We start from the raw sequence: 113,760 nt of genomic DNA, 5'->3' as shown, positions 1-113,760 counted from the left end.
GTCCACGCGTGCGCACAGCTCGGCGAGTGTCTTGGTGCGGTCGGCTCCGGCGGGTTCGCTGCCGGCGTCGTCGATCAGGGCGTCGAGGGTCTTGTCGTCGTTGAGGAAGGTGCTGGAGAAACCTGCCTGCACCGGGTTCCACCAGCGGGACACCATGGAGGCGTCCACGTATCCGGCGAACCAGCCGATGGCCAGGTCGAAGTCGGGCTTCGCGCCGAACACCTTGCTGTTGAACGTCGTGTCGTCGTACTTCTCAATCTTGACGGTGACGCCGGCCTTGGCGAGCTGCTGCTGGATCACCTGGGCGATCTGTCCGACGGCGGGTTCGGAGGTGTACACCGCGAGCCGCAGCGTTCCCGCCTTCTTCAGCGCGGCCGGGTCCGCGGACCTGGCGGTCGCGGCCGGCAGCTTCGCGGGGTCGCACGCGCCGGGCAGCACGCTGGGAGTGACGCCGGTCGGCCGGCCCTGGCCGCCGAGGGCGACCGAGGCGATCTCCTTGCGGTTCAGCGCGCTGTTGAGCGCGAATCTGACCTTCTGGTCGGCCAGCGGGGAATCGGGGTTCTTCGAGTTCTGGATGAGGTAGTAGAAGTCGCTGTTGGTCTGGCTCACCGCCTCGGCGTCCCGGGTACCGGTCAACTGGTCCATGGAATCGATGTTGTTGAAGTTCACGAACGCCGCGCTTCCATTGCGCAGCGCCGCGAGACGGGCCGCTTCCTGTGGCACGATCTCGATCTTCAGATCGCTGATGCGGACGTTCTCGGCGTCTCGATAAGAGGTATTACGTGTGAAGTTCCAGTACTGGTCCTGCTTGTGATCCTTCACCACGAAAGGACCGGTGCCCAGCATTTCCTTCTTGATATCCAGCGAGCCGTCGTCGATCTCCTTCATCGGGAGAATCGCGGCCGGGGTGTTGGCGAGCGCCGCGAGGAACGGGGTGTATGCCTTGGTGAGCCGGACGGTGACCTGGTCCGGGCCGCTGGCGGTCACCGACTTCACCGGGCCGAGCTGGGCGGCGTACGCGGCCTTGGACTTCAGCAGCCGCTGGAGGCTGCCGACGACATCGGCGGTGGTGAGGGCGCGTCCGTTGCCGAACTTCACGCCCTTGCGCAGGGTGAAGACGTACTCGGTGGCGCTGGGCTGCTTCCAGGAACTGGCCAGCAGCGGCTCGACCTCGAACTTCGGGCCGATGGTCACGAGGGGTTCGTAGACCAGGGACTCGATGGACCAGGACCGGGCGGTGGCGGCGGTCTGCGGGTCGAGGCCGCCGGCCTCCACGGTGTCGTAGTCGAGCTGCACGGTGAGCGGCCCGCTGCCCTTGAAGGACGCGTCGGACGTGGCGAGATAGCCGGACTTCGGGGCCTTCTGCCCTGCGGCCGTGTCGGTCGCGGCGGGTGCGGAACAGGATGTCACGGCGGCCGACAGAGCGACGGAACACCCGACGATGATCGCTGATCTTCGCATTCCCGCTCCTCCTTTCCAGGACGTTTGCCGGATCGTTCCGGCATGTGCAGTGAAGTTAGCCCCGAAGCTCTTTCGTGTCAATGAACCGGGACAATAAAGAACTTGATTGAAACCAAGTGTCCGAGCGGCGCTTTCAGCTGCGCACCTGGAAATACCCGAGGGCCTTGCAAGCACTCGGGAAACAGCTGTGTTCGACGCTTTTTACAGCCGCGTCACGGGCGCGTTGACGCCCGGATGTTCATATCGATCGGGAGGGTACGGACGGTGCCCCGCGGCGTCTCGCCGGAAAGGATCTCGCAGAGCAGTCGGGCACATTCGGCGCCCATGGCGCGCGGCCGGAGATCGACCGCGGTGATCGGAGGTTCCGCCGTCCGCATGGCGGTGCTGTCGACACAGGAGGCCAGGAGCAGGTCATGGCCCACCGTGCGTCCCGCGGCGCGCAGTTCGGGGAGCACCGCCGCGGCGGCACCGTCCGCCGCACACACCACGGCGTCGATCCGCGGCGTCTCGGCGAGCATGTCGCGTACGACGCCCCGGAGCACATCCGGAGCGGAACCGAACGGTGCCCCGTGGTCGAGCTTCGGCACACCACGGTCCCGGCACCAACGGGCATGTGTCCGCTGGAGGGTGGTGGACCAGTCGGACGTGGTGTCGGAGGCGATGAAGGCCGGGCAGTGCGCACCGCTGTCGTACAGGTGGTCCAGGAGTTCGGTCATCGAGGTCTCGTGGTCGGACCAGATCACCCCTGTGGGCTGTTTGTCCCCGACGTAGCGCTCGGCCGTGACCACGGGCAGTCCGCTGTTCATCAACTGCTCGACCAGCGGGTCCTCGGCGACCGGGTCGCACAGCACCAGTCCGTCCACCTGCGGGACGGTCCCGCGGTGCGGCAGGTGCCCGGAGGACAGCAGCGTGACGTTCAGACCCGCGCGGGCCGCCTGTTCGGCGACGCCGAACACGAACGACATGTAGTACTCGGCGCTGGTCAGAAACTCCGGGATGTGCAGCGCGATGGTCTCGGTGACCGAGGTGCGCAGACTGCGGGCGCTGCGGTTGGGGGCGTAGCCGAGGCGTTCGGCCGCGGCCAGGACCGCCCGGCGCGTGGGCTCCGAGACCCGTCCGTGTCCGCGCAGCGCGTCGGACGCGGTGGTCTTGGAGACCGCCGCCTCCCGCGCCACGTCGGCGATGGTGGGCGGGGTGTCGGGTCCGGTTGGCACAACCGGAATCCTAGACGACATCGCAGGTCACCATCCGTGGGTCAGTACGTCGTCGAGAGCGGCGACGAACAGGTCCGCGCTCTTGCGGCTCAGACACAGCGGCGGCTTGATCTTCAGCACGCACTGCCGGTCCGAGGTGGGCTGCACGATCACGCCGAGTTCACGCAGCCGCTCGCAGATCGCGGCCGTCTCCTCCCGCGCCGGTTCCAGGGTCGTACGGTCCCGCACGAACTCGACGCCCAGATACAGGCCCGAGCCGTGCACCGCGCCGATCAGCGGGTGACGCTCGGCCAGTTCGAGCAGGCGGTCCTTCAGATGCCGCCCCACATCACGGGCGTTGGCCTGGAGTTCCTCGTCACGCAGGGCGTCGAGGACGGCGAGGCCGACCACGGAGCTGACCGGGCTGCCGCCGGCCGAGGAGAAGAAGTAGCCCTGGGTGCGGTAGGCGTCGGCGATCTCCCGGCGGGTGATCACCGCGCCCAGGGGATGTCCGTTGCCCATCGCCTTGGCGACGGTCACGATGTCCGGCACCACGCCCTGCTGCTCGAACCCCCAGAAGTGCGATCCGAGGCGGCCGTAGCCGACCTGCACCTCGTCGGCGATGCACAGTCCGCCGGCCGCCCGGGTCGCTTCGTAGACCTGCTTCAGATAGCCGTCGGGGAGAGCCATGCCGCCGGCGTTGCCGTAGTACGGCTCGCACAGGAAGGCGGCGGGTGGGGTTCCCTGCTGGACGAGTCGGGCGATCCGGTCGGCGGCCTCAGGACCGTACCGCCATGACTCCGCGCCCCGGTGGCGGCCCCGGTAGGAGTTGGGTGCCGCCACCGTATGCACCCAACTCGGGCGCGACGAGAGGGCGTTCGGGTTGTCGGCGACGGAGGTCGAGACGGCGTCGCTCGCGTATGTCCAGCCGTGGTACGCCTCCTCGACGGCGACCACGTCCTGCCGTCCGGTGGCGGCCCACGCCAGTCGCAGCGCGAGATCGACGGCCTCGGAGCCGCTGTTGACCAGGAAGACGGTGTCCAGGTCGGCGGGCAGAAGTTCCGTGAGGCGTTCGGACAGCTCCACCACCGAGGCGTAGTGGAAACGGGAGTTGGTGTTGAGCCGCTGCCACTGCTGGTGCACGGCGTCGCTCAGCGCGGGGTGGCCGTGACCCAGGATGGTCACGTTGTTGAGCATGTCGAGATAGCCGCGGCCTTCGGCGTCGACCAGATACTGCCGCCAGCCCCGCTCGATCCGGGGCGGAGCCGCGAAGTAGTGCTCCTGGACGGTGGCGAAGGAGCGGTCGCGCCGTTCCAGCAACCGCGTCCCCGGGGCGTCGGGCCGCACCTCGCCCGCGTCGGTGTCGGCGTCGGTCAGCAGCGAGGTCGGGTCGGGGCACGACTCCGTCCATCCCGCGGCGAGTTCCGCAGGGGCGAACCGTGGCGGCCGTATGCCCGACAGCCTGGAGAGCTGGACGCTCAGCACATGCGCACCGTCCCGGCGGGCCACCGTGCCGAGCGGCCGGCCGGCCTCGACCGGGCCGGGCTCGCACGCGCCGTCGAGACCGTCCAGGACCAGGTCCGGCCCGTCCCCGGTGAGCGTCAGCCCGTCCGCCGCATGCCGGGTGATCGTGCCCGCCCAGGGCGCCCGCACCTCCAACGGCTCGGCGAGGTACGCCTCGACGCCGAGCGCGCAGGTCGCGGGGGCGTCCGGGGTGTCGACCGCCGTACGGGTCAGCCGGAACTCGCCGTGCCGGGTCCGGACCGCCACCCGGCCCGCCGCCAGCGCATCGGCGGCGAGCGCGCGTTGCGCGTGGGGGTCGAGCCAGCGGCCGGCGTGCAGGTCGTCGCTGTGCACCGACAGGTCGAGCGCGGGCACGTCGCCGCTCAGCGCGGGCAGCAGCCGGTGTCCGGGCACGGGCGCTGTCCGCACGGGCGGACGGCCGAGGGCGTGGCGCAGTTGCGCCGTCATCACCTCGGCCGGGACCGACACGGCGGCCTCGAACATCGCCCACTCACGGTCTAGGGCGGCCGAGGCGTAGGCGTTGCCCGGGTCGAGGAGGGCGTCGTGCTGACCGTTGACCGCCAGGACGCCCGCCCGCAGCACGATCAGCGGCCACAGCACGGCCAGTTCCTCGTCCCCGAGCGGGCGCACCGCGTGGAACGCCTGGACGGCGGGCAGCACCGACGCCGGTCCGGCCCCGTGGTGATGCAGTACGGAGGTACAGGTGACGGCCAGCTCGGCCACCGTCCAGCCGGCGCCGAGGTCCCCGAAGTCGATCACACCGGCAGGCATCGGGCGGCCGTCCGGGCCCGGCTCGCAGACCACGTTGTTGTCGGTGACATCGCCGTGGATCACCTGCACCGGCAGGGCCTGCGCGTACGGCCGCACCAGCGCCCAGGCGGCCCGGGAGGCCGCGAGCACGCGGTCGGCGCGCGCCCGGTCGGGCAGGCGCGGGGCCAGGGCCTCGATCACGGCGGGCGCACAGGACAGATCCCACAGCCGGCCCGGCCCGGGCTGCTCCACCACCGCCAGATCCGCCAGCGCCGCCGCGATGCACCCGGCGAGTTCTCCCAGTCCGGCGACGACCGGCGGCGCGAGATGGCGGCTGTCCATGATGGGCTCGCCTGGCACGTAGTCGAGAAGCCGGCAGGCGAGGTCGCCGTCCTCCGCGGTGAGCCACTGGACCACCTCTCCGTCGGCGCCCCGGTGGGCCCGGGGCAGCCGCAGCCCGGGCAGGGCGTCCGCCAGATGGTCGACCGCCGCGCACTGGGTGCGCAGCGCGTCGGGACCCGAGGCGGGATTCGCGATCTTGAGGACATAGTCGCCGGTCGCTGTGCGCACCCGGTAGTTGCGGTCCTGCTGGCTGCCCAGGTCCCGCAGGACACCCCGCACGCCGAACCGCTCGGCGAGCAGCGCCGCCGCGGCGGCCTCGTCGATCGGCGGCATCGGCCGGACAAGCCAGCCGAGGGCGGGGAGAGCCGGGGAAGAGCCCATGGATTGCTCCGCTTCTGTTCGGCCTGCGCACCTGGGCGCGCGGCACCGGCACATACCTTGCCGGAACGTTCCGGCAACGGTAGGTCCGGAGCCCCCGGGCGTCAATAACCTTGACGCCCGAAAAATTCGCATTGACCCGGATCCCGGTCGCCATCTTTCAAGAAAATTGAAAGCAGAGCCCAAGTAAGGCTAGCCTCACCTACGCTCCTCACCCCTACCCCCGGATGCCCTCATGAGATCTCCGTCCCGCAGACGATTCCTGGCCCTGTGCACGGCCTCCGCCCTCGTCACCCTGGCGGGCTGCGCGAGCGACCAGTCGGCCGGCCCGTCGGACGCCGCCGCCTCCGACGGGCCGGGCGGATTCCCCGTCACGATCAAGCACGCCCTCGGTACGACCGTGATCGGCCAAAAGCCCCGGCGGGTCGCCACGCTCGTCTGGAGCAACCACGACACGGCCCTCGCCCTCGGCGTCGTCCCCGTCGGCATGCCCCGGCAGACGTACGGCGACCAGGACGGCGACGGCGTGCTGTCCTGGACCACGAAGAAGCTCGCCGACCTGAAGGCGAAGACCACGCCGGCGCTGTTCGACGAGTCCGACGGCCTGGACTTCGAGGCGATCGCCGACACCCGGCCGGACGTGATCCTCGCCGCCTACTCCGGTCTTTCCAAGGCCGAGTACACGACCCTCAGCGAGATCGCCCCGACCGTCGCCTACCCCGGGACGGCGTTCGGCACGAGCTGGCGGGACACCGTCCGGCTGGACGCCGGGGCGCTCGGTCTGTCCGCCGAGGGCGACGCGCTCGTCGCGCGCCTGGAGAAGACCATCGACGAGGCGGTCGGACGGCACCCCGGGATCGCGGGCCGCACCGCGCTGGTGGGGTACTTCGACCCCAAGGACTTCAGCACCGTCGGCTACTACACCAGCCACGACGTGCGCAACCAGTTCTCCGTCGACCTCGGGATGAAGATCCCGGCCGGCCTCGCCGCCCTCTCCGCGAAGACCGACGAGTTCTACGCCACGCTCAGCGCGGAGCGGGCCGATGTCTTCGACGACGTCGACCTCATCGTCACCTACGGCGACGGCAAGCTCCTGGGCCGGCTCCAGAAGCACCCGCTGCTCGGCACCGTCCCCGCCATCGCCAGGGGTGCCGTCGTCGTCATCCCGCAGAACTCCGAGCTGGCTGCCGCGCTCTCCCCGCCCACCGCGCTCACCATCCCCGCCACCACCGACGCGTACGCCACGCTGCTCGCCGACGCCGCCGCCCGCCTCCCATGACCGCACGTTCCCGTCCCGCGCTGTGGCTGCCGGTGTGCGTGCTGTCCGTCGCCGTCGCCGCCCTGCTGTCCGTCATGCTCGGCGCCCGGACGGTCTCCCCCGGCGACACGATCGCCGCGCTCGTCCACGGGGGCGACGGCGATCTCGCCCGGGCCGCCGTCCGGCAGCGCGTCCCCCGCACCGGGCTCGCGCTGCTGGTCGGTGCGGCGCTCGGCACCGCAGGGGCGGTGATGCAGAGCCTCACCCGCAATCCGCTGGCCGATCCCGGCATCCTCGGGGTCAACGCGGGCGCCGCACTCGCAGTCGTCTGCGGCATCGCCTACCTCGGCATCAGCACACCCGAACAGTACGTGTGGCTCGCGGTCGCCGGTGCCGGAGCGGCGGCGACCGCCGTGTACGCCATCGGCTCGCGCGGCCGTGGCGGCGCGACCCCGGTCAAGCTGGCGCTCGTCGGAACCATGGTCACGGCCGCGCTGTCCTCGCTGGTCAGCGCCGTGCTGCTGCCACGCCTCGACGTGGTGAACACATTCCGGTTCTGGCAGATCGGCGGGGTCGGCGGCGCTTCGGCGGACGGCATCCTCCAGGTACTGCCGTTGCTGGCCGCCGGCTTCGTCCTCAGCCTGGCCTCGGCACGCGGCCTCAACGCGCTGGCGCTCGGCGACGACCTCGCCGCCGGACTCGGCGAACGCATCGCCCGCACCCGGCTGTTCGCCGCCGCCGGAGCGGTCCTGCTGTGCGGGGCGGCGACCGCGGCGGCCGGCCCCATCGGCTTCGTCGGCCTGGTCGTGCCCCACGCGGTCCGGCTGCTCACCGGCCCGGACAACCGGTGGGTCCTGCCGTTCTCCGCCCTGACGGGCGCGGCGCTGGTGACCCTCGCCGACGTGACGGGACGACTCGTCGCGCGCCCCGGAGACATGGAGGTCGGCATCGTGACAGCGGTGATCGGAGCGCCGGTGTTCATCGCCGTGGCCCGACGGCAGAAAGTCCGGGACCTGTGAGCGCGCCCTCCGTCGAACTGATCCGCCATGGCCGGCTGCGTCGCATCCGGCGCAGACGCACGGCCGTCCTCGCGCTGGCCGTGCTGCTGGCCGGCCTGTTCCTCACCGGCCTCTGCGTCGGCCACACCCTCTACCGTCCCGACGAGGTACTGCGCGTCGTCCTCGGCGAACGGATCCCCGGCGCCTCCTTCACGGTGCAGCGGCTGCGGCTGCCCCGGGCGCTCACCGGCACCCTGGCCGGGTTCGCCTTCGGGCTGGCCGGGGCCACCTTCCAGACACTGCTGCGGAACCTGCTGGCCAGCCCCGACGTCATCGGCATCACCTCCGGCGCCAGCGCCGCGGCCGTGTTCGCGATCGTCGTCCTCGGCCTCGGCGGCGCCGCCGTCTTCCTGATCGCCGTGCCTGCGGGCATCGCCGTCGCACTCGCCGTCCATCTGCTCACCTATCGGCAAGGAGTGCTCGGCGCCCGGCTGGTCCTGGTCGGCATCGGTGTCGGCGCGCTGCTCAACAGCATGGTCTCCTACCTGCTGCTGCGCGCGCCCGCCTGGGACGTCCAGGAAGCCATGCGCTGGCTGACCGGCAGCCTCGGCACCGCGTTCTGGGACGGCGTGGCCCCGCTCGCCGCCGGGGTGCTCCCGCTGTCCGCCGTTCTGCTGTCGCTCAACCGGTCCCTGACCGTACTTCAGCTCGGCGACGACAGCGCGCGTGCCCTCGGTACCAGGGTCGAGACCGGCCGGCTGGCTCTCGTGCTGTGCGCGGTCGGCCTGACCGCTCTCGCCACCGCCGCGGCCGGTCCCATCGCGTTCGTCGCCTTCCTCTCGGGCCCCATCGCCGGCCGGCTGACCGGCGGCAACGGCTCACCTCTGCTGCCCGCCGCCCTGACCGGCGCCTCCCTCGTGCTGGCCGCCGACCTGCTCGGCCAGTTCGCCTTCGACACCCGCTTCCCCGTCGGCGTCGTCACCGGAGCCCTCGGCGCGCCCTGCCTGCTGTGGCTCCTCGTCCGGTCCCGCCGTACCCAAGGAGCCCTGTGACACCCACCCGTACCCTCGTCGTCGACGGCGCCCGTTTTGGCTACGCCGGACGCACCGTCGTCGACGCGTTCGACCTGTGCGTGCCGCCCGGCGAGGTCACCGTGATCGTGGGCGCCAACGCCTGCGGCAAGTCCACACTGCTGCGCGGCATGGCCCGGCTGCTCGCCCCCGAACGCGGGGCCGTGCTGCTCGACGGCAAGGACATCCACCGCACGCCCACGCGCCAGGTCGCCCGCGCCCTCGGCCTGCTCCCCCAGGCGCCGAGCGCGCCCGAAGGCATCGCGGTGGCGGATCTGGTGGCACGCGGACGCAACCCGCACCACACGCTCCTCAGCCGGTGGACACCCGCCGACGACACCGCCGTGGCCCGGGCCATGGAGGCCACCGGCGTCCTGGATCTCGCCGACCGGCCCGTGGACGAACTCTCCGGCGGGCAGCGCCAGCGGGTGTGGATCGCGATGGCCCTGGCCCAGGAGACCGACGTCCTCCTGCTCGACGAGCCGACCACCTACCTCGACGTCACCCACCAGGTGGACGTGCTCGACCTGCTCACCGACCTCAACCACAGCCGCGGCACCACCGTGGTGATGGTGCTGCACGACCTCAACCTCGCCGCTCGGTACGCCGACCACCTCGTCGCCGTCAAGGACGGCACGCTGTACGCCACGGGCGACGCGGCCGAGGTGGTGACCCCGCAGACCGTGGCGGACGTCTTCGGGCTGCGCGCCGAGGTCATCGAGGACCCCGTGTCGGGCGCACCCCTGGTCCTGCCCCTGGGCCGGCACCGCACCCGACGGGCGGCTCCCGGGTGACATGGCGCGGCACGCTACCGGCCGGCGTCCCGCTCCGCCTTGAAGCGCCGCCACTCGCGGGGCAGTTGCTGGACGTCCAACAGCCAGCTCAGATAGTCCCGCGTGTTGCGGACGCGCTGGTGGGCGGGGCCGCCGGGACTGGTCCGGGCGAGCGCCCGCGCGGCAAGATCGCGCTGGCTGCGCAGGTATCCCTGCTCCTTGTCCAGGAAGCCGCCCCAGACGTCCTCGTCCATGACGTAGTAGTGGGCGCGATCGTCGGGGCGCCGCACCAGCCGGACGAATCCCGCCGCGATGAGACTGCGGGTGTACGTGGACACCGAGCCGCGGCTGGCCCCGGCCGCCTCGGCCAGCTCCTCCGCCGACACGCCCCCGGGGGCATCACTGACCATCAGATACGCGGCGATGCGGCCCTCGATGCGTGAGGACCCCATGCTCTGCCAGTAGTCGGCGAAGCTCTCGATGAACCAGTCGGGGAACTGCCCCTCGTCCTGCGGCCCGCCGTCCTGCGCTTTCACTCTGCCTCCCCGGCGCGTGATCTTCCACGGAGCCTATGCACACCCGCTGCGGCGGGCCAAACGCCGTGGGACGCACGCCCGTACCGGCCGTGGACCGTGCTCCGCGCAGGGGTCAGCGCACGTGCAGCACGGTCTTGCCGCGCAGCCCCGTGGCCCCGACGCCGCCGGCGAGGGCCCGCGGTGCCTCCTCGAGAGGGAGGTCCGTGCCGATCACCGGCCGGATGGTGCCCGCCGTGACCAGCCCGGTGAGCTCGGTGAGCCGTGCGGGCTTGCGGTCGAGCCGGTAGTTCATGGTGCGGATGCGCTCGTCGGCGAGGAACTGCTCGTCCAGGCCGAAAGCGGTCGAGATCAGCGCACCCCCGTCCCTGACGGCGCCGGCCACGCCGCCGATCAGGGAACGGTCGCCGACGAGGTCCAGGACCGCGTCCACGCCCTCGGGCGCCGGCCCGCGCAGCGCCTGGCCGAAGGGCTGTGCGCCGGGGACGACGATCTCGGTGGCGCCGAGCCCGCGTACCTGCTCGGCGAGCCGGGCGGGCGCCGTCGCGATCACCCGGATCCCCCGGGCCGCCGCGGCCTGCACCACGAAGGTGCCGACCCCGCCCGTCGCGCCGATGACGAACACCGTGCCGCCCTCGGGCACCCGCGCATGATCGATCGCACCGAGCGCGGTCATGCCCGAGGTCGGCAGCGCGGCGGCCTCGCGACTCGGCAGCTCGTCGGGGACGGCCGCCAGTGCGCCGAACGCGGGCGTCTCCTGCACGACGCTCACCTCGGCGAAGGTCCCGAACTGAAGTGGTCGGCTCCAGAACTGGCCGAAGACGCGGTCCCCCACCCGAAACCGGGTGACCCCGTCACCGACCGCGATCACGGTGCCCGCGCCGTCCATGCCGAGCGCGAGCGGGAACCGGTACTCCCCGAGGCCGGCCAGCGATCCGGAGGCGATGGCCCGGTCCAGCGGATTGACGGCCGCCGTCTCGATGGCGACCTGAAGTCGGCCGCTGCCGGGCTCGGGCACGGGCAGCTGCATGAGCTGAGGTGTGCCGCCGAAGCGCTCGATACCGACTGCGCGCATGGTTCTCTCTCCATTCCGCCGCGGGCCGTCCGCCCGCCGACCGCACCAGCGTGGGGGCACAGCGGGGCCCCACGGAATGACCGAACCGGCACCGACCATGAACAGAAAGGCATCAATCTGATGCCGAACGGGACATAGTGTGGGCTCATGACAGTGGAGTCCCGGCCCTTGCGCTACTTCGTCGCAGTGGCGGAGGAGCACAGCTTCACGCGCGCCGCCGGGCGCCTCGGCATCGTCGGCCCTGCCCTGTCACGCGCGATCCGCAACCTTGAGGCGGAACTCGGTGTCCGCCTGTTCGAGCGCTCCACGCGGGTGGTCGAGCTGACCGGGCCCGGCGAGGTCCTGCTCGCCCAGGCGCGACCCGCCCTCGATGCTCTCGATGCGGCGGTCCGCCGCGCCGTACGGGCCTCCGCACCGCATCGCAGCGTGCTGCTCGCCGTCAAAGCGGACGCCGACGGGGGCCTGCTGGAGGACATCCTCACCGCCGTGGCCGCCGAACCCGACGCCGAGCCCGTCGCCGTGCGACTGTGCGGCTGGCGGGAGCACACCCGGCTGCTGCGCACGGGCGAGGCCGATGCCGCCCTGATGTTCCGGCCCTACGACCCCGACGGCATCGACGCGGGTGTCGTCGCGGTGGAGCCCCGTATGGCGGCGCTGCCCGCGGACCACGCCCTCGCCGGTGCCTCCCGGGTACGGCTCGCCGACCTCGGTATCGGCCCGGAGGAGGTCGACGAGCGGGCGGAGCACGACATCGGCGAGCACGGTGTGCACGATCTCGCGCAGCTGCTCGCGCTCGTCGGCCTCGGCGCGACGACGACCGTGCTCCCGAGGTCCGTCGCGGCCAGATACCCCCGGCAAGGGGTCGCCTACGTCCGCATCGAGGACTGCCCGCCCGCCACGCTGGTCATCGCCTGGCCGGAGCGCTCCCGCTCCCGTGGCGTGGCCGCGCTGGTGCGCGCGACAACAGCCGTCGCCGAGTCACGGGGCATGGGCGCAGCCATCCGGACGCCGCGGTGACCGGATGCGCCCCGGGGGGCTCCCGTGAATTCGCCGGCGGCGTCGTCCTGTTGGCCGATCACTTGGCCTGGGCGAGCCAGACCGCGTCGGCACCGGCCGGGAACCGCAGCTGACCGGTCGTGTCGTGCACGGCTCGCCACACCGTCTCGGCGACGTCGCTCTCCTCGGTGAACAGGTCCTGGCCCGCGAAGCCGGCCATGGCCGTCCTCGCCCACGGTGCGTAGGGCGCCGGGACCAGCTCGTCCGGCGACCCGCCGCTCGTCGCCCTGGCCGCGAAGTTCGTCGTCAGACAGGCGCCCGGCTCGACCGTCTTCGCCCGCACGCCGAAGGGCGCGAGTTCCAGCGCGAGGGAGGCGGTGAACCCCTCGACGGCCATCTTGCTCGCCTTGTAGACGGCCGAGAGCGGCATATGGCCCAGCACCACGCTGGAGGTCACATTGACCACCACGCCGGAACCGCGCTCGCGGAACTGGGGCAGCACCGCCTGTGTCATGGCCATCACGCCGAACGTGTTGGTCTCGAAGACTTCCCGCACCCGGGCCATCGGGGTGCCCTCGAGCACACCCATCGACGGGACGCCCGCGTTGTTCACCAGGACGTCGACGGGCCCCGCTGCCTCGAACACGGCGGTGATGGACTCGGGCTCGGTCACGTCGAGTTCGACGACGCGGAGCCGGTCGGACTCGGGCAGGAGGCCCGTACGCGGTGTGCGCATCGAGGCGATGACACGCCACCCCTGGGCGTGGAAGTGGCGGGCGGTCTCCCGCCCGTAGCCGGACGAGGTACCGGTGATCAGAACCGTCTTCATGCTGTGCCCCTCGGGATGTGGGATGCGCACACGGACAGGCATTTTCCTGCTCCGCGGGAGAACCAGTGATCCCATTGAACCGTTCTGACCTGCACAGATAGTAGAACTATCCTCGCTTGCTCCTGCACGATCCTCTTCCGCCGTGCAGCCCTCGCTCAGGGCAGGACGCCCGCCGGGGTGTGTGCGGCGCTCCGCAGCCGGGCCGCGTCCCGGCTCGGGGGTGCGCCGAACTGGCGGCGGTACTCGCGGCTGAACTGCGAGGGGTTGTCGTAGCCGACGCGCTGGCCGACCCTCGTGACGTCGCCCGGGTGGGTGGCCAGCAGCAGCCGGGCCTCCTGGAGCCGAATCTGCTTCTGGAACTGAATGGGGCTCATCGCGGTCACCGACTGGAAGTTGCGGTAGAAGGCGGAGACGCTCATGCCGGACATCCGTGCCACGTCCTCGACCCGGAAGGGCTGCGCGTAGTGCTCACGGATCCAGCGCACGGCCCGGGACACATGGCTGAGACTGCTGTCCGCCAGGCCGAGCTGCCGCACTGCCGCGCCCTGCTCACCGGTGATCAGCCGCCACAGGATCTCGCGTTTGACGAGCGGGGCCAGTACGGCCCGGTCGCGCGGCTCGTCGAGCAGGCGCAGCAGCCGGACCACGGCGTCGAGCAGCGCGGGCGGGGTGTCGCTGACGGCGATCCCCGACGGCGCGGTCCCGCCGGTACGGGGGGTGTCTCCGGGCCCGGCCTGCAGCAGCAGTTCGGCGACGGCGGACGGTTCCAGCACGAGACCGAACCCCAGCGCCGGCTCCTCGGGGTCGGCCCGGGTGAACTGACCGGTGACAGGCAGATCGACGGAGGCGACCAGGTACTGCCCGGGCCCGTACTCGTACACCCGCTCCCCCAGGGCGAGCCGCTTGGCGCCCTGGGCGATGACCGCCAGGACCGTGCCCGACATCGAGGGCGCCGGCGGATCGGCGCGGTCGACCTTCGAGACGAGGACGCCGTCGATGGGGGTGGTCCAGTCGGGCCGGGCATGCCGGGCCAGCAGGGTGCGGAATTCGTCGAGGCTCATGGGTCCATTGCAGCACCATTCCGTGCGTCGGCTCCCACGGCCGCGAGGATCGTGCAAGGAGCAGCGAGCATCGGTCTAACATCTCCGCAGGTCACGCCGGTTGAATGGAGTCACCGCACTCCAACACCGCGAAAGCAGGAGCCATGATCGCCACGTACGGCTTCAACGCCACTCTGACCGCCAGGCCCGGCATGGGCGACCAGTTGGTCGACCTGCTCCTGACGGGTCTGGACGAAGGCAGCCCCGGCGCGAGCGCACACTGCCTCGTCTATCTCGTCTCCCGCTCCGCCTCCGACCCCGACGTCGTCCATGTCACCGAAGGCTGGACCAGCGAGGAGGACCACCACCGGCTCTTCGCCGACGAAGCCGCCCAGGCCATCGTGGCGCGGATCGCCCCGCTGCTGGCCAAGGAATCCGAGTACACCGACTACGTACCGGTCCGCGGCAAGGCCGCCTTCTGACCCGCCGGACTGTCCGCGTTCCAGTTCTGCCGCCTCGGTACGTGCCGAGGCGGCCCCCCTCCGCACCCGACCGTCCGCCACCGCCCCGCGAAAGGCAGCGACCATGACCACGCCCCGCCCCGCCCTCGACCCCGAACTGCGCGAACTCCTGGCCGACATGCCCCTCATGTCCCAGCTCGACCCGGAGGTACTCGCCCAGCTGCGCAAGCTCCCGTCGACACCCGTCGAGACCCTCCTCGCCCACCGGCAGGTCGACCGGCGCGAGATCACCGTCCCCGCCCAGGACGGCACCCCGATCCCGCTGTCGGTCTTCAGCCCGGCGACCACCGACCGCGCCGACGGCGCACCCTGCGTCTACTGGATGCACGGCGGCGGGATGGTCATGGGCGACCGCTTCTCACAGATCGACATCCCGCTGGAGTGGCTCGACGAGTTCGGCGCGGTCGTGGTCTCCGTCGACTACCGGCTCGCCCCCGAGGCCGACGGCACCACTCTGGTCGACGACTGCTACCAGGGACTGCTCTGGATCGCCGCACACGCAGCCGAACTGGGCATCGACCCCGCCCGGATCGTCGTGGCGGGCGCCAGCGCGGGTGGCGGACTCGCCGCCGGCGTCACCTTGCTCGCCCGCGACCTCGACACCCCGGTGATCGCCGCACAGCTGCTCGTCTGCCCCATGCTCGACCACCGCAACACCACGGTTTCCAGCCGCCAGTACGCGAACGTGCCCGGTGTCTGGACCCGTGAGATGAACGAGTTCGGATGGCGCGCCGTCCTCGGCGGCCGCACCGACGACGAGGTACCCGCGTATGTCTCGCCCGCGCTGGCCGAGGACCTCTCGGGCCTGCCGACCACCTACATCGACACCGGTTCCGCCGAAGTCTTCCGCGACGAGGACACGGCCTACGCCGGCCGCATCTGGGCGGCCGGCGGCCAGGCCGAACTCCACGTCTGGGCAGGCGGCTTCCACGGGTTCGACGCGCTGTACCCGCAGGCCCGCATCTCGTCCACGGCCCGCAGGACCCGCACCGACTGGCTCGCACGAGTCCTGTCCTCGGGCACGACGCCCGCGACGTGAGGCCGAGGCAGTCCGTTCTCACGGGCGAGCAGCGTCGTTCTCCGGGGGCTTGGGCCGGTCGTCTATGCGAATCACTGCGGGACGGCCCTGGTCGCCGCTCACCGGATCGGCGGCGATGCCCTTGACGATGCGGCTGATCCGCTGGTGCAGGTGGTGGGCGAGGGCTTGGGTACCGATACCGACGGCCGGATCCTGCTTGACCTGACCGAGACTGGTGAGGATCGCGACGAGGCTGGGCCCGGACACATGGACGATGACGACGCCGGCGGCTTCACGCACTTTCCCGGGGACATGGAAGTGCTGGTCCGCGCCGGCGTGTTTGACGACGAACTCCCACGTGTCCCGGTGGGCGTGCAGGACGGCGGCGGAGACACCGGCCGCAGCCCGCAGCGTGTCGAGATCGGGCTCCTGACCGTTGGGGTGCGCGGGCTGCGCCTTGGTGTCGTGCTGCATCTGGTCGAGGGTGTACTGCTGGCCGGTGACCCGTCGCTCGAGCGCGGCAAGGCCGGTTGTGATCTGGGTGAGTTGATCGGTGATGGAGCGGAGCTGCTTCCTGTTGCCTCGGCCGAATGGCACGTTCCCCCCTTGGGTCGGTGTCGACCTTGAACAGGTTGGAGCGATACCGACTTGTCGACAAGGTCACGAACTGGCCACGGGCATGGGCGCCGAACAGCCGCCCCGGCCGGGCCGGATGCCGCCGGGGGAAGCCGTCAGGACCTCGTGCCGGAACTCCTCGCCGGTCATCGGTCCGCGCTCCGATCGAGGCGCCGTCGGGGGTGCCGGGGCGGTCGCTCCGGCACCCTCGTGCGGTGGGCTCAGGCCGCCAGGACGGCGGGCTCGTCCGCCTCGCGCAGCAGGTCCATCAGGGTCGCCCGGGCGCGGGCCACGCGGGAGCGGACCGTGCCGATCGGGCAGTCGCTGACCTCGGCCGCCTCCGCGTAGGGCAGGCCGACCAGCTGGGTGAGGATGAACGCTTCCCGCCGCTCGTCGGGCAGCGCGGCGAGCAGATCCAGCAGGGCGACGCCGTCGTCGAAGCCCGGCAGATGCAGCGGCTGGGACAGTTCGACGGCCATCTGCCAGTCCGGTACGTCGGACAGCCGGGGCCGGGCGGCGGCGTACCGGTAGCTGTCGACGACGGCCCTGCGGGCGATGGACAGCAGCCACGCACGCGCCGAGGAACGGCCCTCGAAGCGATGGAGGCTGCTCAGTGCGCGCAGGAAGGTGTCCTGGGCAAGGTCGTCGACGGCCTGCGGGTCGCCGCACAGGTGGGCGACATAACGCTGGACGTCGCGGTGCAGGGCCCGGACGAACCGCTCGACCGCGTCCGCGTCTCCGCCGCGGGCGGCGAGTGCCCAGGCGGTTATCGACTCATCACTCGATACCGTTTTGTCCGTCTTGGTGGGTGCGTCAAGCAGGGCAGAGGTGATCACCTGGTGTCCTTCTCGGGATCCGTGATCCGGGCCGGAGCGCGCGAGGGCGCGGGCGGCCCGGTGAAGGGGGAGACGGCCTTACGGCGTGCGGGCGTGGCGATGTGATGACGCCACGGCGCCCGCATGGGCGTACGGCCGATGCCCGAGGCGCGCATGGGCAGCCCCGGGAAGCCGGCTGTCCTCAGATGACAGCGGTCCCGGCAGGAGGTCCCCGAGAGGTGATCGCGTGGACGAGAAGGAGCAGGCTCGGCGCCCGGTCCGAGCGCGGGCGCCCGGGACGGACGCGAGGGCGGCCCACGGTGACGGGCGCGGCGAGCAGCAGCCGCAGGGGTGCCGCCAGCCATCCGGCCACGGCCCGCAGGATGCGGAAGGCGGCCTTCTCCCCGTACGCCAGCCACAGACCCGTCAGAAGCGAGGCCATCAGGTGGGCGGCGAGCATGCCGAACGACGCCGAACCGCCGCCCATGGAATGACCCATGTGCCCCATGCCCATGTGGCCCATCGCCATGTGGGTCACATCCATGTGGCTCATATCCATGGAATCCGGCTGGATCGACCCCATGTCCATGCTCATATGCCTGGACCCCATGTCGCCCCTGTCCGCGGAGGCGGTGCCTGCGGACGCCGACTGGGCGAGGGAGAAGGCCGAGTGCAGCGCCGTCTGCGCGGCGACCACGACCGTCACGATCAACGGCAGCCCACGTTCACGGCCCGCCAGGCACCAGCCGACGGCACCGGTCGCGGCCGCGCCCGCGGCCAGCGTCCAGGCGGGCACGGAGGAGCCGGACATCATGACGTGGCCCAGGGCGGCGAGCAGCACACATACGGCCGCGAACACCGCGGCCCGCACCGTGCGAGAACACCACCCTGCTGTCATGGCGCCTCATCCTCGCATCCGGACCCTGTTCGTCATGCGTGGGTACGGAAAGAGGCCCACGTCCGGACTCAACCAACGGCCCGTGATCCAGCCCACAGTGCTCCGCAGGAACTGACCCGCCGCCGGATCCGACCCCTGTCGGAGAAGGGGCGCCGACGCACCGTCAGCAGTTGCGGGCGCGGCGTTCTCCGTGTCCCCGCGCACTGCGCCGTGGTCGACTTCCGTGGGCCTTTGTGTCATATCTGCTTACAGTGGAGCAATATGCGCGAAATGCCGTGCAAGCACATAACTGCTTCACTGGGTCTATCCCCAGGACCGGCTTGAGTCCTGTGCGATCACCCGTCCGGAGGAGGGTGCTATGACGGACGTGGCGAGCAGGCGGGACGTGGACGAACGTCCTGCGATCACCGAGCGGGTCGTGACACTCACCGTGAACGGCCGCCCGCACACCCTGCGTCTGGATACCCGGGTCACCCTGCTGGACGCGCTGCGTGACCGGCTGGGTCTTGTGGGTACGAAGAAGGGCTGTGACCAGGGCGCCTGCGGCGCCTGCACGGTCCATCTGGACGGCAGGCGAGTGCTGGCCTGTCTGACCCTGGCCGCTCAGGCCGAGGGCCGGGCGATCACCACCATCGAGGGCGTCTCCGGCGCCGATGGGCAGCATCCGGTGCAGCAGGCGTTCATGGAGCACGACGGGTTCCAGTGCGGCTTCTGCACGCCGGGGCAGATCATGTCCGCGGTGGCGCTCATGGCCGAGGGCCGGGCCGGCTCCGACGCGGAGATCCGGGAGTTCATGAGCGGAAACCTGTGCCGGTGCGGCGCCTATCCCAACATCGTGGCGGCGATACGCGAGGCGGCGTCCCAAGGAGGTCACGATGCGGGCCTTTGACTACGTCCGGGCCACCGACACCCGCGAGGCGGTGCGATTGCTGGCCGAGGACCCGGCGGCGTCCTGCCTGGCGGGCGGTACGACCCAGCTGGACCTGATGAAGGACGGGGTCCTGGAGCCGCCGCGGCTGATCGACATCACCCGCCTCCCGCTGCACGGCATCGAACGCCGCGGCGCGGCCCTCCATGTGGGGGCCCTGGCCACCATGGAGGAACTGGCCGCCGACGCCACGGTGGCCGCGCGGCTGCCCATGGTGCGCGAGTCCCTGCTGCGGGGCGCTTCCGTGCAGTTGCGGAACATGGCCACCATCGGGGGCAATCTGCTGCAGCGCACGCGCTGCCGCTACTTCCGCGACCCCACGGTGCCCGAGTGCAACAAACGCACGCCGGGTTCCGGCTGCGCCGCGGCGCAGGGTGCGGCACGTATGCACGCGGTGCTCGGCGCGAGCGAGCGGTGCATCGCGCTGCACGCGTCCGACCTCGCCGTCGCCCTGGTGGCGCTCGACGCGGTCGTGCACATCCAGGGCCCGGCGGAGGCCCGCACGGTACCGCTGACGGAGTTCTACCTGACCGCCGACGAGAGTCCCCAGCGCGAGAACGTCCTGGAGCACGCCGAGTTGATCACCGCCGTCGAGATCCCGTTGCCGTCGGCGGCCGCCCGGTCGGGCTACCTCAAGGTCCGCGACCGGGCGTCGTACGAGTTCGCGCTCGCCTCGGCCGCGGTGCTGCTCGTCCTGGAGGACGGCATGATCCGTCAAGCCCGGGTCGGACTGGGGGGTGTGGGCACGAAGCCGTGGCGGGCCTATGAGTCCGAGCATGTGCTGACCGGCGCGTCCGCCACGACGGCCACGTTCCGGGAGGCCGCCGACGCGGCTCTGCGCGACGCCTGGACCGTCCCGGGCACGGCGTTCAAGGTGCCGCTCGCCCGGCGCACGCTGGTGCGCGAACTGCAGACAGTTTCGGAAGTGACCGCATGAGCACCGTCGAGAGCCGGAGGAGGCCGCTGGTCGGCGCGGGCGTCAACCGAGTCGACGGCCCGCGCAAGGTCACCGGCACGGCCCCGTACCCGATGGACTTCAGCGTGCCCGGTCAGGCCTATGGCGCCCTGGTGCAGAGCACCATCGCCGCGGGGCGGATCGTCCGTATGCACACCGAGGCCGCCGAGCGTGCCCCAGGAGTGATCGGCGTCCTCACCCACGAGAACGCGCCGCGGGTGGGGACGGGACCGGTGACGGTGCTCGGGGCGTCGCCCCCTGCCCCGCTGCGCAACGACCGGATCGTCCACCACGGGCAGCACATCGCCTTCGTGGTGGCCGAGACCCCGGAGCAGGCCGGCGCCGCGGCCCGCCTGGTGCGGGCCGACTACGAGGCCACGGAGCCGCTGCTGGACCTCCAGGACCCGCGGGCCGAACATCTCGTCGACCCATGGGGGATGGACACCTCGCGTGGCGATACCGCCGCGGCGATGGCCTCCGCCGAGGTGACCCTGCGGGCCACGTACACCACGGCGGACAACACCCACAACCCGCTGGGGCTGTTCGCCACCCTGGCCGCGTGGGAGGGCGACACTCTCACCGTGCACGACACCAGCCAGTGGCCGTCGATGGTGCGCACCAGCCTGGCGATGGCCTTCGGTATCCCGGAGAGCTCCGTGCGGGTTCTGGTGCCCTATGTGGGCGGGGGTTTCGGCGCCGGGCTGCGTGCGTGGCCGCATGTGATCCTGACCGCCATGGCAGCACGGGTGCTCAGGCGACCGGTCAAGCTGGTCCTCACCCGGCCGCAGATGTTCACCTCTGTCGGACACCGGCCCAGCGGGGTGCAGTGGCTGCGGGTCGGGGCCACACGCGACGGCGAGTTGCTCGTCCTCAATCACCGCAGCCTCATCTCCCTGAGCATGGAGGACAACGACTACGAGCCCTTCGCCTCGGCAACCGCCTTCGCCTACCGGTGCCCCAACGTGATCACGCAGGACCGGCAGGCCCGGATCAACATCGCCGTTCCGACGTCCATGCGCGCCCCCGCCGAGGCGCAGGGCAACTTCGCGCTGGAGTCGGCCCTCGACGAACTGGCCTACACGCTGGGCATGGACCCCGTGGAGCTGCGGCTGCGCAACCACACCGACGTCGATCCGCGCAACGGGCTGCCCTGGTCCGGCAAGGCGCTCCTGGAGTGCTACGAGGTCGGCGCGCGGCGCTTCGGCTGGTCCCGGCGGAATCCCAGGCCACGCTCCATGCGCGACGGCAACTGGCTTGTCGGCTACGGCATGGCCAGTGCGCTCTTCCCCTATTTCGCCCAGCCCTGTGCGGCGCAGGCCACCGTCCGCGGCGACGGCAGTGCGCTGGTGCGCAGCGCGGCGACCGACATCGGCACCGGTACCTACACCGTGATGGCCCAACTGGCCGCCGAGGAACTGGGCCTGCCCCTCGACATGGTCCGCTTCGACCTGGGCGACTCCGACATGCCCAACTCGATGATGGCGGGCGGCTCCGGTCTGACCGGCGCACTGGGCAACGCCGTGCACGACGCCTGCCGGCGGCTGGTGCGCTCGTTCACCGAACTCGCGTGGGCCAGCCCCGAATCGCCCCTGCGGGGTGTGCCCCCGGACGACGTCCAGTGCACCGGCGGAACCATCCACCCCGTGGGGCGCCCGGACCTCGGCGAGTCGTACGTCGAGATCCTCGCACGGCACGAGCTGTCCGAGCTCACGGCGAACGGCAAGAGCAGCCCGCCGGTCCCCGAGGAGCTGGGCATGTCCCTGGCCGGCGCGTACGGCGCGAAGTTCGTGGAGGTCCGGGTCGACGCGGACCTCGGTCTGCTCCGGGTGGCGCGGGTGGTCTCGGTGATCGACGGTGGCCGCATCCTCAACGAGAAGACGGCGAGAAGCCAGATCATCGGCGGGACGGTCGGCGGCATCGGCATGACCCTGTTCGAGGACACGGTCACCGACCCGCACACCGGGCGCATCGCCAACGCCACGTTCGGCGACTACCTGGTCGCGGTCAACGCCGATGTCCCTGAACTGGACGTCGTCTTCGTCGGCGAACCCGATCGCGGCACCGCCACGGGCACCAAAGGCGTCGGCGAGGTCGGCCTGGTCGGCATCGCACCCGCGATCGCCAACGCGGTGTACCACGCCACGGGAAAACGAATCCGCCAACTCCCGATCACCCTGGACGCGCTCCTGTAACTCCAGGCGCCGTGAAACTCTGAAGCCATTATTGTGAAGTTTCTACTTCACATCTATGGTTGGCGCATGCGACCGAAGCACGAGCCTGAGCAGATCACCGACCTGTCCCGGTTGAGGGCGTTCATGAACCCACTGCGGATGCAGCTCTACCGAATGCTGTACGCCACGGGCACCGCGACCGCCTCTCAGCTCGCCGACCATGTCGACGAGACGCCGTCGCTCGTCAGTTACCACCTGCGCAAACTGGCCGAGAACGGCTTCGTGACCCAGGCGAACGGCCAGGGCACCGACGGCCGCGAGCGGTGGTGGAGAGTGGCATCCGAGGAGGGCTGGGGCTTTCGCGACTCGGACTTCGCGGACACACCCGAGGGCGCCGCCGCCGCCGGCGCGGTGACCCGTGGCATGTTCGACACCCGGGTCGCCCAGTACCGCACGTATCTCGACCAGAAGGCCGCCTGGGGCAAAACGTGGACCGACGCGGCCTTCAGCGCCGAGTGGCTGCTCGACCTCACCCCCGCCGAACTCTCCGAGATGAGCGACGAACTTGAGGAGCTGGCCCGGCGCTGGCGGGAGCGTGGCAAGGCCGCAAAGGCGACCGGTGACACCGAGGACCGCGAGCACGTATCCGTGCACCTCTACGGCTTTCCCTTCCGGCCCTGACCCGGCCGTTTCCCCGACCTGCTGGAGCCGTCCATGGCCACCACCGAGACAGCCCTGCCCGAATACGCCACCACACCGGCCCACCGCGACGGCAACGTATGGCGCTGGCTCACCGCGTACACCGCTTCCCTCGTCGGCGACAGCGTGTACTTCGTCGCCCTGGGCTGGTCCGCCCAGAAGGCCGCCGGCCCTACCGAAGTCGGTCTCGTCATGGCCTCGGGGGCACTACCCCGTGCGTTACTCATGCTCGGCGGGGGCGTGGTGGCCGACCGGTTCGACCCCCGTCGGGTGATTCTCGGCAGTGACACGCTGCGCTGTCTCCTCATCCTGGCGGCGGCCGCCGGCATCGCACTGACTGCGCCGGCCTTGTGGGTCCTGGTCGCGGTGGCGCTCGTCTTCGGCGCCGTGGACGCGCTCTTCGTACCCGCTGTCGGTGCCCTCCCGCCGCGCATCACCAGCCCTGACCAACTGGCCCGGGTCACCGGCATGCGCTCGCTGTCGATGCGCCTCGGCCAGATCGCGGGCCCGCCGATCGGCGGCCTGGCCATGGGACTGGGCGGGCCTGCAGCCGCCTTCGCCGTCGCCGGCACGCTCTTCGCCCTGTCCCTTCCGCTCCTGCTGACGGTACGGATACGGTCCCTCGGGTCGCGTGACTCGGAGCGCCGACCGGGGCCCGGCACCGCACGACGGGACCTGCTCGACGGGCTGCGCTACATCCGCCGCCACCGCCTCATCGGCCCCCTCGTCGCCGCCGGCGCCATCTGCGAACTCGGGCTCATCGGCACCCTCAACGTCGGCATGATTCTCCTCAACGCCGAGCGCGGCTGGGGCCCTTCCGGCTACGGCTGGATCGTCAGCAGCTTCAGTGCAGGAGCAGCGACCAGCGCCGCGCTGCTCGCGATCGCCGGCTGGCTGCCCCGTGCCGGCTTGATGATGGCCGGCACACTGCTCGTGGGCTGCGCGGGCGCGGCCGCCATCGCGTTGGTGCCCACCCTCTGGCTCGCCGCAGTGCTGGCCGCAGTCATCGGGCTCTGTGCGGGCATCTTCGGCAGCCTGGACAACGCCCTCATACAGACCGCGGCGGACCCGGCCTATCTCGGCCGGGTCACCTCCGTCGTCATGCTCACCATGGTCGGTCTCGCGCCCCTCAGCTACCCGCTGGTCGGCGCTGCCGTCGGAGCCTGGGGTGCGGCCCCGGTGTTCGTCGGCTGCGGCACCTTCGCCAGCCTGGGCGTGGCCATCGCCTTGACCTCCAGCGCGGTACGGCGCGCCGAACTGCCCCGGGGCAGTTGAACGGGTAGCGCGCTATTCGGCCTGACGGGCTGCGAGGTAGCCGGCCCAACTCTCACCTGCTGGCTGTCCCCATCGGTGGGCAGTGGTGGCGGCAACGCCGAACCAGACGCTTCACCAGTCACACCCACGCTGTGACGACACCTGCGCCCCGGAGGGGAAGGGCCGGGGGGGAGCGATGTTCGTCGGCGGCGCACGCAGTGGTGTTCTCAGCCCGTCGCCGCCGCCCGGTAGGGGCGGAAGAACGCGCGCAGTTCTTCCGCGTAGAGCTCGGGCTCTTCGAACGGTGCGAAATGCCCGCCGCGCTCGGGTTCAGTCATGCGTACGACGTTCGCCGTGCGTTCGAGCCATGCTCGCGGCGGGCGGACGATGTCGCCGCGGAAGAGCGAGAACCCGGACGGCACCTCGACCCGACGGGTGAGCTGCTCAGGCGGGATCGCGGCGTTCGTGTGGTACATGCGCATCGACGAGCCGATCGTCCCCGTGAGCCAGTAGAGCGTGACGTTCGTGAGGATCTCGTCCTTCGTGAAGCTCCGTTCGATGTCCCCGCCGCAGTCGCTCCACTCCCGGAGCTTCTCGACGATCCAGGCGGCGAGCCCGGCCGGGGAGTCGGTCAGCCCGACGGCGGCGGTCTGGGGCTTCGTGCGGTGCATGGCTCCGTAGGCGCCCTCGCTCGCGCCCCAAGCCGTGACGTCCTCGAACCAGGCGCGCTCCTCGGGCGCCAGATCGGCCGGGTCGCCGGTGAAGACGGGCAGGCCCCCGTCCATGCGGTGGACGGCCACGACCCGGTCCGGGTGGTCGAGCGCAAGGTAGCGGCTCACGTGACTGCCGATGTCTCCGCCCGCCGCACCGAACCGCGCGTAGCCGAGGACGCCCATGAGTTCGGCCCACAGAGCGGCGACGGCGATGGAGTCGAGCGGCGGGCCGGTGGGGCGGTCGGAGTACCCGTAGCCCGGCATGTCGGGCACGACCACGTCGAACGCGTCGGCGGGGTCCGCACCGTGTGCACCGGGATCGGTCAGGAGCGGGATGACTTTCGAGTAGCGCCAGAACGAGTCCGGCCAGCCGTGGTTGAGGACCAGCGGCAGCACGGGGCCGGACGGCGCGACGGCCCGGGCGTGCACGAAGTGGATCCCCAGGCCGCCGAGCCGGATACGGAAGCGGGGCAGCCTGGTAAGCGCCGTCTCCTGGGCCGGCCAGTCGAACCCGTCCGCCCAGTAGTCGACGAGTTCATGAAGGTAGGCGATGTCGGTCCCGAGTGACCATCCGGCGTCCTCGGGCGCATCCGGCCAACGTGTCGAGCGCAGTCGTACACGCAGGTCATCGAGTGCCGCAGGCTCGGCCAGCGAGGTGAACGGCTTCGGGTGGGGTGGTGCGTCCGGCATGGCACGCATGCTAACGCTGCGGAGACGACCACCACGGGCATGCGTACGCCGACGTGTGCGGCATGGGTACGCGGCGGCGTCCGCCGACCGGCTCGGGGCCCGATCGGTCAGTTTCGGAGAAGCGGCCGTCCGCGCCCCGTGCCTACCGTGGGTTCACCGGCGGAACCCACAGACACCGCCGCAGCACTGCACCGAGACACAGGAGCACCTACGCCATGAGCAGCGGCATCACCACGATCCTCTACCACGTCACCGACCTGGCCCGGGCCAAGGCGCTCTTCAGCACGTTCCTCGGCGTCGAGCCGTCGACCGACGCGCCGTACTACGTCGGCTTCGAGCGCGACGGCCAGCAGATCGGCCTCGTCCCCGACGCGCACGACCGCGCCTTCACCGGCCCGGTCTGTTTCCGCGACGTCCCCGACATCACCGCCGCCTACCAGGGCCTGCTGGCCGCCGGTGCTGAGTCCGACGAAGAGCCGCACGACGTCGGCGGCGGCCTGAAGGTCGCCTCGGTCAAGGACGCGGACGGCCACGTCATCGGGCTCCGTCAGCAGCCGTGACCCCTGACCGACCCCACTCGCCGACGGCCGGGCGAGCGGGGCGCACCCCCTGTTGTGGGGTGAGGAGGTCGGTGAGCCCGACACGGGTGAGGAACTCGCGTCGGATGCGGTCAGCGATGTCGGAGACTTCCTCGGAGCCGTCGTCGGCGGGGTCGACGTGCACCCGGTAGGGGCGTTGTCCGGCGGGGAGAGCGACGATACGGGCGATCTCGTCGGAGACCAGGGAGGCATCCGCACCGTCGGGGGCGAGTGCGGCCAGTTTCTGGGCGACCTGTTCGATGAGCCCAGGGTGTTTCGTCTCGTACTGCCTCTCTGTCGTGGTGTCGGCCGGATGGCCGACGTGCGCGAAGTGGTTGGTGCCGCTGGTGAACGAGCCCGGTACCACGATCGAGGTCTCCACGCCCCAGCGGGCCAGTTCGGCGGCGTAGCTGACGGCCAGGGAGTCCATGGCGGCCTTGGCCGCGAAGTAGGGGGCCAGATAGGGCGGGGTGCCTCCCTTGACGCTGGAGCTGGACACCCAGATCACCAGGCCCCGGCCCGCGGTGCGCAGGTGCGGGAGCACGGCGCGGTTGACGCGCTGGGTGGAGAGCACATTGACGTCGTAGAGCTGGGCGAGTTGTTCCGGGGTGAACGCTTCGGCCGGTCCGGTGGCCATGTGCCCGGCATTGTGGATCAGGACGTCGATGCGGCCCTGTTCGCCCAGGACCTGGTTGATGGCGGTGTCGACGGACGTCTGGGAACTGACATCGAGTTCGATGGCGCGCAGGTCGACACCGTGACCGGCGCCGTAGTCGGCGGCCGCCTGGGCCTGCGGGGCGTTACGGGTGTGAGTCTCGCGCATGCCGGCGTACACGGTGTGGCCTGCGTCGGCGAGGGTGCGGGCGGTCAGGGCGCCGAAGCCGCTGGAGGCACCGGTGATCACGACGATGTACTTCATGGGAGATCCTGAAGGGCTGTCGGGGCGATTGGAGATCGGGGGTCGGCCGGGCCCGGCCGGTGCCGGCTTCGTCATGCCAGGCCGCCGTTGGCGTACAGGGTCTGGCCGTTGATCCAGCGGGCCGGGCCGGCGAGGAAGGCGACTGTTTCGGCGATGTCCTGCGGTGTGCCCAGGCGTTCCAGAGGGGCCGTCGCGGCGAGGTCGTCGATGGTGGTCTGGTCCTTGCCGTCGAGGAAGAGGGGCGTGGCGGTGGGGCCGGGGGCGACGGCGTTGACGGTGATGTCCCTGCCGCGCAGTTCGCGGGCGAGGATCAGGGTCATGCCCTCGACGGCGGCCTTGCTGGCGACGTAGGCGCCGTAGGCGGGGAACCGGAGGCGGGTGACCGAGGTCGAGAAGTTGATGATCGCGCCGCCGCTGCGGATCCGCCGGGCTGCCTGCTGGGAGACGACGAAGGTGCCGCGGATATTGGTGCGGTGCATCCGGTCCAGGTCGGCCAGGTCGAGGGTGGCGATCGGCGACAGCAGCATGATGCCCGCGGTGTTGACGACGACGTCGAGGCCGCCGAACTCCCGCTCCACTGCGTCGAACGCGTCGGTCATGGCGTGTTCGTCGGCGACATCGCCGGCGACCGCGACGGCCCTGCCGCCGGCCGCGGTGACCGCGGCGACCGTCTCGTCGGCGCGGGCCTTGTTGCCGGCGTAGTGCACGCCGACGGCGAAGCCGTCCCTGGCGAGGCGTTCGACGACGGCGCGGCCGATGCCGCCGGAGCCTCCGGTGACCAGTGCGACACGGGTGGTGTTGTCCGTCATGGTGATCCGTCCTTCGATGGCATGCCCCGCGGCCCGGTCGAGGCCTGGATGGGGCTGGATGCGGCTGGGTGAACTCAGGAGAGCAGTCAATGCATCGCCGATAACAGCAGCGACACATCAACGCTAACACATCATCGATGTAGCGCAACTGTTAGCATCGATTCCATGACGACGGTCGGAACGAACACGGCGCAGCCCCGCGAGCGCATCCTCAAGGCCGCCACGGCCCTGCTCGCCGAGGGCGGGCGGGAAGCGGTGTCCACACGCGCGGTCAGCGCGGCCGCCGGCGTGCAGGCCCAGACGATCTACCGGCACTTCGGCGACATGCAGGGCCTGCTCGACGAGGTGGCCCGGCAGGGATACGCCTCCTACCTGGCCGCCAAGCAGGCCGACGGCCGGGACGGCGACCCCGTCGGTCAACTGAGCCGCGGCTGGGACATGCACGTGGCGTTCGGCCTGGCCAACCCCGCCCTGTACCGGCTGCTGTACGCCGAACCGCGGCCCGGCCAGCAGTTCGCGGTCACCGGCGAGGCCCACCGGGTACTGCGGGGCATCGTCGAACGGGTGGCCGAGGCAGGCCGGCTGCGCACGAGCGTCGAGACCGCCGCAACGATGGTCCACTCCGCGGGCATGGGAGTCACCCTCACCCTCATCGCCGCCCAGGACGACGACCGGCTCAGCGCCTACGAGGGTCTCGCCGACAACGTCCGCGACGCGATACTCGCCGCCGTACTCGCCCCCGCCGCCCCCGCCGGCGGGCCGGAGCCCGGAGCCCGGCCCGCGCCCGTCCATGCCATCGCCCTGAAGTCCCTGATGCGCGACGGAGTGCGGTCCCTGACCCCCGGCGAGCGCGCCCTGCTCGGCGAACTGCTAGACCGTATCGCCGCCGAGGAACAACCGGGCTCCGGCGCCGGCGAGACCCAGCCGTAGAGCCGCGCGCCGTCGGGTTCTCACGGCTCGGCGGCGCGGCAGGCGCAGACAGCGGGCGACCGGTGTGCGTTGTGGCCACGACCGGACAGCCCCTCGCCTTCCCGGCCTTCTGGTGATGCGGGTCCGCAAAGGAACCGGTGCCGCGCGGGCCGCCTCGCACCCCTGTCGCCGTTGCGACATGTCCCACCTGTGCCACCGGAATCGAGTGACATGCGCTTCTGTGCCGCCGGATTCTTTCCAGGACGTGAACAATCCACCGCGTACAAGGGAAGGCACGGGACTGATGAGACCGATCCGCCTGGTGGCGGCGATATCGGCCGGGGTCGCACTGACCGCCGGTGCCATGGTGCCGGTGTCCGCTCGGACCGGCAGTGCAGGGGCCGTGGCGGACACGCCCGCGCGGGCGAAGGGCGCCACGGTGCGCCTGATCACCGGCGACCGGGTGACCCTCACCACGGCCGCGGACGGCAAACAACTCGCTTCGGTGCAACCGGGTGCCGGACGGCAGGGCATCGTCTTCCGCACCGTCGAACAGGACGGTCATCTGACGGTCCTTCCCTCCGATGCGAGCGACCTCGTCTCGACCGGCCGGCTGGACAGGCAGCTGTTCGATGTGACGGCGCTGGCCGCACAGCGCTACGACGAGGCGCACACCGACGCGCTGCCGCTCATCGTGGGGCAGCCGGCGGGCGTCACGGCGTCCGCCGTGCAGAGGCTGACGGCCGTCGCCGACGACGGCTCCCCCGTGCGCACGCTGAACAGCATCGGCGCGCGGTCGATGCGCGTGGCGGGCGACGACCTGAGCCGGTTCTGGAAGCAACTGGCGCCCGCCCCCGGCGAGATGAACGCCAAGCAGCTCACTGCCGCTCCTCGGGTCTGGCTGGACGCGCGCGTGGACGCGACGCTGGACCGCAGCACCGCCCAGATCGGCGCGCCGGCCCTCTGGCAGACCGGTGACCACGGCGAGGGCGTCAAGGTCGCGGTGCTGGACACCGGTGTCGACCGGACCCATCCCGATCTGGCCGGGCGGATCGCGGAGGCCAAGGACTTCTCCGGCAGTTCGGGTACCGGTGACGCCTTCGGTCACGGCACGCACGTCGCGTCGATCGTCGGCGGCACGGGTGCCGCGTCCGGCGGCACCCGCAAGGGGGTCGCACCCGCCGCCGAACTGCTGGTCGGGAAGGTCCTCGGGGACGACGGCTACGGCACCGAGTCCCAGGTGATCGCCGGCATGGAGTGGGCGACGGCCCAGGGTGCCCAAGTGGTCAACATGAGTCTGGGCTCGGACGAACCGACGGACGGCACGGACCCGATGAGCCTGGCGGTGAACGAACTCAGCGCGAGCACCGGCGCCTTGTTCGTCGTGGCCGCGGGCAACAGCGGTTCGCGGGGGCCGGGCTCCATCGGCTCCCCCGGTGCGGCGGACGCGGCGCTCACGGTGGGCGCCGTGGACCGCGACGACTCGCTCGCCCCGTTCTCCAGCCGCGGCCCGCGGCCGGGCGACGACGCCGTGAAGCCGGATGTCACGGCACCGGGCGTCGGCATCGTGGCCGCCCGCGCGGCGGGCACCACGATGGGCGACCCGGTCGGCCCGGACTACGTGGCCGCATCGGGTACATCGATGGCCACGCCCCATGTGGCGGGTGCCGCCGCGCTGCTCGCCGGGCGTCATCCGGACTGGTCCGCCGCGCAGTTGAAGGACGCGCTGATCAGCACGGCCCGTACGGTCGCCGGTCAGCAGCCCACCGAGCAGGGCGGCGGCCGCATCGACGTGGCCGCCGCGGCTCTGGGGCCGGTCACCGCCACCGGTTCCGTGGCCCTCGGCCCGTTCGAGCGCGGAACCGGTGACGCCCGGACGACCGAACTGACGTACACCAACGCCTCCGACAAGGACGTCACGCTCGCGCTCACCCTCAGGCTGGCCACGCAGGGCGGCACCGCGCCCGCGGACGGCGCGGTGCGGCTCGGCGGCAGCTCCGTCCGCGTCCCCGCGGGGGCGACGGCGAAGGTCCCGCTGACGGTGGACCCGGCCCGCACGACGCAGGGCAAGTTCTACGGCTACGTCACCGCGGCCTCCGCCGACGGCGCGGTCTCCGTGCACACCACGCTGAGCCTCGTGGTGCACGGCCCCGTCCACCGGATCACCGTCAAGGCCTACGACCGTGACGGCAAGCTGGTCCCGGCGCTGCCCACCATCTGGGGGGCCGACGGCTTCGTGGACTACATCAGCACCGACCCGGCCGTCGCCGAGGTCGAGGAAGGCACCTACCAGCTGGACATGACGTCGGTGGACGACGCGGCCGACGGGCAGGAGCTGCGCGACGTGGTCCTGCCGGAGGTCAAGGTCACCAAGGACATGACCGTCACCCTCGACGCCCGCAAGACCGTCCCGGTGCAGATCCGCACGCCTCAGCCCGCCGAACAGCGCGGTGTCCTCAGCTTCCAGACGTACCGGAAGCTGGACGGACACAGTCTGGTCCAGGGCACGATGTACTTCGACATCGCCAAACGGCTGTACGTCAGCCCCACCGCGAAGGTCACCGACGGTACCTTCGAGTTCGCCTCGCGCTGGCAGCTCGTCGCCCCGCTCCTCGACGCGGAGGTGGCCGGTGCCGGAACCGGCCTCGGCGCCTACTACATGCCCTACTCGCCCCTCTTCGAGGACCGCGGAACCCGGCTGACGGCCGTCGACGCCGGGGACGCCGCCGCTCCCGACTTCAGCCGCGCACGCGGCAGGCTGGCGGTCGTCGACAACCCCACCGGCGCCGACGAGCGGAAGCTGGTCGAGCGGGCGGCCGCGGCCGGCGTGCGCGCCGTCATGCTCGTCCACTTCGCCGACACCGGGTGGAGTCGCTGGACCCCGGACGGCGACCGGTGGGCCCTTCCCACCGTACGGATCGGCGCGCGGACAGGAGCCGAACTGCTGGCACGGATCGCCCGCCGCACCACCACGGTCGCGTTCACGGGGACGCCGCGCAGCCCCTACCTGTACGACGTGATGCAGGTGTCCGCGCAACAGATCCCGCGACAGGTGGTGCACACCGTGTCGACGCGCAACAGCGCGGTCGTCCGCACCACGTACGCGGACAACGGCGGCTCCGGGTGGGCGAGTGAGCAGCGCTTCGGCCGGCGCCCGTACCAGGACACCGCCTGGCTGCAGTACACACGTCATGTCCCGACCGGCTTCGCGCGTACCGAGTACGTCAGTTCCGGTGACACCGTCTGGCAGCACGTGGTGAATCACACGACCACGTGGGACGTCGACCAGGTGCTCACCGCCGGGATGCGGGACGCTCCCCGCGTCTACCGGCCCGGGGAGCGCGTCACCGACACCTGGCAGGGCGCCGTCGTCAGGCCGTCGATCCCCCGGGGAACGGTGACACCGTCGGTGCGCGTCGGCGACGTACTGCGGCTGCGCATCCCCGAGTTCACCGACTCGGCATCGGGCCACTGGTCGCGCCTGACCGCCTCGGACGGCGGCCTGGGCGGCTTCCGCGCCTCGGACGCGGATCAGCCGGGCGACTCGGCCGCCGCCTCGCTGTACCGCAACGGTGTGAAGATCGCCGACGCGGACAGCGCCTGGGCGGACGTCGAGGTGCCCGCCGGCGCGGCCGACTACCGGCTCGACCTGACCACGGCACGGGTGGCGAGCGACTGGAAGCTCGGGACGGCCACCCGGACGTCCTGGTCGTTCCGTTCGACGAGGGCCGACGGAGCGACCGCCTTGCCGCTGCTCCAACTCGACTACGCGGTACCGGTGGACGCACACAACGCCGTGAGTGCGGCGCGCACGCACACGGTCGGCGTGACGGTCCGCGCCCAGGACGGTCTGCCGGCCCCGGCCGGCGTGAGCGTCAAGGTGGCGGCCTCGTACGACGACGGCCGCACCTGGAGCCCCACCACGGTGAAGGGGCAGGGTAAGGACGCCTTCAGGGCGATCGTCACCAGGCCGTCGGGGATCCGCGGCGACGCGCAGGTGACGCTGCGTGTCACGGCGCGGGACGCCTCCGGTGACTCGGTGACGCAGACTGTGGAGCGGGCGTACCTGCACCCTGGGTAACCGCAGGTGAGACCGGTGTGACGGGCGGGCGGGCCACGGTGGGCCCGCCCGTCCGTCCATGCAGTACGGTGTTCAACTGTTGAAGCCGCCGGTCTCGGGGAGGGCGCCATGGCGCTGGAGGCCGCTGGGGTCTCGGCCATCGAGGAGTCGGTGTACCGGCTGCTCGTGACATCGGGTCAGGCCTCGGTCACCGATGTCGCCCTCCGTACCGGGCTGGGCGAGGCGGAGGCCGCGGGCGTCCTGAAGGCACTGGCCGCCAAGGGGATGGCCTCTCACGCGGACGGCCTGCCGAGCGACTTCCGGGCCACACCCCCCGATGTGGCGCTCCTGCCGCGGCTGAAGCGCGGCGCCGAGGCGCTGGACCTGGCTCGGGCCGAGACCACCAGCCTGCTCCAGGCCTATCAGGACACCATGCGCAGGCAGGACGCCGGCCAGCTGATCGAGGTCATCACGGGCGCGGAGGCGCTGCGTCAGCATCTGCGGCAGATCCAGGCGAGCGCCCACGACGAGTTGCTCTGGTTCTGCAAGGCCCAGTACGTGGCCATGCCCTCGGGCAGCAACACGGCGGAGTTCGAGGCCCTCGCGCGCGGGGTGCGCTATCACGTCGTGTACGAGAAGGCCTTCTTCGACGACGAGGGCGCCGTCGACAACGTGGTGGCGGGCGTGCGCGCGGGGGAGATCGCCCGCGCCGTACCGCATCTGCCGTTGCGCCTCGCGATCGCCGACCGTTCCATCGCCGTCTGCCCGCTCGTACCCGGCGGCCCGCAGGGCAGCCCGACGGAACCCACCGCCGCCCTGGTACGCGACAGCAATCTGCTCGCCGCCCTGATCGCCCTCTTCGAACGCTACTGGGAGGACGCCGTTCCGCTGGGCGTCGACAGTACGGGTGCGGTGTCCGGACGAGACGCGACGGACAGACCGGATCCGCTGTCCCCCACCGACCGGCGGCTGCTCGCCCTGCTGGTGGCCGGTGTGGCCGACAAGGCGATCGCGACCCAGATGGCGCTGAGCCGGCGCACGGTGCAGCGCCGCATCCAGCACATGATGGAACTCGCCGGCGCGACCACCCGTATGCAACTGGCCTGGCATGCGGCCCGCCGGGGCTGGCTGTGACCTCGCGCTCGCACGAAGCGGGAGCCTCCCGGGCGCGGCCCTGACCCGGTGGTTCGGGCGGGGCCGGGCGCGTCCCGCACCGGCGTGCGCCCGATCTTTTCTCTGCCGTTGACCTTGACAGCCGAGTCTCGTCCTCCATACTCCTGCGTGGATCTACGGCCGATATACCGATTAACGTCCGAGATATCGAACATGGAGGTGATCGCAGACCGTATCGCGCGCTGAGGAGAGCCGCCGCCTCGCCGCCGCACCGGAGTACGACCCGCACCTGCTCCGCACCGAAAGGTCACGCCATATGACGCACCCTCAGCTGCCCAGACGTACTTTCCTGCGCACGGTCGGCGCCGCCGGGCTCACCGGTTCGACGTTCGCCCTCGCCGCGAGTCCGGGCTCCGCACAGGCCGCCCCGCCCGCCCCCGAATCCGCTCCGGGAAGCAGCAACGGACCCGGGTCCGAGGGCTCCCTCGTCCATCCCACGCTCAAGCGGCCGTTCGCGATGCCGGGCGTCAAGGACCAGGAGTGGACCGGCGCGTTGTTCGTCGGAGCGGGCGAGAGCCGGTTCGCGCTCCGCGTCGCCCTGCTCACCCCGCAGGGCAGGCTGATCCGCGAGAAGATGACCAACTACCTGTGGCGCATAGGTCCCATGACCCCCGACGGCGCCTACAAAGAGGTCAGGGTCAGCTCCGACGACCGCACGATCATGCCGGCACACCTCGAAGCGCTGCGCGAGGTCATCGCCCACCCGGACGAGTGGTCGCAGAGCGAGGTCGCCGACGCCACGGCGAAGCTTCCGCAGCTGGAGCAGAAGTACGCGCAGACGCAGCACGAGAAGCGCGGCCTCCGGGTGCGGTACGCGCGCACCGGTGACGGCAGCGGCCTGGTCGGGTCAGTGACCGCGCTCGACGACGACACGACCGTCGTTCTCGAACTCGCCACGCCCTGGGGCGAGAAGGCGGACTTCGCACTGGACGGCCAGAGCATGACGGGCAGCGCACCGGGACTCCTGGAGGAGAACCGCACCGGTCACATCCGGCTCTCCCCCACGGAACCCGCCGACAGCTCCGGCTGCTACGCCTCGATCGCCGACATGACGGCGGCGATGACCGGCGGCAGCGGCGCACCCGGCAGCGCGGTCGCCGCGCTCAAGTACCGGCTCGGCAAGGGCCGGACCCTCACGTTCGCCGCCCGGGTCGGCGACCGGCCGCAGGGCGCGGACGTGCCGGAGGCGCACGAGGTGGAGCGGGTGCTCGCCGCCGCCGAGGCGCGGGTCCGCGCGGGCAACCTCACCGGTTCCGGACCGGTGGGACGGTCCGCGGACGCGGTGCGCGACGCGTTGTCCCTCAACACGAACTACGACAAGGCCCACCAGCGCACCTTCGTCCTGTGGGGATGGGGCGGCGGAGGCGGCCTGTTCACCGGCTGGGACTCGGCCTTCGACGCCGTGAACGCCGCCCTCGTCAGCCGCCCCCTCGCAGTCCAGCACGAGACGGGTGTCTTCGAGGCACCGGCGCCGCCCAACCAGGTCCCGCTGCGCGGCCCGCGCTACGACCAGCAGAACTCCGGTCCGATGCACGCGTACGCCGTCTGGCGGCTGTACACCAAGCTGGGCGAGCGCTCGCTGCTGGAGCAGGCGTACCCCGCGCTCGTCACCTTCCACGACCTGCTGCCGGAGTGGGACACCGACGGCGACGGTCTGCTGGAGACCCCCTACTTCGGGGACCGGATCGGCGGCCGGGGCAACCACCTCGGGCTCGACGACAGCCCGGTGTACGCCGCCTACCACCGGATCGCCAAACAGGGCGGCAGCGGTGACGCCCGGGACAACACCGACCTCACCGATGTGGCGCTCAACTCCTACTACGCGCTGCTCGCCGAGACGCTGGCGAAGATGGCCCGGGTGCTCGACAGGCCGCGGGACGCCGCCCGGTTCGCGGCACAGCACGCGACGATCCGGCGGCTGCTCAACGACCGGCTGTGGCACCCCGAGAAGGGCCTGTATCTGAGCCGCTACCTCGACGGCACCTGGAACGAGGTGGTCACACCCACGGTCTTCTACCCGATGTTCGCGGGCCTCGCCACACCCGAACGCGCACGGATCCTGGTCGAGGAACACCTGCTCGATCCAGCCGAGTTCTGGGGCGAGTACGTCGTTCCGAGCGTCGCACGCAACGACCCCGCCTACTGCTCGGGCGGCCCGGTGCACCCCGGCTCGGCACGCTTCCGCTTCTTCACCCGGTACGGCGAGGGCTCGGCCCCCGAGCAGTGGAAGGGCGCCGTGTGGCCGCCCATGAACGCGACCGTGTACGACGGTGTCAAACGCTACGGCTTCGACGACGTCGCGGGCCGGTTCGCCGCCCGGAGCACCGCGATGTACCTGGAGGCCTGGGACAAGGAGGGCTGGTTCCCCGAGTCCTTCGACCCCGAACCCGGCCAGTCCGTCATGGCCTCCGCCGTCGACACCGCATGGCGCACCTACTCCTGGTCCAACGCGATGGCCGTGCAGGGCCTGCACGAGCTGGTCTCGGACAACCCGTGGGACGGCGACCCCGCGGCCCTCATGTTCGGCACGCTCTCCCTGCCGGGCACCAACACGGTCGCCAACGTACGGCTGCGCGGGCACACCTACGCCGTCTCCGCCGGACCGAACCGGACCACGCTGGTCCGCGACGGCCGGACCGTGTTCCGGGCGACCGGCGCCCGCGTGGCCGTCCGCAACTTCGTGCTCCGCGCCTCCGGTGCCTCCTTCGACATCAACGCCGACGGGCCGGCGGCCGTCGAGGTGTTCCCGCCGGGCGGCCGTCCCCGAGGACGGCAGGTGCCCGCCGGCCGCAGCCATGTCGAGCTCTGAACGACCGTCCGCCGTATGAGGGGAATCCCATGCTCAGAACCGGAAAGCGGCCGGGCGGCCGACGCCTGCTCCCCGGACGCGCCGGCCGGGCCGTGTGTGCCCTGCTCGTGTCCTGCCTGGCCCTCGTCGCCCCGTCCGCGGCACACGCCGACACCCCCGCGCCCGCCGTCCAGCAGATCACCGCGGACGGCAACGGCACCGGCCGGGTGTTCGACGGGGTCGGCGCCATCAGCGGTGGCGGCGGCACCTCACGCCTGCTCGTCGACTACCCGGAGCCGCAGCGCAGCCAGCTCCTCGACTACCTCTTCAAGCCCGGCTACGGCGCCTCGCTGCAGATCCTGAAGGTGGAGATCGGCTCGGACACCAACTCCAGCAACGGAGCCGAACCGAGCCACATGCGCACCCCGACCCAGGTCGACTGCGACCGGGGCTACGAGTGGTGGCTGATGGAACAGGCCAAGAAACGCAATCCGCAGATCAGGTTCTACGGCCTCGAATGGGGCGCGCCGGGCTGGTTCGACGGCGGTTTCTGGTCCACGGACAACATCGATTATCTGATGCGGTGGCTCGGCTGCGCCCGGCAGCACGGGCTGCACATCGACTACCTCGGCGGCTGGAACGAGAAGGGCTGGGACGCGGCCTGGTACGGGAAGCTCAAGGACGCCCTCGTCCGCACCGGTCACGGCGACGTCAAGGTGGTGGCCGCCGACAACGCCGGCTGGAAGGTGGCCACCGACATGAAGAACGACCCCGCCTTCGACGCGGCGACGGACGTCGTCGGCATCCACTACCCGTGCTCCGTCCTGCACTGCTCCAGCTCGCAGGACGCCCTCGCCCTGGACAAGCCGTTGTTCGCCAGCGAATCGGGCTGGAACAACTACCTCACGGGCGCCACCCGGCTCGCCTCCGAGATGAACCACGAGTACGTCGACTCGCGCATCACGGCCTTCATCAACTGGCCGGCGGCGTACGCCTGGTACCCGACCGTGCAGATGCAGGGCAGCGGTCTGCTGCGGGCCAACGAGCCGTGGAGCGGCCACTACGAACTGGGCCCCACGCTCTGGACCATCGCCCAGACCGCGCAGTTCACCCGGCCCGGCTGGCGCTACGTCGACTCGGCCAGCGGATACCTCGACGGGGGCGGCACGTATGTGACGCTGCGCTCCCCGGGACCGCGGCCGGCCTACACGACGGTGTTCGAGACCACCGGCGCCACCGGCCCGCAGACCGTGCGCGTCACGCCCACCGGAGGTCTTCCGCGCGGCGCGCTGCACCGCTGGTCGACCACCCTGGAGTCCACCGACCCCGCCGACTGGTTCGTCCGCGGCGCCGAGGTGGGTCCGGACGCGACGGGCGGCCACCGCGTCACGCTGGAACCGGGCACCGTCACCACGCTGACCACCATGCCCGGTCGCAAGGGCAAGGCCGTGGACAAGGCGCCCGCCCCGCACACCATGGCCCTGCCCTACCGTGACGGCTTCGACACCTACCGGCCCCAGGCCACGCCCCGCTACATCTCCGACATGGAGGGCGCGTTCCAGACCGCCCGCTGCTCCGTTGCTCCACAGGCCGCCGCCGGCAGCCGCGGCACCGGCGGGTGTCTGCGGCAGGCCGTCACGACCCGGCCCATCCAGTGGTCGAGGGTGCCCAGCCCGCTCACCCTGACCGGGGACAGCCAGTGGACCGACTACACCGTCTCCGCGAAGACACTGATCCGGCACTCCGGCACGGCGTCGCTGCTCGGCCGGGTGGTGAACCAGCTCAACTCGTTCGGACCCGGCCGTGTCAACGTGTGGGAGGGCTACTACGTGAAGCTGTCGGACTCCGGTGCATGGTCCCTGGAGGTCATCGCACCCGACAAGACCACCCGTGTCCTGGCCGACGGCAACCTGTCGTCCCCCGGCGCCGACACCTGGCACCGGCTGTCGCTCGGCTTCTCGGGCGGGACGATGACCGCGGGCATCGACAACGAGGTGGTCGCCCAGGTCACCGACGGCACCTATGACCACGGCCAGGTCGGTCTCGCACTCGACTCCTACACGACCTCCCAGTTCGACGATCTGACGGTCGTGCCGCCCGGTGTCCCACGGCCGTTGGAAGTGGGGCCGAGATGCACCGGTGCGCGGGTCACTTGAGAATGGTCGTGATGCCGTACGTCGCTGTGAGTGCGCTGAGCCATCCAGGACTGATCCGCGACCGGAACGAGGACAGTCTGGTCGTCGGGCCGTGGACCCTGTGCGCCACCATGACCGAGAACCCGCAGACCCTGGTGTTCCCGCTCGGTACGCCGCTCGTCGTCGCCGTCGCCGACGGGCTCGGCGGGCAGCCCGGCGGAGAAGTGGCCAGTGCCCTGGTGGTACGCCGCCTCGCGTCGACCGGGCCCCTCCTGACCGATGACGACCATGTTCGCGAGCTGATGCACACCTGTAACCGGGAGGTGTACGGGGCCGCGGGCGGGGACGGTGGCGGACGGGCCGCGATGGGCACGACCGTCGCAGGCGTCGTCTTTCTGCCCGAGTCGGTCCTGGCGTTCAACGTGGGTGACAGCCGGGTGTACGCCGCGCCCCGGGACGGACTGCTCCAGGTCAGCGTGGACGACAACCCACCACTCGGACCGGGGCAGCGCACCACCCCCGTGGTGACGCAGGCCCTCGGCGGCGCCGCGACGTACCACGCCATCACCCCGCATGTGCTGACCGCCTCGCTGGCCCCCGGCGACAGGTATCTGATCTGCACCGACGGCCTGACCGACCCGCTGCCGAACGACATCCTCGACGGCCTGCTGCGGGACTACGACGACGGCCGGGCCGCCTTCGAACTGTGGAAGGCCGCCATCGCCGCCGGCGGGCCCGACAACATCACGCTCGCCCTGGCGCGGATCGCCGACCAATGACCACCCGGGGTCAGGACGGGAAGCCGTACCGTCCCCGCAGGCGGACGAAGTACGCGAGCGTCAGCATCCGGCTGCGCTCCAGCCCCGTCGGGGTCCGCAGAAAGGACATGACCTGCTCCTGGCCGCCCGGCCCGATGGGCTGAACGAGACGGCCACCGGAACACAGCTGGCCGGCCAGCGGCGCCGGGACCTCCGGGAAGGCGGCGGACACGATGACCGCGTCGTACGGAGCGCGGTCCGGCACACCGCCGCTGCCGTCCCCCACGCGCAGCTCGACATTCCGAAGGCCCTGCCCGGCGAGGTTGCACAGTGCCTGATGTGCGATGTCGGGCCACATCTCGATGGTCACGACGTCGGCGGCCAGCCGGGCCAGCAGTGCGGTCTGGAAGCCGAGTCCCGTACCGATCTCCAGGACGTGCTCGTTCCCGCTCAGGTCGAGGCCCGCGATCATCATGGCGGAGAGCGAGGGCTGCGTGGTCACCTGTCCGTGCCCGATCGGAAGGGGCACGTCGTGGCAGGCGTGTGCACGGTGGTCAGGGGGGACGAAGGCCGCTCGGGGAGTCGCTCGTACGGCCTGGAGCAGGCGTTCGTCGCTGACGCCGGCCGCGCGGACGGCCCGCACGAGATCCTCGGGCGCATCGGTGGCTTCGGTCATGTCCGCCGCCTCCTCTGCGACTCGCACCAGGCTGAAGCTGTCGGTGTGGCGCATACGCGCCACAATGGAAGGGCGAAACCGCACTCGAATCCATCGAGGAGGTGGCTATGCCCAGCGCAGCCACCACAAAGAAGACGACGGCGGCCCGCGCCCGTCCGAGCGCCAAGTCAACGGCACAGCAAGCCGCCACGGACGGGAAACTGCACATGCACAGCCTGGATGTGCACGCGCCGGTCCACATCCCCTACTTCACACCCGGGGATGTGATGGCCAACACGCAGGCCATGACCTCGAAACTGCCGAAGCTGCCGACCAGGGATCTTCTCTTCTACGGCGGCCTGGGCACGCTCACGGTGGCCGGTGCCCTCGACTGGCCCGTGGCGCTGGCCATCGGAGGTGCCACAGCCATCCTGCGCCGCGGGCGTCACGAATAGTCGGAGGACAGCATGCGTCCGCGCGGTGGCGACCGGCGCGGACGCGTCACGCCTCCTGGGGCACGGCCGCCATGCTGCGCGACCGGGTGTACATCTTCCAGAAGTCCAGTGCCAAGCGCACGACGATGGCCTCGACAAGCGCCATGACGGCTTTGCCGAGGACAGCCATGAGGAACCCGTTCATTGGTGCTGCTCTCTTGCTCGTGTGGGGGGCGTGTCGAGTTTGTCCGCACGTAGGCGAATCCCACAGACCCTGGACGCGTGATCTCGGCAACGGCAAGGTGAACGTCCGGGGAGCTCGACGAGGTACCGCGCCCCGGGGCTACCCCTGAAGCAGGGGTCCGGAAGGGCTGGAGAGCCGGTGGGAGCGGACGACGGCGAGCAGGCTCACCGCGACGAGGGCGGCACACCACGGGGCCAGGTCGCGCAGCGGATCCCGCAGCCCGCCCTCCGTCCCCACCCCCCGCGGGGGCACACGTCCCATGGGGTCGTAGACGACGGCGAGTGTGTCTCCGGGCCTGGTCGTCCGCCCGCAGCCGCGCCAGATCCGGCCCTTGAGCGGTACGCCGTGCGTATCCGCGACCGTGCAGAAGTACCGGCCGCGCGCGCTGTCGGCCGCCCGGCCGTCGTCGACCGACGTCACCACCGCGGTCTGCACCCGCCCCCGCTTCGCCAGCACCATCCCGGTGGCGGCCTGCGGAGCCTGGAGGGCGAGGCACACGCCGAGCAGCGCCGCGATACCGACCAGGGCTCGTCCGGCCCCCGTGCAGGTCAGGTACACGGCGAGGCCCGCGGCACACACCAGGCCCGCCTCACCGGCGGCGAGCGAGGCGCTGCCCGTCCAGGCGCCGATGAGCGTCGTGCCGACGATCGCCACGGCGGCGATGGTCCCGACGAGAAGCCCCTCCCCCACCAGCCACCAGGGCGGCAGCCCGACGAACTCGGCGGGCCCCCACACCACGGTGCGCAGATGTGCCATGAGGTGGGGTTGTCCGGCGAAGGGCCGATGTCTTCGGCGCACAGGTGTCATGCCTCCGCGTCCTTCCGATCCGTCAGCGACCGCCCATGCTGCCACCGGGGCGGGACGGCCGACCGGCCCCCCGACCGGACACCTTCACCTGGCACACGCTGCCGGAACCCGGCAACGAGGCTCCGCGGCGGCCGGGGACTCCGTCAGCCGTCGCACGTGTTCGCCAGCCCCTGCGGTCACCCGCATGCCCCGCCCGGTTCGACGTCCGCACGCGCCGCGGCCAGCATGATCACGGGTACCGCCGCACGGCCTCGACCCCACCGCAACGCTCCGAGGCCCCGTGGGCGGAACCCACGGGGTGTGCCCCTCGCAGATCGCAGCGCCTGGTGAGGGGCACACTGACCCCTTCCACATCAGGATCATTCGCCCGTGCCGAGGAGTTCGGCCACGACTTCGCACCGCCCACCGCCGGCCAGGTGATCACTCGGGGAGACGCCTACCGGTTGCCGCCCATTCCCGCGGTCCGGCGCAAGCCGACCCGGTTCCTCGGGGATGAGCTGATCCCACTCGGGCACAACGTGGGTACGGACACGGTCGGAGATGTGTCGCCCGGAACAGTCGGTCGCCCCGGTCTGCGGCCGGTGTTAAGAAGGAACCATGGGACGGCTCTTTAGCCTGTTCAGGCGGTCGGGGGACGGCGCCGGCACCGGGAAATCACCGCCTGCCTCGGGGCGGCGCCGCCGTGCCCGGCTGAGCGTGCGCAGTGTTGCGGGTCAGATTTTCGTGCTGCAGTTGGTGATCCTGATCCCGTTCGGCCTGGCGGCCGTCGCGGCGCTCCTGCTGCAGGCCCAGTCGACAAGCCTCCAGGACGCACGGGGCCGGTCCCTGGTCGCCGCCGAGGCCTTCGCGAACGCACCGGGAACGCTTGCCGCCATGAAGTCGGACCAGCCGAGCGCGTTGCTTCAGCCGCGCGCCGAGGCGGTTCGGCGCAAGGCAGGAGTCGACTACGTCGTCGCTTTCAGCCCCTCCGGCTACAAATGGACCAGTGTCTTTCCGCAGTTGATCGGCAAGCATGTGGTCGGCGACTACCACAAGGCGCTCGGTGGACAGCCGTACACCTCCACGTACACCACGCCTTTGGGGCCGGCGGTGAACACCACCGTTCCCGTCGTCGACACCGACCACAAGATCGTCGGGCTGGTCTCGGTGGGAATCACCGTCCAGAGCACGCGTGCGGAACTCACCCGGGAACTGCCCCTCGTCCTCGGTTCGGCCGGCGGTGCCATGGTGTTGGTGACAGTCGGATCAGCGCTGGTGAGCCGGCGGTTGCGGCGGCAGACCAACGGCCTGGAACCGGCCGAGCTACGGCGTATGTACGACCACCACAACGCGGTGCTGCACGCCGCGCGCGAGGGCGTGCTCATCGTCGGAGACAACGGACGACTGCTGCTGGCCAACGACGAGGCGCAGCGGCTGCTGCGGCTGCCCGAGGACGCCGAGCAGCGCCCCCTCGCCGACCTCGGTCTCGCACCGGGCGTCGCCGAGCTGCTGAGCTCCGGCCGGACGGCTTCGGACGAGGTGCACCGGGTGGGCGACCGCCTGTTGTCGGTGAACGCACGACCGACCGCGCTCCACGGCAGCCCAGCCGGAAGCGTCATCACACTGCGTGACACGACGGAGCTGCGGGCCGTCTCCGGCAAGGCAGCCGCGGCGGAGCGCCGGCTGCGGATGCTCTACGACGCCATGACCGAGATCGGCACCACTCTTGACGTGATGCGGACCGCTGAGGAGCTGACACAGTTCGCGGTCCCCCGGTTCTCGGACTTCGCCACCGTCGATCTGGTCGCCTCGATCCTCGAGGGCGCGGAGCCTGCGGGTACGACGATGCGCCGTACGGGCTTCACCGGCCAGGGGGAATACCGGCCCTTGTACGAGTCCGGCCAACTGATCAATTTTGCGCCCGCCAGTCCCCAGGGGACCGCCTTCGCGACCGGGGAGCCGCTGCTCATGAACCACCTGTCCACCTCGACGCTGTGGCGGGAGCAGGACCCTGTCGCCACCAGCTGGGTCATCGAGCACGGGCTCCACGCGGTGATCGTGATTCCGTTGCGCGCACGGGGCGTCCTCATGGGCGTGGCCGGATTCTGGCGGTCCCTGACGCCCGAGCCGTTCGAGCAGGAGGACGTGTCGATCGCCGAGGAACTGGTCGCCCGGGCCGCCGTGGCCATCGACAACGCCCGCCGGTACACCCGCGAGCACACCATGGCCGTGACGCTGCAGCGCAGCCTGCTGCCGCAGGGCATGCCCGACCAGTCCGCCCTGGAGGTCGCCTACCGCTATCTGCCCGCGCAGGCGGGAGTGGGCGGGGACTGGTTCGACGTCATCGAACTGCCCGGGGCCCGGGTGGCGCTGGTCGTCGGCGATGTCGTCGGCCATGGGCTGCATGCCGCCGCCACGATGGGACGGCTGCGCACCGCGGTGCTCAACTTCTCCGCCCTCGATCTCCTCCCCGACGATCTCCTGGTCCACATGGACGAGCTGATCAGCCGTATCGACACCGACGAGGCCGGGAACGCCGGCGCGAGCGTCACCGGAGCCACGTGTCTGTACGCCATCTACGACCCCGTCGCCGGCCGGGTCACCGTCGCCCGGGCCGGGCACCCCGGGCCGGGCATCGTGCTGCCCGACGGAACCGTCTCCTTCCCCGACATTCCCGCCGCCCCTCCCCTGGGCGCCGGTGCCGGCCTGCCCGTGGAGACAGCCGAGATCTTCCTGCCGGAGGGGTCCCGGATGGTGCTCTTCACCGATGGGCTCCTGACCGGACACAACCGCGACATCGGCAGCGGCCTGACGGCACTGCGCGGTGCCCTCGCCTCGGGTGCCGACCGCACCCCGGAGGAGACGTGTGAGGACATCATCGACTCGGCGCTGCCCGCCTGTCCCCACGACGACGTCGTTCTGCTGGTGGCCCGCACCCGGCTGCTCACCCGGGACCAGGTCGCCGAGTGGGGCGTCTCCTCCGATCCCGCGGCCGTGGCCCCGATCCGCGCCGACTGCGGCCGCATCCTGGACGCCTGGGGACTGGAGGAGATCGGGTATGCCACCGAGCTGATCCTCAGCGAACTGATCACCAACGCGATCCGCTACGGCAGCCAGCCCATCCGGGTCCGCATCCTGCGCGAGCGCACCCTGATCTGCGAGGTCTCCGACGGCAGCAGCACCTCCCCGCACCTGCGGCGGGCCGCCACCACCGATGAGGGTGGCCGCGGGCTCTTCCTCGTCGCCCAGTTCGCCGAGCGCTGGGGCACCCGCTACACCGCACGGGGCAAAGTGATCTGGGCCGAGCAGTCCCTGCACGGCAGCGGGCGGGAACCGGAGTCCGGCCTCGTCGATCACCTCTTGAACCAGTGGGACGACGCCGCCCTGTGACCGTGTCTCCGCCGAGTCTGCGCGTGTGGCATGCTGCTTTCAGGGTCATGGGCGAGTTGGACTGTCGGGGCATGACACGAACTCCGACGATGACCATCGGGAACAGCTACCGAACCCATGGGCGGTCGTGATGCCGGGCGGCAAGGACGGTAGGTCACCGAAGCCGCAGCACCAAGCCGACCTGCTGGGGCGTCTGGACGCCGAGCTGGGCCGGATCGAGGAGCAGCTGCGTGCCCTGGCCGCCGCCAAGGAACGTATCCAGGACCTGCTGGACGCGGTGGTGGCGATCACCCGCGAGGTGGAGTTGCCGGCGGTGCTGCGCCGCATTGTGACCACCGCCATGGAACTGGTCGGAGCCCATTACGGGGCGCTGGGCGTGCTGGACGAGTCCGACGATCACTTCGGGCAGTTCGTCGCGGCCGGACTGTCCGAGCAGGAGCATGCGGCCCTGGCCGAGCTGGGGTTCCCGCGGGGCCTTGGCGTGCTCGGGTATGCGATCCGCCACCCTGAGCCGCTGCGCGTCGACGACATCTCCGCGCACCCGGCCACGGCCGGGTTCCCGCCCGGCCATCTCTGCCCGCGCAGCCTGCTCGGCGTCGCCATCAACGTCCGCGGCAAGATCTACGGCGGCCTCTATCTGTCCGAGCGACGCGACGGACGGCCCTTCGACGTCCACGACGAGAACATCGTCGTGGCTCTGGCCAGTGCCGCCGGCATCGCGATCGACAACGTCCGGCTCTTCGAGCAGGTGCGCGCCGGATCCGAGCAGTTCCAGCGGCTGCTGCTGCCCACCCTGCCCGACCTGCCCTTCGACGCCGCAGCGATCTACCGGCCCGCCGCCGAGCCCAATCGCCTCGGCGGCGACTGGTACGACGCGATCCTGCTGCCCGACGGGGCGGTGGCGATCGTCATCGGCGATGTGGTCGGCCACGATCTGCAAGCCGCGGCCGCCATGGCCTCCACCCGCAACATGCTGCGCGCCCTGTTGTTCGAGCGGTGCACTCCGCCCAGCGCGTGCCTCGCCCAGCTCGACCGCACGCTCGAGTCCATCACCGACAACCCCGTCACCACCACCAGCCTGGCCCGCATCGAACCCGCGGGGCCCGCCTGGCGGCTGCGCTGGAGCACCGCGGGCCACATCCCCCCGCTGCTGATCAGCCCCGGCGGGCGGGCGGAGTTCCTGTTCGCCGAACCCGGACTGCCGCTCAACGTCAACAGCCGGCATTCCCGCCCCGACCACCTCCGTCCGCTGCCTCCGGGCGCCACCGTGGTCTTCTTCACCGACGGGCTGTTCGAACACCCCGCGCACCCCGTCGACGAGAGCCTGGACGAGCTCGCCGTGCTCGCCACCGCGCACGCCGCCCTGCCCCTGCGAGACTTCGTACAGACGCTGGCCGACCAGCACCCCAGCGACGGACACGACGACATGGCGATCCTCGCGCTGCGTACCCCGCGCTGAAGCCGCCCCCGCCGGCACACGGGGCACGTCGCGAGGGGGAGGCAGCCGAGCGGCGCGGTGGTGCATCAGGGGTGACCGGCGGATGATGAACTACGGGGCCAGGCGGAGGGAGTGACCTCCCGATGACCGTCGCATCCCGTGCCGGGCTCCGGCGCAGTGGCATCACCGCACTGGAGATCTGCGCGGTCGGCGCGCTGTATTACGCCTCGGGCAGGCTGGGCCTGCTCCAGCAGCTCGTGCGCGGCCAGGTCACGCCGTTGTGGCCCCCGACAGGGGTCGCGCTGGCCGCCCTGCTCCTCCTCGGGCAGCGGGTCTGGCCGGGAATCGCACTCGGCGCGTTCCTGATCAACATCTCGCTCGGGCCGTCGGTACCCGCCGTGCTCGCGATCACGGCGGGCAACACACTCGCGCCCCTCTGCGCCTGTGCGCTGCTTCGTCGTGCCGGATTCCGTACCGAGATGAACCGCTTGCGGGACGTCCTCGGACTGGTCTTCCTCGGCGCGTTCACCGGGATGCTCATCAGCGCGACGGTGGGCGGTGGCGCGCTCCATCTCGCCGGGGCGCTGCCCAACAGCAGATTCTGGTTGACCTGGTGGGTCTGGTGGACCGGGGACGCGATGGGCGTCCTGATGGTCACCCCGGTGCTCCTCGTCCTGCGCTCGGCAGGCCGGCCGAAGGGCGTGCCACGTTCCCGGTGGGTGGAGGGCGCTGCGCTGGTGGCGGCCACCGTCGCCGTCGGTTTCCTCCAGGTCTCTCCCGCACCGCTGCTCTTCCTCGCCTTCCCGGTGCTCGTCTGGGCCGCCTTCCGCTTTCAGCGCAGCGGTGCGGCCCCCTGTGCACTGGCCCTGTCCATCTTCGCCATCGTCGCCGCCGCCCGCAGGACAGGCCCGTTCGCCGGCCACGACCTGCTCGTCAACATGATCGCCTTGCAGGCGTTCAACGGCGCCGCCGCCCTGACCGCGCTGTTGCTCGCCGCGGCAATCACCGAGCGCAACCGGGCCCACGAGACGATCGAGCAGGCGTGCAGGCGGCTCGCCGAGCTGGCGGCACAGACCGCGCCCGAGGTGAGCGGCCCACTGGCACTCGGGGACGACAGCCGGGACGACCACAGGGAGACGGCGGCGGACGGGCCCGACGACGGTGATCACTCGGCCGCGTCACCGCCGTACGGCCGGCGACGACAGTGACGCGCCGGTCACCGTCGTCCTGGCTCAGAGTCTGTGGAACGACGGGTCGTACTGCTCGCCGAGCACGGCCCGGCCAATGGTCGCCAGCACGTGATCGTCGTTGTCATGGAGCTGATACAGCGTCAGATCGCGCAGGATCCGCTCCACGGGGCTCGGGCGGATCAGGCCGCGGGCGCCACACGTGTGGACCACGTGGTGCACCGTCTCCCGGGTCAGCTGGACGATCATGTGCCAGGCTCTGTCGCCGGCGATGCGGGCCTCGTCGAGCCTGCCCTCGTCCCACAGCCCGGCGACATGGCGCAGCCACAGGCGGGCGGTCTCGACATTGACCGCCATGCTGCCCACCCGCTGCTGCACATAGGGGTCACCGCCCTTGCCCTGCCGCTTCAGATACGCGAGCCCGTATTCGTATGCCGCGAGGGCGCCGCCGAGGAAGCTCGCCGCGTAATGGGGGACGAAGGCGGTCTGCCACTGTCCGTCGAAGAAGCTGCCGGGACCGCCGATGAGATGGCCGCGCGGTAGGAAGGTGTCGTTGAAGCGCACCGCGTGGCTGACCGTCGCGCGCATACCGACGGGGTCCCACCACGCCTCATCCACGGTCACGGTGGGATCGGACAGGTCGCAGGCGAGCAGCAGGAGCCGCCCGTGGACCTCTCCGGTCCGGCGGGCTCCGCCGGGGCTCTGCGGATCGACGAGCAGGATCGCCCACTGGGCTCCGGTGGCACTGGTGGCGAACGCCTTGCTGCCCCGCAGGACCCAGCCGTCGGGGACGGGGACGAGCGTGGTGCCCGGGCGAAGTGTCTCGCCCGGCTTCGGGGCCTGGGACTCGCCGCTCCAGGCTGCCCATTTCTGCCCGTGTTCCACCACGCCCGCGAACCAGCGTCGTTTCTGCTCCGGGCCGGCCAGGGCGTCGATGAGGACCAGTGCGTTGGCGTGCCCTTCCCAGCAGCGGGCCAGCGACAGATCCGCCTTCGCCAGCGTGGTGGTCATCTCCCACAGGGGCAGGGTGTGGCGCTGCTGCGGTCCGTAGCCCAGGCCTCCGTATTCCCGGGGCACGGTGACGCCCAGCAGGCCGCCGGCGAACAGATCGTCGAAGTCCTCTGCGGGGAAGACGGCCTTGCGGTCGTACTCCTCGGCGCGGGGGGCGAATCTGTCCGCGGCGAGTTTCGCCACGGCGGCGAGCACGGCCTGGTCGTCTCCGAGCGCCGGACCGCGGGCCGCGGCGGCTCGGGACAGGTCGTCGGTCATGTGCGGGTGGCCCCTTCCGAGCGGTAGAAGTGGGCGCGGTACATCACATTCGGCACACGCGCGTCGGTGGGGTGGACGGTGTGGACGTCGATGGTCAGCAGGCCGCGGTTGGCGTAGCCGACGAGGATGACCTGCCGGGAGCCGAGCGGGCCTTCGGCGAGGAAGGCGACGGCCTCGGCCGCGTCGATGTCATCGGCCAGCGGGACCGCGGGCAGGGGGGCGCCGGTGACGGGGAGGGCGGGCGGTCCGGGTGTCCCTCGTACGGGTGTCGGATCGCCGCGTTCGGTGATCCGCAGCCTGAGCCTGCTGCCGTCGACCGCGGCTTCGACCAGTTCGATGCCGGTGGCGCCGGTGTCGAAATTGACCCAGTCGCCCGCGAGCGGCGCCGGATCGACCGCGTGTACCGTCATGCCCGCGCCTCCGTCCTGTGGAAGAACGAGCGGGCCCAGTGGTCGGCGCCCTCGCCGTCGCCGCTGAGGACGGTGGCCGTGGTCGTGATCAGAATGCCCGTCTTGTGGTAGGCGCATACGACGGTGCGCCGCGAGCCGAAGTCGTAGACCACGGAGAACGACCAGGCGACCGACGGGGTGTCCGGCGCGGTGTACACGATCGCCGGCGCCTCACCCCAGTCGCCCGGCTGCGGGCCGCCCGCGCCGAAAGCCCTCACGAACATGCCCTCGTGCATGCCCTCCTCGTGCCACGTCACGCTCAGCCGGCGGGCGCCCTTCGCGCTGTGCCGGTCGGTGTTGACCCACTCGCCCAGCAGCGCCGACACATCCGGTGTGTGGGGCGGGCGGGGTGCGGGCGGTCCGGACGGGGACGTCGAACGGCTCGTCATGGCGCCTCCCTCCTCGTGCGGTGGGCCGCTGCCGGTGCCTCCGACGCGGTGCGGCCGTGGACGGCTGCCTCCTCGGGCCATCCGCGGCAGAGGGCGCGCAGGGGCGGCGTCTCGGGCATCGGATGGCCTGTCATCAGCCTGAACTGCTCGCGTACTTCGACGATCAGGACCTGCCAGCCGTCGATACCGGTCAGTCCGCGGGCACGGGTGGCGCGCGCGAGCGCGGTCGGCGGATCGCGGTAGGGCATCTCCAGCACCACCGCGTCCGCGTCGGCCGCGGCCACCGGGAACGGCTCCCGCTCCACCAGGGGCGTGGCATGCGCGAGCAGACCGTACCCCGCAGGGGAGAACCGGGCCAGCGGTACGTAGGGCAGCCCGAGCCGCGAGGAGGCCTCCCGGCCGTGCGCGGTCCCCCGGTTGACCAGGGTCACCCTGGCTCCGGCCGCACGCAGGGCCCAGGCGACGGCCCGTCCGGCGCCGCCGCAGCCGATGACGGCGGCCCTGCGGCCGTTCGGGTCGACCCCGCCCAGGGCAAGGGCGCGCAGGGCTCCGACGGCGTCGGTGGTGGCCGCCCGCCAGCGCCCCGCGTCGAGCCACAGCAGATTGGCCGCACCGCACCCCAGCGCCTCCGGGTCGGCCGCGTCCGCCACGTGGAGCGCGCTCTCCTTGTGCGGGGCGGTCACGGTCAGTCCGCGCAGGGGCGGACCGCCCAGCGCACCGAAGTCGAGGCTCCACTGCCAGAAGCGGAAGAACGTGTCCACCGGGAAGGGCAGGTAGAGCGCGGGCAGCCGCAGTTCCCGCAACGCCGCGTTGTGCAACCGGGGCGACGGCGACCCTTCCGGGGCGTGCCCGGCGATGCCGACCAGTCCGCTCAGCGGGGGCAACGCGGGCAGGCCGTAGTCGGCCAGGAGCCGGCCCACACTCGGCGATCCGTCCGCCCCCGGCGCACCGATCCGGCCGTAGACGACAGGCGCCCCCAGCCACGGCGCCAGCACCCGGGTCCACATGCCGACCGGCCCCGACGCGAACGCGGTCACGTCGGTACGTCCGAGCCCGGTGAGCAGCAGCGGCGCGGCGGACCCGTACTGCGCGCCCGGCTGCGGCACGAGGAGGTACAGCGCCGCCGGCACGGCGGACATCGCGGCGAACCGTTCCCGAAGCCCTGCCGACGCCTCCAGCAGCCCGGCCCGACCGCGGCCCTCGCTCCTCCCCGAAGGTCCGGACGCGTGCCAGGAGACACGCCGCTGCCGGGCCGGGACGGCCGCGAGCAGCTGCGGCTGCACGTCGTCCATCGCCTCCAGATCGACCCGTTCATAGTGGTCCGCCGCGCGCAGCAGCCGGGTGCGCCGCTCCACCGGACCGGCGGCCGAGCGGCCGCCGTGCCGCGCAGAGCGCAGGCTGTAGGTCAGCCGCCCCCCGAAGTACCGGCGCAGCCGGGACGGATCGGGATCGCCGACCAGGTCGGCACGGATCTCCAGCTCGTCCGCCACTCCCGTGAGGCCGCGCAGCGCACGGGGGGTGAGGTCCTCAGGTTCGGCGGCCACCGCCACCAGCCGGGCCCGACGCCCGACGGCGGCGCCGTACCCGCTCGTCACTCGCGCCACTGGACGTACTCCTCCAGACCGGCCCGCCGCGGGACGAACCGATTGACCGGGGCTGTCTCGTCCGCGTATCCGACAGCCATGGTGCATACGACGAGCCGGTCGGAAGGGATTGCCAGCTGCGCTCGGAGCACAGCTGCGTAACCGGCCACGCTGAACTGCGGACAACTGCTGAGCCCCGCGGCCACCAGTCCGAGCATGACGTTCTGCAGGAAGAAGCCCAGCTCCAGGAAGGTGCCGGGCACCGCGTTCCCGGGCAGGTGACAGACCAGGGCGGTCGGAGCGCCGTAGAAGCGCAGGTTGTCACGGAAGTGCGCGCGGGCGGCCGCCCGGTCCGGAATGGCGTGGCCCTTGGCCGACAGCACCCCGGTCACGGCCTGCTCGGCGCGTCGCTCGACGACGTCGTCGAGCGACGGCGGCCGATTGGTGCAGTCCGGGCGGGGCGGGTCGCCACGGTCGAACGCCTCGCACAGCGCGTCCACCAGCGTCTTGAGGGCGCCGCCGGTCACCACCGTGACCTGCCACATCTGGGTGTTGCGGCTCGACGGCGCATGGCCGGCGGCGAGAAGTATCCCCGCCAGGGCGTCCCTCGGCACCGCCCGGTCCAGAAAGGCCCGCTTGCAGTGCCGGGAGGTGATCAGGGAGAGGCCGTCGCACAGCCCACGTGTCATCTGTGCCTCACTCCCGTCCCGAAGTTATGGGGCGAGGGCCGTAGGAGTCGGCGAGCTCGCACAGGCGGACATGGACGGAACGCCGGATGTGCTGGGCGCACCGTCGGTACGCCTCCGGGGACTGCCCCTCCGGATCGGGGATGTCACCGTACGGGTCGAGCCGCAGGGTACGGCCCTCGGCCTCGGGCGCCACGGCGATCACCCTGTCGCGATGGGCTCGGGTCATGCAGTAGATGACGGAGCTGACCTGACAGAGTTCCCAGGTGACCGGGCGGGCGCGATGACGGCGGGGATTTCCCCGGCCCGGCACCCGTCGCAGGCCGAGTTCAGCGAGCGCGGACCGGGCGGCGGGAGCCATCGGGCGTGCGGGCAACGGCGTCGCGACACCCGCGCTGGAGAACCGGAAGACGTGTGCGACGCCCGCCTCCGCGGCCTGGGTCCAGGCGATGGCCTCCGCCATGGGCGAGCGGCAGGTGTTCCCCCCGCAGACGAACAGCACCCGGCATGCCGCACCGGTGCCGCGGGTTCGCCACCAGAGGGCGGCCGACGGGCAGGACAGGGCCGCGGCCGCGGCTACGCCGAAGACGAGCGCGATCAGTTGGCTGCTCCCCGGAGCCGCGAGCCCGGCCAGCCAGGCGAGCGCGTAGGAGGCGACGAGGCCGGACATCAGGCTGGCGAACGCCCAGGCCGGCACGCCCCAGGTGTATTCGCGCCGGTCGAGGTAGATCAGCGAAGCGAAGACGAACAGCACCTCGTAGGCCACGCCGATCCCCGCCGCGCCCAACGCGGCGGGCGTGCCGAGGAACGTGGTGAACCCCGCGCCCAGTTGCGGTTGCCCTGCCAGCGCTCCCGCGCCCAGCAGCGCGGCCAGCCAGACCGGCGCCGCGACATGCTCCTCCACGAAGAATCGCCGGTCCGTCGCGACCACGCCGTTCTTGGCGACGCGGCTCATTATTTTGAACCGCCCGAGGTAGCCGGCCAGGTAAATGAGGACGCTCAGCACGGCGGCCACGGTGAGGTGGTAGCTGTTCACATCGCCGAGGGCCACCGAGACCGCTATCAGACTCAGGAAAAGCGCCAACCAGGAATTCTTCATGACCGGCCGTTTTCCGGCCACGTCGATCAATGGGGAGAGAATGAGAACGCCACCCCTCATCAACAGCAGCATGAAGAGGATCGAGACGCCGGCAAAGGTGTAATTCATCGTGGTGGCGCCGATGATGAGCGAGGTGAAGAAGCCGGCCGTCAGGGTCTCCCGCCCCGCCACCGGAATCCGGTGCCCGCCGATCCCGCTCCGGCGCATGTGCCGCCACCGGCCCGTCACGCCCAGGAAGAGCAGCATCGCGAGGATCTGTCCGAGGACGGATGCGGGCAGCAGCTCATAGCCGCTGACCGGCTGGGACGACAGCGGAGTCACCCCGCTCGCCAGTGCCTTCACCAGCATGGCGTAGGGAATATACGATACGAAGTATCCGAAGGTGAGCCAGCCCATGTGAGTCCCATTACTGGCCGAGCGTCACGGTGCTGACGCCGCAAGTCCGGGATCGGCACATCTGGTCGATATCTGACCCGAATAAATTTGCCCAGTGTCGGAGGTGGTTCTGTGAGCCGGCGGTAAATCCAGTGGCCCACTGAAATTGCGCAGCCTCGACCATTCACACATACGCTAGCCAAAATGCTACCGCCGGCGGCTGCGTGCAGCCAGCGCAGGAGCAGTGCCGGCAGATCGAGTGCGGTGAGCAGGCTCCGCCGTGGCACCCCTCGCGCCACGTCGTGCACCCGCGCACCGGGAGGCGGCTCAGCCGGGCCCGTCCACGAGAGCCCGAAAAAAATCGGGCGGCGATGTCGAGAACGCGTGACCGGCTCCGTCCCCGTGGTGAACGTGACCACAATGGGTCGCACCAGCACCGAGGAGAAACACTCATGGCCAAGTACTTGCTGCTCAAGCACTACCGCGGCGCTCCGGCCGCGGTCAACGACGTTCCCATGGACCGGTGGACGCCGGAGGAGATCTCGGCGCATGTGCAGTACATGAACGACTTCGCGGCCCGGCTGGAGACGACCGGCGAGTTCATCGACGGCCAGGCGCTCGCCCCCGACGGGATGTGGGTCCGGTACGACGGTGAGGGGCGCCCGCCGGTCACGGACGGCCCGTTCGCCGAGACCAAGGACCTCATCGCCGGCTGGATGGTGATCGACGTCGACAGCCACGAGCGCGCCGTCGAGCTGGCCGGGGAGCTGTCGGCCGCCCCCGGGGCGGGCGGGAAGCCGATCCACGAGTGGCTGGAGCTGCGCCCGTTCCTGACCGCGCCGCCCACCGTCACGGAGTGACCTCGCAGATGAACGAGGCCCAGCTCCGGAGCCTCACGCCGAGCGTGCTCGGGATCCTCGTCCGCCGCGGAGCCGACTTCGCGGCGGCCGAGGACGCCGTGCAGGACGCGCTGGTCGAGGCGGTCCGCGTCTGGCGGGCCGCCCCCTCCCCGAGCTCTTCCAACGGGGAACACCCCATGCGGGATCCGAAGGGCTGGCTGGTCACCGTGGCCTGGCGCCGGTTCCTCGACGCGACCCGGGCGGACGCCGCCCGCCGCCGGCGTGAGGACCTCGTCGACGAGGAGCCGGCGCCCGGGCCCGTGTCCGCGGTGGACGACACGCTCCAGCTCTACTTCCTGTGCGCCCACCCGTCGCTGACGCCGTCGTCCGCGGTCGCGCTCACGCTGCGCGCCGTGGGCGGTCTCACCACCCGCCAGATCGCCCGGGCCTACCTGGTGCCCGAGGCGACCATGGCGCAGCGGATCAGCCGGGCCAAGCGCACCGTCTCCGGCGTGCGGTTCGACCAGCCGGGCGATGTGGCCACCGTGCTGCGCGTCCTGTACCTGGTCTTCAACGAGGGCTACTCCGGCGATGTCGACCTCGCCGCCGAGGCCATCCGGCTCACCCGGCAGCTCGCGGCCGCGGTCGACCACCCCGAGGTGGCGGGGCTGCTCGCCCTCATGCTGCTCCACCACGCCCGGCGGGCCACCCGGACCGCGCCCGACGGCAGCCTGGTACCGCTCGCCGAGCAGGACCGCGGCCGGTGGGACACCGGGTCGATCGCCGAGGGCGTCGACATCCTTCAGGCGGCCCTCGCCCGCGACCGGCTGGGCGAGTTCCAGGCCCAGGCCGCCATCGCGGCACTCCACGCCGACGCGCCCACCGCCGAGGAGACCGACTGGGTGCAGATCGTCGAGTGGTACGACGAGCTCGCGCGCCTGACCGACAGCCCGGTCGTCCGGCTCAACCGCGCGGTCGCCGTCGGCGAGGCCGACGGGCCGCGCGCCGGTCTGGCGGCGCTCGCGGCGCTGGACGCCTCGCTGCCCCGCCACGCCGCGGTGGCGGCGCACCTCCACGAACGCGACGGCGACCTGGTGACGGCGGCACGGTTGTACGCCGAGGCGGCCCACAGGGCAGCCAACCTCGCGGAGCGCGATCACCTGACACGCCAGGCCGCCCGGCTCAACTCCCGGTCGAGCGAGGCTCCATGAGGAGGAGTGCGCAGGCCGGGCAGCGGCACCCCAAGAAGAAGTGATGACCTGGCTGATCAGTCCTGTCCGGAAAGGCACGGCATGACCACGGTGAAGAACATCGATGCCCGCCGTACGCAGCACTGCGAGACGACGGCGCTCGGGGTGCTGTTGCGGCACCAGGGACTCGATCTGTCCGAGCCCATGCTCTTCGGCCTCGGTTCCGGCCTGTCCTTCGTCTACTGGGACAGCAAGAACATGGGCTTCCCCTTCCTCGGGGGACGGGTCAAACCCTTTGAACTCACCCGAAACCTGGCCGCCCGGCTCGGGCTCGAGCTCCTGGTCCAGGAGACCGTCTCCCCTCGCAGGGCATGGCAGAACGTGGTGGCGCCCATCGACGCCGGCCACCCCGTCGGGCTGCAACTCGACAGCTACCACCTGGACTACTTCGGGTCGAAGGTGCACTTCGGCGGTCATGTCGTCGCCATGTACGGCTACGACGACCGCGATGCCCACCTCGTGGACACCGCCCAGCAAGGCGGCACCGTGTCCACCAGCCTGACCAGCCTCGCCGAGGCCAGGGCCGCACGCGGCCCGATGACCGCCAAGCACCGGTCCTTCACCCTCACCGCTCCGCGGAACCTGCCCTCCCCGCGGGGCCGGATCGTTCCCGCCATCACCGCCTGCGCCGACGCCTTCCTCGACCCGCCCATCGCGAACCTCGGCCACCGAGGCATCGGCAAGGCGGGCAGGCTGGTACGCACTTGGCTCCAGCGGACCGACGCCCCGCAGCGGGACCTGCCACAGGCCGCCGACTTGATGGAGAAGGCCGGCACCGGCGGTGCCCTGTTCCGCAACCTCTACAGCGACTTCCTCGCCGAGTGCACCCAGCAGCTCGACAGCAGCCACCTGCGTGCCGGCCACGGGCTGTACGCCGAGGCGGCCACCCTGTGGACGGAAGTCGCGGCGCTGATCGCCAAAGCCGGTGAAACAGGCAGCGCGCAGTGCCTCGCACAGGCGGGCGCCATCCTCCGCGATCTCTCACGCACCGAGCACGAGGCCATGCGGGCGCTGAGCCGCCTGGGGCAGTAGGCACCCACGGCCACACCCTCGGACAGGCTCGGCCGGGGTCCGGGAGCTTCAGTGACGTCGGTACCGGGCCGCCATCGTGTGGAACACCTTCTTCGGTTCCCAGCGGGTCTCGTCGAGCATCCGGACCACGCCGTAGGAGCCGAGGTCGTGCTCCCCGGGCCTGCTGTAACCGGCGAAGGTGAACCAGAGCGCGGTGTCGATGCCTTCCTCCTCGAAGATGTCCAGCAACTCGGTGAGGTAGCGCGCCTGCTCCTCCTCGTCCGGTACCGCGCCGTGCGGCACCTGCCAGGCCATGCCGCCGCGCTGTCCCGCGTCCTGGTACGCACAGGTTCCGTACTCGGTCACCGCGACGGGCTTGCCGTGGGCGAGGTGCCCCCGCAGTTCGTCCCGGAAGCTGTCGGCGTTGTAGGCGGCGCGGTAGGCGTCGACGCCGACGAGGTCGAACGGACTCCAGTCGATGAACTCCCAGGGAGCGGAGGCGTATGTGACCCGCCCGCCGAACTGTGTGCGGACGGTCGCGGCGACCTCGGCGAGGAAGGCGTTGAGGCGCTCCAGCACCGGGCCGAGCGAGGACCACCACTCCATGTCGGCGCCGGCCATGGCCCGCAGACGGTCGCCGTAGGTGTCGCCCGGGATGAAACCGCCGCAGAACGCGCTCATCTCGCAGCCGGCCACGAACACCACATCGGCGCCGGTCTCCCGTACGGCTTCGGCCCGACGGGCGCAGTCGGCGAAGAACGGGAGCAACCGGCCGGGGGGAAGGTCCACGGGAAAGGGCGCGAACCAGATCTCGAGGCCGGCGTCCGCGGCGTGTCGAGCAGCGATGCTCAGCCGCTCGGGCTCGCGCCCGGAGATACGCACGGCGTCGCAGTGGAGCTCCCCGGCGATCACCGCCATGTCCTGCTGGACGGCCTCAGGGGTGAAGCTCTTGCGGGAGAGTTGGTCCCCCGGGAGGAACCCGGTGTCGTAGTTGATGCCCCGTGCGCGCACGTCCGTGTCCTTTCACCTGACCGTCACCGTGTCCCAGCAAGTAATAGACGCGCCGGGCGCCCTTGGCCAGGAGGGAGCGGCTCGCGAAGACGAGTTATGGCAAGGCGGGACTGTGGTCCTGCCAAGGCCACGGTTTCGGACGTGACCCGAACGCTTGGTGTCGGCCATACCGCCGTCCACAACACTGGCGCGGCACACCGGACTCATACCGCGGTACGGTCGTCGAGTCGGCGTTCGCCGGAGTGCTGCGGGTCGCCGCCTGCCACGAAGGCGTCCCTCGGGTGCTGCGCGGATGCCAGGGAAACCAGGTCTCTGCCGAAGAGCGCGGCCGTGAGCCGGACGGTGAGCACGCGGACCTTGCCGCTCGGCACCCGGTGGCAGCGACGCCGCCTGGTCGAAGGACGTCATCAGCCGGTCCCGAACGGCAACGGCCTCTTCCACGTGTTTCAGACCGATCGCTGTCGCCCGCTCCTCCAGGCGCCGGACGGCAATGTGATCCAGATCATGGGCATGGCCGACCATGGATGCCGTAGGACAGCCGGTGTTGCCTTGCGGGCATGAACAAGAACCATGACGTCCCCTTTCCCGCCCCGTCCCACTGGATCGACGGCCGTGCCGTTCCCGGCTCCGGACCGTTGATCGATGTCGTGAATCCGGCCGACGAGTCCGTGGTCGCCTCCGTGCACGAGGGCACGGCCGAGGACGTCGACACGGCGGTGGACGCGGCGCTCGCCGCCTTCCCCGGCTGGTCGGCGACCTCGCCCGAGGACCGTATCGCCGTGCTGCGGCGTGTGGCCGAGGGGATGCAGCAGCACAACGAGGCCATCGCGGCCACGATCACGCTGGAGATGGGCGCCCCGATCGGGTTCTCCCGCCAGGCGCAGGCGGGCTTCCCCGTGGCCTCGGCCCTCGCCGCGATCACCGCGGCCGAGCGGTTCGCGTGGACGGAGGTGGTCGAGAACTCGCTGATCGTCCGCGAGCCGATCGGCGTGGTCGGTGCCATCACCCCGTGGAACTTCCCCCTCCAGCAGGTGGTCACGAAGATCGTTCCGGCGCTCCTGGCCGGCAACACCGTGGTCCTCAAACCGTCGGAGATCTCGCCCCTGAGCGCCCGGATGTTCGCGGAGATCGCCACCGAGGCAGGACTGCCGGACGGCGTGCTGAACGTCGTACAGGGCACCGGTCCGGTCGTCGGTGAGGCGATCTCCCGGCACCCGAGGATCGACATGGTCTCCTTCACCGGGTCCACCGCCGCCGGCAAGCGGGTCTCGGTGGCCGCTTCGGACACCGTCAAGCGCGTCGCGCTCGAACTGGGCGGCAAGGCGGCTCACCTCGTCCTGCCCGAGGCCGACCTCGACCTCGCCGTCAACCGCGGGCTGGCCTACGCGTGGGCCAACGCCGGGCAGGCCTGCGGTGCCTACACACGCATGCTCGTCCCCCAGGACCTCCAGGGTCACGTCGTCGAGAAGCTGCGGGCGGCCGCCGCCGAGTACACGGTCGGCGACCCCTCCGACGAGGCCACGCGGATCGGCCCGGTCGCCTCGGAGACCCAACGCCGGCGCGTGGACGGCTACATCCGGCGCGGTGTCGCCGACGGCGCCACCCTGGTGGTGGGCGGGCCCGGCCGGCCAACGGGCTTCGAGACGGGTGCCTACGTCAGGCCCACGATCTTCTCCGACGTCGACCCCGACTCCGTCATCGCGCAGGAGGAGATCTTCGGCCCCGTCCTCGTCGTGATCCCCTATACCGACGACGACCACGCCGTCGAGATCGCCAACGGCACCGTCTACGGCCTCAACGCCGCCCTCACCGGTGACGCGGAGCACGCCATGGCGATCGCCCGGCGACTGCGCGTCGGCCAGGTCGACATCAACGGCGGGGAGCACAACTTCCAGGCGCCGTTCGGCGGTTACAAGCAGTCCGGCAACGGCCGGGAGATGGGCCGGGCCGGCCTCGAGGAGTTCCTCGAGACCAAGGCGATCACCCGCTGACGGGCGCCGTCGCCACCACCCAGGGAAGGCGGCCGTCCCCGTCTTCCCTGTGCGAGTGCCGCCACGGACGAGTGTGCTGGTTCACAGCGGCCCGTACGGCCTTCCCCGCGCCTTCGTTCTCGTCGGTCCGGCTGACGGTCGGATGCCCGCGACGGGGAGGGGTCGTCCGGACGCTCCCTGAGCGCGGGCAGCGTGCCGAGCGCCCGCCGTGGTCGGGGCGTGGTGGCCAGGTCCTCCTCGGCCCGGACGACCTTGCCACCCATGACCGGGCGGGCGCCCCATCGACGGGCCGGCCGGGCGACCAGGGACAGTCCGCGCCCGTTCTCATCGGTGCCACGTACCCCGACCCGCAGCCGCGTCCGGCAGTTCACCGGGCTTCACCTTGTCAGCGCTGGTCATCGGGCTCGTCCTCATCAGGTGGCTGGGGGTTCGGGTGCGGGAGGAAGCCGATGCGCAAGCGACCGGCGGTGCTCCGGTCGGTGACAGCGCCGTTGCGCGGCCGGTCCGGCTCTGGCCCCACCCGGCCCGGCGGCGCCGGCCCTGGGACCGGTAACGCCGGGCCCCTGCCCACGACGGTTCGCCGCCGACGGTTCTACTCGGGCCGGCTCCCGTGCGACCGCTCGAACCGTGACAGGGCCGCACGCGTCGCCCCACGCATCACGTGCGGCTTCCTGTCACAGATCACGGAGCCACTCGGTCAGTCGTGTGTACCTCCCCCATCGGATCGCAAGGAGATCACCGTGGAATCGCGCCTCAACTACTTCGGGAACCCTCTCGGGGCAAAGGTGCTCAAGCACATCAACTCGGCCAACAAGGTGATCGCGGACTCGACGCTGCCGACCGTCGTCCTGGAACTGGTGAAGCTCCGCGCAAGCCAGATCAACGGCTGCGGTTTCTGCACCGACATGCACAGCACGGACGCCGCACACGCCGGTGAGACCCCGCAGCGGCTCAACCTGGTCGCCGCCTGGCGCGAGGCCACGGTCTTCACCGACGCCGAACGCGCCGCCCTCGAACTGACGGAACAGGGCACCCGCATCGCCGACGCGGCCGGCGGCGTCACCGACGAGGCATGGGCCAACGCCGCCGAGCACTTCGACGAGGAGCAGCTCACCGCGCTGATCTCCCTCATCGCCGTCATCAACGCCTACAACCGCATCAACGTCATCAACCAGCAGCCCGCCGGCGACTACCAGCCCGGCCAGTTCGGCTGACCGCCACCAGACACACATGCCGGGGCTCCCCGCTCGCGCAGCGGGGAGCCCCGGCCGTCAACCGCTGGAGCAGCCTTTCGCGAGCGCACGGCGTTCACGACATGAGTGCCACCGTGTGGTCACAGTGTTGACTCGGTGTGCCCGCCCGCTGCCGCGAACGTACGCTGTGGCTGCTTGTAGCATGGTGGTCTCGTCGCCGGAAGGGACAACGATGCACGCCGGGAATGATGACGCCGATGCCGTTGACCAGGCGACGAAGGCATTCCTTGCGGCACGGCCCCGGCTCTTCGGCATCGCGTACCGGGTCCTCGGCAGCTCGGTGGAGGCCGAGGACATCGTCCAGGAGACATGGCTGCGGTGGCACAACGCGGACCGCACGAACGTCCTGGAGCCGACCGCCTTCCTGACCACGGTCACCGCACGGCTGGCCATCAACCTCGCCCAGTCCGCGAGGGTGCGGCGGGAGTCGTACATCGGGCCGTGGCTTCCCGAACCCATCGACACCGGTCCGGACCCGCACGTGGGCGCGGAACGAGCCGAGGCGCTCGAGCTGGCGGTTCTGTTCCTCTTGGAAAAGCTGAACCCCGTGGAACGCGGGGCCTACGTCCTGAGAGAGGCCTTCGACTACCCGTACCACCAGATCGCGGACATCCTGGAGACCAGCGAGGCCAACGCGCGCCAGCTGGTGAGCCGTGCCCGCAAGCATCTGGCCACCGAGCGCAGGAAGCGGGTCGGTCCGGCTGAGCACCGGCGGCTGCTGGAAGTGTTCCTCGCCGCGGCGCAGACGGGCGATCTGCCGGCGTTGGAGGAACTCCTCGCCGCGGACGTCGTCAGCTACACCGACGGCGGCGGGATGCGCGGCGCCTCGAGGATCCCGGTCATCGGGAGGCTGCGGGTCGCCAAGTACCTTGCGGCCTTCGCGCCGCGGTTCTGGCCCTCAGCGGACGTCCAGTGGGTCGAGGCCAACGGACGGCCGTCCCTTCTCGTCTCGGCCGGCGGGAACGCCGTGGCGCTGCTGTGCATCGATGCGTCCGCCGAGGGGATCGACCGGATCATGTGGGTGATGAGTCCGTCCAAGCTGTCGCCCTACGTGGCGTCCCTGAGCGCCTGATCGCCTCCCCCGGCGGTGTCCCGCTCCCTTGAGCGCGTCGGGAGCGGGACTCGGCACCGTCAGTGCCGACTGGTGATCTCCTTGTACTCCCGCTCCGTGGGCTTGGGGCCGCGGCTGAGCCCGGCTCACAGCCGCTGGGCAGTGACATGCCGCGACGGGCGACCGCCCGCCGCACGCCGGCGGCGGGTCGGCACGGCGAACCTGTCACAGCACGCGGAGCCATCCGGTCAGTGAGGCAGAGGTGATGGGAGCGTCTGCCGCCTGGAGCACCGACAGGCCGGCCGGAGGAACGGAGACAGCACGATCATGCAGCGCGAGCCGTCCCCCACGGAAAGCACCCTGGAAGAGGCCGTTTCTGTCTTCGTGGAGCTCCGGCCGCGTCTGTTCGGCATTGCCTACCGCGTGCTGGGGAGCGTGGTCGAGGCCGAGGACGTGGTTCAGGAGGTGTGGCTGCGCTGGCAGAAGACCGACCGCTCGGTCGTGGTCAGCCCCGTGGCGTTCCTGTCGAGCACGACGACTCGGCTGGCCATCAACGTGGCCCAGTCCGCCCGGGTGCGCCGCGAGACCTACATCGGCCCCTGGCTTCCCGAACCCGTCGACACGAGTATCGACCCCGAGATGGGTGCTCAGCGGGCGGAAGCGCTGGAGCTTGCTCTGCTCCTCGTACTGGAGAAGCTGTCTCCCACGGAGCGGGCCGCGTACGTCCTGCGCGAGGCATTCGACTACGCCTATGCCGAGATCGCGGAGATGCTTCAGCTCAGTCTCGTCAACGTCCGGAAGATCGTGAGCCGGGCCCGCAGGCATCTCGCTGCCGAGCAGCGGGAGACCGTGGACGCGGTGGAGCACCAACGGCTCCTCGATGCCTTCGTCTCGGCGGCACGGACAGGAAATGTGGCCTCGCTGGAGGCTCTCCTCACCCCGGACGCCGTCAGCCTGTCCGACGGCAACGGCATCCGGGGCGCCGCTCGCATCCCCGTCCTGGGCCGCGCTCGCGTGGCGAACCTGTCGACCGCCTGTCCGCGGTTCTGGCGCGGGGTGCACGTCCGTCCCGTCGAGGCCAACGGGCGCAGCGGCGTGCTGCTCCACCGGGACGGCCGGCCCAGGGCCTTCCTGACGGTGGCGGCCTCCCATCAGGGCGTTCACCAGGTGATGTGGGTGTTCAACCCGAGCAAGATCTCCGCGTTCATCGGCTCGCGCTCTCGCCACACGACGGCACTCGGCCCCTGATCAGGCAACGCCCCGGCCGTACCCGGCACAGCGGCTGTGGACGCATGGGATGTGTCAGCGGCGGGTGGGGCTGGGGCGGTTCCAGGTACGGAGCTTGTCGGGGTTGAGGACGGCCCAGATCTGGATGACGTGGCGGTCGGCGACGTCGAGGCTGATGACCGCGGCGACCAGGTGGTCGTAGCGCACGACGAGGCCGGTGCGCCCGTTGACGGACCTGGTGTGCAGGGCGGTGCGCGGATGCCGGGGCAGCAGTGTGAGCAGGCTGCGGGCGACCTGGGTGTTGCCGCGCACCGGTTCGACCAGGGCCCGGATCTTGCCGCCGCCGTCATAGAAGGCCGCGGCATCGGGTGCGAGGACGGATGTCAGGAGGGCCTCGTCCTGTGTCGCACAGGCCCGCCGCACCGTGCGGACGACCGCGTCGTGCTGCTGCGGCGCCGTGTGCCGCGCACGCCGGGCCCGGAGACTGCGGCGGGCGTCGCCGGCCGGCTCGGTGCACTCCGGTCCCGGGTGTCGCACGATGTCGGCGACCGTGTGCGGCGCCCCGAACACATCGTCGAGCACGAACGCGGCCCGTTCGGCCCCCCGGCCGCCGGTGCCGCCCTCCCTCGCGCAGGTGTGGTCGTTGCCGGGCAGGATCAGCCGGGCCAGGCAGATGCTGCCGGTGACCTCGGCCAGCCAGAAACGCGGCGCGGTGATCCGTGCCCGAGCCGGATCGGACAGCGCGAACCACCGTCGGTAGGTTTCGTCGACGACGGTCTCTGCCGCACCGCTGCTGCCCAGCATCCAGTGGGCGACGTCCAGCAGATGACGCCGTTCGTCGAGCAGCTCCGCGATCGGCACCGCGTCATCGGCACGGTCCATACGGCATCCTCCCTCTCGCACGGCACCGCACAAGACAGCCACCGCGGCAGTCATCCTGATGTCCTAGACCGAACAGATACAGATCTTGTGACGTGCCTCTGTGGTGCTCCGCACCCGCGGCCCGGTGCGCACTGCAACTGCTGCAACCGGCCGCCGAGTTCCTGCACGACGGTGGGGGCGTGCCCGGCGGGCCGCCTGTCACACATCACGGGGCCGCTCGGTCAGTCGTGTGTACCGGCCTGTCCGCCCGGCCGACGCCCGGCGTCGGCCGGCGTCGGCCGGGCCCCACGAACGTCGTACGAAGGAAACCATGTCCAGTTCAACCCCACCGCACTTCATGGACCGCGTCGCCATCGTCACCGGAGCAGGGTCGGGCATCGGCCGTGCCACGGCGCTCGCCCTGGCCGGGGCGGGGGCACACGTCCTCGGCGTGGGACGCCGCCAGGACGCCCTGGAGGAGACGGCTCGCGCCCACCGCAACATCGCGATTCTGCCCCTCGACATCTGCCGTGAGGGCGCCGCGGAGATCGTCGTGGCCGACACCCTCGCACGGTGGGGTCGACTCGATGTGCTCGTGAACAACGCGGGCGCCACTGCCGTGATGCCGCTGGCGGAGACCGACCCGTCAGTGATCGCCCGCCTCTTCGACCTCAATGTGACGGCCCCGAGCATGCTCGCCCACGCGGCGCTGCCGCACCTGCGGGACTCCTCGGGTTCCATCGTCAACGTATCGAGCACGTACGGCCACCGCCCGCTGCCCGGCGGAGCCCACTATGCGGCCACCAAGGCCGCCCTGGAACAGCTGACACGGAGTTGGGCACTGGAACTCGCGGCCGAGGGGGTACGGGTGAACGCGATCGCTCCCGGTCCCACCACGACGGACGTCCTGGCCGCGGCCGGCCTTTCGCAGGAGGCCGTCGACGGGATGTTCGACTATGAACGTGACCGCATCCCGACGGGCCGGCTCGGTGCCCCGGAGGACGTCGCGGGCTGGATCGTGCGCATCGCCGATCCCCTGGGCCAGCACATCACGGGTCAGGTGCTGACCGTCGACGGAGGACTTGAGCTGGTCTGACCCCGTACGCGGATTCCGGCAATCGAGTACGGGGTCTCCCCGTGGCAATCGCCGGCCGCCGCTGGATCTTTAGGTGTTCAGCCGATGACCGGCGCTGACGGGCTTCTGGCGCGGGGGCGGTTCAGGAGAGCCAGTCGCGGTAGTGGGTGGGGGCGATACGGGCGTCGCCCCTGGCGATGAGCGCATCGCCGCTGACGGCGGCGAAGATGCCCGCGGTGTCGTCGGTGACGACGGTGCGGCCGTCGGGGTGCGCGTCGAGGGTGATCCGGCCGAGGTCGTCGAGGGGAAACACCTCGGGTCCTGCGATGCCGAGGGTGCCGTTCAGCGGGGTGCCGACGGCCACTTCCGCGACGGTGTCGGAGACGTCCTGGGCGGCGATCGGTTGCAGCGGGGTGCTGGGCAGGCGGACCGTGTCGCCCTCGGTGGTCCAGGACAGGACCGCGTCGATGAACTCCATGAACTGGGTGGCGCGGACGATCGAGTAGGGGATCGGCCCGGCCTTGAGGATGTCTTCCTGAAGAACCTTGGCCCGGTAGTAGGCGGCCTCGGGTACCCGGTCCGCGCCGAGGATCGAGAGGATGACGACGTGCCCGGCCCCGCCCTTCTGCGCGGCGGCCAGGAGGTTGTCCATCGAGGTCCGGAAGAACGCCGGGGAGGCGTCGTCGAAGGTCGGCGAATTGGTCAGGTTGACGACAACGGCGGCGCCGGCCACCGCCTCCTCCAGTCCCTTGCCGCTGATCACGTCGACACCCGTGGACATGGAGTGCGGTTCGGCCTCGTGTCCGGCCGCGGCCAGCTTCCGCACGACCTGCGACCCGATCAGTCCGGTTCCACCGATCACTGCGATCTTCATGGGGTATCTCCTGTCCTGCGCCGATGGGTCAGGCGGTCCTGCGTCCAGCCTGCGCCGGTGCGCTGCCGGACGCATGCGCGGGCGCTCACCGGCGGCGTCCGGGTTCGGCGTACTCGAAGGTCGGCCCGGCCGTTGTGCCGTCGCCGTCGGGCATCTCCATGCCCAGAGGGTGGTCGGCACGCCGCGGATCGGGGCGCATCGGATGGATGCCGGCGAGGCGGTCCCCGTCCCAGACGGCGCCGCGTGCCGTGCCCTCGCCCTGCTCGACGATCTCCTCCAACGCCGCCAGTGCCGAGCCGAGGTCGGTGACCGCGGTCAACTGCCCGCCGGTGTGGGCGAACGGACCTGCGGTGACCTGGCGGGCCGGGTCACCGCAGAAGACCTCAGGCTCGCCGAGTTCGGCGCACAGGTGGCGCAGGCCCTGCTCGATCGCGTCGTAGAACTGCCCGATCGTCTCGTAGTGGTCACCCTCTGCCGGGGCGCCGGGCAGCGCCGGCTGTTCGAGACGGAGAAACATGATCTGTGACAGCCTCGCCGGGGCCCGGCGGACAGTGGTGCACGGTTCCGGCCGCATACGGCTGCCTCCGTGCCGCCGCGACCGGCCTCGATTCCTGCCGGTGGCGGACAGCGCTCAGCGGGAACCACACAGCGGCGGACGCGAACCAGGCCGGCTGCACCTCTGGCAGCACGCACCCCCCGGTCCACGGCATCACCGCCATGGCCACAGCCATGACGGTGTGCAGGAGATGGTCGACTCGGCTGCGCTGTCAGCATGCCGTAGGCAAAATGGGAGGTCAGGCGGCGGGCCGCGGGGTGCGCAGAGAGGCACGCTGTGCCAGCTCGTCCTCGTCGACCAGTTCGAGCATCGGCTTGCCCGGCGCACACATCATGGTCACGACGAAGCGGGTCCGTGCGTCCGTCAGCGCGTTGCCGTCCTGGTAGTGGATGACATCACCACCCGGCTCCCAGAACGTCCCGCCGGCCTCCACCACACGCTCGGGCTCGCCTTCGAGCTCGAAGCGGACCGCGCCCTCGATGACGTACCCGAAGGCCGGTCCCGAGTGGCGGTGGGGCGGGGTTCCCGGGTCACCGGGCTCCCACTCGACGTGAATCGTCATCGCCGAGGCACCCTCGGGGATGGTGAGCGGTGCGGCATCCTGCAGCATCTTCACCGCGGTCTTCCACGCCTCCGAGCGTGGCTGCTCACCGGTCCCGTTCACTGCGTCCTTCTGCGACATCGTGTTGCACCTCCATCGGTCCACGGCGCCATGGGCCCGGCACACTGTCCGTCGGGCGGTTCTCGCGCGCCCGCTCCCCATGGCCGTCTTCCAGTGATGACCGGACGCGCCGCGCATCTGTGACACGAGTGACGGCATCCGCCCCTCCCGAAACATGTTCGGCGGGGAACCCGGCGCGGACTGCGCCGCGGTGCAGTGGGCCCTGCCTCGGCCCCGGCGTCTCGTATCCCCTGTCGGCGGGACAGGCCGAGACCGTGGCCGGGGCACGAATCCCGAGCAGTTGTTCGCCGCCTGCTTCCACGGCACGTTGAGCCTGGTGGCACGACAGGCCACACTCGGTCCCGGCGCGATCGCCGTGGCGGCCACGGTCGGGTTCGGGCCGGTTCCAGGTGGCGGCAGCGGCTACGTCCTGCGCGTCGACCTGGTGGTCAAGTGGCCGGACATCGCCCCGGAGATCGCCGCCCCGCTCCTGGAGAAGGCCCATGCGCTGTGCCCCTGTGCGCGGATGGTCTCGCACGGAGCGCCGGCCACCCTCGCGCCGGCTCCCTGACCGGCGCTGCCGCCCGCCCCCGCACACCTGAGGCCGCCTCGGTTCACCGAAGACGCAGCGCGGTCGCGATGCGGTCCGTCTCGGCCCACACCGTGGTGACGCCCCCCTCGGACAGACGGCGGACGGGCACGGAGGCGTGGCGCAGGATGACAGGGATCCTCTCGTCGCCGGGCAGGATGAGCCCGTAGACCTCCTTCCAGCCGCCCCTGACGGCCTGGGCGCCGAGTCCGCGCAGGAGGCGGCTGCCGAGCCCGCTGTTCTGCCAGTCGTCCTCCACGAGGAGTGCCGCTTCCGCGTTCTGTCTGTCCGGCATCAGGTGGGCGACCGCGACGATGTCACCGGAGGTCCGTCGCACCGCGAGATGGACCGAGCCCGGTCGTGCGAGCAGCGTGCGCAGATAGGAACGCGGATCGCCCATGGCCCGGTGATAGCGGCTCCACAGCGTATGCACGGAGCATCTGCGATGCATGGCCGCGGCTCCTTCGACGTCCTGGGGCCCGATGCGGATGACTCGGGATTCGTCGCGCATGACTCTCTGTTCCGCAGCCGTGCGCGTGAGCGGTCCTGCGCGTTCGGTCTGTCTTGTTCGGCAGTGGCATCAAGGTTCGTCCGTCCATGAGACCAGACGGCGACCCGCTGTGTGACTGCCCATGGTCGCGGCGAGCAAGCGCTCCTGTCACAACCGGGGCCGCTGTCCTGTCTCTCTCTTCACCGGCACATTCACCCGGTGTCGGCAGGCGGTTCAGCGCACGAAGTGCGCGCCGCGCACTGAAAATCTCCGAGAGGAATCCGTTGTGAAGGTCGTAGTGATCGGTGGAACCGGGCTCATTGGTTCGAAGGTGGTTGCCAAGCTGAACGAGCACGGTCATGAGGCGGTCGCCGCCGCTCCCAACACCGGTGTCAACACGCTGACGGGCGAGGGTCTGGCCGAGGTGCTGAAGGGCGCGTCGGTCGTGATCGACGTGTCCAACTCCCCCTCGTTCGAGGACGAGGCCGTCATGGACTTCTTCCGCACGTCCACGACCAACCTCCTGAAGGCGGAGTCCGAGGCCGGCGTGGCGCACCACGTGGCGCTGTCCGTGGTCGGCACCCAACGCCTCCAGGACAGTGGGTACTTCCGCGCCAAGCAGGCCCAGGAAGAGCTGATCAAGGCGTCCGGCATCCCCTACTCCATCGTCCACGCCACCCAGTTCTTCGAGTTCATGAAGGCCATCGCCGCCGCGGCCACCGAGGGCGACACCGTGCGCCTCGCCCCCGTGAAGATCCAGCCCGTGGCCTCCGACGACGTGGCCGCGACGGTGGGCCGCACGGCGGTGGGCGACCCGGTCAACGGCGTGGTGGAGGTCGCGGGCCCCGACGCGTTCCAGCTCGACCAGCTCATCGGCAAGGGACTGGCGGCCAAGAACGACCCCCGTACGGTGGTGGCGGACGTGCACGCCCCGTACTTCGGTGCCGAGCTGAAGGAGAGCACGCTGCTGCCCGCTCCGGGCGCGCACATCGGCGGGACCCGGTTCGCCGACTGGCTCGCGCGGCAGCAGTGAGCCAGTGGGGGTGGCCCCTGCCGGCAGGGGCCACCCCCATCCGCGTGATGTCCAGCGTGCGCGGGGAATGCACCGCCACCGGGACGCCCACGGCGTGATGACCGTATGCATGCCGCCCGTCAGGGCGGGCATGCCGTCACGGCTTCGCGATCAGCGCTTTGCCACCACGTCGGACTCGTACACCAGGGCCACACGGTGGTTGTACTGAACGGTGTACATCTTCTTGCCGCCGGTCACGACGGTGCCGCTGGAGGGGAAGTAGTCGTCGGTGGCCGCGGGTTCCGCGGTCGCCACGTACGCCTGGCCGGCGGGGATGTCGTAGAAGCTCAGCGGTGCCTGGGTGGAGGGCGAGAGCCCGGCGGGATATTCGTCCCGGTCCGGGTAGCTGCTGCCGTACACCGCGGCGGGCTCGGTCCCGGCGGCCTCGATCACGGTCACCCCCTGGGCGGGGGTCGTGTTGCGCCCGTACGGGTTGTAGAACCACACCTTGCTGCCGCTGTACCAGATGGCCGTCCAGGCGCCTTGCTGATCGGCCACGACGAACTGCTGTCCCGCCTGTGCGGTGCTGCCCCAGTCGTTGATCCTGTTGGTACCCGCGCCGTCGGGGTGGATGGCCTGGTCGCCGAAGAGCGGTGCGGTGCTGCTGGGTGCCGTACGCAGGTAGACGAAGTCGGCCGGCTGGCGCCGTTCGGTGCACTCGGGCGTGGCACCCGTCGGATCGTCGGACGGGCAGACCTGCACCGTCTGCTGGTTCCGGGTGAACCCGGGCGCGATGGTGACCGCTTCCCCGATTCGTGCGCTGCCGTGAGCCGCGTCGACGGGAGCACCGAGGAGACGCATGTAGCGCTCCCAGTTCCAGGACGGGCCCGGGTCCCAGTGCATCCCGGAGACGAGGGAGGAGTTCGGTCCCGGCACGTTGTCGTGCCCGATGATGTGCTGCCGGTCCAGCGGAATGTCGAAGCGGTCGGCCAGATACCGGACGAGTTCCGCGCTGGCCTCGTACTGGGCCTGGGTGTACCACGTCCCGTTGGCGGCGGCGTAGCCCTCGTGCTCGATGCCGATCGAGTGCATGTTGGTCGAGTAGTTGCCGGCCTGGAAGGACAGGTCCTTGGTGGGCACCATCTGGGTCACGGCACCGTCCGACGAGCGGATCACGTAGTGCGCCGAACCGCCACCGGGGGTCTGGAAGGTGTTGATGGCCGACTCGTAGGACGACTCGGTGTCATGGATGACGATGGAGTCGATCCGGATGTCGTTGGCGGGCCGGTCGGACACCTGCCCGTTGGCGGCCGCAGCGGGGATGAAGGCGCAGTCGAGGGCCGGCGGGCACTCGGTCTGCGCGGCGGCCGTCGCCTTCAGATGCAGGCCGGCCAGCTGGTCCGTGGCGGGCCGGACGTCAGTGACGGCGTTCAGCCGCACCCGCTGACCGTCCTCCGTCGTCTCGCTGACGCCCTTCTCGACCGACGCGAAGACCCGGTCGGCGAACGCCTTCGCCCCGCGCTCCTGCTGGGCCCCGCTGTAGCGGGCCACGGCGGCGTACCACTTGCCCGGATCCTCCGGTGTGCCCCCGGTGGTGGACTTCGCGTAGGAGGCCAACAGGGCAGCGCCGCCACGGATGTTGGCGGCCTCGTCCGCGCGCAGCTGCTCGGCGGGCAGTCCGGTCAGCTCCGCCGCCGCCTGGAGGGTGTGCAGCGCGGGGGCGGCGGCCATCTGCTTCAGATCCGCACGGCCCGCCGCTCCCGCGTCGCCACCGGCCATCATCTCGGGCGTCACATCCGTCAGATGCATCGGACCGTAGCCGCCGCTGGTGCTGGGTTCGCCGGGGTGCGGTTCCCAGGCCGACTGGTGGTAGGCCACCCCGAGCAGGATCGGCAGCGGGACGTCGAACTCGGCCGCGGCCCGCTCGAACGCCTGCTGCCGGCCCGCCGTCCGCGAGTCCGGGTCCGCTGCCTGGGCGAGCAGCGGAACGGAGGTGACGCCGGCTGCCGCCAGGGCACCGGCCGTGATCAGAAGTGGCAGCCGCCGTCGCGGCCTACGCTTGTGCACTGCAATACCTTGCCTTCACGTGATGATGAGCGTGTCACAGTGTTCCAGCCGACTGCGCGGCTCTGTGAACAGGGCCGGGGGTACGGCCCGTTGGACAGCGCTGCGCGGCCGGACACATCCCGCCTGCCGGGCCCCGCCGCCCCGGATTGCGCCCGCCACGGATGGTGGAGTTGACACTCTCTCACATTCTGCAGTGACGACATGGTGAACATCCCACGCAGGTCCGGTGTGACCGGCACGGGCATCGCCCCCTCCACTGGTCTGCGCCGTCATCGGCGGTCGCGGAGCACCCGCGCTCCGGCTTCGTACGACCCGGACAGCGAGGAACACGGCGGATCATCCGGTTGACAGGACGCCTGGCGGGCGGGCGATCGCATCACGACGATCGTGTGTTCGCACCCCGTTGCATCAGTCGCACACAGTGGCAATAATCCAGGAGATGTCCATCTGCCTCGTTTCTTCGCGTTCCCATCGTCAGGGGTGCGCTGAAGATCGCTGCGTATGATGTCGGGGAATACCCGATTTCCGCGTCCGGGCGGGGCGACACCGCAGGTGAGCCCGGCGCGGCAGGATGGGGTGAGGATGAGAGGATCACATGGTTTCTGGAACCCGCGCGGCACACGACATCGAGCTCACCGCCGAGAGCCTTCAGGCCGAATTGGCACGCCTGCAGATCCAGAAGCAGTCGCTGGAGAGGGAGTTGGCGGCGGTCCTGGCCCATCTCGGCTCGGTGCACCGGGCCCTGAGCACCCTTGAGACCTTGATGCACGCCCCAGCCGACGAGGCCGTGACAGCGGTCTCCCCGCGGCCCGACAGGGACGCGGAAGGTCACGCCGCGGCCGGCACCGACACGGACGGGCAGAAGAAATACGGCACGCTCACCGGGCAGATCATGGAGTACTTCGCCGCAGTCGGCGATGTCGATGTCCGGGCCCGCGATGTTGCGGCGGCTCTGGGGCGTGACTCCGACAGCGGAAGCATCAACGGGGTCCGCAGCACGCTCGACCGCCTTGTCGGCGCCTCGCGTATCCGCCGGACCGGCCGAGGCCTCTACCGGGCCCCCGGAACATTGTGATCAGCCTGTCACACGGTGTGTTTCTCCGTCTGGGGCCCCGCCGGGCGGCGGTCCGTCCTTCTCACGCAGGCCGACCCGCACCAACAGGTCACCGCGGCCGTCGCCCTGGGCCCGCGGCATGCCCCGGTTGCGCAGGCGGAGGGTGTGGCCGTCGCGTACACCCGGGGAGATCAGCACGGTGCTCCGGCCGTCCAGCGGGGTGTCGAGGGGGAAGGCACCGCCGAGCGCGGCTTCGGCCCGAGTGAGGTCCAGACGGGCACGGAGGTCGTCGCCGTCGCGTACGAAACGAGGGTCCGGACGTTCCTCGATCTCGATGTACAGGTCCCCTGACGGTCCGCCGCCGGCTCCGGCCTCGCCCTGTCCGGCGAAGGTGAGCCGCGTCCCGTCGGTGCTGCCCGCGGGCACCTCGACAGTGAGCGCGCGCCGGGCGCGGACCCGGCCCTCACCCGCACACTCGGAGCACGGCTGGGGCGGGACCGTACCGAGGCCGTCGCAGCGGTGGCAGGGCCGTACGTCGGTCCGCGGCCGGACGAGGCCTCGCAGTCTCACCCGGGTCTCGCCCCGGCCCCCGCATTCCTGGCATCGCTGTGCCGTCGGTTCCCCGGCCGTTCCGACGCCGGCGCAGTTCGGGCAGACGATCGCGGTGTCCACGTCGACGTCCTTCTTCGCGCCCCGTACCGTCTCGGCGAGGTCGAGTTCCAGGGTGAGAACGACGTCCTCGCCCCTCCGGGCGGACACCGTCGGCTCCGGTTGCGGCTGTCCCCCGTCCCGGGGCCCGGCCGCGGAGTCGCCTGCCGGCCCGCTCTCCGTCGTGTCCCCCGCGAAGGGCGGCCGTGACGTGGCGACCCTCGCGATCGTCACCTGGTACTCCACATCCGCCCACATCCGAGGCCGCTGTCTCACCCCCGACCGATACAGGGATTCGTACACGAAGTCGTAGAGCTCGGTCACCGTGATCCGGCCGTCGCCGTTGAGGTCGGCCGCGCCCGTGGCCAGGCCCCTGATCAGCGCACCGGTGAAGAGGGACGGCTGCGGAACCCTGGTGCGCAACCGCTCTCCCTCCCATGCGTACTCGGTGCGGCTCGTCGCCGTCAGCACCACCCTGCCGTGACCGCCCAGCTCGTCCCGGACGTGTACCTGATCGTCTCCCTTGGCCCCGGGCACGAACGCCCCGCTGTAGCAGCAGTCGAGCAGAACCACGATCGTGCGGGCTCGGCAGCCGTTCATCCGGTCGCGCAGGAAGGCGGCCGGGATCGCGGTGGACGCGGGCAGGTCGCGGTCGGTGTCCAGCGCGGCGAAGTAGAGGCTGCCGTCGTCGTCCTTGATGCCGTGGCACGAGATGTGCAGCAGGAGCAGGTCGTCGCGGCTGCGGTCCCGGAAGAACTGTTCCACCGCGCGCATCGCCTGGTGGGCCCGTGCGTCCTTGAGTTGTTCGGTCCGAAACCCGCCGATGTAGGGGTCGGCGAGCACGGCCGCGAGTGCGGTGCAGTCCTGGCTCGGTGAGCGAAGCGACCTGAGTGAGGTGTCGTCGTACGTGTCGGTGGCGATCAGCAGCGCATCCCGGCGGCCCTCGCCTCCGGCGACACTCATCCGTCCTGCCCGGGAGCCGGCGGGCGGAGATCACCGGACGACGGCGGCTCGCTGACCCCCGACGCGCCCGCCCCTTCCAGGAAGGCTTCCAGCAGGCGTTGTTGCTGCTCGCTCGTGGCGTGGCCGATTTCGATGCTGCGTCCGTCCAGCTCCACCCTGACCGTACGGACCGGGCGGTTCTGCATCCATGTCTCGACCAGGCGGAGAACGGGACGCAGCACGGCGGGCGCAAGGCTGACGGCAAGCGCGCCGACCGCCAGGAGTTCTCCCGACTTGGCCCCTTCGGGAGGCAGGCCGTCGGACCGGACCCGCCGGACGTCCGCCACGTCCAGTTCGAGCAGCAGTCGTCTCAACTGCCCTGTGAGGGACTCCAGTTCCTCCGCATCCACATCGGCCTCGCCCGACACGACCAGGTGCAGAGTTCCGCCCTCGGTCATTCTTCCCCCTGCTCCCTGCTCGTCGTTGTCCTCCGTCCAGGATATTGGCGAACGGCACGATGGATCAGCCGAGTTGGAAGCCGCGGCAGTGCTGTCTCCGCCGAGGACGCCACAGGGGCGAGGCTGCTCAGCGCGGCCGGTGTCGGCGGTGATAGGCGTCGCTCGTCGTGGGCAGGGAATTGTCGACCGCTCGGGCGTTGAACGAAACCCGGTCGATCTGCGCCTGGAGGCGTGCCTCACGCTCGATCAGCAGGCCGTCGGCCGTCTCCGTCCGACTGCTGGTCCGACGCATCAGGATGACGACCAGGAGCACGACGGCCCCGCCGAGTACGCCGAACAGTACGAGCACTGCGGTCATCTCGTCCCCCTTCCTCTCCCCCAGGCTCCCATGAATCGCTGGTCGGCGTCCTGCGTGAGAGTCTGGAGCGTGCCGGCGTCAGGTCGTCCCGTCCGCGCACAGGACGTCCTGCGGCACTATCGTGGCGCCGCGTTCCCGGTCGTGTCATTGCCGTGGACCGGCAGTCTTGGCCCGGTTGTCGTGCCGGTCGCGACGCGTCATCGCCCCGGTGACGGAGCGCTGCCCGCGTACGGCGCTTGCGGCCCCGACAGTCGGTCGGGACCGCAAGGTGCCGGCGCGGGTGTCCGCCGGCTCGCCTCGCGCGTGCTTCAGGCGTGCGAGGTGAGCGCCGTACTGCCGTCGCCGTCGAGTGCGCCGGAGTCCGCCCGCTCCGCATGGGTGCGGGAGGAACGCGCCAGGGCGAGCGCCAGCAAGGTCAGTGCCTGGCAGACGATCACGAATCCGACCACCAGCCAGGGCCCGTCCACCGCGGCCACCAGGGCGGTCGCGATGAACGGGGTGGTGCCTCCCAGCACCATCACGTTCAGCTCGCGGGAGAAGGCGATCGCGGTGAAGCGGTAGCGGGTCTCGAACAGCTCCGACAGGAACGCCGACTGCGAGCCGAGCATCGCGCTCTGCCCGACGCCGTAGGCGATCGTCATGGCGAGGACGATCAGGACGGGCTGCTCGGTCTGCAGCAGCAGGAAGTACGGCGGGATGTAGCACGCGGTGAAGATGGCCCCGCCGGCGAGTACGGGCGCGCGTCCCACCCGGTCGGAGAGCCGGCCGAACAGGGGCACGGCGACGATGCTGCTGGCCATGGCCACGACCACACCGACCGTGGCCACCGTCGCCGAGACGCCCAGGGTGTTCTTGAGGTAGCTGAGCGAGAACGTGTTGACGAGATAGCCGGCCACGTTCAGCCCGGAACCGCACAGCAGGCCCACCACGAGGTGGCGGGGGCGCTCCCGCAGCGCTTGGACGACGGGGATCTTGCGGGCGGTTGACGTCGTGCCCTCCTGGGCCCGGATGGTCTCCCGGGCCTGGACGAAGTCAGGTGTCTCCTCGATACGGCTCCGGATGAACAGGGCCACGGCGAAGATGACGAAGCTGGCCAGGAAGGGGATGCGCCAGGCCCAGCCGAGCAGGATGTGCTCGGGAATCGTGGCGAGGATCGAGAAGAAGCCGGTCGAGAGCACGAACGCGGCGCCGACGGAGGCCTGGGCGAAGGAGGTGTAGAAGCCGCGGCGGTCCTCGGGCGCGTACTCGGCGACGGTGGTGACGGCTCCGGCGAACTCGGCGCCCGCCCCTATGCCTTGCAGGATGCGGGTGATCAGCAGCAGGACCGGGGCCCAGCCTCCGACGACGTCGTAGGTCGGCAGCAGGCCGACGGCCACGGTGGCCGCTCCCATCAGTGTGATGGTGAAGACCAGGACGGGCTTGCGTCCGACGCGGTCGCCCACGTGTGCGGCGATGAGGCCGCCGAGGGGCCTGACGAAGAACGCCACGGCGAAGACCGCGAACGAGGCGAGGGTGCCGGCCACGGAACTCTGGCTCGGGAAGAACAGGGGGCCGAAGACCAGCGCGGATGCCACGCCGTACAGCGCGAAGTCGTACCACTCGATGACGGTGCCGATGGAACTCGCCACGACCACACGTCTGATGGCCTTCGGGTCGAGCTCGGCTGAGGAGGGTGTGCGTGCCATGTAGGACTCTTTTCAGGATCGCCTTGCTGGTTCGTCGTTGAAATGCAGTGCGATGCCCCGGTACGGGGTGTGCGGCTCGTGGGCTGCCGCCGGGAGGGGCTGTTCCGGAACGGTGGGGTGTCGTCGGCGGAGCGGCGCGGCATGGTCCCCGCGCGGTCGGCACGCGGCGGTCTGCGGCAGACCGGAAGACGGGCGGGGGTCGTATGACGGCCGTTGTTCCGCCGGCCGGCGCAGGGCAGGGGCCCGGCGGTGAGCTGTGCCGGTGTCGACACCTGCGCGACTCGTTCTGCGCGCGCCGGTGTGAAGCTGCGGGTCCGCGGAGGGGGTGTCGGCGGGCCCGCAGTGGGGCTGTCGGCTTCCGGGAGGTGTTGGGTGGCCGAGGGTCAGTGCACGGGGCTCACCGCCTCCCGCAGGAGCGGCAGGGTGGTCGGGTCGGCCAGGGCCGAGCCCACGGCGACCGCGGCGCATCCGGCTGCCAGGAATGCGGCGGCGTTGTGGGCGCTGATTCCGCCGGTGGCGACGAAGTGCACGTCCGGGAACGGCGCGAGGTGTGCGGTGATCCAGTCGGCTCCGAGCTGTTGGGCGGGGAACGCCTTGAGCCAGGTGTGCCCGAGGGCGAGAGCGTTGGCGATGTCGGTGGCGGTGGCGACGCCCGGCAGGTGGGGAAGGCCGGCGTCTGCCGAGGCCTCGACGACGTCCGGGTGCAGTCCGGGGGCCACGGTGAAGGCGGCACCGACGTCCCTGACCGTCCGCAGCCGCTCGGTGGTGGTCACCGTGCCGGCCCCGACGTGTCTGCCGTGGGCGCGGGCCGCTTCGGCCGCCGCTGCGAGCGAGGGCAGGGCGGCCGCGGACTGGACGGGGATCTCGACGAGGCCGACGCCGAAGTCCCAGGCGTGTCGGCACAGTTCGACGGTGGTGGCCGGGTCGTGGCCGCGGAAGATGCCGATGACGGGGGTAGCGGCCAGGTGCCGGGCGAAGAAGTCGTCGCTGTGGTCGGCAGGGGTCATGGGGTGTTTCCCTTCCAGCCCAGTTTGGCGCTGATCTGCTGGGCGGCCTTGCGGAATTCGTCGAGGTGGGCGCGGAGTTCGGTGAGCGGGGCGACGGCGGACAGCGCGGTGACGGAGATGCCGTGGGTGACCTTTCCGCGGGCGTCGAAGACGGGCAGGGCGATGCAGTTGATGTAGCCCTCGTGTTCGCCGTCGTCCTCGGCCCAGCCACGGGCCCGGGTCTGGCGCAGATCCTGGTCGAGGGACGCGCGGCTGGTGTGTGTGGTGTCGGTGTAGCGCTCGAACGTGGCCTTGCCGAGGATCCGTTCCTGGGTCGCCGGATCCTGGTACGCGGTGATCACCTTGGCGACACCCGCGGTATGGGTCTGGGCCTGGAGGCCGATGCGGGAGCCCATGGCGACACTGCCCCTGCCGTCGATCTTGTCGACGTAGACGATGCGGTCACCGACGAGTTCACCGAGGTGGACGGTGTGGCCGTGACGCTCGGCCAGCTCCTGCAGCACGGGATGCGCGAGCGACCGGGCCTCGACCTGATCGAGGGCGAGTTGACCGTAGGCGATGAGCTGGAAGCCCATCGCGTAGTGCCCGCGGGCGTCCTTGCGGACGAACCCGGCCTCTTCCAGGGTCTGCAGGAGCCGCAGAGCCGTCGACTTGTGCACCCCGGCGCGTTCGGCCACCTCGTTGAGGGAGCGCGGCTGCTGGGAGACAAAGCCGATGATGTCGATGGCGCGGGCGACTGTTTGCGACATGGGGGTGATTCCTTAGGTGCTGACCTGGGAGTTGCTGGTGTCCTCATCCTCCAGCAAGGCGATCACCTCATGTGCCGGTGGGAGGGTCGCCAGATCGGAGGCGGAGGCGAGGACCTGTGCCGCCGCGTAGTGTCCGAGCCGCAGCCGCAGGATCTCGTCCTGTCCGTGCAGCCAGCCGCTCAGCCAGCCGGCCGCGAAGGCGTCTCCGGCGCCGACCGGGTCGACGACGTGCACCCGCCGGGAGGGCACGCGTGCGGTGCCGGTCCCGGTGAAGGAGACCGCCTCGACGGCGGCGTCCTTGACGACGAGGTGCTCCGGCTTGTCGATCAGGGTCCGTACGCTCTCGGCGTCGGTGGTCCCCCAGAGTTCGGCCGCCTCGTCCCGTCCCACGAACACGATGTCGCAGTGCTGGGCGAGGTCGAGCAGTGTGTCCGCCGCCTGCCGGTGGGGGTCCGTACGTGCGTCGCTCATGCGCTGCCACAGCACCGGCCGGTGGTTGACGTCGAAGCTGACGGGGGTCTTGTCCCAGGGACGGTCGAACACCATCCGGCGTGTGAGGTCGGAGCAGCTCGGGGACAGGGCGGGCAGTACGCCGGAGAGGTGCACGAGACGCGGGGCGGCCCGGGTCCAGGTCTCCAGGTCCGCGGTGTCGACGCCGGTGGCTGCCGAGTCGGCGCGGTAGTAGGCCACTTCGGTGCCGTGCGGCGTGGGGTCCTTGAAGTAGACACCGGTGGGCCGGCCGGGGTCACGGCGTACCAGTGAGGTGTCGACGCCGTGGCCGGACAGCACGGTGGTGACGATGTCACCCAGCCGGTCGGTGCCCAGGGCGCCGGCCCAGTGCGTGCGGTGGCCGAGTTCGGCGAGGAGAGCGGCGACATTGGACTCGGCGCCGCCGGGCCGCAGGACGAAGCTGGACTCCGCGTCGAGCCGGCCGCCTGCCTGCGGGGTGACCATCACCATGGTCTCGCCGACGGTGAGCACGTCCGTCGTGATGGTGTCGTTCCGGTTCATCCGTGGCCCCCCGCTGCTCCGGCGCGGACCACGTTGCGCAGCGGCAGCCCGGCGGCCAGGCGCTTGAGGTTGTCCGCGACTTCTTGGGCGCGGTCCCGGTAGGTGTCCTCCGCGGTGGCGGAGAAGTGCGGCGTCATGATCACGTTGGTGAGTTCGTGGAAGGGCAGAGGTGAGGCGGGGGTGGGACGGGGGGCGGCCGGTGTCGTCCACACGTCGAGTGCCGCCGCTCCCAGGCGCCGGGTGCGCAGCGCGTCGTAGAGGCTCTGTTCCTGGACCAGGGCTCCGCGGCCGACGTTGACCAGTATCCCGTCGGGGCCGAGCATGTCGAGTTCGCTGCCGCCGATCATGTGCCGTGTGGAGTCGTCCAGGGGGCAGGCCAGGACCAGGACATCGCTTTCGCACAGGAGTTCCGGCAGGGCGTGGGGCCCGTTCACCCAGGCGAAGTCGGGGTCGTCGGTGCGGTGTTCGGCCGCCGAGCGGCGGATGCCGACAGGACGCATGCCGACCGCCGCGCACAGCCGGGCGATGGAGCGTCCTATGTGGCCGAGTCCTACGATGCCGACGGTGGTGCCGGGCAGGTTGCGGAAGGCGGGTGTGTGCGGGTCGACCAGCCGGGTGTGCCAGTGTCCCCGCCGTAGCTGCGCGTCCCGCCACAGCAGTTGCCGGCGGCCGGCGAGCACGGTCATCAGCACGTGTTCGGCGACACTGCGTCCGTGGCCGAAGGAGTTGGCGACGGTGACGGTGGCGGGCAGCGGCTGCCAGGCGATGTGGTCGGTGCCGGCCGCGGTGACCTGGAGCAGCCGCAGTCGGTGTCCGGCCCGGCCGGCCAGTTCCTGGGGGAAGAACACGCTGACGCAGGCGTCGGCGGTGGCCAGGTGTCGTACGAGTCGTTCGGTGTCGGTCAGGGGGACGAACCGCGCGTCGATGCCGTGCTCGGCGAGTGTGGTGTCGTCACGCAGCCAGGGCCAGACGTTGTCGTCGGTGACCACGGTCGTCAGCCGGTCGGTCATGCGCGGGCCTCCCGAGGCGGGTAGGCGCTGGTATCGACGTACATACGGTTGTGGACGGGGGTCAGGACCAGTTCGTTGACGCAGACCTTCGCGCGCAGCCCGGCCAGCCAGCTGATGGCTTCGGCGACGTCGTCGGGGTCCAGCATCCGGGCCGTCTCCTCCTCGGGCGGGGGGACGGGCCGGGTGCGCAGGATGTCGGTGACGACCTCGCCGGGGCACAGGTGGGTGGCCCGGATGCCGGAGCGGCCCCCCTGGTCGTTGAGGGTGTGCACCAGGGCTCCGAGGGCGGTCTTGCCGGCGCTGTAGGCGGCTCCGGCTGCGGACATGTACTGCCATCCGGCCCAGGAGGAGACGACGACGATCTGCCCGAAGCCCGCCTGCCGGAAGCCGGGCAGGACGGTGAGGGCGCAGCGGGTGACCGCGTTGAGGTTGGTGTCGACGACCAGGTCGAAGTCGGCGGGTGTCAGCTCGGACCACCAGCGGTTGCGGACGTTCGTGCCGGCCGAGCAGACCAGGAGTTCGAGGGGGCCGTCGAGTGCGGCGGTGATGTCGGTGTGGGCGGCGTCGACGGAGGCGGCGTCGGTGACGTCGACGGGGACGGCGAGGGCCCGGCCGCCGTGGGCCGTGATGCCCCGGACGACCTCGTCGAGGAGTTCCTTGCGGCGTCCCGAGACGGCGACGGCGTATCCGTCGCGGGCCAGGCGTTCGGCCGTGGCGCGGCCGATCCCGCTGGAGGAGCCGACGACCCAGGCGCCCGGTGTGTGCGGGGCGGCGGAGGGGGTGGGTGCAGGCATCGGTGATCAGCTTCCCTGGTGGTTCGGGTCGATGAGGATCTTGACGCTGCCCTCGCCCTGTCCTGCGGCGTGGAAGGCGTCCTGGCTGTGCGAGAGCGGGAAGGTGGTGACGGGCAGGGTCGCCAGTCGGAGTTCGTCCTTCTCCAGCAGGCCGATCGCGGCCAGGAAGTCCTCGCGTGCGTAGACCCGCGTTCCGATCAGGCGCTGTTCGGCGAAGTTGACGGCGCGCAGGTCGACGGCCGGGGGCTGCTTGTGGACTCCGGCGACGACGATGGTGCCCTGGATGCGGGCGGCGTCGGTGACCTGGAGGGCGACGGAGGCGTGGCCGGCGGAGTCGAAGACGATGTCGGCGCCGTCGCCGCCCGTGAGGTCGCGTACGCGTTCGGGGGTCTCGGGGCCGGCAGGCAGCACGGTGAAGCCGCGCTGCTCGGCGACGTCTCGGCGCCATGCGTTGGGTTCCACCAGGATGATCCGGTGTGCTCCCCGGTGGCGGGCGACCAGGGCGGTGAGCAGGCCGATCGGACCGGCTCCGAAGACGGCGACGGTGTCGTCCGGGCGCAGGCCGGATCGTGCGACGGCGTGGACGGCGACGGCCAGCGGCTCGGCCAGGACGGCCCGTTCGTCGGGCACGTCGCCGCCGATGGGGTGGGCGGCCTCGGCCCGCACCTGGACGTACTGGGCCAGGCCGCCCGGTTCGTCGACGCCGTAGAGGCCGAGGTGGGCGCAGACGTGGGAGTTCCCGGCGGCGCAGGGCCGGCAGGGCGGTGTGGTGCCTCGGTCGTGGCAGGCGATGAGCGGGCGGATCGCGACGTGCGTGCCGGCTTCGAGCCCGGTGCTGCCCGGGGCGTCCTCGACGACTCCGGTGAACTCATGGCCGATGATCACTCCTGGCCGGGCGCGGGCGTGCTCGCCGTGCCAGATCGCGAGGTCCGAGCCGCAGATGCCGACCCGGGTGACCTTGACCAGCACCCAGCCCGGTCCGGGTGCGGGAACGGGCACGGTGTCCTGTGCCAGTTCGCCGGGACCGGCCCATCTGATGGCCCGCATGGTCTGTGTGTTCACTGCCAACCTCCTTCTCGATGGTCTGCTGCGGTCGGGTCCGGGTGCGCCGTGGTGAGCCGGTCACCCAAACGATCATGTTGCAATATTTGCAACGCCGTAGCAGCATATGCAAAAACTAGGTTGCTTCTGCTTAACATGTCAACGGGCCGGCCGCGCGTATCCGCTGCGCGCCGCAGCGGCAGCCCGTCTCGTCCACCATCGGCAGCAGCACCTAGCAACGAGGTTTCACGTGGAGATCGCCAGCGTTGAGGCACGCCATGTCCCCCGCTCGATGTGGGGGAACTTCTGGCAGCAGCAGAAGAGCGTCCGCGGGCCGAGCCCGATGAACGAGTTCCCCCGCCGGGGCGACGGCTGGTCCTGGTACACCTGGCCGCAGGGCGTGGTCGTCGTGCGCGTCACGCTGGCGGACGGCACCACGGGGCTCGGCTACTCCGAGGACGGCATCGGCGCCGCCACCTTGATGGTCAACGCCCACCTGGGACGGATCGCGACCGGCCTGGACGCCACCGCGACCGAACAGATATGGGAGCAGATGTACCGCTCCTCGATCGTCTACGGGCGCAAGGGGGCCGCCATCGAGGCCATCAGCGCCATCGACATCGCGATCTGGGACGCGATCGGCAAGTCGGCGGGCAAGCCGGTGTACCAGCTCCTCGGCGGCCCCTCCGGCAAGACGGTCCGCGCCTACGCCAGCAAGGTGCAGCCCGACGACGACCTGCGCGAAGTGCGCCGCATGGCCCGGGACTACGCGGAGCGCGGCTACACCGGCGTCAAGGCCAACTTCCCCTTCGGCCCCGCCGACGGACGCTCCGGGCTGCTCGCCAACCTCCGCTACATCGAAGCGATCCGCGAGGAGCTCGACGACCACATCGAGCTGATGAGCGACGCCTACATGGGCTGGGACCGCCCCTTCGCCACCGCCATGCTGCGCGGGCTCGCCGGTCTCGGGCTGCGCTGGGTGGAGGAGCCGCTCGTCCCCGACGACATCTTTGGCCACGCCCTGCTGCGCGACCTGGGCCTGGTCCCGATCGCGACCGGCGAGCACGAGTTCACCCGGCACGGTTTCCAGCAGCTCCTGGACGCCCGGGCGGCGGACGTCCTGCAGCCCGACGTGCACCGCGTCGGGGGCATCACGGAGCTGCGCCGGGTCTGCCAGATGGCGTCCGGATCGGGTATCGAGGTCATCCCTCACGTGTACTCAGCGGCCACGCTGCACGTGGTGCTGTCGCAGCCCAACTGCGGCTGGACCGAGCACCTCACCAACCCCTCCTACTGGGGTGCCGGCCGGCGCGTCGACCCCCTCTTCCTCGGCGAGCCCGAGGTACGCGACGGCACTCCCGAACTGCCGACGGCACCGGGCATCGGTCTGACGATCAATCCGAAGGCGCTGCCGGATCTCGCCGACTGGCAGGACTGACCTGGCGCGCGGGACGGCGGGAGTCCCGGGATGGCCGCTCCCCCGCGCACGGCAGCCGCGTACCGCCGTACCGGGGGAAACCCAAGGCCGGGTGTTCTCCGGCATCCGCCGGAGAACACCTCTCAGGAGCGCGGGGTGTCGTGCGGCACCGTGTTCGCCGCACCCGCCGCAGAGGCCTCGCGGGGAGCGGCGACGGCCCCCGACGTGTCCTCGCTGAAACTCATCACGGGAGGCTTCCGGCTGAACATACGGGTCAGGAACAGCAGATACAGGAACCCGGCCAGCATCCAGCAGAGCCCCACCTCGAAGGTGATGCCCTCCAGGCTGGTCCACAGCCAGAGGGTCAGTGCGAACCCGACGACCGGCAGCAGTCCGTAGGACAGCAGATCGCGGCCGCTGCGGCGGCCCTGATCCACCAGGTAGTGCTTGACCACGCTCAGATTGACCACCGAAAAGGCGATCAGGGCACCGAAGTTGACCATCACCACGGCGTTGTCGAGGCTGATGAACAGGGCGACCAGCGAGACGGCGGACACCAGGCCGGTCGCAGTCACCGGAGTACGCAAGCGCGGGTGGAGACGGCCGAACACCCGTCCGGGCAGCACCCCGTCGCGTCCCATCGAGTAGAGGATCCGGGACACACCGGCCTGCGTGGTGACCCCGGAGCCGAAGGCACCCGCGACATACACGGCCACGAAGAAGGAGGCGAACGCGGAGCCGCCGAGCGTCCGCATGATGTCGAGGCCCGCGCTGTCGGGATCGCTGAAGGTGGCGCCCGGGTGCACCAGCGCGCCCATCCAGGACACCACGATGAACAGCAGGCCGCCGAGGACCGTGGTCAGCACGATGGCGCGGGGAATGGTGCGCCGCGGATTCCTGGCCTCCTCCGACATGGTGGAGACCGCGTCGAAGCCGAGGAAGCTCAGCGCGAGGATCGCGGCACCGGAGAACGCCGCCGAGGTCCCGGAGCTGCCCGGCAGGAACGAGGCGAACGGCGCGGACGCACCGCGGTCGAGCGTGTGGTGGACGGACAGGGCGACGAAGACCACCACGAGCACCCCCGCCAGGCCCATCACCAGGGTACTGAGCCGGCTGATGAAGTCCACGCCGAGCACATTGAAGACCAGCGAGAGCAGCAGCGCGGCGAGCACGAACACCTGCGCGGGAACCGACGGGACCTGGCTGTGCAGATAGATGCCGATCAGCAGGAAGTTGATCATCGGCAGGAAGAGGTAGTCCAGCATCAGGGTCCAGCCGACCATGAAGCCGACATGCCCGCCGAAGGACTGCTGGGTGTAGGTGTACGCCGACCCCGCGGTCGGGAACGCCCGCACCATCCGCCCGTAGCTGACGGCCGTGAAGAGCATCACCACCGAGGCGATCACATAGGCGGCCGGCAGATGGCCTCCGGTCACGCCGGTGACCGCCCCGTAGGTGGTGAACACGGTCACCGGAGCGAGGTAGGTGAGACCGAAGAGAGTGAGTCCGGGCAGCCCGAGGACCCGCTTGAGCCCGGATTCCGCGGGGATGTCTGTCGCCGTCATGAACCGTTCCTTCCGCAGAGAGAGTCACGGATTGCCGGGCGATCCGGCAACCGGCGGTGGCGGGGCGTGCGGCGGCGCCCCGCCGGCGGTCACCCGTGGGTGCCGTAGATGCGTCGGCCGGCCAGCCAGGTGCCGAGCACGGTGGTGCCGGGCACGTCGTGCGGGTCGCGGTCGCGGGGGTCCCGGTCGAGCCAGACGAGGTCGGCGACCCGTCCCGGGGCCAACACACCACGGTCGTCGGCCATCGCCTGGTGGGCGACGCCGGCCGTGTAACAGGACATCGCGGTTTCGATGTCGATCCGTTCCTGCGGCAGCCAACCGCCCTCGGGGCGGCGCTGCGGCGTCTGCCGGGTCACCGAGACCGGGAGGCCGGTCAGCGGCCGGTGGTCGGAGACCGGCCAGTCGCTGCCGAAGGAGACCCGGGCGCCGCTGCCCAGGAGCGACCCCAACGGGTACTGCTGCCGGGATCGGGCCTCGCCGAGGCGGGGCATGGTGAGGTCGGTCATCGCCGGGTCGGGCTGCAGCCACAGCGGCTCGATATTGGCGATCACACCGAGTTCGGCGAAGCGGGGCAGGTCCGCGGGGTCGACCAGCTGCACATGGGCGATCACCGGACGGCGGTCCCGGGAGCCGCGCACCTCGGTGAGGTGGGCGACGGCGTCCAGGGCGGTACGGATGCCGGCGTCGCCGATCGCGTGCAGATGCGGCTGCAGCCCCAGCCGGTCGATCTCCACCAGGGCCGCGCGCAGCTCGGCGGCGGCCCAGAGCGGCATGCCCCGGGCGCAGGGGTCGTCGGCGTACGGTTCGAGCAGCGCCGCGGTGCGGTTCTCGATGATGCCGTCGACGAAGAACTTGACGGTGCGCACGGTCAGCCGGTCGGACCCCGCCGCCTCGATCCGGTCGCGGTCGGCCGCGAACTCGGCCAGCTGCTCGCGCCACCGCGACGGGTCGGCGCGCAGCGCGAGGTTCACGCGCGTGGCCAGGACGCCCTGCCGGGCCGCCGCCAGATAGGCGTCGACGGCCTCGTGCTCCACCCAGGCGTCCTGGATCCAGGTGACCCCGGCCGCGGCGTAGCCGCGGGTGGCGACGGCCAGGGCCCGTGTCCGTTCGTCCAGGCTCCTCGCGGGTGCGGCGCCGAGGACCGCGTCGACCGCGTCCCACTCGACCATGGTGCCCAGCAGGCTGCCGTCGGGACGCCGTGCGAACCGGCCCCGCTCGCTGTCCTGCACGGAGTCGTCGAGGCCGGCCCGGCGCATGGCCTCGGTGTTGCACCAGAGCGTGTGGTAGTCCCAGGCCCGCAGGGCGACGGGGCGGTCGGGCACGGCGGCGTCCAGCCAGCGGGCGTCGAAGAGGCCGTCGGGGGCGAGTGTGGAGTCATAGCTGCCGCCGAGGATCCACTCCGCCTCCGGGTGCGCGGCGGCGTACCGGCCGACCTCCGTGACCAGCTCGTGCACGCTGGTGCAGGGCCTGATGCGCGGGCCGAGCGCCTCGAATCCGCCCTGGTCGGGGTGGCAGTGACCGTCTCCGAACGCGGGCATGAGCAGGCCCCCACCGAGGTCCAGCAGCTCGTCGGCGGCGCCGGCGAGTGCCTCGGCCGCGGCGCCGACGGCCTCGATGCGGCCGTCCCGCACGGCCAGCGCGGTCGGCGGCTGCCCGGCGCCGGGCGGTGTGGGCAGACCGGTCCACACGACGGCGTCACGGAAGACGGTGAGGGGCATGCGTACTCCCAAAGCGAATACCATTCGTTTTAGTGGACGCAGGTTAGACTCACGCCACGACGCTTGGGAAGAGGGGCGGGGACACCGGATGAGCGCCGGGACGCGGAGGACGGGACGGCCGAGCACACCCGTCCTCGGCCGCGAAGTGATCGTGCGCGGCGCGCTCGACCTCATCGACGAGGTGGGCGCCAAGGGGTTCTCCATCGCACTGCTGGCCCGGCGGCTCCAGGTGCGCCCCTCGTCGCTGTACAACCACGTCAAGGGCAGGGACGACATCCTGGCCGGAGTGCGCGAGCTGGTGGCCGACCCGATCGACGCGGCGGTCTTCGACACCCTCCCCTGGGACGAGGCCCTGGTGAGCTGGGCGAGGCTGTACCGGGCGGCCTTCGCGGCGCATCCGCAGACCATCGCGCTGCTGGCCACCATCCCGGTGTCCGGTGCGCATCGCACCCTGCGGATGTACGAGTCGGTGGTGGCCGGGCTGGAGCGCGGCGGATGGCCGATCGCGTCGGTCATCCCCGTCATGGTCGGCGTGGAGTCGTTCGTCCTGGGTTCGGCGCTGGACCTGATGGCACCGCCGGCGATGTTCGACCCGGGGCCGGACTCACCCGAGGTGCCCAGGTTCGCCGCCGCGGTGCACGCCCGCGACGACGCCTCGGCCGCGCAGCGCCGCCCCGCCGCCGACCTGGCCTTCGAGGTCTCTCTCACGGCGCTGGTCGACGGCCTGCGCACTCGGCTGGCTGCGGAGATCGCAGCTCAGGGCACGACAGTTGACACGGGGTCAGCCTGACGGCCCGCCCGGTGCCGACACGACGGAATAGGCTCATCTCGGGACCGCTAATACTATTTCTTATTGAATATCTGGACTTTATGCTGTAATGATAGAATTTGTATTATGAATGCGCGGTTGGCTTTGCTCAACGCAGTGCCTCCCGGTCTCCCGGAAAGCGATGTCTTCCGGCTGGCACTGCAGCACGCCGCGGGCGAACTGTGCGCTCTGGGTGGCCTGGTCCACCTCTGTGGACCCACCTCCGCGCTGTGCCTCGCGACGACCGTCGGCCTGCCTCCGGACATCCCCCGCTCCTGGGAAGTCATCGACCAGGACAGTCGGCTGGCCCCCGCGCGTGCCCTGCGCCGGCGCGGCGCCGTATGGCTGCCGCTGCCCCCGGCCGGGCCGGCGCCCGAAGCAGGAGAAGGGGCAGAAATCCCATGGCCCGGCGCGGGCACGGGCCTCGCCGTCCTCCCGGTGTCCCGCGAGGACCGCATCATGGGCACGCTCACCGTGCTGACGGGCGGCCGGGGCGAGCCCGCCCCGCACGAGTGGGACTTCCTCCGGGCCGTCGTCGCCTGGACCGAGGAGCGCCTGGTCCAGGCGCCGAAGCCGGCGGCACCCGCACCGGCGGAACCGGACGACGAGCAGCAACGGCAGAGCGTGCCGGATCTCAGGGTCGGCTGGTGGGACTGGAACCTCCAGACCGGCGACCTGATCTGGGACGCGGCGGTCATGGAGTACTACGGCACCAAACCGGGCGCGTACACCGGCAAGATCCAGGACTGGATGCAGATCGTCCACCCCGACGACCTGGCACCGACCCTGGCGGAGGCGCAGCGGGCGATCCGCGAGCACTCGGTCTACGCGGCCATGTACCGGGTACGGCGCCTGGACGGCACCTACGTCTGGTCACGGGCCCGCGGCAAGCCGGCCTACGACGACCGGGGTGCCCCCCTCCGCATGGTGGGCGTGAGGTGGGAGAGCGGTGAGTCGCCGTCCACCCGTGACGCGCTCAGCCGCGCCCTGCGCCATATGAGCGACGGCTTCCTGACGGTGGACGCCGACTGGCGCGTCACCTTCGCCAACCTGGAAGCGGAACGCACCCTGAGGTGCCCCGAGGAGAATCTGTTCGGGCGTGTGCTGTGGGACCTGCCGGCCGCACGGCAGATCCCGGACCTGGAAGACCGCTGCCGGAGAGCCACCGCAGAGGAGACACCCGCCAGCTTCGATGTGCACATGCCGGACACGGGGCGCCGCTACCAGCTACGGCTGGTGCCGGGCCCCGTCGGCCGGGCCGTCTACCTGGCGGACGTCACCGAGAAGCGGCGTCTGCAGGAAGAACGCCAGGCGGCCGCCCGTGCCGCGTCCGAGCGGGCGGCCCAGATCACGGAGCTGACCGCGGCCCTCGCCAAGGCGACGACCTCCGCGGACGTGGTGGACGCGGTCGCCTGGCGGGTGCTGCCGCTGTTCGCCGCGGCCGGGCTGCTGGTGCAGGTCACCGAGGGCGACCGGCTGCACAACGTCGGAGCGGTGGGTTACCCGGACGACTATCTCCGCGACATCGACGGCCGTCTCCGGGGACCGGGCGAGCCGGCCTGGGACACGATCACATCCGGCACCCCGCTGTTCCTGTCGTCGGCCGACGAGTACACCGCGTACGCCCCGGAGCGGGCCCGCCTGGGCACCCGGACGGGGATGCGGTCCTGGGCGTTCCTTCCGCTGACGGCGTCCGGCCGCACGTTCGGGGTGTGCGTCGTGGCCTTCGACCGCCCGCGCCGCTTCACCGAGGAGGAACGCACACTGCTGACCACGATCAGGGCCCTCGTCGCACAGGCCCTGGAACGGGCGCGGCTCTACGATGCCGAGCACACCCGGTCCCGTGAACTCCAGCGCAGTCTGCTTCCCCGGGACCTGCCCGAGCTGCCCGCGTGCACGGCCGCCGCGTGCTACCTCCCCGCCCGGCAGGGCATGGACGTGGGCGGCGACTGGTACGACGTGATCCCGCTCTCCAGCGGCCGGGTCGCCCTGGTCGTCGGCGACGTCATGGGCCACGGCCTGCCCGAGGCGGCAACCATGGGCCGGCTGCGCACCGCCGTCCACACCCTGGCCGATCTCGAACTGCCCCCCGACGAAATCATGGGTCACCTCAACGACATCGTCGGCGGCATGAGCGAGGACTCGTACGCCACCTGCCTGTACGCGCTCTACGACTCCACCACTCAGGTCTGCTCCGTCGCCCGCGCCGGGCACCCCCCGCCGGCCCTGATGTACCCCGACGGCACCGTGCACTTCCCGGAGCCGACCCCCGATCCGCCGCTCGGCGCGGCGAAGCCTCCCTTCCAGACGGTCGAGCTGACGGTGCCCGACGGAAGCCTGCTCGTGCTGTACACCGACGGACTGGTCGAGTCCGCGAACCGGGAGGTCGACGAGGGGATGTCGGACCTGGCCCGGCTCCTGCGCACGGCTCACGAGGAGGGCGTCGACGCGGACCTGGAGGCCGTGTGCGACACCCTGACCGCCGGGCTGCTCTCCGGCGAGCATCAGGCGGCCGACGACGCGGCGATCCTCGTCGCGCGCCTGCATGCCCTCGACCACGACAGGATGGCTTCCTGGCCGCTGCCCGAGGACCCGAAGGCGGCCGGTCAGGCCCGCCGCCACGTCCGCGAACAGCTCTCCGCCTGGGGCCTGGACGATCTGACACCCACCACGGAACTCCTGGCCAGCGAACTGGTCGGCAACGTCGTACGGCACGCGAAGGGCCCGGTCCGGCTGCGTCTGCTGCATGACGCCGGACTGATCTGCGAGGTCTTCGACGGCAGCCTGACGATGCCCCGCATCCGCCACGCGACGGAGACCGACGAGGGAGGCCGCGGGCTGCAACTGATCACCGAGCTCTCCCAGCGCTGGGGTGCGCGGTACACGCCGAGGGGCAAGTGCATCTGGACCGAACAGCCGCTGCTCGGCCCGAACGGCCGCCCGGGCCGGCCGCCCCAGGCGCAGGACCTGCTGTTCCTGAACGCCGAGGACTTCGCGGCAGACCTGGACGCGCTGTCCCACGAGAACCACGAGTAGCGCTTTCCGTGCCCCGGCCGCACCCCGGCCCGGTCACCGGCCAGGTGGGCTCAGGTCTCCCGCTCCGGTGTGTACTCGTCCGCTTCGAGCCCGAAAGTCCAGGCGACGCCTTCCCGGGCGGTCCTGGTGCGCGGTGGCACCCGCAGCCAGTACGTGCGGTGGGTGCCGTCGGGCTCCGGGGTGGAGTTGACCACCTCGACCATCACCAGCGGCTCGTCCCCCTCCAGTTCGATGCGCCAGAGCACACCGGCCTCGTCCCGTTGCAGGGGTTCGGCGCCGGACTCCTCCAGGTAGCGGTCGTAGCCGTAGTGCTCAAGCATCACGCGGCGCAGCTCGGCGTTCTCCTCGTCGCGTATCCGCTGCGGGGTCAGCCCGGCGAGTCCGCCGAGGAATTCGGCGGGGACCGGCATGCCGCGCCAGGCGTGCAGGGCGAATCCGTCGGGGAAGGCGAGCGCCGGTCCGTCCCCGCGGTCGAGTCTGCCCGCCTCGTCCCGGTGCAGTTCCACGGGGCGCTCCGAGACGATCGCGGTCTTCTCGTACGGCCACCACCAGCCCGCTGCGCGGGCCACCGCGGCGATCCCCTCGACCGTCCCGCCGCCGTCCTGGTCGTCGAAGGCCGCCAGCCAGGCCGCGTCGTGCTGGCCCAGGACCGCGTCGAGCAGCGCGAGCCGGACGGCCTGCTCCCCTCCCGCCTCGTCGGCCGAGGTCTCGACCACACCGGTTCGTATACGCTCGGTCAGCGTGACCGTGGTGTCCCACAGTTGAGCGCCCGTCAGGGCCCAGTGCTCGGCCCAGCCGGCCGGCCCGAGCCGGTCGAGGACCCGCTGCCGGGCGACGGCCCACGGCCGGGTACGCACCGCGTCCCGCACACAGCGGCCCGCCGTCCCCTCCGTCGTGAGCCGTGCGGCCGCCACCGCGCCCTCGCGGGGTGAACCCACCCACACGATGCGCTCCGGCTCGGGCAGTCCGGCCAGCCGGTAGGCCAGCCGCACCCCCTCCTCGGCAGCCGTGCGGTCCGCGGGGCCGGTCGCCGCCGCCACTTCTCGCCACTTCCCCGTCGTGTCCGCCGGTGCGGCTTCCGTCGGCATCGTCATCGTTCCGTTCTCCCGCCGTCTCAGTCCGCCACGACGCGGACCGCGCCGGGCACGTATTCACGCTGTCGCACCACGCGGTACCAGCCCTTGGGCAGCGGTATCGCCGCGTGTTCCTCGTGCACCACCCGTCCGCCGTCCGGGAGATGGAGGTAGGAGGCCCCGAACGGACCGGCCTCGCGGACCAGCGTCCCGGGCCCGACCACCGCGTGGGCGTGTCCGGTGACCTCACCGAGCGCCAGCACGAGCCTCCCCCGCGCGTCCCGCGGCTGCTGCGGCAGCCGGTCGGTGCCCGGCGGCACGGCGGCCTCCGCCACAGGCACGATCAGGACGTCCCCCTGCCGGTACATACGTGTCTCCCTTCCCCGTCGACGCCTCGTCGACCGATGACCACGACGCTACGCCGGGGGTCTGACAACGCCCCTCGGACCGGCCGTGGCTCGGCCCGTTGCCGGCGATGTCAGTGCGGCTTGGTACAACTCTTGGCGTTCACTGCTTCGTGTCCGGGTCCCAGGAGGCCAGCACTCATGTCCAACGTCCAGCATCTGCAGGAACTGTACGGTCTCCCGGCCTTCGACTTCCCCCATCCCGGGGAGCAGCGGGAGTTGCCGGAGGCGGGCACCGTGGCCTGGCGGCCGGCCTCGGATCCGTACGGGGACTCCTCGGAGGACTTCGGTGCTCTGTGGGACCGCTTCCTCGACACCGTGGATCCCGCCGCGGTCCGCGCGATCATCGTGGGTTCGTGGGGTGAGGCCTACGAGAACGACTCCGGTTGCGTCGTGGAGCGCCTGGTGGACGCCCGTGACCGGCTGACCGCGCTCCGGGCCGTGTTCATCGGCGATCTCGAGATGGAGGAGGCGGAGATCTCCTGGATCGAGCAGTCCGATGTCACGCCGGTCCTCGACGCCTATCCGCTGCTGGCGGAGTTCGGGATCCGCGGCGGCACCGGACTGCGCTTCCCGGCGGTCAAGCACCAGCACCTGCGCACGCTGCGTTTCCAGGCCGGCGGCCTGCCCGGCGAGGTCGTGCGCGGTGTCGCCGCCAGTGAACTCCCGGCCCTGGAGCACCTCGACATGTGGCTCGGCGTGGAGGGGTACGGCGGCGACGCGACGGTCTCCGACCTCGCGCCGATCCTGGCCGGAGGGCACTTCCCGGCCCTGCGCCATCTCGGGCTGCGCAACAGCGAGATCCAGGACGAGATCGCCGCCGCCGTCGCCGCGGCCCCGGTCGTCGCCCAGCTGACGTCCCTCGACCTGTCCCTCGGGGTGCTCACCGACGCGGGCGCGACGGCGCTGCTCGACGGCCAGCCGCTCACGCACCTGACCCGGCTCGACCTCCACCACAACTTCGTCACCGAGCCGGTGGCCCAGCGGGTACGGGCGGCGCTGGAGCCGTCCGGCGTCGAGGTCGACCTGTCCGAGCCCGGCGACAGCTGGGAGAACGACGGCGTCGTCCACCGCTTCACGGCCGTCGCGGAATGAGTACGTCATGACCTTCGCATCTCACTTCGAGACCTTCCACGGGCTGCCCGTCCTCACCTTTCCCGAGCCACATGAAGAGGCGCTTCCCGCCGCGGGCGAGGTGGCCTGGCGGCTGGACTGTTCCTGGGAGACACCGTTCGCCGAACTGTGGCAGAGCTTTGTGGACCGGGTGCCGAGCGCAGAGGTACGGGCGCTGGTCATCGGGCCCTGGTGGCACGACGAGTACAGCGAACTGCGTCCGGAGCTCGAGCTGATCCTGGCCGACGCGGGGCGCTTCCCCGCGCTGCGCGCCGTGTTCCTCGCCGACGTCACCGGCGAGGAGTGCGAGATCTCCTGGTTGCAGCTCACCGATGTCACTCCCGTCCTGGAGAGCTTCCCGCTGTTGGAGGAGTTGGGCGTGCGCGGCGGCAGCTCGCACGGGCTCGGTGAGGAGCCCCTGTCGCTGCGCCCGGTGCGCCACGGCGCGCTGCGCGTGCTGCGGTTCGAGTCGGGTGGCCTGCCCGGGGAGGTGGTACGGGCGGTCGGGGCGTGCGAGCTGCCCGCGCTGGAGCGTCTGGAGCTGTGGCTCGGCGTGTCCCACTACGGCGGTGACGCGACGGTGGCCGACCTCGCGCCGGTCCTGGCCCAAGGGCGCTTCCCGGCGCTGCGTCATCTGGGGCTTCAGGACAGCGAGTTGCAGGACGAGATCGCGGCGGCGGTCGCCTCGGCGCCGGTCGTGGCGCAACTGGAATCGCTGAGCCTGTCCATGGGCACGCTCACCGACGCCGGCGCCGAAGCCCTGCTCCGCGGCCAGCCGCTGACCCATCTCGAGCGGCTGGACCTGCACCATCACTTCCTGAGCGAGTCCGTGGCCGACCGGATCCGGACGGCCTTCGGCTCCGCCGGGACCGAGGTGGATCTGTCGGACCGCCAGACTCCGCACCGCCGGCGGGGCGAGGAGTGGCGCTATGTCGCTGTCTCCGAGTAGTCCGGCTCCCGGTGCCGGCCGTCGGTTCGCCGTGGTCGGCAATCCGGAGAACCGGCGGACGACGATGTTCGCCGCCGCCGTCGGCTCGGCCGGCCACGCCGCACCCCGCGTACTCGCGTGGCGGGACGTGCTGCGCGGACATTACGGCTTCACGCCGGGCGAGTTCGTACGGATCGACTCCCCCGGCGAGAACGCCGAGGTGGACCGGCTGCTGCGGGGCACCGACGATCCCACCCGGGTCGAGGGAACGGCGCTGTGGCACCGCCGTTTCACCGCCGCGGTCCGGGAGGTGACGGGCGCGGCGCGACGCGCGGGCGCGGTGACGTCAGCCGACCCGGAGGAGGTTGCGGTCATGTTCGACAAGCGGCGCTGCCATGCCCGGCTGGCCGCCGCGGGCGTCCCGGTCCCCCCGGCCCTGCCGGGCCCGATCGGCGGCTGGGCGGGGCTCAGGGAGCAGCTGAAGTCCGCCCGGATCTCACGGGCGTTCATCAAGCCGGCGCACGGCTCGTCGGCCTCCGGTGTCGTGGCACTGTCGATGGCGGGTCCCGGCCGGGTCAAGGCGACGACGTCCGTGGAGACCGCTCCCGACGGCCGCCTGTACAACTCTCTCCGGGTGCGTCACTACACCGCGGAGACCGAGGTCGCCACCCTCGTCGACGCCCTGGTCCCGGACGGGATCCACGTCGAGCGGTGGCTGCCCAAGGCATCGCAGGGCGGCCGGGCCGCCGATCTGCGGGTCGTCGTGGTGGCGGGGCGCGCCACGCATGCCGTGGTGCGGACCAGCCGGCACCCCATGACGAATCTGCACCTCGGTGGCGCCCGCGGCGACCTGGACGCGGCACACATGGCGATCCGCGCCGCGGGAGGCAGCTTCGCCGACGTGCTGGAGGTCGCCGAGCGGGCGGCCGCGTGCTTCCCGGGCACGCTGTGCGTCGGAGTCGACGTCCTGCCGTCCACCGGGTGGCGCCGCTTCGCCGTCGGTGAGGTGAACGCCTTCGGGGATCTGCTGCCCCGCCTGACCGGACTGCCCGGCAGCGGCGCCGAGGGCCTCGACACCTACGCCGCGCAGGTCGCCGCGACATCGGCCGCCGTTCGGCGAGCGGAACGCGAGGAGCACCACCATGACACCACCGCTTGACATGAACGAGGTCGTGGGCAGCCACGACCTCCTGCTGGTCACGTTGGACACCCTGCGCTACGACGTGGCGCAGGAGTTGGCGGCGGCCGGACGCCTGCCGAACCTGGCCCGGCATCTGCCCGGTGGCGCCTGGGAGCGCCGGCACGCGCCCGGCAGCTTCACGTACGCCTCCCACCAGGCGATGTTCGCGGGTTTCCTGCCGACACCGGCCGCGCCGGGCCCGCATCCGCGGCTCTTCGCCGCCCGTTTCGCGGGCAGCGAGACCACGGCGGACGGCACCTTCGTCTACGACACGCCCGACCTGATCTCGGGTCTGGCCGCCGTGGGCTACCACACCGTCTGCATCGGCGGCGTGGGCTTCTTCAACAAGCAGGGGCCGCTCGGCTCCGTCCTGCCCGGGATGTTCCACGAGAGCCACTGGGAGCCGGAGTTCGGCGTGCCCTCGCCCACGTCCTTCGAGGCGCAGGTGGCCTGCGCCGAGAAGGTCGTCGCCGGACTCCCCCAAGAGCGGCGCCTGTTCCTCTTCGTGAATGTGTCGGCCCTGCACCAGCCCAACTGGTTCCATCTGCCGGGTGCGACCCGCGAGGCGGGCGACACGCGGGCCACTCACGCCGCGGCCCTGGAGCACGTGGACCGGCACATCGGGCGGCTCTTCGCAGCCGCCGCGGGCCGCCGCCCGTGCTTCGCCATCGTCTGCTCCGACCACGGCACCGCGTACGGCGAGGACGGCTACTGCGGCCACCGCATCGGCCATGACGTCGTCTGGACCGTTCCCTACGCCCACTTCTTCGTCGACGAGGCCCGATGACCGGCACCGAAGCAGCCGCCGCACCCGCCGTCCGCCCGTACCAGCAGTACGTCTACGCCTATCCGCACAAGACCGCGTACCGCCCGCTGCCCCGGGAGCGCGGGTCCCTGCGCGCACTGTGGGCGGACGAGCCGAAGGACGCCCTGTCGCTCTATTTCCACATCCCCTTCTGCGAAGTGCGCTGCGGTTTCTGCAATCTGTTCACCCGGATCGGGGCGCCGGACGGCCTGGCCGGTGCCTATCTGGACGCGCTGGAGCGTCAGGCGATCGCGGCGCGCGAGGCGCTGGGCGACACGGCTCGGTTCGCCAACGCGGCCTTCGGCGGCGGTACTCCGACCTTTCTGGAGGCCGCGGAGCTGGATCGCCTGTGCGACCTCGCCGAGCGTGGCCTCGGCGCGGATCTGACCGCCGTCCCGCTGTCGGTGGAGGCCTCGCCCGCCACGGCGACCGCCGACCGGCTGGCCGTGCTCGCCGCCCGCGGCGCCACGCGGCTGAGCCTGGGGGTGCAGAGCTTCATCGACACCGAGGCGCGGACGGCCGTACGCCCGCAGCGCCGGGCGGACGTGGAAGCGGCCCTCGCCCGGATTCGCGACGCCGGCATCCCCGTCCTCAACATCGACCTGATCTACGGCATCGACGGCCAGACCGAGGCGTCCTGGCGGTATTCCCTCGACGCCGCCCTCGCCTGGCAGCCGGAGGAGCTGTACCTCTACCCCCTCTATGTGCGCCCGCTCACCGGTCTGGGCCGGCATCACGGCGGGGCGCCCGGCGAGGCCGCGTGGGACGAGCAGCGGCTGCGGCTGTACCGGCACAGCCGCGACCACCTGCTCGCGCGGGGCTACGAGCAGGTGTCGATGCGCATGTTCCGTCGTACGGGCGCCCCCACGACCGGCGGAGAGGACTACGCGTGCCAGACCGACGGCATGGTCGGCCTCGGCTGCGGCGCCCGCTCGTACACCTCCACGCTGCACTACTCCTTCGACTACGCGGTGGACATGCACCGCATACGCGGGATCATCGACGACTACACCGCCCGCTCCGCCGACGGCTTCCGTCACGCCGACTACGGCTGGGAGATGACCGAGGACGAGGCCCGGCGCCGCCATCTGCTGCAGTCACTGCTGCAGGCCGAGGGCATGCGGGTCGCGGACTACCGGGCCCGCTTCGGCAGCGCGCCCGGCGACGATTTCGCCGCCGAGCTCGACCGGTTCGGCGACCGGGGCTGGCTGGACGATTCCGCGGGCGAGGACCTGCTGCGGCTCTCCCCGGAGGGGCTGGCCCACTCCGACGCGCTGGGTCCCGAGTTGTTCTCCGCCGCCGTCCAAGAGCGCATGGCCGCCTACGAACCGAAGTGACGGAGCCCGCATGGACCTGACCATCCTCTACCGTGGCCCGCTGGCGTCGTGCGACTACGACTGCCCGTACTGTCCCTTCGCCAAGCGCCGGGACACGCGCGCCCAGCTGACCGCGGACCGCGCCGCGCTGGAGCGGTTCGCCGCCTGGGCGGCCGCACAGCAGGACGACCGGCTCTCCCTGCTGTTCACGCCGTGGGGCGAGGGCCTGGTGCGCTCCTGGTACCGGCGTACGCTCGCTGAGCTGAGTCGGCTGCCGCACGTCCGCCGGGTGGCGATACAGACCAATCTCAGCTGCCGTACGGACTGGCTGGACGCCGCCGACCTGGACACCCTCGCCCTGTGGTGCACCTTCCACCCCGGGCAGACGCCGTACGACCGTTTCCTGGCCAAGTGTCACGACCTGGCCGGGCGCGGGGTCCGCCACAGCGTCGGTGTCGTCGGTCTTCCCGAGCACCTGGAGCACGCGCGCCGCCTGCGCGCCGATCTCCCCGCCCAGGTGTATCTGTGGGTCAACGCCGCCGAGGGGCACACCTACACCGATGCCGAGGCCGACCGGTGGAGCGCCCTCGACCCGCTCTTCCCGTACAGCCGCCATCCGCACCGCAGCGCGGGCCTGCCGTGCCGTACGGGCGAGTCGGTCATATCGGTGGACGGCGACGGCACGGTGCGCCGCTGCCACTTCGTCCGCTCGGAGCTGGGCAACCTGTACGACGGCTCCTACCGCCGGGCCCTGCGCCCCCGCACCTGCCCCCTGACCACCTGCGACTGCCACATCGGCTACGTCCACCTGGAGACACTCCCCCTGTACGACATCTTCGCGGGCGGCGTCCTGGAGAGGATCCCGGCGCAGCACGGGGCTCCGGCTGGATTCCGGGTGCCATGGACGGACGGTCACCAACCGTGACTGAAGAAGGTCCGTAGCACCGGCGGTTTCAGTCGGGGTGGCTCGAAGTGTTCTTAGGTGTTCAACGCGTTCACGCCGGCAGTGCTTCCTGCCTCTGTTCTGTGCCTGGGGTGCAGTTCTATTCAGGTGGGTGGGAATCGACCGCCAGGTGATGGAGGTTGCCGTGGCACACGGCGTGGATTTTCTGTTGAAGGCGACGACACCGGATATCGCCGCCCACGTGCATGCGAATCGGTTGGTGGCGGCTGTCGCGGCAGGGGAGGCCGGCGCAGCCGAGGTGGCGAGGGTGGTGGTGGGCGAATATCACGCGCACACCGCGGAGGTGGCGGCGTTTGCCACACTGGCCGCCCGCCATCCGCAGCGTCCCGTGGCCGGCTATTTCCTGGATCTGGCGCGGCTGGTGCTGGACTGCGAGCCCCCTCTGCTGGCCTGTGCGAGTGCGCTGGGCAGGAGCGCGGACGAGATACGCGGTGAGCGTCCGCCGGCCGGGATGCGGGCATTCGGTTCACTGATGGGTTGGCTGGCGATGCGGGCGGGACCGGCCGAGGCGGCCTGCGCGATCCGTGCGGACCTGTTGCTGTGGTGCGGCGTCTGCTCCGCGCTGACCGATGCCCTGAGGGCGTCGGACTCGCCGCTGCCCGAGCCGGTGACGGACTACTTCGAGTTGTTCCGGAGTGCGCCGGACCGCTTCGTCGATGGCGCTCGCGAGGTGGCCGCCTTCGGCCTGGCTCACGGGGAGTCGCCGGCCATGGTCGAGTACGCGGTCGCCCAGGTCGAACCCGTACTGGCCGGTTTCTGGTCCGCGGCCCTCGATCCGACCGCCCGCGGATCCCGGTGATGGCCGCAGTGCCCCACATCTTCGACCGGTCTCGCTGCCACCTGCCGGAGAGCGAACTGCTTCAGTGACACCATCCCCACGAGCACGCGGAGCATACCCATGACACCCATATCGGATACCCGTGAGTTCTCGCCGCAGGATCACCACGCGCAGGTACGCCGCTGGAACGCCACCGTCACCGCCTATCCGCGCGAGGCGAGCGTGTCAGATCTGTTCATCAGGCAGGCCAAGGCACGCCCGGGGGCGGTCGCGGTCTGCCAGGGCCGTGAGCGAGTGACTTACGGCGAACTGGACGACCGGGTGGGTCGGTTGGCCGACCACCTGGTCGCCAGTGGCGTCAAGCCGGGCGACGTGGTGGGGGTGCTGCTGGAACGCTCGGTGGCGTGCGTGGCGGCCGTGCTCGCGGTGCTGCGGGCCGGTGGCGCCTACCTGCCGCTGGACCCCCACTACCCGCGGCAGCACCTGCTACAACTGCTCAAGGACGCACAGGCCGGCCTGGTGGTCACCAGCGCCGGTCACCAGGAACTGGTCGCTGAACACGCCCGGGTCGCGGACATCCACGCCGCGTTCGACCGTACCGGGGCATCGGACAAGGTTCAGGTCGGTCAGGACGATCCCGCCTACGTGATCTTCACCTCGGGGTCAACAGGCGTGCCCAAAGGGGTTGTTGTGCCCCACCGCGGCCCGGTACGGCTGGTGTGCCAGGGTGATGAGCGGCTGCGGCTGACGCCCCGGGACGTGCTGCTGGCCACGACCAGCCCGACCTTCGATGTCTCCTGCTTCGAGTGGTTCGCGGCCCTGCTCAACGGGGCCCGGCTCGTGCTGGCCGAGGTGGACACTCTGCTGGCCGCCGACGCCCTGGAAGACGTGCTCGGCAGCGAGCGTGTGAGTGTGATGTGGCTGAGCGCGGGCCTGTTCCACCAGATGGCCAAGGTACGTCCGGAGATGTTCGCCCGTCTGCGGTGCCTGATCGCGGGTGGGGATGCCCTTTCGCCTGAGGCGGTGCGTCGGGTGCTGGCCCACGGCCGGCCCGGGGTGCTGCTCAACGGCTATGGCCCGACCGAGAATTCCTCACTGTCGACGGTGCACGCGATGACCGGGCTGGCCGCCGATGCGGAGACGGTGCCGATCGGCACGCCGGTGGCCAACTCCACGGCGTACGTGGTGCGTACGGACGGCACCCTGGCCGCTCCGGGAGAGACGGGCGAGTTGTGGGTGGGCGGCGACGGGGTGGCGCTGGGCTACCTGGGGGACGAGGAGCTCACCGCGGAGCGCTTCGTGCCCGACCATCTGGGGCCCGATGCCTCCGGCCGGTTGTACAGGACGGGTGATCTGGCCCGCTGGCGCCCGGATGGGGTGCTGGAGTTCCTGGGCCGCCGTGACCGGCAGGTCAAAGTGCGCGGCTACCGCATCGAACTGGACGAGATCGAGGTCCACCTCAGCGCCCACGAGTCGGTGCGCGAGACAGCGGTGATCGCACCGCGCGGTGGCGACCACGACCGGCTGGTGGCCTGGGTGACCCCGCAACCGGGTGCGGACGGTGCCGAACTGAGCTGGCGGCTGCGGGAGTTCCTGCGCGACCGACTGCCCGTGTTCATGGTGCCCAATCCGATTCTGGTGCGTGATCGGCTGCCGCTCACGCGTGCCGGAAAGATCGACCGTGACCGGCTCGCCCAGGACGCCGACCGGCACGGCTCGGCAGCCTCGACCGGGACACAGGCGGCCTCGACGCCGGTGGAAGCGGCTGTCGCCGAGCTGTGGGCGGAGATTCTGGGGATCAGTGAGGGCATCGGGCGCGACACGGACTTCTTCGCCCTGGGCGGTCACTCGTTGCAGGCCACGAGGCTGGCCGCCCGGTGCCGGGCCCGCTTCGACCTGGCCCCGGAGCACAGCCGTTACCTGATCCGTGCCCTGCTGGCCAACCCCACCGTGCGGACCTTCGCCGCCCGCGTCGAGGAGCTGACCACCGCCGCCGCCCAGGACACGGACGAGCAGGCTGTCGACTTCGAAGCCGTGTCCCGCCTCGACGCACACCTGTCGTTCCCGACCGCCGCGGGACTGCCGCCGCGGGGGCGGCGTGTGGTGCTCAGCGGCGCCACCGGTTTCCTGGGCACCTACCTTCTGGATGCCCTCGTGCGTGACCAGGCTGCCGCCCAGGTGTACTGCCTGGTACGGGCCCACAGCGAAGCGGAGGGCAGGCAGCGGCTGGCGGCCCGGATGCGCCGCTACGGACTCGACTTCCAAGCCGTCAGCAAGCACGTCACCGTCGTACCCGCCGACCTGGCGGCCCCGCGCTTCGGCCTCGATCCGGCCGCGTTCCAGGCGCTGGGTGAGGGCAGTGACACCCTCCTGCACGGCGGATCACGCGTGAACTTCGCCTACCCGTACGCCGCGTTGCAGGCCATCAATGTGGGCGGCACCCGTACCATGCTCGATCTCGCACGCATCGGCCCCGCCAAGGCGTTCCACTACGTCTCCAGCATCGCCGTCATCGCCGGGTTCGGCATCGCCGGTGTGCGGCACGTCGAAGAAGACACCCCGCTGCGCTTCGCCGAACGCATCTCACTGGGCTACCCGGAAACCAAGTGGGTCGCCGAACGCCTCGTCGCCCAGGCCGCACAGCAAGGTCTCGCCGTCGCCATCCACCGCCCCTACGAGATCACCGGCACCCGCGAGGGCGGCGTCTGGAACACCGACACCATGATGTGCGCACTGTTCCGCAGCATCGCCGAGACCGGTCTGGCCCCCGACATCGAACTCCCCCTCGACTTCGTGCCCGTCGACTACACCGCCCAGGCCATCGCCCACATCCTCGCCCACCGGCCGGCCCGCGGACACGTGCACCACATCACCAACCCCCGCGACGGCCGGCTACGCCTGCTGACCGAGCGGCTCCGCGCCCGCGGCTACCGGGTGCGCACGGTGCCTTACGACGAGTGGGTCGCCTTCATGGCCGACCTCACCGCCGCCGACCCCAGCCAGCCGATGGCACCGTTCATGCCGATGTTCATCGAACCGGCGCGCCAATCCGAGATCTCGGTCAAGGAGATGTACTTCGCGGGTACTTTCCCCACCTTCGGCCGGACCAACTTCGAGGCGGGGATCGACGGATCCGGTCTGTCCTGCCCGCCCGTGGACGCCGCGATGCTCGACTCCTACATCGACTACTTCATCGACTCCGGCTTCCTCCAGCCTCCCGTCCCCGCCGGCCCGTCGATTCCTGCCTGAGTGAAGGGAAAACACGTCCCCATGCGTATCGCGATCATCGGGGCGGGCATCGCCGGACTGACGGCGGCCTGGCTCCTGGACGAAGACCATGACATCACCGTGTACGAGGCCACCGACCGGCCGGGCGGCAATATCCGCACCGTCCCCGTCACCACCGCCGAACACGGCACCCTCGACCTCGACCTGGGCGCCCAGTTCCTCTCGCCGACCGCCTACCCCGACCACACCGCCCTGTGTCGCGCCCTCGGCATCACGGCCCACGACACCACCGCGGTCCCGCTGACCACGACACTGCAACGCGCCGGACAGGACGAGCCGTTGCTGGTCACCCCGCACGCTCCCGGGGACGCGGAAGCCGGGCGCAAGCCGCTCGCGGGGCCGGCCTGGGAAGCCCTGGGCGCCTTCCTGGCCCAGGCCGCCCGTCTCGAAGCCGAGAACGGGCCGCAGACCATCACCGTCGCCGACCTCGCCGGCCCCCTCGGCCTCCCTGACGACCTGTACCGGCACGCCGTCCTGGCCTGGTGTGCCTCCTTCGTCGGCTGCACCCTCGATCAGGCTGCCCGGATGCCCGCCCGCGCGGCCGCGGCCTGGGGCACCCGCACGCCGCCCGAGCAGGCGGAAGCCGCGCCCATCTGGCACACCCTCACCGCGGGACTCGGCGCCCTGGTCCACCGTCTCACCGCCGCGTTGCGGGCCCCCGTCCGCCACAGCACGCCCGCCCGGCACATCTCCTTCAGCGGCGACCGGCCCGTCGTGCACGGCGCGGACGGGCAGGCGCTCATCTACGACAGTGTGGTCCTTGCCCTGCCCGCTCCCCAGGCGGCCCGGCTCCTGCACCAGTGCCCGCAGCTCACCGGTGCCGCGGCCCGTCTCGCCGAATTCAGCTATGTCCCCACCACCGTGGTCCTCCACCGCGATCCGCGGCACATGCCCGCCGACCGTGCCCACTGGTCCAGCTCGAACACCACCAGTGACGGCCACTGGGCAGAGACAACCAGCTGGCTCGGCCCGCTCGTGGGCACCGATCTCTTCAAGAGCTGGATCACCCACCGCACCCCGCCGAACGAGATCATCGCCACGGGCCACTTCCGGCAGCTTCTGCCCACCGTGCCCGGCCGCCAGGCCGCCACCCGGCTCGCCGCCTGCCAAGGGCACTACGGCGTCCACTACGCCGGCAGCTACCTGTACGACGCCGACAGCCAGCAAGGAGCCGTCCGCTCCGCCATCGATGCAGTCCGCGCCCTCGCCCCCCGCAGCCGGCGGCTCCAGGCACTCACCACGCCGTGACCCTGGGCCCTGTCGTCCCCTCCATGCCTGTCCGGCGGCCCGGCGACGGTGCCCTCCCGCCGGGCAGGCCCCACACGGCCGATGGACACCCGACGGTCCACCCGGCCTATTATCGAACACGTGAACGAGTTGCCGCCCGATCCACCGCGCCTCCGCGCGATCCTGGCGCACCTGGAACGGCAGCTCGCCGAGAGCGAGACGATCGCCACCTATCTGCGCCTTCAGCGTGACGCCGTACAGGCCGCGCTCGCCCGTGCCGAGGCACCGCCCGCACGGCGCCGGACCCGACCGGCCAAGGGCGGGGACCGGCTCCCGGCCCTGGCGCAGTCGACGGGACGGCCCGGGTTCGCCGTCCAGCAGGAGCGCACGGCAGACGGGCTCGCACCGGCGACCGTCCATGTCGACGACTGCACCATGATCAAAGGCACCTGCCACCCGATCCGCGTCCACGAGGCCCGCGTCGCGCTCACCGACCCGAGCATCGCGGCGTGCGCCTTCTGCAGGCCGGACACCGAGGTGGGCATCGATCCGGCCTGAGCGGGCGCCGGCCTCCTTGTCCTGCCTGGGCGCGGCACCGGACGTAGATTCGGACATATGGACGGGGTGCCCGAGCGCATCGATCCGTCGACGGACCGGGTGGCCGCCGCGATTCTGCTCCGCTGCTCACCGGATGAGCTCGGATACTGCCCGCGCTGCCAGGGGCTCACCCACCGCTACGGCCGTGATGCGCAGGTTCTCTGCCCTGCCTGCGCGGCGGGCGCGGTCTGGAGTCCTGCACGCGGAGATTCGGTGTCGTCGCCGGATGAGCGTGACCAGGCTCACCACTCCCGTGTGGCGATCAATTCCTCGACGTCCGCGTCGGTGAACCCGTAGGCCGACGCGACAAACCCGAAGTCCTCGGCGATCTCCTCCCGAGCGACCGTCTCGATCTCGCTCCCGGCCGCCTCGAACTCCGCCTCCAGCAGGTTGAATTCCTCCGTCGCGGCCTGGGTGAGCACGTACAGGGCCGCCAGGTCCGACGGCCGTTCGGCCTCGATCCGTTCGCACAGCCGCAACAGGACTGCCCTGCCCTTGTCCACGACCTGATCGGGAAAGTACGGGTCCGCGTAGAGCGGCTGCAGAAACGCGCGCCCGGCTATCTGCTGGTTCATGATCGGCACGGTGCCTTCCTCTCCCCTTGGTCAACCAACGCGCCGATCATGCCCCACACCACTGACAGGGCGAGGTCGCCTCGGGCGGTGGCGGAGGTCCACCACGGTGGCCGCGAACGCCACGGGTCCGGGCAGCAGCGGGGCCAGCAGCGGCATGGACCAGGCGAGCAGCGCGGCCAGGAGTACGGCGCTGCCCAGCAGGAGGGTGCCGCGCGGGTCGGCGGCCGAGCGGACCAGTGCCTCGCGTGCGGACAGACGGTGCGGGGCGGTGAGCGCGGTGGCACGCAGTCCCACGGTCGTGCCGCCCAGCGCGAGCAGCACCAGCGCGGGCGCCATGACGTCGGCTCCGGGCAGTCGGCTGCGCAGCAGCGCGGCGTCGACCAGCACGACCACGGCCAGCAGCGGCGGGACCAGGCCCGCGGCCAGTGAGCCCGCGGACAGGTGTGCGCGCAGGTGCCCGACGTACCCGCTGATCCGGATCTGCGCGCCGGGGCCGACGGCCTCCTTGAGAGTCGCCGAAGCCGCGGCGAAGGCGGCCGGGGCCGTGACGACCGGGAGACAGGCGAGGCTGGTGAGCAGGCCCACGAGCAGCATGTCGGCGAACAGGGCGAAGCCCGGGCTGAAGATCTCGCCGGGTTCCCGGCGGTCACGGGGTGGTGCGGGCGCGTGGGTCATGGTGGTTCAGCCCTTCAGTCCGGTGGTGGCCATGCCTTGCACCAGGTAGCGCTGGAACACGAAGAAGAACAGCATGATCGGCAGCACGGAGATGACCGACATCGCGAACATGGGGCCGTAAGCGGAGGTGCTGTTCTGGTCGACGAAGCCGCTCAGCGCGAGGGTGATGGTGAAGTTCTCCGGCGCGAACAGGTAGATCATCTGTGTGAAGAAGTCGTTCCAGGTCCAGATGAAGGTGAAGATGGCCGTCGTGATCAGCGCGGGCCGGCTCAGCGGCAGCGTGATCGACCAGTAGGTGCGGAAGGCTCCGCAGCCGTCGATGCGGGCGGACTCCTCCAGTTCGCGTGGGAGTCCGCGCATGAACTGGACGATGAGGAAGACGAAGAACGCCTCGGTGGCCAGGAACTTGGGCAGGACCAGCGGCCAGTAGGTGTCCACCATGCCGAGCCGGTTGAAGATGATGTACTGCGGGATCAGCACGACGTGGTGCGGCAGCATCAGCGTCGCGACCATGAAGGCGAACATCGCTTTGCGCAGGCGGAAACGCAGCCGGGCGAAGGCGTAGGCGGCCAGTGAGCAGGACAGGACGTTGCCGAGGACGGCGCCCGCCGCGATCAGCAGGGTGTTGGAGAGCAGGCGGGTGACGGAGATGCCCGAGACGCCGTCCAGCGCGGTCGTGTAGTTGGACCACTCCAGATGGCTGGGCCACAGGTCGAGGCTGGTCACCACCTCGTTCGCCGGCTTCAGCGAGGTCGCCAGCAGCCAGGCCAGCGGGTACAGCAGGATCAGCAGGCACACCGCCGCGACCGTGTGCGGCAGCCACCGCTTCGTGGCGATGTTCATCGCGTCTCCTCGTCCGCGTAGAAGACCCAGGACCGGGAGGTCCGGAACAGGATCAGGGTGATGACGCCGATGACGATCAGGAGCAGCCAGGCCATGGCCGCCGCGTAGCCCATGTGCGAGGCGGTGAATCCGCGCTCGTACAGGTGCAGCGTGTAGAAGAGCGTGGAGTCGGCCGGGCCGCCGTCGCCGCCGCTGATGGCGAAGGCCGGGGTGAAGACCTGGAAGGAGTTGATGATCTCCAGCACCAGGTTGAAGAAGACGACCGGGGACAGCATCGGCACGGTGATGGAGACGAACTGCCGCCAGCGGCCCGCGCCGTCGAGCGCCGCCGCCTCGTAGAGATCGGGGGGTACCTGTTGCAGTCCCGCCAGGAAGATCACCATGGGTGCGCCGAACTGCCACACCGACAGCAGGACGACCGCGTACACCGCGAGGTGGGGGTTGCCGACCCAGCTGCCGGTGTGGATGCCGAACGTGTCCAGGACGCCGGAGACCGAGCCGCCGTCGTTGAACAGCGCGCGCCACACCAGGGCGATGGACATGCTGGCCCCGAGCAGGGAGGGCGCGTAGAACGCGGAGCGGTAGAAGGCCCGGCCCCGGGCGAGGTTCTTGAGCAGCATGGCCACGCCGAGCGCGAGGGCGAGCTTGAGCGGGACGGCCACCACGACGTAGAGCAGCGTGGTGCCCACCGACCTCCAGTAGCGGGGGTCCTGGGTGAGCATGTCGCCGTAGTTGCGCAGGCCCACCCAGCGCGGCGGATCGAACATGTTGTAGTCCGTGAACGACAGGTACAGGGACACGGCCATGGGCACGAGGGTCAGTACGACCGCGCCGATCATCCACGGTGAGAGGAACACATAGGCGGGCCACTGCCGTTCACGTACCCGGCGGCCCCGCTCGGCCGCCGGGCGGCGGTCCGTCGTTCGGTCGGCGCGCGCGGGCGCCCTGGTCGACACAGCGCTCATGACCTCAGCTCCCGCCTGGCCTCTTCGATGAGTTCGTGCGCCGCCTGCCGTGGCGTGGCAAGCCCGAACAGCACACGCTCGTAGGTGCGTTTGAAGGCGCGGTTGATGGCGACGTCGCCCCGCGGTGGTGCGGTGGGCGGGGCGCCCAGGCCGTACTGCTCCATCGTCTGCGCGTACTGGTAGATCTCGCGTTCGGGGCCCTTGAGCGTCTTGGCGACGCGGGCGGCGATCACGCGGTTGGGCGGAGTGGACCGGGTGAAGCCCAGGATGTCGCCCGCCCGGCGGTCGTTGAGGAGGAAGTCGACCAGTTCGGCCGCCTCCTTGGGGTGTTTGCTGTGGGCTCCGATGCCCAGCAGCATGCTGGGCTTGAAGTACGAGCCCTGACGGCCGTCGGTCGACGGCGTGGGCGCGAAGTGGACGGCGTCACCGAGGAGCGCGGTGTAGCCGGGGAACGGCGCGTCCCAGGTGTAGTCGGCGGCAGCGAGGCGCCGGCCCAGGGGGCTGGTCTCGGTGCTCTTGGCCTGTGCGGTGTCCTCGGCCGCGGCGATGGCGCCTTCCCTGCGCAGTGTGTCGCAGAACGTCCAGAAGGCCGTGAGGTCGTCCTCGGTGAACCCGAGCCGGCTCTGACCGGCGTAGAGCTGTTTGCCCCGGCTGCGCAGCCAGGTCTCGAACACGTCCTGGTTGCCGCCGCCGTCGTTCGCGCCCGTCACCGGGCGGCCGTCCGGGGACTTCAGGCCCAGCGCGGCGATCTTCCTGTTGGCGGTCGCCCAGTCCTGCCAGGTCCAGCTCGGCTGCGGGGTGGGGATGCCGGCCTTCTGGTAGAGGGCGGAGTCGTAGGCGTATCCGGTGATGCCGCGGCCCATGGGCAGTGCGTACTGTTCGCCCTTGTAGGTGCCCGTGCGCAGGAACGGCCGGTCCATCTCCGAGGTGCGGATCGTGTTGTTCCCGATGTCTTCGCCGAGCGGTCTGAGCGTGCCGCCGGCCGCGTACTGGGAGATCTGCCGGTAGTCGAGCTGGGCCACGTCGGGTATGCCGCCGCCCGCGGCCTGTGTGGCCAGCTTCTGCAGATACGAGCCGAACTCAGCGTTCGACGTGCGGACGGTGACGCCGGGGTGTTCCTTCTCGAAGAGCTGTACGGCCTGCTCGGTGCGCGCGGCACGGTCGTCGTTGCCCCACCAGGAGAACGTGAGGGTGATGCCTTGGGACGTGGTGCCGACGCCGGCCGCGGAGCACGCGGTGAGTGCGGCCGTCAGGGCGGTGCTGAGACCGACGCCGGCCGCGGCCAGGACGGCCCGGCGGCGCGGGAGCCGACGCCGGCCGCTCAGGGGCTCGGACATGATGGCCCTCCAGGACAGGGTGCGGGGAATGCAGGGAATGCGCAGGGCGTCGGACGCGCGGCGGCCCCGGGTTCACGGTCGGGCCCCGCCGTCGTACGGGCGACGGAGTCAGCTGCCGTGGTAGACGTCCAGGCGGCCGCACATGCCGAAGCGGCCGCGTGCGGCGGGCCCGATCGCCGCGACCCGGGCCGCGGCGAGATGCCGCTCGTCCTCGGCGCGCAACGCGTCGAACTGGGCCTCGGTGGCCGCCGTGGCGGCGTGGGCGCCGGCGCGCCAGCGCTGCTCCCAGGCGTCGAGGCGGGGCCGCACCAGAGCGACGGCGGCCCGCTGGAAGGCCGCCAGCGGCTCCGGATCGCCGCTCTCGGTGGCCTTCCGCAGCTCCTGGAAGCGGCGGGTCGCCAGATCCCGGCGGGCGCGCGCGACCTGCGCCTGCTCGGCCTCGGGAGCATCGGCGGGGATTCGGACCGCGTCCGCATATGTCCCGGTGCCGGTGAGCAGGTCCTGGGGCAGGGTGAGCACCGCGTCGCCCGCCTCGGGCAGGCCGCTGTTCTGCATCACGACGGTGATCTCCAGGCCGCCGTCGTTGATCAGGCGGTGGACGGTGCCGGGCGTGAACCACGCGACCGTGCCCGGCTCCAATGGCGTCTCCTGGTAGCCGGAGGTGGTGAGGGTCTGCACCGCTCCCCGGCCGGCCGTCACCACGTATCCCTCGCTGCACGTCAGGTGCAGATGCGGAGTGCCGCCGCCGGGCCGGCCGTCAAGGGTGGGCCAGTCGTACACGCGCAGCCGGGACACACCGACCGCCGCGGGGAATCCGTCGTACGTCGCGCTCACCACGCCCGCTCCCGCAGTCGCGCGGCGACCCGCTCGCGGTCCCAGGCGCCGTCGGCGACGGTCACGCGATAGCCGCGCGTCAGGGTGTCCGCGGGGGCGAGGACCAGCTCCTCGTGGAACGCCCAGGACGGCGCGACCGCGGCGAACGGGTCACTGCGCACGAACCAGTGAGCGGGATGCGTCCCCTTGTCGCCCGCGTGGTCGTTGGCCGGTGCGTGCTCGAAGACGACCGTGGCATGACCGTCACGCCCGTCGTGCTCACCGACGTAGGCCAGCCAGGTGGCCTGACTGCCCATCAGGTCGCCGTCGGCCGCCTCGGACGTGAAGACCCGGCCGTCGCGGAAGGCGCGCGGGCCGCGCCAGAACAGCCCGGTGTATCCGGCGGCCGGGCGGCCGTGGGTGGTGGGGCTGCCGAACCGCAGGGGTTCGGCGCGGCGGTTGGTCACGGCCGAGGTCCACGTGAAGGACCAGCTGCCGTTCTCCGGATCGACCTCGCACACCTCGATCCGGCGCTCCTCCTCGGCCCACAACGCACCGTCGTACGGGTGCCAGGTCAGGCGCTCGGCGATGACGACGCGGTCGCCGTCGGCCGCGACCTCTTCGAAGGCGACGTGGGCCATGGAGCCCACCCGCTCCGGCAGCGCGACGTAACCCTGCCCGTGCACATAGGTGTTGCCACCCCACAGGTTCTGGCCCGACAGATGAGAGGCCGTCAGCTGCAGCCCCTTGTGCCACCGGTGGTCGTTGGGGCGGTAGGCGGTGACGAGTGCGCCGGACAGGGTCCGGATCGGGTGAAGGTAGGGCTTGGGCGCCTCCCACGCGTCCTCGGGCCGGTACACGTAGGCGAACAGCTCGGTTCCGGTGCCCTGGTGGGCCACGGTGATGCGGTCGCCGTGGGCGTGAGTCAGTGCGAGCGTCATGCGGAGGCTTCCTCCTTGCGTGCCTCGGCAGGCGCCCAGCCCTGGGCGCCGCCGTGCAGTGCGGTGTAGTAGGGGTCGCCGGGGCCGATCTCCCCGGCACGGACGGGGGCATCGGTGAACGCGGACTTGTACAGGGCGGTGATGAACTCGAGCGTGCCCCGGCCGCCCGTGCCGCTCGTGGGATGGCGCCGGCCGGCCTTGATGTCGGCGACGAGGGCGCGTAGTTGGGCCAGATGCGAACTGGGTTCGTCGGCGCCGAAGTCGCGCCAGGCCGTCACCGTCTCCTCGGGGACACCGGGCGCGGGAGTGATGCGCCAGTCCGCGTTGCGGTATCCGTACAGATGGGTCAGCTCGATCGTGGCGCGCTCGCAGTCGATGCGGATCCGGCTGACCTCGTCCGGGCTCAGCACGCTGTTGACGACGGTGCCGACGGCCCCGTTCGCGAAGCGCACCAGCGCCGTGGACACGTCCTCGGTCTCCACGTCGTGCACCAGCCGCGCCGCCATGCCCCGCACCTCGCTCCACGGGCCCATCAGGTCCAGCAGCAGGTCCGTCTGGTGGATACCGTGCCCCATCGCCGGGCCGCCCCCCTCGGTGACCCACCGGCCGCGCCACGGAACCGCGTAATAGGCGGCGTTCCGGTACCAGGTCGTCTGGCAGTGGGCCACCAGCGGACGGCCGAACTCACCTGTTTCCAGCAGGCGGCGCACATGACGCGCACCGGAGCCGAACCGGTGCTGGAAGACGATGGACGCGTACGCCCCCGTGCCACCGGACTGTTCCGCCGCCTCGATGGCGTCGAAGTCCGCCAGCGACGGGCACGGCGGCTTCTCGCACCACACCCAGGCGCCCGCCCGGAGCGCGGCCACGGACTGCTCCCGGTGCACGGCCGGTGGTGTGCACAGCACCACCAGATCCGGGCGCACCTGTGCCAGCATCGCGTCGAGGTCCGTCGCGGCGTACGGGATCCTGGCCTTGTCGGCGAACCCGCGCACCGCGTCCGGGTCGACGTCGACAGCGGCGACGACCTCCACCTCACCTTCGTCGGCCAGCGTCCGGAGTGCGGGCAGATGGCTGGAGCGCGCGATACCCCCCGTGCCGACCACGGCTGTGCGCAGCGGGTTGTTCGAGCCTTGCGGAGACATGCGGATCCTCTCGTGAGGAAGTCGGACGGACCACTGCGGGAGCGCGAGTTCGGGGACGGCGGCATCGGCGCGAGCCCGCGAGCGGCGCCATCCCGTCAGAGGCCGGCGGCCTCGGCTCGCCGAGGTGGGGCGGCCGTGCGAGCTGCCGCCGACGCGGCGTCGGCGTGCGGTTCCAACGTTGTAACCGTGCGGTGTCGCCAGGGTCAACCCCTCGTGAGAAAGGGATTTCTAAGCCGTTCACAGGGCTGACTCCCGTCGTGGACATGTGCATAATCCAGGGAAACCGAGGTGATGGGGGTTGGTCGGTGACAGCAGTGACACTCAAGGACGTGGCGGAGCGGGCAGGGGTGTCCATCAAGACCGTGTCCAACGTTGTACGCAACGCTCCACGGGTGTCCGAAGCCACGCGGCAGCGGGTGATGCAGGCCGTGCACGAGCTCGGCTACCGGCCGAACCCGTCGGCACGCCGCCTCCGCACGGGGCACAGCGGCCTGATCGCGCTCGCCGTCCCGGAACTGACCATGCCTTACTTCGCGGAGCTCGCGCACCACGTGCGAGCGGAGGCCGCGGCGCTGGGCCTCACCGTCCTCATCGAGGAGACCCTGGGGGACGCGAGGGAGGAGCTGCGCCTCGCGACCGGCATCGGCGCGTCCCTGCTGGACGGCGTGATCCTCTCGCCCCTGCATGTCGCCCCCGATGAACTCGCCGCCGTCGCCAACGAGTTCCCCCTCGTGCTGCTCGGCGAGCGCAGCTACCGGCGCGAGCAGGTGGTGGCCGACCACGTCCTGATCGACAACGTCGCGGCGGCACGCGACGCCACCGCGCACCTGGTCGGTCTGGGCCGCACCCGGATCGCCGCCATCGGCGTGGACCACAAGGCGTCGGAGACCAGCCGCCAGCGCCTGCAGGGCTTCCAGCTCGCCCTGCACGGGGCAGGGCTGACCTACGATCCCCGGCTCGCGCCGCGGGTACGGGAGTTCGACCGCCACAACGGGCTGCTGGCGATGCGCGCCCTCACCTCGCTGCCCGCCGGCGTACGGCCCGACGCCGTCTTCTGCTTCAGCGACATGCTGGCCCTCGGTGCGCAACGGGCCCTGTACGAGGCGGGCTTGAAGATTCCCGAGGACGTCGCCGTCGCGGGCGTCGACGGCTCGCAGGAGGCGCTCTACAGCACCCCGTCGCTCACATCCGTCGTCCCCGACAAGGCGGCGATCGCCTCGCTGGCCGTGAAGTGTCTGGCAACCCGCATCCGCGCCAAGGAACCCCTGCCGTTCGAGGTCCACCTGGCCCCGTACTGGCTGGACGTCCGGGAGTCCACCGACGGCGTACGACGGCAGTTGTCCCCCTGACCCGCGAGCGCGCTGCGGCCGGCCGCCGGGCATCCCCACCGTGGAACAGCCGAGGACGCATCGATGAACACCGCCGCGCGGATCGCCTCGGGCGATCGCAGCACACGGCCGCCGACGATGAGTACGGCCACGGCCACGCCGACGATCGCCACCGGCTGCCCGGCCTTGGCTCAGACGGTCTGTTGATGTTCTTCGTGGGTGCGTACCTGGCGGCCGACGCCGTGCACCAGATCGCCGAGGTGGAGTCCGCTGAGGGGTGCCGTGGGACTGCGCTGGATGGCGAGGAGGGCGGCGTCGTCGCAGAGGGCCCCGCGGGTGTGGGCGAGGAGGTCCTGCCGGACGTGGTGGACGAGGGCGGTGGGGCTGCTCTTCGCGCAATGGGCGACCCGTTCTTCCAGGGGGTAGAAGGTGCGGGTCGGTCCGCGGGCTTCCATGACGCCGTCGGTGTAGAGCAGGAGGGTGTCGCCGGCCAGGAACGAGAAGGCGTGCGCGGTGCGGGCGCCCGGTCCCAGTTCCCAGGTGCCCAGGGGCGGCGCGGTGTGCGGGCTCGCGACGGCCGTCACGGTGCCGTGTCTGATCAGCAGGGGCGTGGGGTGCCCGCACACGGTCATCCGGGCCACGGGACTGTGGTCGGGGATCTCCAGCAGCAGTGCGGTGATGAAGTGTTCCTGGGCCTCCTCGTCCGCCTCGGGGAACTGCGTGAGGTAGCGGTGGA

The 113,760-nt window shown here is 71.2% G+C and carries 101 protein-coding genes and 1 pseudogene (1 of these 102 only partly in view); 48 read left to right on the top strand and 54 right to left on the bottom strand.

Annotated elements, in window-relative coordinates:
- The 3 genes from CTZ28_RS15475 to CTZ28_RS15465 form a co-directional block, all read right to left on the bottom strand.
- Positions 1-1,461, bottom strand: partial view of an ABC transporter substrate-binding protein gene (locus CTZ28_RS15475; protein ID WP_121889972.1) — the 5' portion only. It extends 147 nt beyond the left edge of the window; 1,461 of the gene's 1,608 nt are visible here — the first part of the coding sequence; its start codon is at positions 1,459-1,461; its stop codon lies beyond the left edge, outside the window.
- Between the two features lie 212 nt (positions 1,462-1,673).
- Positions 1,674-2,675 (bottom strand): LacI family DNA-binding transcriptional regulator, encoded by a 1,002-nt coding sequence (locus tag CTZ28_RS15470; protein ID WP_259471636.1) that lies wholly within the window; start codon positions 2,673-2,675, stop codon positions 1,674-1,676.
- 27 nt (positions 2,676-2,702) lie between these two features.
- Positions 2,703-5,651: an aminotransferase gene (locus CTZ28_RS15465; protein WP_121889970.1), complete on the bottom strand. Its 2,949-nt coding sequence runs from the start codon at positions 5,649-5,651 to the stop codon at positions 2,703-2,705.
- A 232-nt stretch (positions 5,652-5,883) separates the two neighbouring features.
- Between CTZ28_RS15465 and CTZ28_RS15460 the strand changes: the two genes are divergently transcribed.
- The 4 genes from CTZ28_RS15460 to CTZ28_RS15445 are packed head-to-tail and all read left to right on the top strand — an operon-like array spanning position 5,884 to position 9,768.
- Entirely contained in the window at positions 5,884-6,927 is a 1,044-nt protein-coding gene (locus CTZ28_RS15460; protein WP_121889969.1) for an iron-siderophore ABC transporter substrate-binding protein, read from the top strand.
- Entirely contained in the window at positions 6,924-7,925 is a 1,002-nt protein-coding gene (locus CTZ28_RS15455) for a FecCD family ABC transporter permease (protein ID WP_121889968.1), read from the top strand. The genes CTZ28_RS15460 and CTZ28_RS15455 overlap by 4 nt, the downstream gene beginning before the upstream one ends.
- Positions 7,922-8,956, top strand: a complete 1,035-nt coding sequence (locus CTZ28_RS15450; protein WP_121889967.1) for a FecCD family ABC transporter permease — start codon at positions 7,922-7,924, stop codon at positions 8,954-8,956. Before CTZ28_RS15455 ends, CTZ28_RS15450 begins: the two co-directional genes overlap by 4 nt.
- Complete coding sequence (locus tag CTZ28_RS15445) at positions 8,953-9,768, top strand: ABC transporter ATP-binding protein (RefSeq protein ID WP_121889966.1); 816 nt, start codon at positions 8,953-8,955, stop codon at positions 9,766-9,768. Before CTZ28_RS15450 ends, CTZ28_RS15445 begins: the two co-directional genes overlap by 4 nt.
- A gap of 14 nt (positions 9,769-9,782) precedes the next feature.
- Here the strand turns inward: CTZ28_RS15445 and CTZ28_RS15440 are convergent, their stop codons facing one another.
- Positions 9,783-10,283, bottom strand: coding sequence for a GbsR/MarR family transcriptional regulator (locus tag CTZ28_RS15440; RefSeq protein WP_220795336.1), 501 nt, complete (start codon positions 10,281-10,283; stop codon positions 9,783-9,785).
- A 112-nt stretch (positions 10,284-10,395) separates the two neighbouring features.
- Positions 10,396-11,355 carry an NADP-dependent oxidoreductase gene (locus CTZ28_RS15435; protein ID WP_183154412.1) on the bottom strand — a complete coding sequence of 320 codons (960 nt, stop codon included), beginning with the start codon at positions 11,353-11,355 and terminating at the stop codon, positions 10,396-10,398.
- A 153-nt stretch (positions 11,356-11,508) separates the two neighbouring features.
- Here CTZ28_RS15435 and CTZ28_RS15430 point away from each other — a divergent pair, with 153 nt between their 5' ends.
- Complete coding sequence (locus CTZ28_RS15430; RefSeq protein ID WP_121889964.1) at positions 11,509-12,372, top strand: LysR family transcriptional regulator; 864 nt, start codon at positions 11,509-11,511, stop codon at positions 12,370-12,372.
- 58 nt (positions 12,373-12,430) lie between these two features.
- Here the strand turns inward: CTZ28_RS15430 and CTZ28_RS15425 are convergent, their stop codons facing one another.
- Complete coding sequence (locus CTZ28_RS15425; protein ID WP_121890124.1) at positions 12,431-13,180, bottom strand: SDR family oxidoreductase; 750 nt, start codon at positions 13,178-13,180, stop codon at positions 12,431-12,433.
- A 155-nt stretch (positions 13,181-13,335) separates the two neighbouring features.
- Positions 13,336-14,241, bottom strand: coding sequence for an AraC family transcriptional regulator (locus CTZ28_RS15420; RefSeq protein ID WP_121889963.1), 906 nt, complete (start codon positions 14,239-14,241; stop codon positions 13,336-13,338).
- Between the two features lie 143 nt (positions 14,242-14,384).
- Here CTZ28_RS15420 and CTZ28_RS15415 point away from each other — a divergent pair, with 143 nt between their 5' ends.
- Both CTZ28_RS15415 and CTZ28_RS15410 read left to right on the top strand, forming a co-directional pair.
- Positions 14,385-14,702 carry a putative quinol monooxygenase gene (locus tag CTZ28_RS15415; RefSeq protein WP_121889962.1) on the top strand — a complete coding sequence of 106 codons (318 nt, stop codon included), beginning with the start codon at positions 14,385-14,387 and terminating at the stop codon, positions 14,700-14,702.
- 103 nt (positions 14,703-14,805) lie between these two features.
- On the top strand, positions 14,806-15,780 hold the full coding sequence (locus CTZ28_RS15410) for an alpha/beta hydrolase (RefSeq protein ID WP_121889961.1): 975 nt from the start codon (positions 14,806-14,808) through the stop codon (positions 15,778-15,780).
- 18 nt (positions 15,781-15,798) lie between these two features.
- On the opposite strand, the gene CTZ28_RS15405 is transcribed toward CTZ28_RS15410, so the two are convergent.
- The 3 genes from CTZ28_RS15405 to CTZ28_RS15395 form a co-directional block, all read right to left on the bottom strand.
- Positions 15,799-16,356 (bottom strand): hypothetical protein, encoded by a 558-nt coding sequence (locus tag CTZ28_RS15405; RefSeq protein WP_121889960.1) that lies wholly within the window; start codon positions 16,354-16,356, stop codon positions 15,799-15,801.
- Between the two features lie 239 nt (positions 16,357-16,595).
- Positions 16,596-17,210, bottom strand: coding sequence for a sigma-70 family RNA polymerase sigma factor (locus CTZ28_RS15400; RefSeq protein WP_121889959.1), 615 nt, complete (start codon positions 17,208-17,210; stop codon positions 16,596-16,598).
- A gap of 181 nt (positions 17,211-17,391) precedes the next feature.
- On the bottom strand, positions 17,392-18,087 hold the full coding sequence (locus CTZ28_RS15395) for a hypothetical protein (protein ID WP_121889958.1): 696 nt from the start codon (positions 18,085-18,087) through the stop codon (positions 17,392-17,394).
- 358 nt (positions 18,088-18,445) lie between these two features.
- On the opposite strand from CTZ28_RS15395, the gene CTZ28_RS15390 reads away from it, so the two are divergent.
- The 5 genes from CTZ28_RS15390 to CTZ28_RS15370 all read left to right on the top strand — a co-directional run bounded on the left by CTZ28_RS15390 (position 18,446) and on the right by CTZ28_RS15370 (position 24,115).
- On the top strand, positions 18,446-18,976 hold the full coding sequence (locus tag CTZ28_RS15390) for a (2Fe-2S)-binding protein (protein WP_121889957.1): 531 nt from the start codon (positions 18,446-18,448) through the stop codon (positions 18,974-18,976).
- On the top strand, positions 18,963-19,952 hold the full coding sequence (locus CTZ28_RS15385; protein WP_121889956.1) for an FAD binding domain-containing protein: 990 nt from the start codon (positions 18,963-18,965) through the stop codon (positions 19,950-19,952). Before CTZ28_RS15390 ends, CTZ28_RS15385 begins: the two co-directional genes overlap by 14 nt.
- Complete coding sequence (locus CTZ28_RS15380) at positions 19,949-22,162, top strand: xanthine dehydrogenase family protein molybdopterin-binding subunit (RefSeq protein ID WP_121889955.1); 2,214 nt, start codon at positions 19,949-19,951, stop codon at positions 22,160-22,162. The genes CTZ28_RS15385 and CTZ28_RS15380 overlap by 4 nt, the downstream gene beginning before the upstream one ends.
- Positions 22,163-22,228: 66 nt before the next feature.
- Positions 22,229-22,822, top strand: coding sequence for a winged helix-turn-helix domain-containing protein (locus tag CTZ28_RS15375; protein WP_121889954.1), 594 nt, complete (start codon positions 22,229-22,231; stop codon positions 22,820-22,822).
- A 33-nt stretch (positions 22,823-22,855) separates the two neighbouring features.
- A complete protein-coding gene (locus CTZ28_RS15370; RefSeq protein ID WP_121889953.1) occupies positions 22,856-24,115 on the top strand; it encodes an MFS transporter in 1,260 nt (419 codons plus the stop codon).
- 206 nt (positions 24,116-24,321) lie between these two features.
- Here CTZ28_RS15370 and CTZ28_RS15365 read toward each other — a convergent pair whose 3' ends face one another.
- Positions 24,322-25,497, bottom strand: a complete 1,176-nt coding sequence (locus tag CTZ28_RS15365; protein ID WP_121889952.1) for an epoxide hydrolase family protein — start codon at positions 25,495-25,497, stop codon at positions 24,322-24,324.
- Between the two features lie 215 nt (positions 25,498-25,712).
- Here CTZ28_RS15365 and CTZ28_RS15360 point away from each other — a divergent pair, with 215 nt between their 5' ends.
- Positions 25,713-26,057, top strand: a complete 345-nt coding sequence (locus CTZ28_RS15360) for a VOC family protein (protein ID WP_121889951.1) — start codon at positions 25,713-25,715, stop codon at positions 26,055-26,057.
- Here CTZ28_RS15360 and CTZ28_RS15355 read toward each other — a convergent pair.
- Positions 26,032-26,994: an SDR family oxidoreductase gene (locus tag CTZ28_RS15355; protein WP_121889950.1), complete on the bottom strand. Its 963-nt coding sequence runs from the start codon at positions 26,992-26,994 to the stop codon at positions 26,032-26,034. The two genes, CTZ28_RS15360 and CTZ28_RS15355, sit on opposite strands and share 26 nt — an antisense overlap.
- A gap of 71 nt (positions 26,995-27,065) precedes the next feature.
- Positions 27,066-27,803, bottom strand: coding sequence for an SDR family oxidoreductase (locus tag CTZ28_RS15350; protein WP_121889949.1), 738 nt, complete (start codon positions 27,801-27,803; stop codon positions 27,066-27,068).
- Positions 27,804-27,968: 165 nt separating this feature from the next.
- On the opposite strand from CTZ28_RS15350, the gene CTZ28_RS15345 reads away from it, so the two are divergent.
- The 6 genes from CTZ28_RS15345 to CTZ28_RS15320 all read left to right on the top strand — a co-directional run bounded on the left by CTZ28_RS15345 (position 27,969) and on the right by CTZ28_RS15320 (position 39,647).
- Entirely contained in the window at positions 27,969-28,733 is a 765-nt protein-coding gene (locus CTZ28_RS15345) for a TetR/AcrR family transcriptional regulator (protein ID WP_121889948.1), read from the top strand.
- 283 nt (positions 28,734-29,016) lie between these two features.
- Positions 29,017-32,793: a S8 family serine peptidase gene (locus CTZ28_RS15340; protein WP_121889947.1), complete on the top strand. Its 3,777-nt coding sequence runs from the start codon at positions 29,017-29,019 to the stop codon at positions 32,791-32,793.
- Between the two features lie 108 nt (positions 32,794-32,901).
- A complete protein-coding gene (locus tag CTZ28_RS15335; protein WP_121889946.1) occupies positions 32,902-33,906 on the top strand; it encodes a helix-turn-helix transcriptional regulator in 1,005 nt (334 codons plus the stop codon).
- 295 nt (positions 33,907-34,201) lie between these two features.
- Complete coding sequence (locus tag CTZ28_RS15330) at positions 34,202-36,754, top strand: MGH1-like glycoside hydrolase domain-containing protein (protein WP_121889945.1); 2,553 nt, start codon at positions 34,202-34,204, stop codon at positions 36,752-36,754.
- Between the two features lie 29 nt (positions 36,755-36,783).
- Entirely contained in the window at positions 36,784-38,889 is a 2,106-nt protein-coding gene (locus tag CTZ28_RS15325; RefSeq protein WP_183154411.1) for a glycoside hydrolase family 30 protein, read from the top strand.
- A gap of 11 nt (positions 38,890-38,900) precedes the next feature.
- Complete coding sequence (locus CTZ28_RS15320) at positions 38,901-39,647, top strand: PP2C family protein-serine/threonine phosphatase (protein WP_121890123.1); 747 nt, start codon at positions 38,901-38,903, stop codon at positions 39,645-39,647.
- 10 nt (positions 39,648-39,657) lie between these two features.
- Here the strand turns inward: CTZ28_RS15320 and CTZ28_RS15315 are convergent, their stop codons facing one another.
- The gene (locus tag CTZ28_RS15315; RefSeq protein WP_121890122.1) at positions 39,658-40,302 is read right to left on the bottom strand and encodes a protein-L-isoaspartate O-methyltransferase family protein; all 645 of its coding nucleotides are present in this window, start codon (positions 40,300-40,302) and stop codon (positions 39,658-39,660) included.
- Positions 40,303-40,409: 107 nt separating this feature from the next.
- Between CTZ28_RS15315 and CTZ28_RS15310 the strand changes: the two genes are divergently transcribed.
- A complete protein-coding gene (locus CTZ28_RS15310; RefSeq protein ID WP_121889943.1) occupies positions 40,410-40,736 on the top strand; it encodes a hypothetical protein in 327 nt (108 codons plus the stop codon).
- 46 nt (positions 40,737-40,782) lie between these two features.
- Here the strand turns inward: CTZ28_RS15310 and CTZ28_RS47015 are convergent, their stop codons facing one another.
- Entirely contained in the window at positions 40,783-40,920 is a 138-nt protein-coding gene (locus tag CTZ28_RS47015) for a hypothetical protein (protein ID WP_183154410.1), read from the bottom strand.
- A gap of 138 nt (positions 40,921-41,058) precedes the next feature.
- On the bottom strand, positions 41,059-41,715 hold the full coding sequence (locus CTZ28_RS15305; RefSeq protein ID WP_121889942.1) for a hypothetical protein: 657 nt from the start codon (positions 41,713-41,715) through the stop codon (positions 41,059-41,061).
- A gap of 648 nt (positions 41,716-42,363) precedes the next feature.
- On the opposite strand from CTZ28_RS15305, the gene CTZ28_RS15300 reads away from it, so the two are divergent.
- From CTZ28_RS15300 to CTZ28_RS15290, 3 genes are all read left to right on the top strand, one after another.
- Positions 42,364-45,135, top strand: coding sequence for a SpoIIE family protein phosphatase (locus tag CTZ28_RS15300; RefSeq protein WP_121889941.1), 2,772 nt, complete (start codon positions 42,364-42,366; stop codon positions 45,133-45,135).
- A 130-nt stretch (positions 45,136-45,265) separates the two neighbouring features.
- The gene (locus CTZ28_RS15295; RefSeq protein WP_121889940.1) at positions 45,266-46,594 is read left to right on the top strand and encodes a PP2C family protein-serine/threonine phosphatase; all 1,329 of its coding nucleotides are present in this window, start codon (positions 45,266-45,268) and stop codon (positions 46,592-46,594) included.
- A gap of 122 nt (positions 46,595-46,716) precedes the next feature.
- A complete protein-coding gene (locus CTZ28_RS15290; RefSeq protein WP_121889939.1) occupies positions 46,717-47,781 on the top strand; it encodes an MASE1 domain-containing protein in 1,065 nt (354 codons plus the stop codon).
- A gap of 24 nt (positions 47,782-47,805) precedes the next feature.
- On the opposite strand, the gene CTZ28_RS15285 is transcribed toward CTZ28_RS15290, so the two are convergent.
- From CTZ28_RS15285 to CTZ28_RS15260, 6 genes are read right to left on the bottom strand one after another with little or no spacing between them, the layout of a single operon-like run.
- On the bottom strand, positions 47,806-49,029 hold the full coding sequence (locus CTZ28_RS15285; protein WP_121889938.1) for an acyl-CoA dehydrogenase family protein: 1,224 nt from the start codon (positions 49,027-49,029) through the stop codon (positions 47,806-47,808).
- Positions 49,026-49,439, bottom strand: a complete 414-nt coding sequence (locus tag CTZ28_RS15280) for a hypothetical protein (RefSeq protein WP_121889937.1) — start codon at positions 49,437-49,439, stop codon at positions 49,026-49,028. Before CTZ28_RS15280 ends, CTZ28_RS15285 begins: the two co-directional genes overlap by 4 nt.
- Complete coding sequence (locus CTZ28_RS15275; RefSeq protein ID WP_147481153.1) at positions 49,436-49,867, bottom strand: hypothetical protein; 432 nt, start codon at positions 49,865-49,867, stop codon at positions 49,436-49,438. The genes CTZ28_RS15280 and CTZ28_RS15275 overlap by 4 nt, the downstream gene beginning before the upstream one ends.
- Complete coding sequence (locus CTZ28_RS15270; RefSeq protein ID WP_183154409.1) at positions 49,864-51,471, bottom strand: hypothetical protein; 1,608 nt, start codon at positions 51,469-51,471, stop codon at positions 49,864-49,866. Before CTZ28_RS15270 ends, CTZ28_RS15275 begins: the two co-directional genes overlap by 4 nt.
- Positions 51,459-52,139: a nitroreductase gene (locus CTZ28_RS15265; protein ID WP_121889934.1), complete on the bottom strand. Its 681-nt coding sequence runs from the start codon at positions 52,137-52,139 to the stop codon at positions 51,459-51,461. Before CTZ28_RS15265 ends, CTZ28_RS15270 begins: the two co-directional genes overlap by 13 nt.
- A 7-nt stretch (positions 52,140-52,146) precedes the next feature.
- The gene (locus CTZ28_RS15260) at positions 52,147-53,583 is read right to left on the bottom strand and encodes an arsenate reductase/protein-tyrosine-phosphatase family protein (RefSeq protein ID WP_147481152.1); all 1,437 of its coding nucleotides are present in this window, start codon (positions 53,581-53,583) and stop codon (positions 52,147-52,149) included.
- A gap of 479 nt (positions 53,584-54,062) precedes the next feature.
- Between CTZ28_RS15260 and CTZ28_RS15255 the strand changes: the two genes are divergently transcribed.
- The 3 genes from CTZ28_RS15255 to CTZ28_RS15245 all read left to right on the top strand — a co-directional run bounded on the left by CTZ28_RS15255 (position 54,063) and on the right by CTZ28_RS15245 (position 56,731).
- Positions 54,063-54,470 carry a YciI family protein gene (locus CTZ28_RS15255; protein ID WP_121889932.1) on the top strand — a complete coding sequence of 136 codons (408 nt, stop codon included), beginning with the start codon at positions 54,063-54,065 and terminating at the stop codon, positions 54,468-54,470.
- Positions 54,471-54,478: 8 nt separating this feature from the next.
- Positions 54,479-55,660 (top strand): RNA polymerase sigma factor, encoded by a 1,182-nt coding sequence (locus CTZ28_RS15250; protein ID WP_121889931.1) that lies wholly within the window; start codon positions 54,479-54,481, stop codon positions 55,658-55,660.
- An 81-nt stretch (positions 55,661-55,741) separates the two neighbouring features.
- Complete coding sequence (locus CTZ28_RS15245) at positions 55,742-56,731, top strand: BtrH N-terminal domain-containing protein (RefSeq protein WP_121889930.1); 990 nt, start codon at positions 55,742-55,744, stop codon at positions 56,729-56,731.
- A gap of 48 nt (positions 56,732-56,779) precedes the next feature.
- Here the strand turns inward: CTZ28_RS15245 and CTZ28_RS15240 are convergent, their stop codons facing one another.
- Positions 56,780-57,721, bottom strand: coding sequence for a hypothetical protein (locus CTZ28_RS15240; RefSeq protein WP_121889929.1), 942 nt, complete (start codon positions 57,719-57,721; stop codon positions 56,780-56,782).
- A gap of 203 nt (positions 57,722-57,924) precedes the next feature.
- Positions 57,925-58,092 (bottom strand): hypothetical protein, encoded by a 168-nt coding sequence (locus CTZ28_RS15235; protein ID WP_398656057.1) that lies wholly within the window; start codon positions 58,090-58,092, stop codon positions 57,925-57,927.
- Between the two features lie 186 nt (positions 58,093-58,278).
- On the opposite strand from CTZ28_RS15235, the gene CTZ28_RS15230 reads away from it, so the two are divergent.
- The 4 genes from CTZ28_RS15230 (at position 58,279) to CTZ28_RS15215 (ending at position 63,264) form a co-directional block, all read left to right on the top strand.
- Positions 58,279-59,712: an aldehyde dehydrogenase family protein gene (locus CTZ28_RS15230; RefSeq protein WP_121889928.1), complete on the top strand. Its 1,434-nt coding sequence runs from the start codon at positions 58,279-58,281 to the stop codon at positions 59,710-59,712.
- A 740-nt stretch (positions 59,713-60,452) separates the two neighbouring features.
- A complete protein-coding gene (locus tag CTZ28_RS15225; protein WP_121889927.1) occupies positions 60,453-60,926 on the top strand; it encodes a carboxymuconolactone decarboxylase family protein in 474 nt (157 codons plus the stop codon).
- Between the two features lie 211 nt (positions 60,927-61,137).
- Positions 61,138-62,037, top strand: coding sequence for an RNA polymerase sigma-70 factor (locus CTZ28_RS15220; protein WP_121889926.1), 900 nt, complete (start codon positions 61,138-61,140; stop codon positions 62,035-62,037).
- 306 nt (positions 62,038-62,343) lie between these two features.
- A complete protein-coding gene (locus CTZ28_RS15215) occupies positions 62,344-63,264 on the top strand; it encodes an RNA polymerase sigma-70 factor (protein WP_121889925.1) in 921 nt (306 codons plus the stop codon).
- 54 nt (positions 63,265-63,318) lie between these two features.
- Here CTZ28_RS15215 and CTZ28_RS15210 read toward each other — a convergent pair whose 3' ends face one another.
- Positions 63,319-64,125 carry a sigma-70 family RNA polymerase sigma factor family protein gene (locus tag CTZ28_RS15210; RefSeq protein WP_121889924.1) on the bottom strand — a complete coding sequence of 269 codons (807 nt, stop codon included), beginning with the start codon at positions 64,123-64,125 and terminating at the stop codon, positions 63,319-63,321.
- A gap of 310 nt (positions 64,126-64,435) precedes the next feature.
- Here CTZ28_RS15210 and CTZ28_RS15205 point away from each other — a divergent pair, with 310 nt between their 5' ends.
- Entirely contained in the window at positions 64,436-65,200 is a 765-nt protein-coding gene (locus CTZ28_RS15205) for an SDR family NAD(P)-dependent oxidoreductase (RefSeq protein WP_121889923.1), read from the top strand.
- A gap of 121 nt (positions 65,201-65,321) precedes the next feature.
- On the opposite strand, the gene CTZ28_RS15200 is transcribed toward CTZ28_RS15205, so the two are convergent.
- The 4 genes and pseudogenes from CTZ28_RS15200 to CTZ28_RS15185 form a co-directional block, all read right to left on the bottom strand.
- Positions 65,322-66,053: an SDR family oxidoreductase gene (locus CTZ28_RS15200; protein WP_121889922.1), complete on the bottom strand. Its 732-nt coding sequence runs from the start codon at positions 66,051-66,053 to the stop codon at positions 65,322-65,324.
- Between the two features lie 85 nt (positions 66,054-66,138).
- A complete protein-coding gene (locus CTZ28_RS15195; RefSeq protein WP_259471634.1) occupies positions 66,139-66,570 on the bottom strand; it encodes a ferritin-like protein in 432 nt (143 codons plus the stop codon).
- A pseudogene (locus CTZ28_RS49530) lies at positions 66,518-66,802 on the bottom strand (DUF5134 domain-containing protein); the annotation flags it as partial. The gene CTZ28_RS15195 and the pseudogene CTZ28_RS49530, both read right to left, overlap by 53 nt.
- Before the next feature lie 45 nt (positions 66,803-66,847).
- A complete protein-coding gene (locus CTZ28_RS15185; RefSeq protein ID WP_121889920.1) occupies positions 66,848-67,291 on the bottom strand; it encodes a cupin domain-containing protein in 444 nt (147 codons plus the stop codon).
- Between the two features lie 154 nt (positions 67,292-67,445).
- On the opposite strand from CTZ28_RS15185, the gene CTZ28_RS49285 reads away from it, so the two are divergent.
- The gene (locus tag CTZ28_RS49285) at positions 67,446-67,841 is read left to right on the top strand and encodes an OsmC family protein (protein WP_121889919.1); all 396 of its coding nucleotides are present in this window, start codon (positions 67,446-67,448) and stop codon (positions 67,839-67,841) included.
- A gap of 43 nt (positions 67,842-67,884) precedes the next feature.
- On the opposite strand, the gene CTZ28_RS15175 is transcribed toward CTZ28_RS49285, so the two are convergent.
- Positions 67,885-68,310 carry a GNAT family N-acetyltransferase gene (locus CTZ28_RS15175; protein ID WP_259471632.1) on the bottom strand — a complete coding sequence of 142 codons (426 nt, stop codon included), beginning with the start codon at positions 68,308-68,310 and terminating at the stop codon, positions 67,885-67,887.
- Between the two features lie 325 nt (positions 68,311-68,635).
- On the opposite strand from CTZ28_RS15175, the gene CTZ28_RS15170 reads away from it, so the two are divergent.
- Positions 68,636-69,382: an SDR family oxidoreductase gene (locus tag CTZ28_RS15170; RefSeq protein WP_121889917.1), complete on the top strand. Its 747-nt coding sequence runs from the start codon at positions 68,636-68,638 to the stop codon at positions 69,380-69,382.
- Positions 69,383-69,532: 150 nt separating this feature from the next.
- Here the strand turns inward: CTZ28_RS15170 and CTZ28_RS15165 are convergent, their stop codons facing one another.
- The gene (locus CTZ28_RS15165; protein ID WP_121889916.1) at positions 69,533-71,428 is read right to left on the bottom strand and encodes an N-acetylmuramoyl-L-alanine amidase; all 1,896 of its coding nucleotides are present in this window, start codon (positions 71,426-71,428) and stop codon (positions 69,533-69,535) included.
- Between the two features lie 595 nt (positions 71,429-72,023).
- Between CTZ28_RS15165 and CTZ28_RS15160 the strand changes: the two genes are divergently transcribed.
- Positions 72,024-72,503: a hypothetical protein gene (locus CTZ28_RS15160; protein WP_121889915.1), complete on the top strand. Its 480-nt coding sequence runs from the start codon at positions 72,024-72,026 to the stop codon at positions 72,501-72,503.
- Here the strand turns inward: CTZ28_RS15160 and CTZ28_RS15155 are convergent, their stop codons facing one another.
- The 10 genes from CTZ28_RS15155 to CTZ28_RS15110 all read right to left on the bottom strand — a co-directional run bounded on the left by CTZ28_RS15155 (position 72,504) and on the right by CTZ28_RS15110 (position 82,206).
- Positions 72,504-74,093, bottom strand: coding sequence for a caspase, EACC1-associated type (locus CTZ28_RS15155; protein ID WP_121889914.1), 1,590 nt, complete (start codon positions 74,091-74,093; stop codon positions 72,504-72,506).
- Positions 74,090-74,530 carry a hypothetical protein gene (locus CTZ28_RS15150; RefSeq protein ID WP_259471631.1) on the bottom strand — a complete coding sequence of 147 codons (441 nt, stop codon included), beginning with the start codon at positions 74,528-74,530 and terminating at the stop codon, positions 74,090-74,092. The genes CTZ28_RS15155 and CTZ28_RS15150 overlap by 4 nt, the downstream gene beginning before the upstream one ends.
- Positions 74,531-74,657: 127 nt before the next feature.
- Positions 74,658-74,888 carry a hypothetical protein gene (locus CTZ28_RS15145; RefSeq protein ID WP_121889913.1) on the bottom strand — a complete coding sequence of 77 codons (231 nt, stop codon included), beginning with the start codon at positions 74,886-74,888 and terminating at the stop codon, positions 74,658-74,660.
- Between the two features lie 308 nt (positions 74,889-75,196).
- On the bottom strand, positions 75,197-76,573 hold the full coding sequence (locus CTZ28_RS15140; protein WP_121889912.1) for an MFS transporter: 1,377 nt from the start codon (positions 76,571-76,573) through the stop codon (positions 75,197-75,199).
- Positions 76,574-76,956: 383 nt separating this feature from the next.
- A complete protein-coding gene (locus CTZ28_RS15135) occupies positions 76,957-77,580 on the bottom strand; it encodes a bifunctional 4-hydroxy-2-oxoglutarate aldolase/2-dehydro-3-deoxy-phosphogluconate aldolase (protein ID WP_121889911.1) in 624 nt (207 codons plus the stop codon).
- Positions 77,577-78,329: an IclR family transcriptional regulator gene (locus CTZ28_RS15130; protein ID WP_121889910.1), complete on the bottom strand. Its 753-nt coding sequence runs from the start codon at positions 78,327-78,329 to the stop codon at positions 77,577-77,579. The genes CTZ28_RS15135 and CTZ28_RS15130 overlap by 4 nt, the downstream gene beginning before the upstream one ends.
- A gap of 12 nt (positions 78,330-78,341) precedes the next feature.
- The gene (locus CTZ28_RS15125) at positions 78,342-79,340 is read right to left on the bottom strand and encodes a sugar kinase (RefSeq protein WP_121889909.1); all 999 of its coding nucleotides are present in this window, start codon (positions 79,338-79,340) and stop codon (positions 78,342-78,344) included.
- A complete protein-coding gene (locus CTZ28_RS15120) occupies positions 79,337-80,350 on the bottom strand; it encodes a 2-hydroxyacid dehydrogenase (protein ID WP_121889908.1) in 1,014 nt (337 codons plus the stop codon). The genes CTZ28_RS15125 and CTZ28_RS15120 overlap by 4 nt, the downstream gene beginning before the upstream one ends.
- Positions 80,347-81,144 (bottom strand): SDR family oxidoreductase, encoded by a 798-nt coding sequence (locus CTZ28_RS15115; RefSeq protein WP_121889907.1) that lies wholly within the window; start codon positions 81,142-81,144, stop codon positions 80,347-80,349. The genes CTZ28_RS15120 and CTZ28_RS15115 overlap by 4 nt, the downstream gene beginning before the upstream one ends.
- A 6-nt stretch (positions 81,145-81,150) precedes the next feature.
- Complete coding sequence (locus CTZ28_RS15110; RefSeq protein ID WP_183154407.1) at positions 81,151-82,206, bottom strand: zinc-dependent alcohol dehydrogenase; 1,056 nt, start codon at positions 82,204-82,206, stop codon at positions 81,151-81,153.
- A gap of 229 nt (positions 82,207-82,435) precedes the next feature.
- On the opposite strand from CTZ28_RS15110, the gene CTZ28_RS15105 reads away from it, so the two are divergent.
- Positions 82,436-83,623, top strand: a complete 1,188-nt coding sequence (locus tag CTZ28_RS15105; RefSeq protein ID WP_183154406.1) for an enolase C-terminal domain-like protein — start codon at positions 82,436-82,438, stop codon at positions 83,621-83,623.
- 122 nt (positions 83,624-83,745) lie between these two features.
- Here the strand turns inward: CTZ28_RS15105 and CTZ28_RS15100 are convergent, their stop codons facing one another.
- Together CTZ28_RS15100 and CTZ28_RS15095 are read right to left on the bottom strand one after the other, a co-directional pair.
- Entirely contained in the window at positions 83,746-85,167 is a 1,422-nt protein-coding gene (locus tag CTZ28_RS15100; RefSeq protein WP_121889905.1) for an APC family permease, read from the bottom strand.
- 89 nt (positions 85,168-85,256) lie between these two features.
- Positions 85,257-86,885, bottom strand: a complete 1,629-nt coding sequence (locus CTZ28_RS15095) for an amidohydrolase (protein ID WP_121889904.1) — start codon at positions 86,883-86,885, stop codon at positions 85,257-85,259.
- Positions 86,886-86,973: 88 nt separating this feature from the next.
- Between CTZ28_RS15095 and CTZ28_RS15090 the strand changes: the two genes are divergently transcribed.
- Entirely contained in the window at positions 86,974-87,675 is a 702-nt protein-coding gene (locus CTZ28_RS15090) for a TetR/AcrR family transcriptional regulator (RefSeq protein WP_121889903.1), read from the top strand.
- Between the two features lie 105 nt (positions 87,676-87,780).
- Positions 87,781-90,729, top strand: a complete 2,949-nt coding sequence (locus CTZ28_RS15085; RefSeq protein WP_121889902.1) for a SpoIIE family protein phosphatase — start codon at positions 87,781-87,783, stop codon at positions 90,727-90,729.
- Positions 90,730-90,779: 50 nt separating this feature from the next.
- Here CTZ28_RS15085 and CTZ28_RS15080 read toward each other — a convergent pair whose 3' ends face one another.
- Positions 90,780-91,823, bottom strand: a complete 1,044-nt coding sequence (locus tag CTZ28_RS15080) for a DUF6745 domain-containing protein (protein WP_259471630.1) — start codon at positions 91,821-91,823, stop codon at positions 90,780-90,782.
- A gap of 20 nt (positions 91,824-91,843) precedes the next feature.
- The gene (locus CTZ28_RS15075; protein ID WP_121889901.1) at positions 91,844-92,170 is read right to left on the bottom strand and encodes a hypothetical protein; all 327 of its coding nucleotides are present in this window, start codon (positions 92,168-92,170) and stop codon (positions 91,844-91,846) included.
- 177 nt (positions 92,171-92,347) lie between these two features.
- On the opposite strand from CTZ28_RS15075, the gene CTZ28_RS15070 reads away from it, so the two are divergent.
- From CTZ28_RS15070 to CTZ28_RS15025, 10 genes are all read left to right on the top strand, one after another.
- Positions 92,348-93,301: an STM4015 family protein gene (locus tag CTZ28_RS15070; RefSeq protein ID WP_121889900.1), complete on the top strand. Its 954-nt coding sequence runs from the start codon at positions 92,348-92,350 to the stop codon at positions 93,299-93,301.
- A gap of 7 nt (positions 93,302-93,308) precedes the next feature.
- Positions 93,309-94,268, top strand: a complete 960-nt coding sequence (locus CTZ28_RS15065) for an STM4015 family protein (RefSeq protein WP_121889899.1) — start codon at positions 93,309-93,311, stop codon at positions 94,266-94,268.
- Positions 94,249-95,406, top strand: coding sequence for an STM4014 family protein (locus tag CTZ28_RS15060; protein ID WP_121889898.1), 1,158 nt, complete (start codon positions 94,249-94,251; stop codon positions 95,404-95,406). The genes CTZ28_RS15065 and CTZ28_RS15060 overlap by 20 nt, the downstream gene beginning before the upstream one ends.
- A gap of 1 nt (position 95,407) precedes the next feature.
- Positions 95,408-96,214: an STM4013/SEN3800 family hydrolase gene (locus CTZ28_RS15055; protein WP_121889897.1), complete on the top strand. Its 807-nt coding sequence runs from the start codon at positions 95,408-95,410 to the stop codon at positions 96,212-96,214.
- Positions 96,211-97,569 (top strand): STM4012 family radical SAM protein, encoded by a 1,359-nt coding sequence (locus CTZ28_RS15050; protein ID WP_121889896.1) that lies wholly within the window; start codon positions 96,211-96,213, stop codon positions 97,567-97,569. Before CTZ28_RS15055 ends, CTZ28_RS15050 begins: the two co-directional genes overlap by 4 nt.
- A gap of 10 nt (positions 97,570-97,579) precedes the next feature.
- Positions 97,580-98,473, top strand: coding sequence for an STM4011 family radical SAM protein (locus CTZ28_RS15045; protein ID WP_121889895.1), 894 nt, complete (start codon positions 97,580-97,582; stop codon positions 98,471-98,473).
- A 130-nt stretch (positions 98,474-98,603) separates the two neighbouring features.
- Entirely contained in the window at positions 98,604-99,311 is a 708-nt protein-coding gene (locus CTZ28_RS15040) for a heme oxygenase-like domain-containing protein (protein ID WP_121889894.1), read from the top strand.
- A 99-nt stretch (positions 99,312-99,410) separates the two neighbouring features.
- Positions 99,411-102,539: an amino acid adenylation domain-containing SDR family oxidoreductase gene (locus tag CTZ28_RS15035; RefSeq protein ID WP_121889893.1), complete on the top strand. Its 3,129-nt coding sequence runs from the start codon at positions 99,411-99,413 to the stop codon at positions 102,537-102,539.
- 21 nt (positions 102,540-102,560) lie between these two features.
- A complete protein-coding gene (locus CTZ28_RS15030; protein ID WP_121889892.1) occupies positions 102,561-103,826 on the top strand; it encodes an FAD-dependent oxidoreductase in 1,266 nt (421 codons plus the stop codon).
- 120 nt (positions 103,827-103,946) lie between these two features.
- Positions 103,947-104,363, top strand: coding sequence for a DUF6233 domain-containing protein (locus CTZ28_RS15025; RefSeq protein WP_121889891.1), 417 nt, complete (start codon positions 103,947-103,949; stop codon positions 104,361-104,363).
- 281 nt (positions 104,364-104,644) lie between these two features.
- Here the strand turns inward: CTZ28_RS15025 and CTZ28_RS15015 are convergent, their stop codons facing one another.
- From CTZ28_RS15015 to CTZ28_RS14980, 8 genes are all read right to left on the bottom strand, one after another.
- Positions 104,645-104,986, bottom strand: coding sequence for a DUF5713 family protein (locus tag CTZ28_RS15015; protein WP_121889889.1), 342 nt, complete (start codon positions 104,984-104,986; stop codon positions 104,645-104,647).
- Positions 104,987-105,007: 21 nt separating this feature from the next.
- The gene (locus tag CTZ28_RS15010) at positions 105,008-105,652 is read right to left on the bottom strand and encodes a hypothetical protein (RefSeq protein WP_121889888.1); all 645 of its coding nucleotides are present in this window, start codon (positions 105,650-105,652) and stop codon (positions 105,008-105,010) included.
- Between the two features lie 6 nt (positions 105,653-105,658).
- Positions 105,659-106,495 carry a carbohydrate ABC transporter permease gene (locus tag CTZ28_RS15005; RefSeq protein ID WP_121889887.1) on the bottom strand — a complete coding sequence of 279 codons (837 nt, stop codon included), beginning with the start codon at positions 106,493-106,495 and terminating at the stop codon, positions 105,659-105,661.
- Complete coding sequence (locus tag CTZ28_RS15000) at positions 106,492-107,460, bottom strand: carbohydrate ABC transporter permease (protein ID WP_121889886.1); 969 nt, start codon at positions 107,458-107,460, stop codon at positions 106,492-106,494. Before CTZ28_RS15000 ends, CTZ28_RS15005 begins: the two co-directional genes overlap by 4 nt.
- Positions 107,457-108,797, bottom strand: coding sequence for an ABC transporter substrate-binding protein (locus tag CTZ28_RS14995; protein ID WP_121889885.1), 1,341 nt, complete (start codon positions 108,795-108,797; stop codon positions 107,457-107,459). Before CTZ28_RS14995 ends, CTZ28_RS15000 begins: the two co-directional genes overlap by 4 nt.
- Before the next feature lie 108 nt (positions 108,798-108,905).
- Positions 108,906-109,634 carry a cupin domain-containing protein gene (locus CTZ28_RS14990; RefSeq protein WP_121889884.1) on the bottom strand — a complete coding sequence of 243 codons (729 nt, stop codon included), beginning with the start codon at positions 109,632-109,634 and terminating at the stop codon, positions 108,906-108,908.
- Positions 109,628-110,551 (bottom strand): DUF6807 domain-containing protein, encoded by a 924-nt coding sequence (locus CTZ28_RS14985; protein ID WP_121889883.1) that lies wholly within the window; start codon positions 110,549-110,551, stop codon positions 109,628-109,630. The genes CTZ28_RS14990 and CTZ28_RS14985 overlap by 7 nt, the downstream gene beginning before the upstream one ends.
- Positions 110,548-111,696, bottom strand: a complete 1,149-nt coding sequence (locus CTZ28_RS14980; protein ID WP_121889882.1) for a Gfo/Idh/MocA family protein — start codon at positions 111,694-111,696, stop codon at positions 110,548-110,550. Before CTZ28_RS14980 ends, CTZ28_RS14985 begins: the two co-directional genes overlap by 4 nt.
- 305 nt (positions 111,697-112,001) lie before the next feature.
- Here CTZ28_RS14980 and CTZ28_RS14975 point away from each other — a divergent pair, with 305 nt between their 5' ends.
- The gene (locus tag CTZ28_RS14975) at positions 112,002-113,045 is read left to right on the top strand and encodes a LacI family DNA-binding transcriptional regulator (RefSeq protein ID WP_121889881.1); all 1,044 of its coding nucleotides are present in this window, start codon (positions 112,002-112,004) and stop codon (positions 113,043-113,045) included.
- A gap of 170 nt (positions 113,046-113,215) precedes the next feature.
- On the opposite strand, the gene CTZ28_RS14970 is transcribed toward CTZ28_RS14975, so the two are convergent.
- Positions 113,216-113,760 (bottom strand): PP2C family protein-serine/threonine phosphatase (locus tag CTZ28_RS14970; RefSeq protein WP_147481151.1); only part of this gene is annotated, 545 nt, incomplete at its 5' end.

This window comes from Streptomyces shenzhenensis (genome assembly GCF_003688995.1).
Classification (GTDB): Bacteria; Actinomycetota; Actinomycetes; order Streptomycetales; family Streptomycetaceae; genus Streptomyces; species Streptomyces shenzhenensis_A.
This window is presented reverse-complemented; position numbering and strand designations above follow the sequence as displayed.

Coding starts and splice junctions, on each gene's coding strand:
- CTZ28_RS15465 (WP_121889970.1), bottom strand. CDS start 5,651: ATGGGCTCTTCCCCGGCTCTCCCCGCCCTCGGCTGGCTTGTCCGGCCG.
- CTZ28_RS15460 (WP_121889969.1), top strand. CDS start 5,884: ATGAGATCTCCGTCCCGCAGACGATTCCTGGCCCTGTGCACGGCCTCC.
- CTZ28_RS15455 (WP_121889968.1), top strand. CDS start 6,924: ATGACCGCACGTTCCCGTCCCGCGCTGTGGCTGCCGGTGTGCGTGCTG.
- CTZ28_RS15435 (WP_183154412.1), bottom strand. CDS start 11,355: ATGCGCGCAGTCGGTATCGAGCGCTTCGGCGGCACACCTCAGCTCATG.
- CTZ28_RS15425 (WP_121890124.1), bottom strand. CDS start 13,180: ATGAAGACGGTTCTGATCACCGGTACCTCGTCCGGCTACGGGCGGGAG.
- CTZ28_RS15420 (WP_121889963.1), bottom strand. CDS start 14,241: ATGAGCCTCGACGAATTCCGCACCCTGCTGGCCCGGCATGCCCGGCCC.
- CTZ28_RS15415 (WP_121889962.1), top strand. CDS start 14,385: ATGATCGCCACGTACGGCTTCAACGCCACTCTGACCGCCAGGCCCGGC.
- CTZ28_RS15410 (WP_121889961.1), top strand. CDS start 14,806: ATGACCACGCCCCGCCCCGCCCTCGACCCCGAACTGCGCGAACTCCTG.
- CTZ28_RS15395 (WP_121889958.1), bottom strand. CDS start 18,087: ATGACAGCAGGGTGGTGTTCTCGCACGGTGCGGGCCGCGGTGTTCGCG.
- CTZ28_RS15390 (WP_121889957.1), top strand. CDS start 18,446: ATGACGGACGTGGCGAGCAGGCGGGACGTGGACGAACGTCCTGCGATC.
- CTZ28_RS15385 (WP_121889956.1), top strand. CDS start 18,963: ATGCGGGCCTTTGACTACGTCCGGGCCACCGACACCCGCGAGGCGGTG.
- CTZ28_RS15380 (WP_121889955.1), top strand. CDS start 19,949: ATGAGCACCGTCGAGAGCCGGAGGAGGCCGCTGGTCGGCGCGGGCGTC.
- CTZ28_RS15375 (WP_121889954.1), top strand. CDS start 22,229: ATGCGACCGAAGCACGAGCCTGAGCAGATCACCGACCTGTCCCGGTTG.
- CTZ28_RS15370 (WP_121889953.1), top strand. CDS start 22,856: ATGGCCACCACCGAGACAGCCCTGCCCGAATACGCCACCACACCGGCC.
- CTZ28_RS15365 (WP_121889952.1), bottom strand. CDS start 25,497: ATGCCGGACGCACCACCCCACCCGAAGCCGTTCACCTCGCTGGCCGAG.
- CTZ28_RS15360 (WP_121889951.1), top strand. CDS start 25,713: ATGAGCAGCGGCATCACCACGATCCTCTACCACGTCACCGACCTGGCC.
- CTZ28_RS15355 (WP_121889950.1), bottom strand. CDS start 26,994: ATGAAGTACATCGTCGTGATCACCGGTGCCTCCAGCGGCTTCGGCGCC.
- CTZ28_RS15350 (WP_121889949.1), bottom strand. CDS start 27,803: ATGACGGACAACACCACCCGTGTCGCACTGGTCACCGGAGGCTCCGGC.
- CTZ28_RS15345 (WP_121889948.1), top strand. CDS start 27,969: ATGACGACGGTCGGAACGAACACGGCGCAGCCCCGCGAGCGCATCCTC.
- CTZ28_RS15340 (WP_121889947.1), top strand. CDS start 29,017: ATGAGACCGATCCGCCTGGTGGCGGCGATATCGGCCGGGGTCGCACTG.
- CTZ28_RS15335 (WP_121889946.1), top strand. CDS start 32,902: ATGGCGCTGGAGGCCGCTGGGGTCTCGGCCATCGAGGAGTCGGTGTAC.
- CTZ28_RS15330 (WP_121889945.1), top strand. CDS start 34,202: ATGACGCACCCTCAGCTGCCCAGACGTACTTTCCTGCGCACGGTCGGC.
- CTZ28_RS15325 (WP_183154411.1), top strand. CDS start 36,784: ATGCTCAGAACCGGAAAGCGGCCGGGCGGCCGACGCCTGCTCCCCGGA.
- CTZ28_RS15320 (WP_121890123.1), top strand. CDS start 38,901: ATGCCGTACGTCGCTGTGAGTGCGCTGAGCCATCCAGGACTGATCCGC.
- CTZ28_RS15315 (WP_121890122.1), bottom strand. CDS start 40,302: ATGACCGAAGCCACCGATGCGCCCGAGGATCTCGTGCGGGCCGTCCGC.
- CTZ28_RS15310 (WP_121889943.1), top strand. CDS start 40,410: ATGCCCAGCGCAGCCACCACAAAGAAGACGACGGCGGCCCGCGCCCGT.
- CTZ28_RS47015 (WP_183154410.1), bottom strand. CDS start 40,920: ATGAACGGGTTCCTCATGGCTGTCCTCGGCAAAGCCGTCATGGCGCTT.
- CTZ28_RS15305 (WP_121889942.1), bottom strand. CDS start 41,715: ATGGCACATCTGCGCACCGTGGTGTGGGGGCCCGCCGAGTTCGTCGGG.
- CTZ28_RS15300 (WP_121889941.1), top strand. CDS start 42,364: ATGGGACGGCTCTTTAGCCTGTTCAGGCGGTCGGGGGACGGCGCCGGC.
- CTZ28_RS15295 (WP_121889940.1), top strand. CDS start 45,266: ATGCCGGGCGGCAAGGACGGTAGGTCACCGAAGCCGCAGCACCAAGCC.
- CTZ28_RS15290 (WP_121889939.1), top strand. CDS start 46,717: ATGACCGTCGCATCCCGTGCCGGGCTCCGGCGCAGTGGCATCACCGCA.
- CTZ28_RS15285 (WP_121889938.1), bottom strand. CDS start 49,029: ATGACCGACGACCTGTCCCGAGCCGCCGCGGCCCGCGGTCCGGCGCTC.
- CTZ28_RS15280 (WP_121889937.1), bottom strand. CDS start 49,439: ATGACGGTACACGCGGTCGATCCGGCGCCGCTCGCGGGCGACTGGGTC.
- CTZ28_RS15275 (WP_147481153.1), bottom strand. CDS start 49,867: ATGACGAGCCGTTCGACGTCCCCGTCCGGACCGCCCGCACCCCGCCCG.
- CTZ28_RS15265 (WP_121889934.1), bottom strand. CDS start 52,139: ATGACACGTGGGCTGTGCGACGGCCTCTCCCTGATCACCTCCCGGCAC.
- CTZ28_RS15260 (WP_147481152.1), bottom strand. CDS start 53,583: ATGCTGGTGAAGGCACTGGCGAGCGGGGTGACTCCGCTGTCGTCCCAG.
- CTZ28_RS15255 (WP_121889932.1), top strand. CDS start 54,063: ATGGCCAAGTACTTGCTGCTCAAGCACTACCGCGGCGCTCCGGCCGCG.
- CTZ28_RS15250 (WP_121889931.1), top strand. CDS start 54,479: ATGAACGAGGCCCAGCTCCGGAGCCTCACGCCGAGCGTGCTCGGGATC.
- CTZ28_RS15245 (WP_121889930.1), top strand. CDS start 55,742: ATGACCACGGTGAAGAACATCGATGCCCGCCGTACGCAGCACTGCGAG.
- CTZ28_RS15230 (WP_121889928.1), top strand. CDS start 58,279: ATGAACAAGAACCATGACGTCCCCTTTCCCGCCCCGTCCCACTGGATC.
- CTZ28_RS15220 (WP_121889926.1), top strand. CDS start 61,138: ATGCACGCCGGGAATGATGACGCCGATGCCGTTGACCAGGCGACGAAG.
- CTZ28_RS15215 (WP_121889925.1), top strand. CDS start 62,344: ATGCAGCGCGAGCCGTCCCCCACGGAAAGCACCCTGGAAGAGGCCGTT.
- CTZ28_RS15210 (WP_121889924.1), bottom strand. CDS start 64,125: ATGGACCGTGCCGATGACGCGGTGCCGATCGCGGAGCTGCTCGACGAA.
- CTZ28_RS15205 (WP_121889923.1), top strand. CDS start 64,436: ATGTCCAGTTCAACCCCACCGCACTTCATGGACCGCGTCGCCATCGTC.
- CTZ28_RS15200 (WP_121889922.1), bottom strand. CDS start 66,053: ATGAAGATCGCAGTGATCGGTGGAACCGGACTGATCGGGTCGCAGGTC.
- CTZ28_RS15195 (WP_259471634.1), bottom strand. CDS start 66,570: ATGTTTCTCCGTCTCGAACAGCCGGCGCTGCCCGGCGCCCCGGCAGAG.
- CTZ28_RS15185 (WP_121889920.1), bottom strand. CDS start 67,291: ATGTCGCAGAAGGACGCAGTGAACGGGACCGGTGAGCAGCCACGCTCG.
- CTZ28_RS49285 (WP_121889919.1), top strand. CDS start 67,446: ATGTTCGGCGGGGAACCCGGCGCGGACTGCGCCGCGGTGCAGTGGGCC.
- CTZ28_RS15175 (WP_259471632.1), bottom strand. CDS start 68,310: ATGCATCGCAGATGCTCCGTGCATACGCTGTGGAGCCGCTATCACCGG.
- CTZ28_RS15160 (WP_121889915.1), top strand. CDS start 72,024: ATGGTTTCTGGAACCCGCGCGGCACACGACATCGAGCTCACCGCCGAG.
- CTZ28_RS15155 (WP_121889914.1), bottom strand. CDS start 74,093: ATGAGTGTCGCCGGAGGCGAGGGCCGCCGGGATGCGCTGCTGATCGCC.
- CTZ28_RS15150 (WP_259471631.1), bottom strand. CDS start 74,530: ATGACCGAGGGCGGAACTCTGCACCTGGTCGTGTCGGGCGAGGCCGAT.
- CTZ28_RS15145 (WP_121889913.1), bottom strand. CDS start 74,888: ATGACCGCAGTGCTCGTACTGTTCGGCGTACTCGGCGGGGCCGTCGTG.
- CTZ28_RS15140 (WP_121889912.1), bottom strand. CDS start 76,573: ATGGCACGCACACCCTCCTCAGCCGAGCTCGACCCGAAGGCCATCAGA.
- CTZ28_RS15135 (WP_121889911.1), bottom strand. CDS start 77,580: ATGACCCCTGCCGACCACAGCGACGACTTCTTCGCCCGGCACCTGGCC.
- CTZ28_RS15130 (WP_121889910.1), bottom strand. CDS start 78,329: ATGTCGCAAACAGTCGCCCGCGCCATCGACATCATCGGCTTTGTCTCC.
- CTZ28_RS15125 (WP_121889909.1), bottom strand. CDS start 79,340: ATGAACCGGAACGACACCATCACGACGGACGTGCTCACCGTCGGCGAG.
- CTZ28_RS15120 (WP_121889908.1), bottom strand. CDS start 80,350: ATGACCGACCGGCTGACGACCGTGGTCACCGACGACAACGTCTGGCCC.
- CTZ28_RS15115 (WP_121889907.1), bottom strand. CDS start 81,144: ATGCCTGCACCCACCCCCTCCGCCGCCCCGCACACACCGGGCGCCTGG.
- CTZ28_RS15100 (WP_121889905.1), bottom strand. CDS start 85,167: ATGACGGCGACAGACATCCCCGCGGAATCCGGGCTCAAGCGGGTCCTC.
- CTZ28_RS15095 (WP_121889904.1), bottom strand. CDS start 86,885: ATGCCCCTCACCGTCTTCCGTGACGCCGTCGTGTGGACCGGTCTGCCC.
- CTZ28_RS15090 (WP_121889903.1), top strand. CDS start 86,974: ATGAGCGCCGGGACGCGGAGGACGGGACGGCCGAGCACACCCGTCCTC.
- CTZ28_RS15085 (WP_121889902.1), top strand. CDS start 87,781: ATGAATGCGCGGTTGGCTTTGCTCAACGCAGTGCCTCCCGGTCTCCCG.
- CTZ28_RS15080 (WP_259471630.1), bottom strand. CDS start 91,823: ATGACGATGCCGACGGAAGCCGCACCGGCGGACACGACGGGGAAGTGG.
- CTZ28_RS15075 (WP_121889901.1), bottom strand. CDS start 92,170: ATGTACCGGCAGGGGGACGTCCTGATCGTGCCTGTGGCGGAGGCCGCC.
- CTZ28_RS15070 (WP_121889900.1), top strand. CDS start 92,348: ATGTCCAACGTCCAGCATCTGCAGGAACTGTACGGTCTCCCGGCCTTC.
- CTZ28_RS15065 (WP_121889899.1), top strand. CDS start 93,309: ATGACCTTCGCATCTCACTTCGAGACCTTCCACGGGCTGCCCGTCCTC.
- CTZ28_RS15060 (WP_121889898.1), top strand. CDS start 94,249: ATGTCGCTGTCTCCGAGTAGTCCGGCTCCCGGTGCCGGCCGTCGGTTC.
- CTZ28_RS15055 (WP_121889897.1), top strand. CDS start 95,408: ATGAACGAGGTCGTGGGCAGCCACGACCTCCTGCTGGTCACGTTGGAC.
- CTZ28_RS15050 (WP_121889896.1), top strand. CDS start 96,211: ATGACCGGCACCGAAGCAGCCGCCGCACCCGCCGTCCGCCCGTACCAG.
- CTZ28_RS15045 (WP_121889895.1), top strand. CDS start 97,580: ATGGACCTGACCATCCTCTACCGTGGCCCGCTGGCGTCGTGCGACTAC.
- CTZ28_RS15035 (WP_121889893.1), top strand. CDS start 99,411: ATGACACCCATATCGGATACCCGTGAGTTCTCGCCGCAGGATCACCAC.
- CTZ28_RS15030 (WP_121889892.1), top strand. CDS start 102,561: ATGCGTATCGCGATCATCGGGGCGGGCATCGCCGGACTGACGGCGGCC.
- CTZ28_RS15010 (WP_121889888.1), bottom strand. CDS start 105,652: ATGACCCACGCGCCCGCACCACCCCGTGACCGCCGGGAACCCGGCGAG.
- CTZ28_RS15005 (WP_121889887.1), bottom strand. CDS start 106,495: ATGAACATCGCCACGAAGCGGTGGCTGCCGCACACGGTCGCGGCGGTG.
- CTZ28_RS15000 (WP_121889886.1), bottom strand. CDS start 107,460: ATGAGCGCTGTGTCGACCAGGGCGCCCGCGCGCGCCGACCGAACGACG.
- CTZ28_RS14995 (WP_121889885.1), bottom strand. CDS start 108,797: ATGTCCGAGCCCCTGAGCGGCCGGCGTCGGCTCCCGCGCCGCCGGGCC.
- CTZ28_RS14985 (WP_121889883.1), bottom strand. CDS start 110,551: ATGACGCTCGCACTGACTCACGCCCACGGCGACCGCATCACCGTGGCC.
- CTZ28_RS14980 (WP_121889882.1), bottom strand. CDS start 111,696: ATGTCTCCGCAAGGCTCGAACAACCCGCTGCGCACAGCCGTGGTCGGC.